At 71.4% G+C, this 82,934-nt stretch carries 83 protein-coding genes and 2 pseudogenes; 45 read left to right on the top strand and 40 right to left on the bottom strand.

Features of this window, described 5'->3' with window-relative positions; translation table 11 throughout:
* The first annotated feature begins 75 nt into the window (after nucleotides 1-75).
* The gene (locus tag ACFWPS_RS33820) at nucleotides 76-360 is read left to right on the top strand and encodes a DUF6332 family protein (protein WP_383712137.1); all 285 of its coding nucleotides are present in this window, start codon (nucleotides 76-78) and stop codon (nucleotides 358-360) included.
* Here the strand turns inward: ACFWPS_RS33820 and ACFWPS_RS33815 are convergent.
* The 3 genes from ACFWPS_RS33815 to ACFWPS_RS33805 form a co-directional block, all read right to left on the bottom strand.
* Nucleotides 321-986 (bottom strand): response regulator, encoded by a 666-nt coding sequence (locus ACFWPS_RS33815; protein ID WP_383712135.1) that lies wholly within the window; start codon nucleotides 984-986, stop codon nucleotides 321-323. The two genes, ACFWPS_RS33820 and ACFWPS_RS33815, sit on opposite strands and share 40 nt — an antisense overlap.
* Entirely contained in the window at nucleotides 983-2,287 is a 1,305-nt protein-coding gene (locus ACFWPS_RS33810) for a sensor histidine kinase (protein ID WP_383712132.1), read from the bottom strand. The genes ACFWPS_RS33815 and ACFWPS_RS33810 overlap by 4 nt, the downstream gene beginning before the upstream one ends.
* Before the next feature lie 91 nt (nucleotides 2,288-2,378).
* Nucleotides 2,379-3,041, bottom strand: a complete 663-nt coding sequence (locus ACFWPS_RS33805) for a TetR/AcrR family transcriptional regulator (RefSeq protein WP_383712129.1) — start codon at nucleotides 3,039-3,041, stop codon at nucleotides 2,379-2,381.
* A gap of 261 nt (nucleotides 3,042-3,302) precedes the next feature.
* Between ACFWPS_RS33805 and ACFWPS_RS33800 the strand changes: the two genes are divergently transcribed.
* Nucleotides 3,303-4,388: a medium chain dehydrogenase/reductase family protein gene (locus tag ACFWPS_RS33800; protein ID WP_383712126.1), complete on the top strand. Its 1,086-nt coding sequence runs from the start codon at nucleotides 3,303-3,305 to the stop codon at nucleotides 4,386-4,388.
* Between the two features lie 107 nt (nucleotides 4,389-4,495).
* On the opposite strand, the gene ACFWPS_RS33795 is transcribed toward ACFWPS_RS33800, so the two are convergent.
* Entirely contained in the window at nucleotides 4,496-5,692 is a 1,197-nt protein-coding gene (locus ACFWPS_RS33795; protein ID WP_383712123.1) for a GDSL-type esterase/lipase family protein, read from the bottom strand.
* 65 nt (nucleotides 5,693-5,757) lie between these two features.
* Entirely contained in the window at nucleotides 5,758-6,330 is a 573-nt protein-coding gene (locus tag ACFWPS_RS33790) for a TetR/AcrR family transcriptional regulator (RefSeq protein WP_383712120.1), read from the bottom strand.
* Nucleotides 6,331-6,409: 79 nt separating this feature from the next.
* Between ACFWPS_RS33790 and ACFWPS_RS33785 the strand changes: the two are divergent.
* Nucleotides 6,410-6,903 (top strand): annotated as a pseudogene (locus tag ACFWPS_RS33785) (FBP domain-containing protein).
* 43 nt (nucleotides 6,904-6,946) lie between these two features.
* On the opposite strand, the gene ACFWPS_RS33780 reads toward ACFWPS_RS33785, so the two are convergent.
* A complete protein-coding gene (locus ACFWPS_RS33780) occupies nucleotides 6,947-7,639 on the bottom strand; it encodes a TetR/AcrR family transcriptional regulator (protein ID WP_383712118.1) in 693 nt (230 codons plus the stop codon).
* Between the two features lie 206 nt (nucleotides 7,640-7,845).
* Here ACFWPS_RS33780 and ACFWPS_RS33775 point away from each other — a divergent pair, with 206 nt between their 5' ends.
* Entirely contained in the window at nucleotides 7,846-8,331 is a 486-nt protein-coding gene (locus ACFWPS_RS33775) for a nitroreductase/quinone reductase family protein (RefSeq protein ID WP_383712115.1), read from the top strand.
* Here ACFWPS_RS33775 and ACFWPS_RS33770 read toward each other — a convergent pair.
* Nucleotides 8,321-9,604 (bottom strand): geranylgeranyl reductase family protein, encoded by a 1,284-nt coding sequence (locus ACFWPS_RS33770; protein WP_383712113.1) that lies wholly within the window; start codon nucleotides 9,602-9,604, stop codon nucleotides 8,321-8,323. The genes ACFWPS_RS33775 and ACFWPS_RS33770 overlap by 11 nt on opposite strands.
* A gap of 209 nt (nucleotides 9,605-9,813) precedes the next feature.
* Between ACFWPS_RS33770 and ACFWPS_RS33765 the strand changes: the two genes are divergently transcribed.
* From ACFWPS_RS33765 to ACFWPS_RS33755, 3 genes are all read left to right on the top strand, one after another.
* Nucleotides 9,814-11,169, top strand: coding sequence for a dipeptidase (locus ACFWPS_RS33765; protein ID WP_383712110.1), 1,356 nt, complete (start codon nucleotides 9,814-9,816; stop codon nucleotides 11,167-11,169).
* A 97-nt stretch (nucleotides 11,170-11,266) separates the two neighbouring features.
* Nucleotides 11,267-11,989, top strand: coding sequence for an MBL fold metallo-hydrolase (locus ACFWPS_RS33760; protein ID WP_383712108.1), 723 nt, complete (start codon nucleotides 11,267-11,269; stop codon nucleotides 11,987-11,989).
* A gap of 10 nt (nucleotides 11,990-11,999) precedes the next feature.
* Complete coding sequence (locus ACFWPS_RS33755; RefSeq protein WP_383712106.1) at nucleotides 12,000-13,055, top strand: protein kinase family protein; 1,056 nt, start codon at nucleotides 12,000-12,002, stop codon at nucleotides 13,053-13,055.
* On the opposite strand, the gene ACFWPS_RS33750 is transcribed toward ACFWPS_RS33755, so the two are convergent.
* From ACFWPS_RS33750 to ACFWPS_RS33720, 7 genes are all read right to left on the bottom strand, one after another.
* Complete coding sequence (locus tag ACFWPS_RS33750; RefSeq protein WP_383712103.1) at nucleotides 13,028-14,080, bottom strand: ABC transporter ATP-binding protein; 1,053 nt, start codon at nucleotides 14,078-14,080, stop codon at nucleotides 13,028-13,030. The genes ACFWPS_RS33755 and ACFWPS_RS33750 overlap by 28 nt on opposite strands.
* On the bottom strand, nucleotides 14,077-15,195 hold the full coding sequence (locus ACFWPS_RS33745; protein ID WP_383712100.1) for an ABC transporter ATP-binding protein: 1,119 nt from the start codon (nucleotides 15,193-15,195) through the stop codon (nucleotides 14,077-14,079). The genes ACFWPS_RS33750 and ACFWPS_RS33745 overlap by 4 nt, the downstream gene beginning before the upstream one ends.
* Entirely contained in the window at nucleotides 15,192-16,112 is a 921-nt protein-coding gene (locus ACFWPS_RS33740) for an ABC transporter permease (RefSeq protein WP_383712098.1), read from the bottom strand. Before ACFWPS_RS33740 ends, ACFWPS_RS33745 begins: the two co-directional genes overlap by 4 nt.
* The gene (locus ACFWPS_RS33735; protein ID WP_383712095.1) at nucleotides 16,105-17,091 is read right to left on the bottom strand and encodes an ABC transporter permease; all 987 of its coding nucleotides are present in this window, start codon (nucleotides 17,089-17,091) and stop codon (nucleotides 16,105-16,107) included. Before ACFWPS_RS33735 ends, ACFWPS_RS33740 begins: the two co-directional genes overlap by 8 nt.
* Nucleotides 17,092-17,162: 71 nt before the next feature.
* Nucleotides 17,163-18,980 (bottom strand): ABC transporter family substrate-binding protein, encoded by a 1,818-nt coding sequence (locus ACFWPS_RS33730; protein ID WP_383712093.1) that lies wholly within the window; start codon nucleotides 18,978-18,980, stop codon nucleotides 17,163-17,165.
* A 257-nt stretch (nucleotides 18,981-19,237) separates the two neighbouring features.
* On the bottom strand, nucleotides 19,238-20,278 hold the full coding sequence (locus tag ACFWPS_RS33725; protein ID WP_383712091.1) for an NUDIX domain-containing protein: 1,041 nt from the start codon (nucleotides 20,276-20,278) through the stop codon (nucleotides 19,238-19,240).
* A gap of 144 nt (nucleotides 20,279-20,422) precedes the next feature.
* Nucleotides 20,423-20,614: a hypothetical protein gene (locus ACFWPS_RS33720; protein WP_383712088.1), complete on the bottom strand. Its 192-nt coding sequence runs from the start codon at nucleotides 20,612-20,614 to the stop codon at nucleotides 20,423-20,425.
* Between the two features lie 177 nt (nucleotides 20,615-20,791).
* Between ACFWPS_RS33720 and ACFWPS_RS33715 the strand changes: the two genes are divergently transcribed.
* Both ACFWPS_RS33715 and ACFWPS_RS33710 read left to right on the top strand, forming a co-directional pair.
* The gene (locus ACFWPS_RS33715) at nucleotides 20,792-21,166 is read left to right on the top strand and encodes a hypothetical protein (RefSeq protein ID WP_383712085.1); all 375 of its coding nucleotides are present in this window, start codon (nucleotides 20,792-20,794) and stop codon (nucleotides 21,164-21,166) included.
* A 162-nt stretch (nucleotides 21,167-21,328) separates the two neighbouring features.
* Nucleotides 21,329-23,344, top strand: a complete 2,016-nt coding sequence (locus ACFWPS_RS33710; protein WP_383712082.1) for an NPCBM/NEW2 domain-containing protein — start codon at nucleotides 21,329-21,331, stop codon at nucleotides 23,342-23,344.
* A gap of 90 nt (nucleotides 23,345-23,434) precedes the next feature.
* Here the strand turns inward: ACFWPS_RS33710 and ACFWPS_RS33705 are convergent, their stop codons facing one another.
* A complete protein-coding gene (locus ACFWPS_RS33705) occupies nucleotides 23,435-24,403 on the bottom strand; it encodes an ROK family protein (RefSeq protein WP_383712081.1) in 969 nt (322 codons plus the stop codon).
* Nucleotides 24,404-24,616: 213 nt separating this feature from the next.
* Here ACFWPS_RS33705 and ACFWPS_RS33700 point away from each other — a divergent pair, with 213 nt between their 5' ends.
* Together ACFWPS_RS33700 and ACFWPS_RS33695 are read left to right on the top strand one after the other, a co-directional pair.
* Nucleotides 24,617-25,702, top strand: a complete 1,086-nt coding sequence (locus ACFWPS_RS33700; protein ID WP_383712146.1) for a LacI family DNA-binding transcriptional regulator — start codon at nucleotides 24,617-24,619, stop codon at nucleotides 25,700-25,702.
* Nucleotides 25,703-25,996: 294 nt separating this feature from the next.
* A complete protein-coding gene (locus ACFWPS_RS33695; protein ID WP_383712078.1) occupies nucleotides 25,997-26,794 on the top strand; it encodes a hypothetical protein in 798 nt (265 codons plus the stop codon).
* Here the strand turns inward: ACFWPS_RS33695 and ACFWPS_RS33690 are convergent.
* Entirely contained in the window at nucleotides 26,740-28,644 is a 1,905-nt protein-coding gene (locus tag ACFWPS_RS33690) for a protein kinase (RefSeq protein ID WP_383712075.1), read from the bottom strand. The genes ACFWPS_RS33695 and ACFWPS_RS33690 overlap by 55 nt on opposite strands.
* A gap of 103 nt (nucleotides 28,645-28,747) precedes the next feature.
* Nucleotides 28,748-30,052 carry a DUF6986 family protein gene (locus ACFWPS_RS33685; RefSeq protein ID WP_383712073.1) on the bottom strand — a complete coding sequence of 435 codons (1,305 nt, stop codon included), beginning with the start codon at nucleotides 30,050-30,052 and terminating at the stop codon, nucleotides 28,748-28,750.
* A 195-nt stretch (nucleotides 30,053-30,247) separates the two neighbouring features.
* Between ACFWPS_RS33685 and ACFWPS_RS33680 the strand changes: the two genes are divergently transcribed.
* Nucleotides 30,248-31,189, top strand: coding sequence for an endonuclease/exonuclease/phosphatase family protein (locus tag ACFWPS_RS33680; RefSeq protein WP_383712071.1), 942 nt, complete (start codon nucleotides 30,248-30,250; stop codon nucleotides 31,187-31,189).
* A 78-nt stretch (nucleotides 31,190-31,267) separates the two neighbouring features.
* On the opposite strand, the gene ACFWPS_RS33675 is transcribed toward ACFWPS_RS33680, so the two are convergent.
* The 4 genes from ACFWPS_RS33675 to ACFWPS_RS33660 form a co-directional block, all read right to left on the bottom strand.
* Complete coding sequence (locus ACFWPS_RS33675) at nucleotides 31,268-32,230, bottom strand: electron transfer flavoprotein subunit alpha/FixB family protein (RefSeq protein ID WP_383712068.1); 963 nt, start codon at nucleotides 32,228-32,230, stop codon at nucleotides 31,268-31,270.
* Nucleotides 32,231-32,282: 52 nt separating this feature from the next.
* Nucleotides 32,283-33,071: an electron transfer flavoprotein subunit beta/FixA family protein gene (locus ACFWPS_RS33670; protein ID WP_383712065.1), complete on the bottom strand. Its 789-nt coding sequence runs from the start codon at nucleotides 33,069-33,071 to the stop codon at nucleotides 32,283-32,285.
* Between the two features lie 241 nt (nucleotides 33,072-33,312).
* Nucleotides 33,313-33,822, bottom strand: a complete 510-nt coding sequence (locus tag ACFWPS_RS33665) for a flavin reductase family protein (protein WP_383712062.1) — start codon at nucleotides 33,820-33,822, stop codon at nucleotides 33,313-33,315.
* Between the two features lie 208 nt (nucleotides 33,823-34,030).
* The gene (locus ACFWPS_RS33660) at nucleotides 34,031-34,444 is read right to left on the bottom strand and encodes a thioredoxin family protein (RefSeq protein ID WP_351501299.1); all 414 of its coding nucleotides are present in this window, start codon (nucleotides 34,442-34,444) and stop codon (nucleotides 34,031-34,033) included.
* 105 nt (nucleotides 34,445-34,549) lie between these two features.
* Between ACFWPS_RS33660 and ACFWPS_RS33655 the strand changes: the two genes are divergently transcribed.
* Complete coding sequence (locus tag ACFWPS_RS33655; protein WP_383712059.1) at nucleotides 34,550-34,966, top strand: DUF4395 domain-containing protein; 417 nt, start codon at nucleotides 34,550-34,552, stop codon at nucleotides 34,964-34,966.
* 188 nt (nucleotides 34,967-35,154) lie between these two features.
* Nucleotides 35,155-35,883 (top strand): lysophospholipid acyltransferase family protein, encoded by a 729-nt coding sequence (locus ACFWPS_RS33650; RefSeq protein ID WP_383712056.1) that lies wholly within the window; start codon nucleotides 35,155-35,157, stop codon nucleotides 35,881-35,883.
* A 3-nt stretch (nucleotides 35,884-35,886) separates the two neighbouring features.
* Here ACFWPS_RS33650 and ACFWPS_RS33645 read toward each other — a convergent pair whose 3' ends face one another.
* The 5 genes from ACFWPS_RS33645 to ACFWPS_RS33625 form a co-directional block, all read right to left on the bottom strand.
* Nucleotides 35,887-36,588, bottom strand: a complete 702-nt coding sequence (locus tag ACFWPS_RS33645) for a B3/4 domain-containing protein (RefSeq protein ID WP_383712054.1) — start codon at nucleotides 36,586-36,588, stop codon at nucleotides 35,887-35,889.
* A 10-nt stretch (nucleotides 36,589-36,598) separates the two neighbouring features.
* Nucleotides 36,599-37,192, bottom strand: a complete 594-nt coding sequence (locus tag ACFWPS_RS33640; RefSeq protein ID WP_383712051.1) for a transglutaminase domain-containing protein — start codon at nucleotides 37,190-37,192, stop codon at nucleotides 36,599-36,601.
* Nucleotides 37,193-37,367: 175 nt separating this feature from the next.
* Nucleotides 37,368-38,438 (bottom strand): threonine aldolase family protein, encoded by a 1,071-nt coding sequence (locus ACFWPS_RS33635; RefSeq protein WP_383712048.1) that lies wholly within the window; start codon nucleotides 38,436-38,438, stop codon nucleotides 37,368-37,370.
* Nucleotides 38,435-39,181 (bottom strand): SDR family NAD(P)-dependent oxidoreductase, encoded by a 747-nt coding sequence (locus ACFWPS_RS33630; RefSeq protein WP_383712143.1) that lies wholly within the window; start codon nucleotides 39,179-39,181, stop codon nucleotides 38,435-38,437. The genes ACFWPS_RS33635 and ACFWPS_RS33630 overlap by 4 nt, the downstream gene beginning before the upstream one ends.
* Nucleotides 39,182-39,222: 41 nt before the next feature.
* Nucleotides 39,223-40,620 carry a DUF6421 family protein gene (locus ACFWPS_RS33625; RefSeq protein WP_383712046.1) on the bottom strand — a complete coding sequence of 466 codons (1,398 nt, stop codon included), beginning with the start codon at nucleotides 40,618-40,620 and terminating at the stop codon, nucleotides 39,223-39,225.
* A 412-nt stretch (nucleotides 40,621-41,032) separates the two neighbouring features.
* On the opposite strand from ACFWPS_RS33625, the gene ACFWPS_RS33620 reads away from it, so the two are divergent.
* Nucleotides 41,033-41,716, top strand: coding sequence for a glycerophosphodiester phosphodiesterase (locus ACFWPS_RS33620; protein ID WP_383712043.1), 684 nt, complete (start codon nucleotides 41,033-41,035; stop codon nucleotides 41,714-41,716).
* Nucleotides 41,717-41,731: 15 nt separating this feature from the next.
* Here the strand turns inward: ACFWPS_RS33620 and ACFWPS_RS33615 are convergent, their stop codons facing one another.
* On the bottom strand, nucleotides 41,732-42,283 hold the full coding sequence (locus ACFWPS_RS33615) for a GNAT family N-acetyltransferase (RefSeq protein WP_383712041.1): 552 nt from the start codon (nucleotides 42,281-42,283) through the stop codon (nucleotides 41,732-41,734).
* A gap of 120 nt (nucleotides 42,284-42,403) precedes the next feature.
* Here ACFWPS_RS33615 and ACFWPS_RS33610 point away from each other — a divergent pair, with 120 nt between their 5' ends.
* Entirely contained in the window at nucleotides 42,404-42,802 is a 399-nt protein-coding gene (locus tag ACFWPS_RS33610) for a VOC family protein (protein ID WP_383712039.1), read from the top strand.
* A 176-nt stretch (nucleotides 42,803-42,978) separates the two neighbouring features.
* On the opposite strand, the gene ACFWPS_RS33605 is transcribed toward ACFWPS_RS33610, so the two are convergent.
* Together ACFWPS_RS33605 and ACFWPS_RS33600 are read right to left on the bottom strand one after the other, a co-directional pair.
* Nucleotides 42,979-43,557, bottom strand: a complete 579-nt coding sequence (locus tag ACFWPS_RS33605; RefSeq protein WP_383712036.1) for a MarR family winged helix-turn-helix transcriptional regulator — start codon at nucleotides 43,555-43,557, stop codon at nucleotides 42,979-42,981.
* Nucleotides 43,554-45,212, bottom strand: a complete 1,659-nt coding sequence (locus ACFWPS_RS33600) for an FUSC family protein (RefSeq protein WP_383712033.1) — start codon at nucleotides 45,210-45,212, stop codon at nucleotides 43,554-43,556. Before ACFWPS_RS33600 ends, ACFWPS_RS33605 begins: the two co-directional genes overlap by 4 nt.
* A 164-nt stretch (nucleotides 45,213-45,376) precedes the next feature.
* Between ACFWPS_RS33600 and ACFWPS_RS33595 the strand changes: the two genes are divergently transcribed.
* The 5 genes from ACFWPS_RS33595 to ACFWPS_RS33575 all read left to right on the top strand — a co-directional run bounded on the left by ACFWPS_RS33595 (nucleotide 45,377) and on the right by ACFWPS_RS33575 (nucleotide 49,256).
* On the top strand, nucleotides 45,377-45,919 hold the full coding sequence (locus ACFWPS_RS33595) for a DUF5134 domain-containing protein (protein ID WP_383712031.1): 543 nt from the start codon (nucleotides 45,377-45,379) through the stop codon (nucleotides 45,917-45,919).
* A 95-nt stretch (nucleotides 45,920-46,014) separates the two neighbouring features.
* Nucleotides 46,015-46,950, top strand: coding sequence for a M56 family metallopeptidase (locus tag ACFWPS_RS33590; protein WP_383712028.1), 936 nt, complete (start codon nucleotides 46,015-46,017; stop codon nucleotides 46,948-46,950).
* Nucleotides 46,951-47,006: 56 nt separating this feature from the next.
* The gene (locus ACFWPS_RS33585; protein WP_383712025.1) at nucleotides 47,007-47,678 is read left to right on the top strand and encodes a phosphatase PAP2 family protein; all 672 of its coding nucleotides are present in this window, start codon (nucleotides 47,007-47,009) and stop codon (nucleotides 47,676-47,678) included.
* 32 nt (nucleotides 47,679-47,710) lie between these two features.
* Nucleotides 47,711-48,433 (top strand): HAD family hydrolase, encoded by a 723-nt coding sequence (locus tag ACFWPS_RS33580; protein WP_383712023.1) that lies wholly within the window; start codon nucleotides 47,711-47,713, stop codon nucleotides 48,431-48,433.
* Nucleotides 48,434-48,569: 136 nt separating this feature from the next.
* Nucleotides 48,570-49,256, top strand: coding sequence for a TetR/AcrR family transcriptional regulator (locus tag ACFWPS_RS33575; protein WP_383712020.1), 687 nt, complete (start codon nucleotides 48,570-48,572; stop codon nucleotides 49,254-49,256).
* On the opposite strand, the gene ACFWPS_RS33570 is transcribed toward ACFWPS_RS33575, so the two are convergent.
* The gene (locus ACFWPS_RS33570) at nucleotides 49,257-49,742 is read right to left on the bottom strand and encodes a DUF6214 family protein (RefSeq protein ID WP_383712018.1); all 486 of its coding nucleotides are present in this window, start codon (nucleotides 49,740-49,742) and stop codon (nucleotides 49,257-49,259) included. It lies immediately after the preceding gene.
* Nucleotides 49,743-49,928: 186 nt separating this feature from the next.
* On the opposite strand from ACFWPS_RS33570, the gene ACFWPS_RS33565 reads away from it, so the two are divergent.
* Nucleotides 49,929-51,272, top strand: a complete 1,344-nt coding sequence (locus ACFWPS_RS33565) for an FAD-dependent oxidoreductase (RefSeq protein WP_383712016.1) — start codon at nucleotides 49,929-49,931, stop codon at nucleotides 51,270-51,272.
* Between the two features lie 120 nt (nucleotides 51,273-51,392).
* Nucleotides 51,393-52,745: a nucleobase:cation symporter-2 family protein gene (locus ACFWPS_RS33560; RefSeq protein WP_383712013.1), complete on the top strand. Its 1,353-nt coding sequence runs from the start codon at nucleotides 51,393-51,395 to the stop codon at nucleotides 52,743-52,745.
* A gap of 100 nt (nucleotides 52,746-52,845) precedes the next feature.
* On the opposite strand, the gene ACFWPS_RS33555 is transcribed toward ACFWPS_RS33560, so the two are convergent.
* Genes ACFWPS_RS33555 through speB form a run of 4 tightly spaced genes read right to left on the bottom strand, consistent with a single transcriptional unit; the run spans nucleotide 52,846 to nucleotide 56,430 of the window.
* Nucleotides 52,846-53,241 carry a nuclear transport factor 2 family protein gene (locus ACFWPS_RS33555; RefSeq protein ID WP_383712010.1) on the bottom strand — a complete coding sequence of 132 codons (396 nt, stop codon included), beginning with the start codon at nucleotides 53,239-53,241 and terminating at the stop codon, nucleotides 52,846-52,848.
* Entirely contained in the window at nucleotides 53,238-53,891 is a 654-nt protein-coding gene (locus ACFWPS_RS33550; protein ID WP_383712007.1) for a cyclase family protein, read from the bottom strand. The genes ACFWPS_RS33555 and ACFWPS_RS33550 overlap by 4 nt, the downstream gene beginning before the upstream one ends.
* A gap of 5 nt (nucleotides 53,892-53,896) precedes the next feature.
* Nucleotides 53,897-55,465, bottom strand: coding sequence for a purine-cytosine permease family protein (locus ACFWPS_RS33545; RefSeq protein ID WP_383712005.1), 1,569 nt, complete (start codon nucleotides 55,463-55,465; stop codon nucleotides 53,897-53,899).
* Nucleotides 55,462-56,430: an agmatinase gene (speB, locus tag ACFWPS_RS33540; protein ID WP_361281819.1), complete on the bottom strand. Its 969-nt coding sequence runs from the start codon at nucleotides 56,428-56,430 to the stop codon at nucleotides 55,462-55,464. The genes ACFWPS_RS33545 and speB overlap by 4 nt, the downstream gene beginning before the upstream one ends.
* A gap of 152 nt (nucleotides 56,431-56,582) precedes the next feature.
* On the opposite strand from speB, the gene ACFWPS_RS33535 reads away from it, so the two are divergent.
* Together ACFWPS_RS33535 and ACFWPS_RS33530 are read left to right on the top strand one after the other, a co-directional pair.
* On the top strand, nucleotides 56,583-58,070 hold the full coding sequence (locus tag ACFWPS_RS33535) for a PucR family transcriptional regulator (RefSeq protein WP_383712002.1): 1,488 nt from the start codon (nucleotides 56,583-56,585) through the stop codon (nucleotides 58,068-58,070).
* Between the two features lie 145 nt (nucleotides 58,071-58,215).
* The gene (locus tag ACFWPS_RS33530; protein WP_383711999.1) at nucleotides 58,216-58,707 is read left to right on the top strand and encodes a cupin domain-containing protein; all 492 of its coding nucleotides are present in this window, start codon (nucleotides 58,216-58,218) and stop codon (nucleotides 58,705-58,707) included.
* A gap of 51 nt (nucleotides 58,708-58,758) precedes the next feature.
* Here ACFWPS_RS33530 and ACFWPS_RS33525 read toward each other — a convergent pair whose 3' ends face one another.
* Both ACFWPS_RS33525 and ACFWPS_RS33520 read right to left on the bottom strand, forming a co-directional pair.
* On the bottom strand, nucleotides 58,759-60,081 hold the full coding sequence (locus ACFWPS_RS33525) for an SGNH/GDSL hydrolase family protein (protein WP_383711997.1): 1,323 nt from the start codon (nucleotides 60,079-60,081) through the stop codon (nucleotides 58,759-58,761).
* A gap of 39 nt (nucleotides 60,082-60,120) precedes the next feature.
* Nucleotides 60,121-60,336 (bottom strand): annotated as a pseudogene (locus ACFWPS_RS33520) (cellulose binding domain-containing protein); the annotation flags it as partial.
* Between the two features lie 378 nt (nucleotides 60,337-60,714).
* On the opposite strand from ACFWPS_RS33520, the gene ACFWPS_RS33515 reads away from it, so the two are divergent.
* Nucleotides 60,715-61,509: a pectate lyase gene (locus ACFWPS_RS33515; protein ID WP_383711994.1), complete on the top strand. Its 795-nt coding sequence runs from the start codon at nucleotides 60,715-60,717 to the stop codon at nucleotides 61,507-61,509.
* A gap of 155 nt (nucleotides 61,510-61,664) precedes the next feature.
* Nucleotides 61,665-62,126 carry a hypothetical protein gene (locus tag ACFWPS_RS33510; protein ID WP_383711992.1) on the top strand — a complete coding sequence of 154 codons (462 nt, stop codon included), beginning with the start codon at nucleotides 61,665-61,667 and terminating at the stop codon, nucleotides 62,124-62,126.
* Between the two features lie 4 nt (nucleotides 62,127-62,130).
* Here ACFWPS_RS33510 and ACFWPS_RS33505 read toward each other — a convergent pair whose 3' ends face one another.
* Entirely contained in the window at nucleotides 62,131-62,691 is a 561-nt protein-coding gene (locus ACFWPS_RS33505) for an SMI1/KNR4 family protein (protein ID WP_383711989.1), read from the bottom strand.
* A gap of 610 nt (nucleotides 62,692-63,301) precedes the next feature.
* On the opposite strand from ACFWPS_RS33505, the gene ACFWPS_RS33500 reads away from it, so the two are divergent.
* Nucleotides 63,302-63,649, top strand: a complete 348-nt coding sequence (locus tag ACFWPS_RS33500) for a hypothetical protein (protein WP_383711986.1) — start codon at nucleotides 63,302-63,304, stop codon at nucleotides 63,647-63,649.
* Between the two features lie 302 nt (nucleotides 63,650-63,951).
* Here the strand turns inward: ACFWPS_RS33500 and fxsT are convergent, their stop codons facing one another.
* From fxsT to ACFWPS_RS33485, 3 genes are all read right to left on the bottom strand, one after another.
* Complete coding sequence (fxsT, locus tag ACFWPS_RS33495) at nucleotides 63,952-66,396, bottom strand: FxSxx-COOH system tetratricopeptide repeat protein (RefSeq protein ID WP_383711985.1); 2,445 nt, start codon at nucleotides 66,394-66,396, stop codon at nucleotides 63,952-63,954.
* A gap of 295 nt (nucleotides 66,397-66,691) precedes the next feature.
* The gene (locus tag ACFWPS_RS33490; protein ID WP_383711982.1) at nucleotides 66,692-67,171 is read right to left on the bottom strand and encodes a hypothetical protein; all 480 of its coding nucleotides are present in this window, start codon (nucleotides 67,169-67,171) and stop codon (nucleotides 66,692-66,694) included.
* 183 nt (nucleotides 67,172-67,354) lie between these two features.
* Complete coding sequence (locus tag ACFWPS_RS33485) at nucleotides 67,355-67,732, bottom strand: DUF1877 family protein (RefSeq protein ID WP_383712140.1); 378 nt, start codon at nucleotides 67,730-67,732, stop codon at nucleotides 67,355-67,357.
* A 114-nt stretch (nucleotides 67,733-67,846) separates the two neighbouring features.
* Here ACFWPS_RS33485 and ACFWPS_RS33480 point away from each other — a divergent pair, with 114 nt between their 5' ends.
* From ACFWPS_RS33480 to ACFWPS_RS33400, 17 genes are all read left to right on the top strand, one after another.
* Nucleotides 67,847-68,374 carry a hypothetical protein gene (locus ACFWPS_RS33480; protein ID WP_383711980.1) on the top strand — a complete coding sequence of 176 codons (528 nt, stop codon included), beginning with the start codon at nucleotides 67,847-67,849 and terminating at the stop codon, nucleotides 68,372-68,374.
* A gap of 128 nt (nucleotides 68,375-68,502) precedes the next feature.
* Nucleotides 68,503-69,324 (top strand): hypothetical protein, encoded by an 822-nt coding sequence (locus ACFWPS_RS33475; RefSeq protein WP_383711977.1) that lies wholly within the window; start codon nucleotides 68,503-68,505, stop codon nucleotides 69,322-69,324.
* Between the two features lie 10 nt (nucleotides 69,325-69,334).
* On the top strand, nucleotides 69,335-69,544 hold the full coding sequence (locus tag ACFWPS_RS33470) for a hypothetical protein (RefSeq protein ID WP_383711975.1): 210 nt from the start codon (nucleotides 69,335-69,337) through the stop codon (nucleotides 69,542-69,544).
* 37 nt (nucleotides 69,545-69,581) lie between these two features.
* A complete protein-coding gene (locus ACFWPS_RS33465) occupies nucleotides 69,582-70,682 on the top strand; it encodes a hypothetical protein (protein ID WP_383711973.1) in 1,101 nt (366 codons plus the stop codon).
* Nucleotides 70,683-70,695: 13 nt separating this feature from the next.
* A complete protein-coding gene (locus tag ACFWPS_RS33460; protein ID WP_217560490.1) occupies nucleotides 70,696-71,088 on the top strand; it encodes a hypothetical protein in 393 nt (130 codons plus the stop codon).
* A gap of 3 nt (nucleotides 71,089-71,091) precedes the next feature.
* Entirely contained in the window at nucleotides 71,092-71,424 is a 333-nt protein-coding gene (locus tag ACFWPS_RS33455; RefSeq protein WP_383711970.1) for a hypothetical protein, read from the top strand.
* Between the two features lie 22 nt (nucleotides 71,425-71,446).
* Nucleotides 71,447-71,956 carry a hypothetical protein gene (locus tag ACFWPS_RS33450; RefSeq protein WP_383711969.1) on the top strand — a complete coding sequence of 170 codons (510 nt, stop codon included), beginning with the start codon at nucleotides 71,447-71,449 and terminating at the stop codon, nucleotides 71,954-71,956.
* Between the two features lie 39 nt (nucleotides 71,957-71,995).
* Nucleotides 71,996-72,364 (top strand): hypothetical protein, encoded by a 369-nt coding sequence (locus tag ACFWPS_RS33445; protein WP_383711966.1) that lies wholly within the window; start codon nucleotides 71,996-71,998, stop codon nucleotides 72,362-72,364.
* A 34-nt stretch (nucleotides 72,365-72,398) separates the two neighbouring features.
* A complete protein-coding gene (locus tag ACFWPS_RS33440) occupies nucleotides 72,399-74,045 on the top strand; it encodes a hypothetical protein (protein WP_383711964.1) in 1,647 nt (548 codons plus the stop codon).
* Nucleotides 74,045-74,359, top strand: a complete 315-nt coding sequence (locus ACFWPS_RS33435) for a hypothetical protein (protein ID WP_383711962.1) — start codon at nucleotides 74,045-74,047, stop codon at nucleotides 74,357-74,359. Before ACFWPS_RS33440 ends, ACFWPS_RS33435 begins: the two co-directional genes overlap by 1 nt.
* Complete coding sequence (locus tag ACFWPS_RS33430) at nucleotides 74,356-74,805, top strand: hypothetical protein (protein ID WP_383711959.1); 450 nt, start codon at nucleotides 74,356-74,358, stop codon at nucleotides 74,803-74,805. The genes ACFWPS_RS33435 and ACFWPS_RS33430 overlap by 4 nt, the downstream gene beginning before the upstream one ends.
* Before the next feature lie 5 nt (nucleotides 74,806-74,810).
* Entirely contained in the window at nucleotides 74,811-76,118 is a 1,308-nt protein-coding gene (locus tag ACFWPS_RS33425) for a baseplate J/gp47 family protein (RefSeq protein ID WP_383711956.1), read from the top strand.
* Nucleotides 76,115-79,399: a LamG-like jellyroll fold domain-containing protein gene (locus ACFWPS_RS33420; protein WP_383711954.1), complete on the top strand. Its 3,285-nt coding sequence runs from the start codon at nucleotides 76,115-76,117 to the stop codon at nucleotides 79,397-79,399. The genes ACFWPS_RS33425 and ACFWPS_RS33420 overlap by 4 nt, the downstream gene beginning before the upstream one ends.
* Nucleotides 79,392-80,000: a hypothetical protein gene (locus tag ACFWPS_RS33415; RefSeq protein WP_383711951.1), complete on the top strand. Its 609-nt coding sequence runs from the start codon at nucleotides 79,392-79,394 to the stop codon at nucleotides 79,998-80,000. Before ACFWPS_RS33420 ends, ACFWPS_RS33415 begins: the two co-directional genes overlap by 8 nt.
* Nucleotides 80,001-80,009: 9 nt before the next feature.
* Entirely contained in the window at nucleotides 80,010-80,651 is a 642-nt protein-coding gene (locus ACFWPS_RS33410) for a hypothetical protein (RefSeq protein ID WP_383711948.1), read from the top strand.
* A 16-nt stretch (nucleotides 80,652-80,667) separates the two neighbouring features.
* Complete coding sequence (locus ACFWPS_RS33405) at nucleotides 80,668-81,306, top strand: hypothetical protein (protein ID WP_383711945.1); 639 nt, start codon at nucleotides 80,668-80,670, stop codon at nucleotides 81,304-81,306.
* A 10-nt stretch (nucleotides 81,307-81,316) separates the two neighbouring features.
* Entirely contained in the window at nucleotides 81,317-82,825 is a 1,509-nt protein-coding gene (locus ACFWPS_RS33400; RefSeq protein ID WP_383711942.1) for a hypothetical protein, read from the top strand.
* Nucleotides 82,826-82,934: the final 109 nt, after the last annotated feature.

The raw sequence follows: 82,934 nt of genomic DNA, 5'->3' as shown, positions 1-82,934 counted from the left end.
TCGGGGGGTCCCCGGCGCGGGGGGGCCCGGGGGGGCGCGCGCCCCCCCCCCCCCCACGGCTGTGAGACTGCCGGTATGACGATGTACGGGGGACGGCGAAGTCAGGCCGAGCGGGACGCGATCACCGTCGAGATCGGATACTCGCTGTGCAGTGCGGTGTTCGCGGCCGTGGTCGTCTTCGGGGCGGTGGCCGGTCCGGTGCTGCTGTTCGAGCTGCCCGGCGGCCTGGAGCGCACCCTGCCCGTCGTGGGCGTGGTGCTCGCCGCCGTGGTGTTCCTCGCCCGGGTCGTCAGCGTGCTGCTCCGTTTCGGGCGCTCGGCTCAGCCCAGCCAGCCCGGTCGTACCAGCCCCGACTCATAGGCCAGGACGACCAGTTGGGCGCGGTCGCGGGCGCCCAGCTTGATCATGGTGCGGCTCACGTGGGTCTTGGCGGTGAGGGGGCTGACGACCAGACGGCGGGCGATCTCCTCGTTGGACAGGCCGATGCCGACCAGGGCCATCACCTCCCTTTCCCGCTCGGTGAGCCGGGCGAGGGCACCGGCGGCGGCCGGCTCCTTGGAACGGGCCGCGAACTCCCCGATCAGCCGTCGCGTCACCCCCGGCGACAGCAGCGCGTCCCCGGCCACCACCGCCCTGACCGCCCGCACCAGTTCGTCCGGCTCGGTGTCCTTGACCAGGAAGCCCGAGGCGCCGGAACGGATCGCCTCGAAGACGTACTCGTCGAGCTCGAACGTCGTCAGCATCACCACCCTGACGTCTTTCAGCTCCTCCTCTCCGGTGACCCGGCGGGTCGCGGCCAGGCCGTCCAGACGCGGCATGCGGATGTCCATCAGGACGACGTCGGGGCGCAGTTCACGCACCTTGCGCAGCGCCTCCTCACCGTCCGCCGCCTCACCGGTCACCTCGATGTCCGGCTGCGCGTCGAGCAGCGCCCGGAAACCGGCCCGCACCAGCGACTGGTCGTCGGCGAGCAGCACCCGGATCATCGGTCCTCCCTGTTGTCCCTGTCGTCCCTGTCGTCCCTGTCGTCCCTGTCGTCCAAGGGCAGTACGGCCAGCACCCGGAAGCCGCCGTCGGCGCGTGGTCCCGCCTCGATCGCGCCACCGAGGGCGGCCGCCCGCTCCCGCATCCCGGCCAGCCCGTTCCCGCTGCCGCCCGCGTCCGCCCCGGTAGCCGGACCGTCGTCGTCGATCCGCAACCGCAGCTCCCCTCCTCCGTGTTCGAGCCGCACGCGCGCGTGCCGCGAGCCCGAGTGCCGTACGACGTTGGTCAGGGCCTCCTGCACGATGCGGAAGGCGGCCAGGTCGGCGCCGGGCGGAAGGCCCGGCGGCTCCCCCGTCACGGCCACGGCGAGTCCGGCGCCCGCCGCCTGTTCCACCAGCTCCGGCAGCCGCCCGAGACCGGGCGCCGGCGCCCGCGGTGCGTCGCCCGGGGCGCGCAGGGTGTCGAGCACCTGGCGCACCTCGCCGAGCGCCTCCTTGCTGGCCGCCTTGATGGTGGTGAGAGCGGCCCTGGCCTGCTCCGGGTCCGAGTCGAGGAGAGCCAGACCCATGCCCGCCTGGACGTTGATGACCGAGATGCTGTGTGCCAGGACGTCGTGCAACTCCCGGGCGATCCGCAGCCGTTCCTCGTCCGCGCGCCGCCGGGCCGCCTGGGCCCGGTCGGCCCGCTCGCCCGCCCACTGCTCGCGCCGCAGCCGGACCAGCTCGGCCACCGCGACGATGATCAGCACCCAGGTGGCGATGATCACCTCCTGGCCGAGGTTCGCACCCGTGTCGCCCGGCGGCGGCAGCCGGCGGTACAGCCAGAGCGAGATCAGCAGATGCCCGGCCCACAGCATCCCGAGCGCCGCCCAGGCGGCCCGGCGGTGCCCGGCGACGACGGCACTGAAGCAGGCCACGGCGACGGCCGCGAAGACCGGTCCGTACGGGTAGCCGGCACCGAGGTAGACCAGAGCGAGCGCGGCCGTGCCGAACGCCACGACCACCGGGTGCCGGTGCCGCCACAGCAGCAGGGCGCAGGTGGCGAGAAGCAGCAGGCGGGCGTACGGGTCGAGGGGCTCGCGGTGGGGCTGCGCATGGGCGGCGAAGTTCGAGACCACCAGCACGAGGACGGTGAGCAGCACGGTGGAGCGCCATGGCAGGCGGAGGCGGCGGGTCCCGGCGTCAGCGCTGGTGCCGGCATCGGCATCGGCTCTGGTGCCGGTGGCGTCGGGGAGGTTCCACCACGGGGGTCCGTGGTGCCACCACTGCGCGGGACCGCGCTCCCGTACCCGCTGCTCGTCCATGACCGCCACGCTAGACGCCGCCGGAGCACGCGAGCGTCAGCCCGGCGAGGTGATCACGCCTACTCCCCGGGAAGTAGGCCGCCGGGCCTGGTCAGCGGCCGGGTGTCAGCTCCGCCACCTCGGCGTCGAACAGCCGGTCCGGGTCGAAGCCCATGCCCGTGAAGTGACCGGCGAGTTCCAGCGAGAGCACTCCGTGCATCCGGGTCCAGAACGCCAGCGCCCGCCGTAGCACTCCCGCCGGCGCGGGGTGGCCGCCGGCCCACTCGCGGTGCTGGGAGAGGTGCGCGGTGAAACCGGCGGAGGCCGGGGCGGGCGCCTCGGGCTCGGCCGCCGCGCAGACGTCGAGAAGGGCCGCCATGATCTCCTGGGCGATGCCGGTGATGTCGTCGGGTGCCTGGTAGCCGGGGACCGGCGTGCCGTAGACGAGGAAGTACCGCTGGGGGTCGTCGAGCGCCCAGCGGCGCAGGGCGTGGGCGAGGCCGCCGATACCGGCCCCGGAACCGGCGGCGGCACGGAAGGTGTCGGCCAGGCCGCGGTAGGCGTCCCGGATCAGCTCGGTGATCAGCTCGTCGCGGCTGCCGAAGTAGCGGTAGAGGGCCGGGCCGCTCATGCCCAGTTCCTTGGCGATCGCGTTCAGGGACAGACCCGACGCGCCCGCCTTGGCGATCTGCTCCCAGGCGCGCGCCTTGATGTCCGCCCGTACCTGGCTCCGGTACCGCTCTCGGGGGCTCACCGCGTCCGCGTCTGCGGCCATGGCCGTCACGCTCCTCTCTCACTTTCGCCGCCCGGGCGCCTCGGCACCTCGGGGCTCGATGACTTCAGGCTTCGGGCTCTCATCTTTGTTTCAAGTTATCACTTTCGGCAGTGGATCTAACAGGAGCAATGACCACATCCAACGCGAGGGCTTGACACTCCAGCGAGCACCAGTCATGTTTGTTATAGCTTCTAACGCAAGCGAGAGCATCTCCCGCTTGCAAGCACATCTACATACCGTCTGCACGCGGAGGTCTTCATCATGGGAACTGCAGGAACCGCCGGAAACACCCAGCTCATCGAGGTCGTCCTGCCGGGCGTCGTGGAGCCGGAGGGCCTCCGTATCGAGCGCCGGGAGATCCCGGCCCCGGCGGCCGGCCAGATCGTCGTCCGCATGGAGGCGACCGGTGTCTCCTTCGCGGAGCAGCAGATGCGCCGCGGCCGCTACTACGACCAGCCGCCCTTCCCCTTCGTCCCCGGCTACGACCTGGTCGGCACGGTGCTCACGGCCGGTGCGGGCGTCGAGCCCGGGCTCGTCGGCAAGCGGGTGGCGTCACTGGTGAAGGTCGGCGGCTGGGCCAGCCATGTCGTGCTCGACGCGGCCGATGCCGTACAGGTGCCCGCCGGTGTCGGTGCGGCGGAGGCGGAGACGCTGGTCGTCAACGGCATCACGGCCTGGCAGATGCTGCACCGCAAGGCCAGGGTGCGCAGCGGCGGCACGGTCCTGGTGCACGGCGCCAACGGCGGCGTCGGCACGGTCCTCGTCCAGCTGGCACGGGCGGCCGGCCTCCAGGTGATCGGCACGGCCTCCGCCCGTCACCACGACGCGCTGCGGGAGCTGGGCGTGACCCCGGTCGACTACCGCACCGAGGACGTCCCGGCCCGGGTCCGGGAACTGGCCCCCGGCGGTGTGGACGCCGTCTTCGACCACCTCGGCGGCCGCAGCGTCATCGACTCCTGGCGGCTCCTCGCCCCGGGCGGCACCCTCGTCGCCTACGGCAGCGCCACCACCCGGGACGACTCCGGCTCCAAGCAGCTCCCCGTGCTGAAGATCCTCGGCCGGGTGTGGCTGTGGAACGCGCTGCCCAACGGCCGGCACGCCTACTTCTTCAACGTCTGGGAGGGCCGCGCCCTCGGCAAGAACCGCTTCCGGGCCCGTCTCAGCGCCGACCTCACCCAGGTGTTCCAGGCGTTCCAGCGCGGCGAGGTCACCGCGCGCATCGCCGCCCGACTGTCTCTGACCCAGGCCGCCGAAGCACTGCGGCTCGCCGAGTCGGGGACGGTTGCGGGCAAGGTCGTACTGATCCCGGACAGCGGCGACGAGACGTCGTCCGACTCGGCGCGATGAGGACCGCCGGCCCGGCAGGCAGCGGCTCAGGCTCAGCAGACGCAGGCTCAGCGAGCCCAGGTCCAGCGAGCCCAGGTCCAGCAAGCTCGGGTCCAGCAAGCTCGGGCTCAGTGGCCGCCGCCGAACCCCGCGAGAGCGAACGCGCCGTCGTCCGCGAAGGCCAGCCCGGCGAAGCGTTCGCCGATCCGACGGTGGGTGGCCGCGTCCGGATGGAGTCCGTCGGGCAGCGGGAGCTCGGCGGAGTCGGCCTCGCCGTAGAGGGCGCGGCCGTCGAGGTAGTGGAGGTGCGGGTCCTCGGCCGCGCGCTGGGCGACGATCCGGGACAGCTCGTCCCGGATGACGTTCAGGGTGAGCTTGCCGCTCGCGCGCTCGGCCGGGTCGCCCGCGGCCGTGAAGGCGAGCCGGCCCGCGCCGAGGGCGCTCAGATCCATGGCGGTGGGGCCCGGCGTGTCCTCGTGCATGGGGCACAGGATCGGCGACACGACCAGCAGCGGGGTGGTGGGGTGCCCTTCGCGGACGGTGTCGAGGAAGCCGTGCACGGCGGGACCGAAGGCCCGCAGCCGCATCAGGTCGGTGTTGACGACGTTGATGCCGAGCTTGAGGCTGATCAGGTCGGCGGGGGTGTCCCGGACGGCGCGGGCGGTGAACGGGTCGAGCAGGGCACTGCCGCCCAGCCCCAGGTTGACCAGCTCCACGCCGGAGAGCGCGGCCGCGAGTGCCGGCCAGATGGCGGTGGGGCTCGCGGCGTCGGAGCCGTGGCTGATGGAACTGCCGTGGTGCAGCCAGACCTTGCGACCGTGGTCGGGTGCGGCGGCGAGCGGGGCGTCGGTGCGCAGCGCGACCAGTTCGGTGGTCTCGTTGTGCGGCAGCCAGATCTCGACGACCTTCTCGCGCTCGGGCAGGCCGGTGAAGCGGAGGGTGCCGACCGGTCCGGGGCGGAGCTCCATGGTCCCGGCACTCATGTCGACGACCTGCACCTGGCCGCCGGACACGCTGCCCTGACCGGCCAGGGCGCCGTCGACGAGCAGGTCGTAGACGCCGTCCGGGCGGGCCGGCGCGCCGACGTAGAGCCGCTTGGTGGGCAGGGTGTCCAGTTCCACGGCGGTGGCGCGGGTGCGGAACACCAGCCGTACGCCGGAGGGCTGGGACTCGACCATGGCGAGCTGCGGGTCGGCGCACTGGGCGCGGGCCCGGGCCGGGAGCCGGTGCGGCAGGATGCCGTGCTCCGTGTGCTCCAGGTCGAGGGCGCCGCGCAGCAGGTCGGCGGTGATCGGGGTGGTGATCCGGCGGGGGTGGGTGTTCATGGCCTCTGTGTTCCGTACGAAGAAATACGAAGCAATGCGAAGGAATGCGAAGAAAAAAAGGGGGGTCAGGACGGGGCGGGCCAGTTGCGCAGCAGTGCGTCGAGGGCGTCCAGGACGCGGGTCCAGGACTGCTGGCTGTCGGGGGCGCTGTGGCTGAAGCCGCCGCTCAGTTCCAGGTCGACATAGCCGTGGAAGACGCTGCCGAGCATCCGGACGGCATGGGTCTCGTCCGGTTCGGTCAGGTCGTAGCCGCGCAGGATCGCCCGGGTCATCTGAGCGTGCCGAACGCCGGCGCTGCCTGCCGCCGTCTCCGGGTCGAGACGCAGCCGGGCCGCCGCGTAGCGGCCGGGGTGGGCGCGGGCGTAGTCGCGGTAGACGTCGGCGAATGCAATGAGGGCATCCTTGCCGGCCCGTCCGGCCAGCGCGTCGGAGGCCCGGTCGGCGAGCTCCTCCAGCGCCAGCAGCGCGATCCTCGTCTTGAGGTCCTGGGAGCTCTTGACGTGCGAGTACAGGCTGGCGACCTTCACGTCGAACCGTCTGGCCAGCGCCGAGACGGTCACTTGATCGAAGCCGACCTCGTCGGCCAGTTCGGCTCCGGCCCGGACCAGTCGTTCCGTGCTCAGTCCCGCTCGCGCCACGCCCGCTCCTCACCTTCGCCTCTAGCCTGAACCGATTATGCGTTTGCCTAAAGCCTTTAGGCAAATTAGCGTGCGTTGCATGAGGCAGCTGACCGAGCAAGAGATCCGTGCCACGTTCGTGAACTGCACCAAGGGCGCGGCGAAACGCCTGAACATCCCCCACGACCTGGACGAACGACCGTGGGCCGACTGGACTACTTCGGCTGGCGCGATCCCCAGGCACCCGACCGCGCCTACCTGGTGGCCGAACCGGCCGACGGCCGCGCGCGGGCGGTGGCGCTGCGCTGCCCGAGCCCCTCCTCCTGGCAGACCCGGCGCAGCATGTGCTCGATCTGCCTGACCACGCACACCGGAGGCGTCTCGCTGATGGTCGCCGCCAAGGCGGGGAAGGCCGGGCAGCAGGGCAACTCCGTGGGCGCGTACCTCTGCAGCGACCTCGCCTGCTCGCTGTACGTGCGGGGCAAGCGGGACGCGGGCGTGGGCGGGCGCATGCCGGAGTCACTCACGTTGGAGGAGAAGATACGGCGGACCGTGACGAACCTCGCCGCGTTCCTGGACAAGGTCACGGCGTGAGCCGAGGCGACGGCGTCTCCGTCACCTCACCCGAAGGGCTCCGCTAGGGGAAGACCAGCCCCACCCCGTGGGCGAGCTGCGCGGCCGCGTGCCGGAAGAACCGATCCCGTTCCTCCACGACCCCCTTGAACTGGCCGAACAGTTCGAACCCCACCAGCCCGAACAGCTGGGCCCAGGCCGCGGCCATGGCCACCGCCACCTCCGGCGGGAGGCCGGGCATCAGCTCGTCGGCCATCCGGCGGGCCTCGGGGGCGAGTTCGACGGGTACCGGGGTACGGGCCAGACCATGCCGTTCGAACGCCTCGCGCAGGATCCCGATGAGAACGAGGGCGACCCGGGCCGCCGGCGGGATGGTCGTGTCCGGCGCCGAGTAGCCGGGCACCGGCGAACCGTAGATCAGCGCGTACTCGTGGGGGTGGGTCAGCGCCCAGGCGCGCACCGCCTCGCACACCGCGACCCAGCGCTGCGCCGGGGCCACGTCGCCGACAGCGGCGTGGGCGGTCTCCGCGGCCTCGCCGAGGGAGTCGTAGGCGTCGATGATCAGCGCGGTGAGCAGGTCGTCGCGGCTCGGGAAGTAGCGGTAGAGCGCCGAGGAGACCATGCCGAGTTCGCGCGCCACGGCCCGCAGCGACAGCTTGGCCGCACCCTCGGCCGCGAGCTGTCTGCGCGCCTCGTCCTTGATGGCCGTGGTGACTTCCATCCTGGCTCGCGCGCGGGCGCCCTGTGGGGTGGTCATGGGGAGCAGTTTGCCATGTTTGCAGAGCGGTGCACACGTTTCGGAGCAGTGCACTTGATTTGGACCAGCGATCACAAATGAGATCGGTGCACACACACAAGTGCACCGCTCAAAAAAGAGAGCACCGCTCTTGCAGTGGATCACCGATCTCCCCCACACTGTTCCTCAAGCGAGAGCACTGCTCTCCCAAGCAGGTGGGGGTCATCATGTCGTCGTCACAGTCGCAGCCGGAACCGCAGCCGTCGCCCGAGCCGTACTACGCCAAGGCCAACCCGATGGCCGTCCGGATGAACAGCCTCGTCGGCTGGCTCGCCCGGCGCGGGATCAGCCTCGCGGGCAGCGCGGAACTGTCCGTGCCCGGCCGCAGGAGCGGCAGGATGCAGCGCGTCCCGGTCAACCCGCACACGTACGACGGCACCCAGTACCTGGTCTCGGCGCGCGGCAACTCCCAGTGGGTGCGGAACATGCGCGTGGCCGGCGGCGGGGAGCTGCGGGTGGGGCGGAAGGTGCGGGAGTTCACCGTGGTGGAGCTTCCCGATGCCGAGAAGCTCCCGGTGCTGCGGACCTACCTGGAGAAGTGGGGCTGGGAGGTCAAGCAGTACTTCCCCGGGGTGACGGCCAGGTCCTCCGACGACGAACTCGTCGCGGCCGGCGCCGACCACCCCGTCTTCCGGGTCACCGTCACGAAGTGACGGCTTCCTCGTCGGCCGTGTCCTCCGTCGGCGTGCTCTCCTTGGCCGCCGGCTCCGGGCCGAAGGCGGTGAGGGCGCGCTGGGCGAGCGGGTGCGAGCGGATGAGTTCACCGAGGGAGGTCCGGCCCTGGGTGATCTCCTTGAACGCCCGCCAGGCGGGACGGAACCCGGTCAGGACCGCGTGGAACAGTCCGGGACGGCGTTCGAAAGCCGCGAGCATCCGCTTGCCGACACTCATCTCGACGCCGAGGCCCGCCTTGATGGCGAAGGCGTAGTTCAGCGCCTGGCGGCGGGTGTCGACGGCGTCGTGGGCCTCGGCGATCCGCACCGCCCACTCCCCCGCGAGGCGCCCCGAACGCAGTGCGAAGGAGATGCCCTCGCGGGTCCACGGCTCGAGCAGGCCCGCCGCGTCACCGCAGACCAGCACCCGGCCCCGGGACAGCGGTGAGTCGTCGGCGCGGCAGCGGGTCAAGTGGCCCGAGGAGATGCTCGGTTCGAAGCCGGCGAGGCCGAGCCGGGCGATGAAGTCCTCCAAGTACCGCTTGGTGGCGGCGCCTTCGCCGCGCGCCGAGATCACGCCTACGGTCAGCGTGTCGCCCTTGGGGAAGACCCAGCCGTAACTGCCCGGCATCGGGCCCCAGTCGATGAGGACCCGGCCCTTCCAGTCCTCGGCGACCGTCTCCGGCACCGGGATCTCCGCCTCCAGGCCGAGGTCCACCTGGTCGACCTTCACCCCGACATGGGCGCCTATGCGGCTGGCACTGCCGTCGGCGCCGACCACCGCGCGGGCCAGCAGGGTCTCGCCGCCCTGGAGCACGACGGCAACCGTCCGCCGGTCCGGGACCGCCGAGCCATGCTGCTCGACGCGCTGCACGGCGGCACCCGTGCGCAGCTCGGCGCCCGCCTTCTGGGCGTGCTCGACCAGCTGCTGGTCGAACTCGGGACGGTTGATCAGCCCGAACATCATCTGCTTGGAGCGACGGGTGCGGGTGAACCGTCCGTTGTTGGAGAAGGTGACCGCGTGCACCCGGTCCTTGAGGGGCAGCTCGAAGCCGGGCGGCAACGCGTCGCGGGAGGGGCCGATGATGCCGCCGCCGCAGGTCTTGTAGCGGGGCAGCTCGGCTTTCTCCAGCAACAGCACGCGCCGTCCCGCGACCGCTGCCGCATAGGCGGCCGAGGCCCCTGCGGGTCCCGCGCCCACCACGACGACGTCCCACACCCGCTGCGCGTCGTCCGCCTGCACGTCGTCCGCCGAAGAATTCTCGCCGCTCACGATGGTCCGCTGCTCCGATCAAGCCGTAGAAGCCGTATCAAGCCGTAGAAGCCTTATCAAGCCGTCAAGCCGTGGATCAGGCCCTGTCCGTCCGTAGGCCGACATCCGCCACCTGTCCCCCCGCATCCTACGGCGGAGATCGCCGCAGGCCACTGTGGGAGGATCGGTCCACTCACCAGTTCAACGTCGCACCCACGAGGAGCGTGCCCATGTCGTCCAATCCGGTCGCCGAGACCGTCGCCGCCCTGTTGCCCAGGGCCAAGGCGGAGCTCGCCGAGCTGGTGGCCTTCAAGTCGGTGGCGGACTTCGCCCAGTTCCCGAAGAGCGAGAGCGAGGGCGCCGCGAACTGGGTGGCCGACGCGCTGCGCGCCGAGGACTTCACGGACGTCGCCGTACTGGACACCCCGGACGGCACACAGTCGGTGTACGGCTACCTGCCGGGCCCGGCGGGTGCCAAAACGGTCCTGCTGTACGCGCACTACGATGTGCAGCCGCCGCTGGACGAGGCCGCCTGGACCACCCCGCCGTTCGAGCTGACCGAGCGGGACGGCCGCTGGTACGGGCGCGGTGCCGCCGACTGCAAGGGCGGCTTGATCATGCACCTGCTGGCGCTGCGTGCGCTGAAGGCGAACGGCGGCGTCCCGGTCAACGTCAAGGTGATCGCCGAGGGCTCGGAGGAGATGGGCACCGGCGGCCTGGAGCGGTACGCCGAGCAGCACCCCGAGCTGCTGACGGCGGACGCGATCGTCATCGGCGACACGGGCAACTTCCGGGTGGGGCTGCCGACGGTGACCACGACTCTGCGGGGCATGACCATGGTCCGCATCCAGATCGACACACTCCGGGGCAATCTGCACTCCGGGCAGTTCGGTGGCGCCGCCCCGGACGCCCTGGCCGCGCTGATCCGCGTCCTGGACTCGGTGCGCGCCGAGGACGGTTCCACGACGGTCGACGGGCTCGCGCCTCACACGCGCTGGGAGGGTCTGGAGTACGACGAGGAGCAGTTCCGCAGGGACGCCAAGGTGCTGGACGGCGTCGAGCTGATCGGTGACGGCTCGGTCGCGGACCGCATCTGGGCCCGTCCGGCGGTCACGGTGCTCGGCATCGACTGCCCGCCGGTGGTCGGCGCCACCCCGTCGGTGCAGGCGAGCGCCCGCGCCCTGGTCAGCCTCCGGGTCCCGCCGGGCGTGGACGCGGCCGAGGCGGGCAAGCTGCTCCAGGCCCACCTGGAGGCGCACACGCCGTGGGGTGCGCGGGTGCGGACCGAGACGGTCGGCCAGGGCCAGCCGTTCCGCGCGGACCCCACCAGCCCGGCGTACCGGGCGATGGCCGACGCGATGGCGGTCGCCTACCCGGACGAGACGATGCAGTACGCGGGTCAGGGCGGCTCCATCCCGCTGTGCAACACCCTCGCGAGCCTTTATCCGCAGGCCGAGATCCTGCTGATCGGTCTGAGCGAGCCGGAGGCGCAGATCCACGCCGTCAACGAGAGCGTCTCCCCGCAGGAGCTGGAGCGCCTGTCGGTGGCGGAGGCACTGTTCCTGCGGAACTACGCGGCTGGCTGACACACCCGGGTCGGCCGACGTACGCGGTCGGCTGAATCGCTCTGCCCACAGCGGAGGACCCTCGTCCACGGGCGGGGGTCCTTCCTACGGTCGGGACATGGTCGTCATCGAGTTGCTCCCCCGGCTGCACCTGCTGCGCTTCCCGGTGGGTCAGGCCTACCTCTGGCACGACCCCGACACCGGCGCCTCGACCCTGGTCGACGCCGGGCCGCCCGGCGCGGGCCGGTCGATCGCCGACGCGCTCACCGTGCTGGGGCGGTCCCCTTCGGCGGTGCGACGGATCGTGCTCACCCACTTCCACGAGGACCACGTCGGCGGGGCCGCCGAGTTCGCCGTGCTGAGCGGTGCCGAAGTGCTGGCCCACCGCCTGGACGCGCCGGTGATCAGGGGCGAACTCCCGGGTCCGCCGCCGGTGTTCGAGGACTGGGAGCTGCCGATCCATGCCGCGGCGGCCAAGCTGCTGCCGGCCGCCGAGCCGGTCCCCCCGCAGGAGGTCACGGAGCTGTCCGACGGGGACGTCCTGGACTTCGGCGGCGGTGCCCGGGTCGTCCATGTCCCCGGGCACACCCACGGGAGCATCGCCCTCCATCTGCCCGTGCACGGTGTGCTGTTCACCGGGGACGCGGTGGCGGCGGCGCCGGGCACCGGCCTGGTGATGCTCGGGGTGTTCAATCTCGACCGGGAGCCGGCCGTCGCGTCCTTCCGGCGGCTGGCCGCCCTGGAGACCGAGACGGCGTGCTTCGGCCACGGCGATCCGGTGACCGCCGGCGCGTCCCGGGCGCTGCGGGAATCCGCGGACACCTACGGACCGCCGCGGTGACCATGGGGGTATGACCGACACCGCGCTCCGCATCACCGCCCATACCGGCATCGCGAACTCCCTGAGCCTGCTGACCGACTTCGAGCTGGCCGAACTGGTCGCGGCCGGTGAGCCGCTCGGGGCCGGGATCGGCGGGAGAGCGGTGCGGCTCGCGGTGGACGACAGGCCGGTGTTCGTGAAGCGGATCCCGCTGACCGACCGGGAACAGGAGCCTCGGCACACCCGCTCCACCGAGAACCTCTTCGGCCTGCCGCCGTACTGCCACTACGGCATCGGCGCGGTCGGCAGCCCGGGGTTCGGCGGCTGGCGGGAGCTGGCCGCGCACCAGGTGACGACGGACTGGGTGCTGGCGGGCCGGTTCCCCGGTTTCCCGCTGCTGCACCACTGGCGGGTGCTGCCCGACACGCCCGCCCCGCTGCCCGTCGAACTCGCGGACGTCGACAAGGCGGTGGCCTACTGGGGCGGTTTCCCGGGCGTACGGGACCGCGTCGAGGCCCTGCGGGACGCCTCCGCGAGCCTCACCCTGTTCCTGGAGCACGTCCCGCACACCCTGCACGACTGGCTGGACGCCGAACTGCGCACCGAGCGGGCGGACTCGGCCTGTACCTTCACGGCCCAAGGGCTGGAGGGGCTCACCGCTTTCCTCTCGGGCAGCCATCTCCTGCACCTCGACGCCCACTTCGGCAACATCCTCACCGACGGCCGGCAGCTGTACCTCACCGACTTCGGGCTCTCCCTCAGCTCACGCTTCCGACTGGGCCCGGACGAACGGGACTTCTTCGACCGGCATCGGCACTACGACCGCGCGTACACCGTCTACTACCTCGTGATCTGGCTGGTCACCGCCCTGTTCGGGTACCGGGGCGAGGAGCGCGCGGAGTTCGTTCGGGCCTGTGCCCGCGGGACACGGCCCGAGGGTATCCCCCGGGCCGCCGCCGACCTGCTGATGCGGCACGCCCCGCTCGCCGTCGGCATGGAGGTCTTCTGCCGACGGGTGGAGCAGGAGAGCCGGCTGACGCCGTTTCCGTACCCGGACGGTCACAGCAACTGCACGTTCTCCGCGTAGTGGCAGGCGACCGGGTTGCCGCCGCCCCGGTCGACCAGGTCCGGCACCCGTTCGACGCAGGCCGTGCGTTCGCTGTCGGTGAGCTGGTTCGCGAACTTGGGGCAGCGGGTGCGGAAGCGGCAGCCGCTGGGCGGGCGGACCGGGCTCGGGACGTCACCCTGGACGGTGATCCGTTTCCGGGCGCGTTCCTTGCGCGGGTCGGGCAGCGGGATCGCGGAGACCAGGGCCTGGGTGTAGGGGTGGGCGGGGCGGGCGAAGAGCTGCCGGGCGGGGGCGATCTCCACCAGGCGGCCCAGGTACATCACCGCGACCCGGCCCGCGACATGGCGCATTACGGAGAGGTCGTGCGCCACGAACAGGAAGGACAGGCCCAGTTCGCTCTGGAGGTCCATCAGCAGGTTGAGGACGCCCGCCTGGATCGACACGTCCAGGGCGGAGACCGGCTCGTCCAGCACGATCACCTTGGGTCGCAGTGCCAACGCCCTTGCGATGCCGATGCGTTGGCGCTGTCCGCCGGAGAACTCGTGCGCGAAACGGTTGCCGTGTTCGGGGTTGAGGCCGACCAACCGCAGCAGTTCGCGTACCTCGTCGGCGGCGCCGGGGCCGTACCGGCCGTGGATGCGCAGGGGTTCGGCGACGATCTCGTGGACGGAGATCCGGGGGTCCAGGGAGGCGTACGGGTCCTGGAAGACGATCTGCAACTCACGGCGCAGTGGCCGCATCTGACGTCTGCTCAGGTCGGTCAGCAGCCGGCCCCGGTAATGGACGGAGCCCGAGGTGGCCGTCTCCAGGTTGAGCAGGGTCCGGGACACGGTCGTCTTGCCGGAGCCGGACTCGCCGACCAGGCCGAGCGTCTCGTTCTCGTACAGGTCGAAGGAGACCCCGCAGACGGCGTGCACGTCGCCGACCCGGCGGCGGACCACGCCCCTCGACATCACCGGGAAGTGTTTGACGAGGTCGCGGACCTGGAGGACGGGGTCGCCGGTGCCGCCGTGACCGGGCAGCGGGTGCAGCGGATCGGTCATCGGGCATCGTCCTCCAGGTCCGCGAACCGGGCCAGGGCCTCGGTGTCGGCGCCGACGGCGTCGAAGACCTCGCCGGCCGCCGTGTCCACGAGTTCGTCGGCGAAGTGGCAGGCGCTGCGGTGGGCGTCGGAGCCGACGGGGCGCAGGGCGGGTTCCGTGGTGTCGCAGGGCTCCCGGCGCATCGGGCAGCGCGGGGCGAACGGGCAGCCCGGGGGCAGGTTGAGCAGCGAGGGCGGGGAGCCGGTGATGGGGGTCAGGCGGTCCTCCTCGCGGTCGAGGCGGGGCAGGGAGCCGAGCAGGCCCAGGGTGTAGGGCATGCGCGGGGTGTAGAAGATGTCCTCGACCGAGCCGGTCTCGACGATTCGCCCCGCGTACATGACGGCGACCCGGTCGGTGTGGCCGGCGACCACGCCCAGATCGTGGGTGATCAGGACGAGCGCGGCGCCGGTCTCGGCGCGGGCGGCCTCCAGGGCCTCCAGGATCTGGGCCTGGACGGTGACGTCGAGGGCCGTGGTGGGCTCGTCGGCGATGATGACGTCCGGGTTGTTGGCGATGGCGATGGCGATGACGACCCGCTGGCGCATGCCGCCGGAGAGTTCGTGCGGATAGCTGTCGACGCGCCGTTCGGGGCTCGGGATGCCGACCGTGCCGAGGAGTTCCACGGCGCGCCCACGGGCCGGGCGCTTGCCGAGCCTCGGATTGTGCCGGAGCAGGGTCTCGGCGATCTGGTAGCCGACCGTGTAGACGGGGTTGAGGGAGGTCATCGGGTCCTGGAAGACCATGGCGATGCCGCTGCCCCGTACGTCCGAGAGGCGGGCGTCGGACATCCCGAGCAGTTCCGTGCCCTCGAACCGCACCGAGCCGCGCACCCGGGCCGAGCCGGGCAGCAGCCCCATCACGGCAAGGGCGGTGACCGACTTGCCCGACCCCGACTCGCCGACGATGCCCAGTGCCTCGCCCCGCTCCAGCCGGTAGCCGACGCCGCGCACCGCCCGTACGGTCCCGTCCTCGGTGGGGAACTCCACGCTCAGGTCCTCGACTTCGAGCACTGCGCCCGACTCCTCGCCCTTCGCCACGACCCTGTCGATGCCCTTGGCGTTGCCCGTGTCGGTCACTGTCGCACCCTTTGCTGCCGGGGGTCGAAGGCGTCACGCAGCCCGTCGCCGATGAAGTTGATGGTGAGGGCGATGGCGATGATGAAGGCGCCGGGGATGTAGAAGAGCCAGGGCCGGGTGTCGACCGCGGTCTGTGCCTGGGCGACCAGCAACCCGAGGGAGGTGTCGGGCGGTTGGACGCCGAACCCGAGGAAGGACAGGGCGGTCTCGGTGAGGATGCCGGTGGCGACCAGGATCGTGGCGTTCACGATGATCGGGCCGAGCGCGTTGGGCAGCAGGTGCCGGAAGATGATCCTGGTGTCGGAGGCGCCGAGCGCCCGGGCGGCCTCCACGAACTCCTTCTCGCGCAGGGAGAGTACGGACGAGCGCACCACGCGGGACACGTACGCCCAGGTGAGTCCGGCGATCACCGCGGCGATCCAGTACCAGGAGCCGCCGCTGCGCGAGGAGATGACGAGCGCGATCGCGAACAGCGGGAGGGTGAGCACGAGATCGGCGATGCGCATCATGAGCGCGTCGACGAAGCCCCGGTAGAAGCCGGCGACGGCCCCCCACACGGCTCCGACCAGGGTCGAGCCGAGCGCGATCAGGATGGCGATCTTCAGCGAGGTCTGGGTGCCGCGCATCACCTGTGCGTAGGCGTCGTAGCCCGAGGAGTCGGTGCCGAACGGGTGTTTCCAGGAGGGTGGCTGGGAGTTGTCCGGGGTGAACTTGGCGTACGAGTAGTGCCAGAAGTGCGGGCCGGCGAAGGCCCACAGCACGATCAGCACGAAGACGACCAGGCTGATCATCGCGGCCCGGTGGCGCAGGAAGCGGCGCAGGACGAGCCGGGTCTGGCTGCGCTGCACGACGGTGAACTCGTGGTCGTCGCTCGGTGTCTGCGTACCGGCCGGCCCGAGTGCCCCGATGTCAGTCATAGCGGATCCTCGGGTCGAGTACGGCGTAGAGGAGGTCGGCGAAGAGGTTGAAGACGATGACCACGACGGCGGACAGCAGCAGCCAGGCCATGGTCCGGTAGACGTCGAGGGTGGTGGCGGCCTGCACCAGCATCTCGCCCATGCCGTGCCACTGGAAGATCGTCTCCGTGATGACCGCGCCGCCGAGGATGATCGCGACGTCGAGGGCGGTGACGGTGGCGAGCGGGATCAGGGCGGTGCGCAGGGCGTGCCGGGTGAGCACCTTGCCGCGGCGCAGCCCCTTGGCGCGGGCGAGCCGGACGTAGTCGCTGTCCAGGACTTCGAGCATGGAGGCGCGGGTGTAGCGGGTCCAGGAGGCGAAGGAGACCAGGGCGAGGGTGATGGTGGGCAGGATGAGATGGCCGACGCGGTCGGTGAACTCGTTCCAGGTGGTGTCCACTTCGAGGTACGGCGACTTCTCGCCGATGGTGCCGAGGAACTGGCTGCCGGTCTCCTGGTTGAACCAGACCCCGGCCTGTTTGAGCAGTACGGCGAACCAGAACACGGGCATGGCGAGGAACAGGAAGCCGAGGAAGGTGATGGTGTAGTCGGCGGCGCTGTACTGGCGGATCGCGCTGAACACCCCGAAGACGACGGACATCACCAGGGCGAGCAGCATGGCGGCGGCGACCAGGGTGACGGTGACCCGGAAGCGGGTGAACAGGTCGTGGCCGATGTCCAGGTTGGTCTGGACGGACGGGCCCCACTCGCCGTGCAGGACACCGGTGATCCAGTTCCAGTAGCGTTCCACGGCGGGCTCGTCGGCGTGGATGTGCCGGGCGAAGGCGGTCACGGCGGCCTTGCTGGGCGGAGGTTGCCGGGAGGTGGCGAAGTTGGCCACCGGGTCACCGGAGTTGACGACGACCAGGAAGACGATGAACGTCGAGACGATCAGGACGGGTATGGAGACGAGGATGCGGCGCACGGTGTAGGCGAGCATGCGGTCTTCTCTCGCGGAGGCCCGGCCCCGGGGTCTCCGGGGCCGGGAATCGGTCCGGCTGGTCGCTGGGACTACTTCTTGAGGCCCCACTCGCCGACGTTGTACGGCGGTCCGACGTTGGTGGAGTTGTTGCGCATGTTGACGAACCGGGTCTGCACCGCGAGGAAGGTGGGCTTCTGGTAGAGCGGCAGCACGTAAGCGTCGTTCACCATCAGCTGGTCGGCCTGGTTGAGCAGGGAGGCGGCCTTGGTCTGGTCCGTCTCGCCGATGGCCGTGCTGATCAGGGAGTCGACCTGCTTGTTGCTGTAGCCGCCGTAGTTGCCGCCGCCTCCGGTGGTCCACAGCTGCTGGGCGCCGCTGATCGCGAACGGCGAGGCGACCCAGGCGAAGACGATGATGTCGTACTGGTGACCGGCCAGGACCGTGCCGAGGTCGGCGGCGCCGATGGGCTTGATCGTGACCTTGATCCCGAGGTTGGCGAGGTCGCTCTGCAGGATCTGGCACTCGCTCTGCCGGATCTGGTTGCCGGTGGTGTAACGGCAGTTGAAGGGCCCGACAGCCGTACCGTCCGGGGTCTTCAGGGCGGTGCCGACTCCGGTGAACTTGGCGTCGGTGAGGTACTTCTTCGCCTTGGCGAGGTCACCCGAGCCCTGGCCGCTGGCACTGACCACGTCCTGGTAACCGGCCGTCCCCGGGACGAAGTTGTGGTTGTAGAGCTGCTTCACGCCGGGGTCGAACTGGGCGACCGTCTTGGCCATGATGTCCTTGACGCTGATCGCCGTGAACATCGCCTGCCTCAGGGCCAGGTACTTGCCGATCACCGGGTTGTGCAGGTTGAGGTCGAAGTGCTCCCAGGTCAGGCCGCTGCCGATGGTGTAGGTGACGTTGGGGATGGCCTTCACCTGGTTGACGAGGTCCACCTCGGGCTGCGGGTAGATGCCCTGGACCTCGTTGTTGCGCAGCGCGATCGGCTCCTGGGTGGCGTCCGAGATCACCTTGAAGATCAGCCGCTGCAGGGTGGCCTTCTTCCCCGACCACTTGGGGTCGGGCTCGTAGGTGGCGTGGTCGTTGTCCACCCACTCGGTCATCTTGTACGGGCCCGCGGTCGCGTACTTGGTGGGCGGGTTCCTCTGGAAGTACTGCCAGCCCTGGGTCATCTGGGCGGCCGTCATGTGGGCCGCGTCGCCCGCCTTGGCACCGGAGACCTTCTCGGCGACGTGCGCCGGGTAGAACGGGTAGCCTGCGCCGAACAGGGACTTCCAGTCGGCGTAGGGCTTGGCCATCACCACGGTGACGGTCTTGCCGCCGTCGGAGCCGGTGACCGACTTGATGCGGTCGTAGCCGGCGGTGCTCTCCGGCAGACAGCCCTTGGTCTGGGTGGAGTCGCTGGCGGGCGGCGGCGGGCAGTCCTTGCCGTCGTTGGTACGCCAGTAGTAGATGAAGTCGTCGGCGGTGATGGCTGTCCCGTCGTTCCAGGACGCCTTCGGGTTGATCTTGTAGACGATGGTCTGCGGGCTCGCGCTGGTCTGGGTCGCCGAGGTCACCAGGTCGGTGTTGAGCTTGACGCTGAAGTCCGGCTGCGGGACGTAGACCTGGGGTAGCACCGGGCTCAGCGCCTCGGCGTTCTCGAAGGTGTTCCCGTTGGTGTCCTGCACGTTCCACTGCTGGATGTTCTTCTCGATGACGTAGGCGAACGTGCCGCCGGCCTTGGTGGTGCCGGAGTTGCAGGTGTCCGCCTTGCCCTGGGTGGAGCAGGACGTGAGACCGGCCGAGGTGCCCTTGCCGCCGCTGCCCCCGCCGCCTCCCCCGCTGCTGCAGGCGGCGAGCGCCAGAACGAGCCCGGCGGTCAGTGCGAGGCCCCTCGTGAGGGCCGAAGAGTGCGCGCGCATGTCCCTCCTTCAGCCGGTGGTTGTCCGGCCTGTGCATGGCGGCCAGTGGCCGCGAGGAAGTTGAGCTGCGCACCGACGGTAGAACGTCCGTGTACCTCCTTCACGTTCTTGTTCATACCGGGACGGCGACAATTCACCCTCGTTTTCCCCCAGGAACCTTCCACCCCGCGCAAAGTCCCCTACACACGCCCCGGAAATGCCAAAGTCCCCGCCAACAACCAGCGCATGACGGGAACTTGACGATCCATCAAGGAATGTCAACCGACCGGGACACCGGCCTCCAGATAGAGCGCGGCACCGCGCTCGCGGGCGCGCAGGGCCCAGCGCAGCCGTTCGTAGCGCACCGGCGGAAGCAGTTCGGCGGCCTCCTGCTCGGTGACGAAGCGCCAGTCACGCAGCTCCGGTCCCGGCAGCACCAGCCGCCCGGCCTCGGCGGAGTCCAGCCGGCCGCCGTCGAAGAGCAGCCGCAGACCGCCGTAGCGGGGCAGGGCGGGCTGCTCCCAGTCGACGACGAGCAGTCCCGGCAGCTCCTCCAGCCGTATCCCGGTCTCCTCCTCGACCTCGCGCACTCCCGCCCGGGCGGGGGCCTCACCGGGCTCGACGACACCGCCCGGGAACTCCCAGCCGGCCTTGTAGGTGGGGTCCACGAGGAGGACGCGGTTCTGTTCGTCGAAGAGGAGGACGCCTGCGGCGACGGTTTCGGCGGTGGGTTCAGGGGTTTGCACTATGTCACATACCGCGGCTTCGCCACTCCCGACCGCCCCCGCGATCCGCACCGCCGTCTCATAAGGACTGAGCGCACTGCTGTCGACGAGATGGGCGTCGGCGCTGATCCAGGAGGCGAGGGCGGCACGGTAGGGATCGATGCGGTCGTACGACCACTGCCGGATCCGTATCTCGCCGTCGGGCAGGTCGGGTGGGATCTCCCGGTCGGCTATTCGCTCGCGCAGGATCGTTTCGGCCGGGGTGAGGCACAGGTGCCGGACGGCGATCCGGCGGGCCGCGAGGCCGCCGAAGATCTCGTCCCGGTACTCCTGGCGCAGTAGCGTCATCGGAACCACCAGGGTCCCGCCCAGCTCGGCGAGCATCGCGGCCGCCGTGTCGATCACCAGTCGTCGCCAGATCGGCAGATCCTGGAAGTCGCCGACGTCTGCGAGGTGCTTGGCCGGCAGCAGGTGTGTCAGCGCCCCGCCGATGACCTCGGGGTCGAAGAGCGTGCTGTTCGGGATCAGTTCGATGAGTTCACGTGCGGTGGTGGTCTTACCCGCACCGAACGCCCCGTTGACCCAGACGATCACGGACTCCCCCTCTTCTGTTGGCCCCCTGTGGCTTGCCCGCTCCACACTGCCACGGAAACCAGCTCCCGTTGAGGGCGCGCAAACCGAGTGCCGGTGTCCCCTGCCTGGAACACCGGCACCGTTGCCCGCTCCCGCCCCGCCGGGCTACTCCTGGCCCAGGAGGTTCTGATCGGCCTGGAAGCTGTCCTGGCCGACGAAGTGGTCGACGTGCTCCAGGGTGTCCGAGACGTTCAGGTCGCCGAGCGGGCCTTCGTCGGCCGCGTGGGACGGGGTGATGGCGGCCACGACGAATCCGGTGGCCAGGCTGGCGATGGCGAGCATGCTGCGCTTCTTCATGCCCGTTCCAACTACGCGGACGGCCGGGGGTCACGGGCGTACCCGCGAGGAGAGCAACGGGACACGTCGGAGCGGAAACCGGTTGGCCGGATGATCACGACGCCGATACCGTCGGGCACCCCGGCCGTGCCCACACGACCCACACGCGCATCACGCTCACCCAGGAAGCCGTACGCCATGACGACCTCACGCCCGACCACGACCCTCTGGCGGCCCACCGGCCCCGTGGAGCTCGGGCTGGTCCGGGAGCTGGAGTGGCGCACCTGGCCGCCCCGGCTGCCCGAGCAGCCGATCTTCTACCCGGTGCTCGACGAGGACTACGCGATCAGGATCGCCCGGGACTGGAACGTCAAGCACGACGGCGCGGGCTTCGTGACCCGATTCGGGGTCGACGCGGAGTTCCTCCGCCGCTATCCGGTCCGGCAGGCCGGCGGCAGCACGATCCTGGAGCTGTGGGTGCCGGCCGAGGAGCTGGACGAGTTCAACGCGCACATCGTCGGCACGATCGAGGTGGTCCACGAGTTCGGCCCGACGGACCGGAACATCGGATGACCCGATTCGTTCCGGTCTGGACCAGGCAGATCCCGAACGAAGCACGGAACCATCATCACCGCTCTCTATTCAACACACTCCGACGGGTTCTAACGTAATCGCACAGAGCGATGACGCGTACATGCCGTCATCGCACCTTTCGCGAGTCGGAGGAACGTAACGATGCGTCACCCTCACACCCGCACGACCCGCCGAAGAGTGGTCGGAGCACTGGCCGCGGCCCTGTTGTGTACGGCGGGCCTCGCCGCGCCCGCCGTCGCCGACACGAAGACCGCCTCCCCCGCCCCGGCCGACGGTCTCGCGCAGACCCCGCCGATGGGCTTCAACAACTGGAACTCCACGCACTGCGGCGCGGACTTCAACGAGGCGATGGTCAAGGGCATCGCCGACCTCTTCGTGGCGAAGGGCCTCAAGGACGCCGGCTACCGGTACGTCAATCTCGACGACTGCTGGGCCCTGCCCGAACGGGACGCGGACGGCAAGCTGGTCCCGGACCCGGCCCGGTTCCCGGGCGGGATCAAGGCCGTCGCCGACTACGTGCACGCCAAGGGCCTGAGGCTCGGCATCTACACCAGCGCCGGCACCAAGACCTGCAACGACGCGGGCTTCCCGGGCGCCCTCGGCCACGAGTACAGCGACGCCCGGCAGTTCGCCGACTGGGGCGTCGACTACCTCAAGTACGACAACTGCAACAACCAGGGCGTGGACGCCAAGCAGCGGTACACCATCATGCGCGACGCGCTCAGGGCGACCGGCCGGCCCATCGTCCTCAGCATCTGCGAATGGGGCGAGAACAAGCCCTGGGAGTGGGCCGCCGACGTCGGCCAACTGTGGCGCACCACCGGGGACATCAGCGACAGCTGGGGCTCGATGGTGTCGATCCTGAAGCAGAACCTGCCGCTCGCGCCGTACGCGGGCCCCGGGCACTGGAACGACCCGGACATGCTGGAGGTCGGCAACGGCGGCATGACCGACACCGAGTACCGCTCGCACTTCTCGATGTGGTCGGTCATGGCCGCCCCGCTGCTCATCGGCACCGACCTGCGCAAGGCCTCCCGGGCGACCTTCGACATCCTGGACAACAAGGAGGTCATCGCCGTCGACCAGGACCCGCTGGGCAAGCAGGGCACGGTGGTCTCCTCGGAGGACGGGCGCTGGGTCGTCGCCAAGGAGATGACGGACGGCAGCCGCGCGGTCGCCCTGTTCAACGAGTCCGACTCGCCGCAGCGCATCGCGACTTCGGCGACGGCCGTCGGCCTCCCGAAGGCCCCCGCCTACACCCTGCGCGACCTGTGGCAGCACCGGAGCTACAACACCGCCGGCACCGTCTCCGCGATCGTCCCGGCACACGGCACCGTCCTGGTGCGGGTCTCCGCCGACCGGCGCTGGGCGGCCCACCCGCCGGCCGTCGAACTCGGCCTGGACGGCAGCCGGTTCAGCGAGCCCGGCACGTCGTCCGCGCTCACCACCTCGGTCACCGACCTCGGCCGCACCACGGCCAGGAAGGTCTCCGTGTCACTCACCGGCCCGGAGGGCTGGACCGTCAGGGCGGCCTCGCCGACGAAGGCCCCCGCCCTGTCGACCGGCCGTGCACTGCACACCAGTTGGCAGGTGACCGCTCCCGCAGGGACGCCGAAGGGGTCGTACGACCTGGAACTCAGGGCCAGTTACCGGTCGCCCACCGGAGTGCGCGCCGAAAGCGCGACGACGGTCACGATGACCGTCGCGGACCCGCCGCCCGCCGGCAACTCCTATCTCAGTGACCTGCCCTGGCTGTCGACAAGCAACGGCTGGGGACCGGTGGAGCGCGACACCAGCAACGGGGAGACCGCCGCGGGCGACGGACATCCGATCACCATCGGCGGGGTGGTCTATGCCAAGGGGCTCGGCACCCACGCCCAGAGCGAGATCGACTACTACGCCGGGAAGACGTGCGAGAAGGTCACCGCGGACGTCGGGGTGGACGACGAGGAGGCCGCCAACGGCACCGTCTCGTTCGAGGTCTGGGCGGACGGTACGAAGGTCGCCTCGACCGGCGTGCTGACCACCGACATGCCCGCCCAGCCGCTCACCGCCGACGTGACCGGCGCCGAGGTGGTCAGGCTCGTCGTCACCGACGGCGGTGACGGCATCACCTCCGACCACGGGGACTGGGCGGACGCGCGGATCACCTGCTGAGGTCCCACGCGTTCGTCCCCGGCCCGGTCGGACGGTCCTGAACACCGACCGACCGGGCCTGAACGTTCCTGCGCAGCCTTGCGACCGCCGTCAGGCCCCCGAGACCCCCGCCGCCTCCGCGTCCGCGTCCGGGCTGGCGGCCAGCGCGGCCGCCGCGGCGCCCACCAGGCCCGCGTCCGTGCCCATCTGGGCCGGTACGACCGTCAGACGCTGGACGAAGGAGAGGGTGGCGTAGTCGGTGAGGGCCTTGCGCAGGGGCGTGAAGAGGATGTCCCCCGCCTTGCCGACACCCCCGCCGATCACCGCGATGTCGATCTCGACCAGGGTCGCGGTGGCCGCGATCCCGGCCGCGAGGGCCTGCGCGGCCCGCTCGAAGGAGGCCACCGCGACCGGATCGCCGGCCCGGGCCGCGGCCGCCACCGCCGCCGCCGAGGTGTCACCGTCGGGACCCGGCTGCCAGCCGCCCTCCAGTGCACGCCGGGCGATGTTCGGACCGCTCGCGATGCGTTCGACACAGCCGCGCGACCCGCAGGGGCAGGGGTCCCCGTCGAGGTCGACGCTGATGTGGCCGATGTGGCCCGCGTTGCCCGTCGGACCGGGGTGCAGCCGGCCGCCGAGCACCAGGCCGCCGCCGACGCCCGTCGACACCACCATGCACAGCGCGTTGTCGTGCCCGCGGGCCGCGCCCTGCCAGTGTTCGGCGGCCGTGATGGCGACGCCGTCGCCGATCAGCTCGACCGGCAGCCCGCCGGCGGCCGCCCGCACCCGCTCGACGAGCGGATAGTCCCGCCAGCCCGGCACGTTGACCGGGCTCACGGTGCCGGCGGAGGCGTCCACCGGGCCCGCGCTGCCGATCCCGAGCGAGCGGGCACGCCCCCACAGGGGTGAACCGGCGAGTTCGCCGACCACCTCCTCGACGGCCCCCATGACCGTCTCGCCGTCCTGCTGGGCGGGTGTCGCGCGCTGGGCGCGCGCCTGGATCCGTCCGTGACCGTCCACCAGCGCGCCGGCGATCTTGGTGCCGCCGATGTCGAGGGCCGCCACGAGGTCGGTGTGCATCAGAGTCAGTTCTCCCCGTCAACCATGAGTAGCCGAGTGACACTACAGGCCGGTCAAGCGGTGGGGGCGCAGGCCGGAGATTGCGGTGGACAGTCTCCCTTGCATCTGACAACGTTGTCCAGGCTCTATGCTCGACGCCACATCCTCATACAAACCCACAAGCCTGTGTATCCCTGATACAAACCCATGAGCCCAGACACAACCCGTGAGCCCATGCACCCCGTGGACGACAGGACAGGACGCCGCATCGTGCCCGACACCTCCCGCCGCGCAGACCGTCTCCCCGGCTCCCGTTACGGGACCCGGCCGACGATGAAGGACGTGGCGGCGCGGGCCGGTGTGGGCCTCAAGACGGTGTCCCGGGTGGTAAACGGCGAGCCCGGGGTGACCCCGGACACCGAACGCCGGGTCCAGGAGGCGATCGACGCGCTGGGCTTCCGCCGCAACGACAGCGCGCGGGTGCTGCGCAAGGGCCGTACCGCGAGCATCGGCCTGGTCCTGGAGGACCTCGCCGACCCGTTCTACGGCCCGCTGAGCCGCGCGGTGGAGGAAGTGGCCCGGGCGCACGGGGCGTTGCTCATCAACGGCTCCAGCGCCGAGGACCCGGACCGGGAGCAGGAGCTGGCGCTGGCACTGTGCGCGCGGCGGGTGGACGGCCTGTTGGTGATCCCGGCCGGGGACGACCACCGCTATCTGGAGCCGGAGATCAGGGCGGGTGTGGCGACGGTGTTCGTGGACCGCCCGGCCGGGAAGATCGACGCCGACGTCGTGCTGTCCGACAGCTACGGCGGCGCCCGGGACGGGGTCACCCACCTGATCGCGCACGGCCACCGCCGGATCGGTTTCATCGGCGACATGCCCCGGATCCACACGGCGGCCGAGCGGTTGCGTGGCTACCGGGCCGCGATGGAGGACGCCGGGATAACCGTCGAGGGGGCGTGGACCTCCCTCGGCGTGACGGACCCGGAGCGGGTGCGCCGGGCCGCCGAGGAGATGCTGTCCGGCCCTGACCCGGTCACCGCGATCTTCGCGGGCAACAACCGTGTCACCGTCACCGTGATCCGCGTCCTTTCCGAACAGGCCCGCCCGGTCGCGCTCGTCGGCTTCGACGACATCGAACTCGCCGATCTGCTGCACCCCGGGCTCACGGTCGTCGCCCAGGACTCGGCCCTGCTCGGCCGCACGGCCGCCGAACGGCTCTTCCGCCAGCTGGACGGCACCCTCCTGGCGCCGGAGCGGATCGAGCTGCCGACCCGGCTGATCACCCGCGGCTCGGGCGAACTGCCCCCGGCGGACTGAGCCGCGCATGACGGACCGGACGCGCGAGGAACCGTGCCGCCGGACGGACAGCGGTGGGCGCGCGATGCCGAGCCGCCCGGCACCCTGGTGTTCCCCTGCGCAACCGAGACGGTCGATGCCTGCGCGGTCGCGCCCGGAACCGCCCCGCGCAACGACCGGCCGAACGCACGCGGGACCAGGCCGCCCGGCGCCCGGCCGGCCCCTTGCGGAACCGGACCGGTCGATGCCCGGAGGGACAGACCCGCAACCCGCTCGCACGACGGCCGTCCGACCCCTCGCCGAACCTCGCCGCGCATGACCGGCCGTACGCTCGCCGAGCTGGGTCTCGACGAGGCGCCGCGTGACCGGCCGCTGGCCTACCCCGGTGCCTGGCCTGCCGACTCCGGGCTCCTCGACGGTGACCGGCTGCTGCCGCTCGGCCGTCTGGTGCACGACGGCGACCGGGTGCCGGTGCTCGCCGTCGGCTCCAACGCCTCCCCCGCCCAACTCCGGCACAAGATGGCCGAGTTCGGTGTCACCGGGCCGATCCCCATGGTGCGCGCCCGGGTGACCGGCCTCGACGTGGGCGTCTCCGCGCACGTCAGCCGCCTCGGCTATGTGTCGGCGTCACCGGTCGCATCCCCGTCGGCGGTACGGGAGTTGTTCGTCCTCTGGCTGGACGGGCCGCAGCTGGAGGTGATCGACGCGAGCGAGGGCGTACCGCTGCCGCACGGCAACTTCGACCGGGCCTGGCTGCCCGCCCCGGCCGTACGCGCCACTCTCGCGGACGGCACGACGCTCCCCGGCGTCCACGCCTACGTCAACCGGCACGGCGTGCTGCACGACGGCACCGGCACGCCTCGCCGCCACCCAGGCGAGCACGCCCTTCTCACCGAACTGCTCACGGAGTCGGCCGAGTTGAGAGATCTGTTCGGTGTCACGCCGGAGCAGTTCTGTGCGCGGGCGCGGGCCGACTCCGCGTTGTGCGGGCGGGGCACCCGGCTGTTCGCGGAGCGGAGGTGGGCGGTCGCATCCGGCCTGGAGCGGTACGTCGGTGGTCAGCAGACGGGAAGTCCCGGGACCGGCTCGTCGTTGCTGCCGCCCTTGATGTAGACGTCGCTGATGTACACGCCGGTGTTGCCCTTGTCGTCGTCGGTCTCGGCCCACCAGACGTTGGTCCGCCGGCCGTGGGTCTCCCGGCGGCCCAGGTCGACCTGGCAGTAGAAGGAGTGGACGCCCTGGCGGACCTTGCCGACCTTGACTCCGTCGGCGGTGTAGGACTTGGCGCCGCCATTGCGGACCAGGCAGGTGTACGTGCCGTCGCCTGCGGACTGGCAGACCGGGGCGGGGGTGGAGGCCGTGGCGGTCGCGGGGGCGGTGGCACCCACGGTGCCGGAACCGCCGGAGGGGCTGGGGCCGGCGGTCTGTGCCGAGGACGGTGTGGCGGAGGCCCGTTCCGCCGGCTCGCCCCCGGCGGCGCGCGTGGCGCCGGTGGCCGGTACGGCGCCCGTCTCCTCGCCCTGCCCCACGGGATCCGCGCCGGCCGTGTGCCTGGCCCCGGTGCCGCGGACGCTCTCCGTGGCGCCGGCCCCGGTCGGGGCGGGCGGCCCCGCGTCCGTCTTCGCCGTCCGCCCGCTGTCGTTGTGCAAGGCGATGGTCAGGCCGGTAGCCGTGAGGACGACGGCGACGGCCGCCACGACGAGCATCCGGACCCGGCGGCGGGTGCGGATGGGCCCGGTGGGGCTCATCGGGCCGTCCGGTTCACCCGGTCGGGGCGCGGGCTCTAATCTTCGGGCGGCCGAGAGAACCGGCCCCGGGGTTCCGGCCCGCTTGGCGAGTCCGGCGGCCGGCACCGGGGCGAGCTGCCCGGCGGACTCCGGGGCAGTCCCCTCGGGGGACCCTTCGACGGGCCCCGCCACGTCTCCTTCGGCGAGCCCGCTCGCACGTCCGGCCACAGCCCCTTCGGCGGGCCCCTCGCCTGGCCCCTGGACGAGCTCCTCATCCGCGCCCTCGGCAGCTCCGCGTCCCGGAGACACCACCGGCACGCCGGTTCCGGACTCCGGCCGCGCGGGCTCCCGCAGGGCCGTCGTCGGAGTGTCCGCGACCGCTTCCCGCGCCACGGTCCGCAGCAGCCCGCAGGCCTCCTCGGCGTCCGGGCGGGCGTCGGGCCGCTTGTCCATCAGGCGCTGGAGGACGGGGGCGAGCGGGCCGGCCCGGTGGGGCTCCGGGAGGGGCTCGTCGATGATCGCGGTGAGCGTCGAGAAGGTGGACGTACGGCGGAAGGGCGAGTCGCCCTCCACGGCCGCGTACAGGGCGGCGCCGAGTGCCCAGATGTCGGAGGCCGGCCCGGGGGCGGCGCCCTTGGCCCGCTCGGGCGCCAGGTAGTCGAGGGAACCGACGAGTTCGCCGCTGCCGGTCAGGTGGGTGTCGGAGCCGTCGCCGGGATCGGCCATGGTGGCGATGCCGAAGTCGGTGAGGACGACCCGCCCCGAGCGGTCGAGGAGGATGTTGCCGGGCTTGACGTCGCGGTGCAGCACGCCGACCCGGTGGGCCGCGGCCAGGGCGTCCATGACCTCGGCACCGACGCGGGCGGCCTCCTGCGCCCCGAGGGTGCCGCGCTCGCGCAGCAGGTCGTCCAGGGAGGGGCCGTCGACCAGTTCCATGACGATCAGCGGGCGGCCGTCGACCTCGGCGATGTCGTGCACGACGACCACCCCGCGATGGCGCACCCGGGCGGCGGCCCGCGCCTCGCGCTGCATGCGCAGCCGCAGGTCGGCCAGTTCGGGTCCGGCGCTGTCGGTGTAGGCACGCAGCTCCTTGACGGCGACCTCGCGGCCGAGGACCTCGTCGACGGCGCGCCACACCACACCCATACCACCGCGCCCGAGCCGGTCCACCACCCGGTACCGCCCTGCCAGCAGGCGACCGGTCCCGTCAGCCTGTCCGTACGAACCCGACACCACAGCCCCGCTCTTCAGACACGTCCGTGAATGGCGCACCAGAGTACGGGGAGATGACAGGGTCGGTTCAAGTCGGCTGGAAAAGCTGTGACTTGACCGGTACGCGCTACTTCCCGGAGGCCGTCAGGCCGCCGCGCCGGGGCGTCGCGAAGCCCTCCAGACCGGCCCGGGCCAGACCGGTCAGCCGGGCCACCTCGGCGTCGTCGAGGGCGCCGCAGTCCAGGCCGCGCAGCAGGTAGCCGCTGAGGGCCTTGGCGGTGGCGGGCTCGTCCATGACGTCGCCGCCGGCGCGGTTGGCGTACCGGGCGAGCCGGGCGGCCGCCTGTTCCAGGCCCTCGCGGTAGAAGGCGAACACGGCCGCGTACCGGGTCGGGAGGTGGCCGGGGTGCATGTCCCAGCCCTGGTAGTAGGCGCGGGCCAGGGCGCGCCGGGTGAGGCCGTAGTGCAGCCGCCAGGCGTCGTGCACCTGGGCCGTCGGGCCGACCGGCAGGACGTTGGTGGAGCCGTCCGACACGCGTACGCCCGTGCCGGCGGCGGCGACCTGCATGACCGCCTTGGCGTGGTCTGCGGCCGGGTGGTCGCTGGCCTGGTAGGCGGCGGAGACCCCGAGGCAGGCGCTGTAGTCGAAGGTGCCGTAGTGCAGTCCGGTGGCGCGGCCCTCGGCGGCCTGGATCATGCGGGCGACGGTGGCGGTGCCGTCGGTGGCGAGGATGGACTGGCTGGTCTCGATCTGGATCTCGAACCCGATCCGGCCGGGCTCCAGTCCGTGCGTCTTCTCGAAGGCCTCCAGGAGCCGGACCATCGCGGTGACCTGCTCAGGGTAGGTGACCTTGGGCAGGGTCAGCACAAGGCCGTCGGGCAGGCCACCCGCCTGTGTCAGCCCGGTGAGGAAGATGTCGAGGGTGCGGATGCCCCGGTCACGCACCGCGGCCTCCATGCACTTCATCCGGATGCCCATGTACGGCGCCGCCGTGCCCTCGGCGTACGCCTCGACGATCAGCCGGGCGGCGCGGGCGGCCGCCTCGTCCTCCTCGGCGTCGGGGCGGGGGCCGTAGCCGTCCTCGAAGTCGACGCGCAGGTCCTCGATCGGTTCCTGCTCCAGCTTGGCGCGGACCCGGGAGTGGACGGGCTCGGCGAGGTCGTCCGGCAGACCGAGGACGGCGGCGAAGGCGGCGGCGTCGGGGGCGTGTTCGTCGAGGGCGGCGATGGCCTGGTCGCCCCAGGAGCGGACGGTGCCGGCCGTGAAGGCGTCGCCGGGGACGTACACGGTGTGGACGGGCTGACGGGTCCCCGGATCACCCGGATAGCGGCGCTCCAGTTCGGCGTCGACGGGCGCGAGGGAGGCACTGATCTCCTCGCTGACGGCGCCCGCGAGGCTCGTGGCCACCTTCTCCTGCCGACTCTGGCCCATCCCACACCCTCCTGTTTTCCACTGTACGGAATCAACAATCCGTTGAATGAAGGTATCCGGGCGCCTTCCGGGTGGTCAACACCCTGTCCACGGGGCGACACGCCCCCATCTGGGCATGTTCACGCTCATCACACACCTGGGTATCACACTGCTCAACGCCCGCCCGTCCGGCTTGTGCCCCCATAAGGAGCCGTCGTGCCGATCCAGCGCCGAGTCACCCGCCGGCTGGGACTGCAGGCCTTGTTGGCCGCAGCGGTCACCGTGCCCCTCTCCAGTGCCGCGATCACCACCTCCGCCGCCTCCTCCGGCTCGCGGGTCCGCAGGGTCAGCGCCCTGGCGGCACCGTCCCGGCCGGCGCCCCGCCTCGACGTCATGACCTTCAACCTGCGGTACGCCAGTACCGCCGAACCCAACAGCTGGGCCGACCGCCGGCCGGTGATGGCCGAACTGCTGCGCCGGGCACAGCCCCAGGTCATGGGCACCCAGGAGGGTCTCTACCAGCAGTTGCGCGACATCGACAGCGATCTCGGACCGCACTACGACTGGGTCGGCACCGGCCGCGAGGGCGGCAGCCGGGACGAGTCCACCGCCATCTACTACGACATCCGTCGCCTGGAGCCGCTGGAGCACTACACCTTCTGGCTCTCCGACACCCCGGAGGTGATCCGCTCCAACACCTGGGCCGCCGCCTTCCCCCGTATCGTCACCTGGGTCCGCTTCCGCGATCTCGCCGACGACGGACGGGAGTTCTACGTCGCCAACACCCACTTCGACCAGAAGAGCCAGTACGCCCGCGAGCGCAGCGCCACCCTCCTGGTGAAGCGGATCGCGGAGTTCGACCGGAGGCTGCCCGTCGTGGTGACCGGCGACTTCAACGCCTACGCCCACAAGAACCGGGCCTACGACACCCTGGTGGACTCGGGGCTCGTCGACACCTGGGACGCGGCGGAGCACCGTGGCCCGCAGTACGCGACCTTCCACGGCTACCACCGCCTCAAGCCGGACGGCGACCGTATCGACTGGATCCTGACCTCGCCCGGCGTGACCACACACCGGGCGACGATGGACACCTTCTCGTGGCACGGCCAGTTCCCGAGCGACCACCTGCCCGTGCAGGTCTCGCTGAGCCTGCGCTGAACCGAGCCTGCGCCGGCACGACGAGGCCCCCGTGACCGGTTCCGGTCACGGGGGCCTCGGACAGCCCTGCGGCGGCGGTCAGCCCTTGCGGGCCTTGACCTCCTCGGTCAGCTGCGGGACGACGTCGAAGAGGTCACCGACCACGCCGAAGTCGACCAGCTCGAAGATCGGGGCCTCGGCGTCCTTGTTGACGGCCACGATGGTCTTCGAGGTCTGCATGCCCGCGCGGTGCTGGATCGCGCCGGAGATGCCGTTGGCGATGTACAGCTGCGGCGACACGGACTTGCCGGTCTGGCCGACCTGGTTGGTGTGCGGGTACCAGCCGGCGTCGACGGCGGCGCGCGAGGCACCGACAGCGGCACCGAGGGAGTCGGCGAGGGCCTCGATGATCGCGAAGTTCTCGGCGCCGTTGACGCCACGGCCGCCGGAGACCACGATCGCGGCCTCGGTCAGCTCCGGGCGCCCGGTCGACTCACGCGCGGTACGGCCGGTCACCTTGGTGCCGGTCGCCGCAGCCGAGAAGGTCACCGCAAGGGCCTCGACCGCACCGGCGGCCGGGGCGGCCTCGACGGCCGCACTGTTGGGCTTGACCGTGATGACCGGAGTGCCCTTGGCGACACGGGACTTGGTGGTGAAGGACGCGGCGAACACCGACTGGGTGGCCACCGGACCCTCGTCACCGGCCTCCAGGTCGACGGCGTCGGTGATGATGCCCGAGCCGATGCGCAGCGCCAGGCGGGCGGCGATCTCCTTGCCCTCCGCGGAGGAGGGGACGAGGACGGCGACCGGGGAGACGGCCTCGACGGCGGCCTGCAGGGCGTCGACCTTCGGGACGACCAGGTAGTCGGCGTACTCGGACGCGTCGTGGGTGAGGACCTTCACCGCACCGTGCTCGGCCAGCGCGGCGGCGGTGTCGGCGGCGCCGCCTCCCAGCGCGACGGCGACGGGCTCGCCGATGCGGCGGGCCAGGGTCAGCAGCTCCAGGGTGGGCTTGCGGACGGCACCGTCCACGTGGTCGACGTAGACGAGGACTTCAGCCATGGGAATGCTCTCCTGCTTGGATGAGTTGAGGGGCGGTCAGCGAGTGCGGGGCTCAGATGAACTTCTGGCCCGCGAGGAACTCGGCGAGCTGCTTGCCGCCCTCGCCCTCGTCCTTGACGATCGTGCCCGCCGTGCGGGCCGGACGCGCGGTGGCGTTCTCGACCGCGGTCCAGGCACCCTCCAGGCCGACCTCCTCCGCCTCGATGTCGAGGTCGGACAGGTCCCAGGACTGAACCGGCTTCTTCTTGGCGGCCATGATGCCCTTGAAGGACGGGTAGCGCGCCTCACCCGACTGGTCGGTCACCGAGACCACGGCCGGCAGGGATGCCTCCAGCTGCTCGCTGGCGGCGTCGCCGTCGCGACGGCCCTTGACCGCGCCGTCCTCGACCGACACCTCGGAGAGCAGGGTGACCTGCGGGACGCCCAGCCGCTCGGCCAGCAGCGCGGGCACGATGCCGGCGGTGCCGTCGGTGGAGGCCATGCCGGAGACCACCAGGTCGAAGCCGGCCTTCTCGATCGCCTTCGCCAGCACCAGGGAGGTGCCGATGGCGTCGGTGCCGTGCAGGTCGTCGTCCTCGACGTGGATCGCCTTGTCCGCGCCCATCGACAGCGCCTTGCGCAGCGCGTCCTTGGCGTCTTCCGGACCCACCGTCAGAACGGTGACCTCGACGTCGTCGTCCGAGTTCTCCGAGATCTGCAGCGCCTGTTCGACCGCGTACTCGTCAAGCTCGGAGAGGAGACCGTCCACGTCGTCACGGTCGACGGTCAGGTCATCGGCGAAGTGCCGGTCGCCAGTGGCGTCGGGCACGTACTTCACAGTGACAACGATCCTCAGGCTCACGCCGGCTCTCCTACTGCATCGTCTCTTCTGGGCTGCCTCTTGCAGGCAGCATAGGCGCCTCAAGCGGCTCATCCCGGTCGGGGCGGCCGCGCGCTCCGAACGAAATATTACTCACCAGTACAGCCAGTTCATGCCCGCTAAGCAAGCGCTTTGAACTGTGACCTTCGCAACGCAGCGTAACCGGAACTCGACGCGTTCGCAGAACGAGGGGCGTGTGATCCGTGGAACCAGGGGCGTGTGATCAGTCCCGCAGACCGTTGAAGCCGCCCTGGTGGTACAGGAGCGGCCGGCCGGCGCGGGACGGATCGCCGACGAGCACCTCGGCCAGCACGATGCGGTGGTCACCGGCCGGCACGCGCGCGACGACCCGGCACACCAGCCACACCAGTACGTCGTCGAGGACCGGGACACCCGCGTGGCCGTCGCGCCAGTCGGTGGGCGCCCCGAACCGGTCGGCGCCGCTGCGCGCGAAGGTGGCCGCGAGCTCCGCCTGGTGCTCGCCGAGGATGTGGACGCCTATGTGCTCGGCGGTGGATATCGCGGGCCAGCTGGAGGCGCCCGTGCCGACGCCGAAGGAGAGCATCGGGGGCTCGGCGGAGACGGAGGTGAGGGAGGTGGCGGTGAAGCCGACCGGGCCGTCGGCGCCGCGCGCGGTGATCACCGCCACACCGGCCGCGTGCCGCCGGAAGGCGGAGCGGAGCAGGTCGGGCGAGGCGAGCTGAGGGGTGCCGAGGTCGGGCGTGGCCGTCATGGAAATGTCCTTCTGCGAGGGGCGGCGTTCGGGTCCGTGGCTGCTCAACAGCCCGGACAGCGCGCGCTCGCGGTGCGGGCCAGGTCCACGTGGACCCGCGCGTAGAGAAGGAGTTCCTGAGGCATACGGTCAGGCTGACGATAGGTGGTGCGCCCAGTCAAGTACGTTCCGGTATATGGGAGGTGCTTCACCGTCACCGGCATGTCCGTCAGACCGCCTCTCCCAGCGCCGCGATGACGTCCGCCTTGCGGGGCTGTCCGGTGGCGCGGCGCACCACCCGGCCGTCCGCGTCCAGCACCAGCACGGTGGGGGTCTTGAGGATCCCCAGCTCGCGTACGAGATCCAGGCGGGCCTCCGCGTCGATCTCCACGTGGGTGACGCCGGGGACCATCCCGGCGACCTCGCCCAGCACCCGCCGGGTGGCCCGGCAGGGGGCGCAGAAGGCGCTGGAGAACTGCACCAGCGTGGCCCGTTCGCCCAGTTCGCCGCCGAGTTCGGCCGCCCCGAGCCGCTTGCCGTCGTCCCGCCCGCGCACCCGTACCCTCCCGCTCCGCCGCCTGTGCAGCACTCCGTAGACGCTCGCCGCCGCGAGCACCGCCACGCACACCACCAGTCCGGTCATCACCGGACAAGGATCCACGAGACCGCCCATCAGCCGGAAAAGCGTTCACGAGACTGCAAAGATTCCCGGCTCCCGTACCGGCCCGCGGGGCGGAATCCTTGGTTCATGGACATCGACGCACGTGGGCCGCGGTTCGGCGCGGCCGTGACGACGGTCGTGCTGGCCGCCGCGCTCATCACCCGGAGCCCCTGGATCCTCGCCTGGCAGACGCTGGCGTTCGCGCTCGGCGCGGCCGGGGGCGTGACCCGGTCGCCGTACGGCTGGGCGTTCCGCACCGTCGTACGACCGCGCCTCGCTCCCCCGACGGAGTTCGAGGCGCCGGAGCCCCCGCGGTTCGCACAGGCGGTGGGACTGGTCTTCGCGGGGCTCGGTCTGGTCGGATTCACGCTGGGCCCCGACTGGTTGGGCCTCACGGCGACCGGGGCCGCGCTCGCCGCGGCCTTCCTCAATGCGGCATTCGGGTACTGCCTGGGCTGCGAGATGTTCCTGCTCATGCGGCGGTTGGCGGCACGCCCGGAGTAAAGGCGGGTTAAAAGCGCGAGGTGGATCAAGGGACCAACGTGACGAGAATCTCGCCACGCGCGGGCACCAGGGCTGGCTCCCCGTCCGTTCTTCGGGCACGATCTGCGAGACGCCGTAAACCTACGGCTGCGTAACTTTCCCGCCGGGAGCCCCTTTCCCAGGCAGAGCAGAAAGGGTCCACCCCGCCCATGGCAGAGTTGGTCTACCGTCCCGTCGTCGGTCTCGCCAAGACACTGTTCAAGGCCTGGGACCTCAAGATCGACTGCCAGGGTTCGGAGAACATCCCGCGCTCGGGCGGCGCCGTGCTGGTGAGCAATCACATCAGCTACCTGGACTTCGTCTTCGACGGCCTGGCGGCCCTGCCGCAGAAGCGCCTGGTGCGGTTCATGGCGAAGGAGTCGGTGTTCCGGCACCGGATCTCCGGCCCGCTGATGCGCGGGATGAAGCACATCCCGGTGGACCGCAAGCAGGGCGAGGCCGCCTACCAGCACGCGCTGGACTCGCTGAAGTCCGGTGAGATCGTGGGCGTCTTCCCGGAGGCCACGATCTCCCAGTCCTTCACGCTGAAGAGCTTCAAGTCGGGCGCCGCGCGCCTGGCCCAGGAGGCCGGCGTCCCGCTCGTCCCGATGGCCCTGTGGGGCACCCAGCGCATCTGGACCAAGGGTCAGCCGCGCAACTTCAAGCGGAACCACCTGCCCATCACCATCCGGGTCGGCGAGCCGGTCGAGGCGCCCCGGGACCAGTACGCGGGCGCCATCACCCGCCGGCTGCGCGAGCGCGTCCAGGAGCTCCTCGACGCCGCCCAGCGCGCCTACCCGGCCCGGCCCAAGGACGCGACCGACACCTGGTGGCTCCCGGCCCACCTGGGCGGCACGGCCCCCACGCTGGACCAGCTGAAGGCCGCCGAGGCGATCTGAGCCTCAGCCCGCCGACTCCGGCGCACGCACCTCGATGCGGGCGCCCGGGCTGAACTTCTCCAGCAGTTCGGCGAGTTCGGCGCCCGCCGACGCCACCTCAGGCACCGGCATCGGGGCGAGGCTCTCCAGCAGGAAGACGGCCGAGGCCGTGCGTTCGGTGAGACGGGTGCGAGGGCCCTGGCGCCAGTTCCAGCGGCGGCAGGTGACTCCGGTGTCGTCGCACCACACCACCTCGCCCGCGTCGGGGTGCTCGACGGTCTCCTCGCCCCCGGCCACGGTCACGAAGTCCTCCTCCCCCGTGGCACGCACGAGGCGCATCCCGCCCTGGACGAGGTCGAGATCCTCACCTCCGACCGGGATCAGGTGGGCCACACTGATCGCGTTGTAGAGGTCCACGAGCAGGTTGATGCGGGGCAGGCCGCCGTCCGCGAGGGCCCGTCTGGCCAGCGCCTCGGCCGAGTTGCGGGTGCGGGACGGTTTGGCGCCGAAGGCCGTGTAGACCGACCGCCAGGCGGCCATGTGCGGGTCCTCGTGCGGGGCACGCCCGTCGAGGCGTACGGCCAGCCGGCGGGCCGCGTCGTCGAGGAGTGCGGAACTCTCCTCGGTGCTGGGCCCGTTGACCAGGCCGTGGGCCTCGATCGCGAGGTGCGTGAAGCCGGGCGCGAGGGCGCGTACCTCGTCGGACACGGTGAGTGTGAGAGTCATCTGCCTGGCCTCAGAGTGCGGTGGGGAGCGTCTTCCAGAGGTACGGGCGGTCAGGTGCCGCTTTGAGCACGCCGAGCACGACCGGGTGAGGTTCAGCGTACAGGACCGGATAGTCCATCTCATTGGACCGAGGGTCGGGGACCCAGGCCAGCCGCTCGCCGTCGAGGGAGAACTGCGCGTCCACGCCCGGCTTGTTGCCGCGCGGGTCCTGCCGGTGCCACGCGCCGTGGAAGCGGACGGCGATCAGGCCGTGCACGACATGGCCGCGGCCTTCGTCGTCCGCCAGTCGCTGGTAGCACAGGGCCGCGGGGATGTCCTCGGCTCGCAGCAGGGCGGCCAGGGCATGGGCCTTGGCGTAGCAGATGCCGGTGCGCTGCTCCAGCACGTCCGAGGCGCGCCAGGTCACGCGCAGGTCGCCGGAGTCCTCGGAGTGCGGGATGCCGTCCCGCACGAATTCATAGGCGGCCCGCGCATAGGCATACGAGTCCTCGACCCCCGCCGCCAGTCGGGCAGCGGTCTCCCGGACCACGGGATGATGATGGTCGATGACCTCGTCAGCGGCCAAGTAGGCGGACAGGTCGGCGGTGTTCTGGATCAGCTCCATGCCCGCAGAGCATAGGAATGCGATCACCCGAGCGTCAATGACTTTTCAGGTGACCGCATATCTATGCAACAAGCGGCGCTGCAGCGCCCCGTAAGAGGCGCGGGGAACTGCGCGACCAGCCACGACGGCGCCGCAGTCGACAGACAAACCTGTCGCGGCACCTCCGGCGGAGCCCTCAGCGCGCCATCTCCTCCTTGAGCGCCGCCACGAACGCGTCCACGTCCTCCTCGGTCGTGTCGAAGGCGCACATCCAGCGCACGTCCCCGGCCGCCTCGTCCCAGAAGTAGAACCGGAAGCGCTTCTGCAGGCGCACGCTCACCTCGTGCGGGAGCCTGGCGAAGACGCCGTTGGCCTGCACCGGGTGGAGGATCTGCACGCCGTGCACGGCCCGGACGCCCTCGGCGAGCCGCTGGGCCATCTCGTTGGCGTGCCGGGCGTTGCGCAGCCACAGGTCCTTGGCGAGCAGGGCCTCCAGCTGCACCGACACGAAGCGCATCTTGGAGGCGAGCTGCATGGACAGCTTGCGCAGGTGCTTCATGTGGCTGACGGCGTCCTGGTTGATCACCACGACCGCCTCGCCGAACACGGCGCCGTTCTTGGTGCCGCCCAGGGAGAGGATGTCGACGCCGACGGCGTTGGTGAACGTGCGCATCGGGACGTTCAGGGAGGCCGCCGCGTTGGCTATCCGGGAGCCGTCCAGGTGCACCTTCATGCCGTGCGCGTGAGCGTGCTCGCAGATCGCGCGGATCTCGTCGGGCGTGTAGAGGGTGCCCAGCTCGGTGCTCTGGGTGATGGACACCACCTGCGGCATCGCGCGGTGCTCGTCCTCCCAGCCGTACGCCTGCCGGTCGATCAGCTCGGGGGTGAGCTTGCCGTCGGGCGTGGGCACGGTGAGCAGCTTGAGGCCGCCCATGCGCTCGGGGGCGCCGCCCTCGTCGACGTTGATGTGGGCGCTCTCGGCGCAGATCACCGCGCCCCAGCGGTCGGTGACCGCCTGGAGTGCGACGACGTTCGCGCCGGTGCCGTTGAAGACCGGGAAGGCCTCCGCGGTGGCCCCGAAGTGGCCCCGGACGATCCGCTGGAGGTTCTCGGTGTACTCGTCCTCGCCGTACGCCACCTGGTGGCCGCCGTTGGCGAGGGCCAGCGCGGCCAGCACCTCGGGGTGGGCTCCGGCGTAGTTGTCACTGGCGAAACCGCGGACCTCGGGGTCATGGTGGCGACGCGCGTCGGTCCTGGGAGGGTTCACGGCTTCTCGGTCAGCCACAGACGGTTTCCGTTCACTTCGGCGGCGGACTTGCTCCAGACGCCCTCGATGGCCTCGGCCAGGTCCTTGACGTCCGTGAAGCCCGCGAACTTCGCGTTGGGCCGCTCGGCTCGCATCGCGTCGTGCACCAACGCCTTCACCACCAGGATGGCAGCGGCGGAGGTCGGGCCCTCGGGCCCCCCGGCCTTGCGGAAGTAGTCGGCCAGCGCGAGCGTCCACGCCTCGGCGGCGGCCTTGCCCGCGGCGTACGCGGCGTTGCCCGCGGTGGGCTTGCTCGCGGCGGCGGCGCTGATCAGGACGTACCGGCCGCGCTCGCTGCGCTGCAGCGCCTCATGGAAGGCGAGGGAGGTGTGCTGCACGGTCTTGACGAGGAGCAGCTCCAGGAAGTCCCAGTCGTCCAGGCTGGTCTTGGTGAAGGTCTCGCTGCCGCGCCAGCCGCCCACCAGGTGCACGAGACCGTCGACGCGCCCGAAGTCCTTCTCGATGTGGGTGGCCCAGTCCCGGGTGGACTGGAGGTCGAGCAGATCCACCGTGTCACCCGTGACGGTCGCGCCGCCGGAGGCATAGCGGGCCGCGTCCACCGCCTCCGACAGACGCTGCGGGTCGTTGTCCGCCCCGACGACGGTCGCGCCGGCCTCGGCCAGCCGCATCAGCGTCGCACGCCCTGCGGGTCCGCCCGCGCCGGCCACCGCGATCACTGCACCTCTGAGAGCCCCGTTGCCCACCATGTCGTTCCCCTCTTGAGCCGTGTTCCGCAGCCCGTCGCTCACGCGGCGACCGGCTCGGCGCTGTCCGCCGTGATGCCCCTGGTCTCGGCGATCACATTCTTCAGTTTCTTGGACAGGGCCTCGTAGAACATGCTCAGCGGAAACTCGTCCGGAAGCACGTCGTCCACGAGCTTGCGCGGCGGCAGGGTCAGGTCCAGGGCGTCGGGACCCTTGGCCCACTTGGAGCCGGGGTGCGGGGCCAGGTAGGTGGCGACCAGCTCGTACCCGGCGAACCAGTGGACGAGTTTCGGGCGGTCGATGCCGTCCTTGTACAGCTTCTCGATCTCGGCGCACAGCTGGTTGGTGACCTGCGGGGCGCGCTCCCAGTCGATGGCGAGCTTGTTGTCGGTCCAGCGGACCACGTCGTGCTTGTGCAGGTAGGCGAAGAGCAGCTGACCGCCGAGCCCGTCGTAGTTGCGGACGCGGTCGCCGGTGACCGGGAAGCGGAACATGCGGTCGAAGAGCACCGCGTACTGCACGTCACGGGCCTGCGGGACGCCGTCGGCCGCCAGCTTCACGGCCTCCTTGAAGGCGGTGAGGTCGCAGCGCAGCTCCTCCAGGCCGTACATCCAGAACGGCTGGCGCTGCTTGATCATGAACGGGTCGAAGGGCAGGTCACCGTGGCTGTGGGTGCGGTCGTGGACCATGTCCCACAGCACGAAGGCCTCCTCGCAGCGCTTCTGGTCGTGGACCATGGCGGCGATGTCCTCGGGCAGGTTCAGGCCCAGGATGCCGACGGCCGCGTCGGTGACCCGGCGGAAGCGGGCGGCCTCGCGGTCGCAGAAGATACCGCCCCAGGAGAATCGTTCCGGCGCCTCGCGTACGGCGATGGTCTCGGGGAAGAGGACGGCGGAGTTGGTGTCGTAGCCGGCCGTGAAGTCCTCGAACTTGATGCCGCAGAACAGCGGGTTGTCGTACCGGGTGCGCTCCAGCTCGGCCAGCCAGTCCGGCCAGACCATGCGCAGCACGACCGCCTCCAGGTTGCGGTCCGGGTTGCCGTTCTGGGTGTACATCGGGAAGACGACCAGGTGCTGGAGGCCGTCCGCGCGGCCCGCGGCGGGCTGGAAGGCCAGCAGCGAGTCGAGGAAGTCGGGCACCTGGAAGCCGCCCACGGCCCACCGCCGCAGGTCCGTCACCAGCGCGCGGTGGTAGTCGGCATCGTGCGGGAGCAGCGGGGACAGCTCTTCCACGGCCTCGACGACACGCCGTACGGCCGCCTCGGCGTCGGCCCGCGCGGGCGCGCCCTCGGCCTCGAAGTCGATCGCCCCGTCCTTCGACTGCCATGGCCGGATCCGCTCCACGGAGTCCTTGAGCACGGGCCACGCCGGGTGCTCGACCACCCTGGTCACGGGAGGAGCCTGCTCCTCCGAACCCACCTGCACAAGAATTTCCGTCATGACCCATCCTCCACGGGAGAAGCTTCCGTAAGGACACCGTATGCATACGAGGTTTCTCCCAGCAAGGGGGCCCTCAGGAAATTATCCTGCAGCATCCCTTCTTCACCGCGCTTTTTCCTGTGTGAAACCGTGAGGCGCTCACATTCACTACGGCCGGTGACGAGGTGTCAGCTCCCGGAGGACCGCATGGATCCGGCCGGTCAATGCGCGGCGGGACGCGCCCACCACCGGGTGACCGCCGACCGGGGCACGGGCCAGGTGTCGCGCACCCCGCGCGCCAATCCCCCCGTGTACGTACGGGTTCATCGCGACGGGCGGCCATTAGGCTGCGCCCAGCCGCGTGGACAGCGACGTCCGTCGTACGGTTCGCGCGCCTGCCCCACCGCCGCCGTCGACGGAAGCGAGTTGAATCTTGAACTTCCTTACCATCGGTCACCGCGGAGTCATGGGCGTCGAGCCCGAGAACACCCTCCGTTCCTTCGTCGCCGCCCAGCAGGCCGGCCTCGACCTGATCGAACTCGATCTCCACCTCAGCAAGGACGGCGCCCTGGTCGTCATGCACGACGCGGAGGTGGACCGCACGACCGACGGCACCGGCGCGATCGCCGACAAGACCCTGGAGGAACTGCGCGCGCTGGATGCCGGCCGGGGCGAGCGGGTGCCGGTGTTCGAGGAGGTCCTGGACGCGGTGCGGTCCCCGCTGCAGGCCGAGATCAAGGACGTGGCAGCGGCCCGGGCACTGGCCGAGGTCATGCAGCGGCGGGACCTGGTCTCCCGGGTGGAGGTCTCCTCGTTCCACGACGAGGCGGTCGCCGAGATCGCCCGGCTGGTGCCGGGGGTGCGCACCGCGCTGATCGCCAGCCGCTTCGGCACCGACGTGGTGGAGCGGGCCCAGGAGGCGGGGGCGGCGACCCTCTGCCTGAACATCCGGCGGCTGACCCTGGAGGTCGTCGAGCAGGCCCGCAAGGCGGACCTGCGGGTGATCGGCTGGGTGGTGAACACCCAGGACGACCTGCGGCTGGTGCGCGCCCTGCAGCTGGACGGCGCGACGACCGACTACCCGGAGATCAAGCGCACCGCCCGCTTCACCGCGTGACCGCCGGCCCGCACCTCACACCAGCGGCTTGACCAGCGGCTTGACCAGCAGCTCGAACTGCAGGTCGGCGCGTTGCGGAATGCCGAAGCGCTCCTCGCCGTACGGGAACGGCGTCATCCTTCCCGTACGGCGGTAGCCGCGCCGCTCGTACCAGGCGATCAGGTCGTCGCGCACCGAGATCACCGTCATGCGCATCTCCGTGACGCCCCAGTCCGCGCGCGCCTGACGCTCGGCCTCGGCGATGACGACCTTGCCGAGGCCGCCGCCCTGGAGGACGGGGCTCACCGCGAACATGCCGAAGTAGGCGTGGTCACCACGGTGTTCGAGCTGGCAGCAGGCGACGACCGCGCCGTCCCGCTCGACGACGAGCAGCTTGCGGTCCGCCCCCTTGATCACCTCGAGGACGCCCTCCGGGTCGGTCCGCCGCCCCTCCAGGATGTCCGCCTCGGTGGTCCAGCCGACCCGGCTGTCGTCGCCCCGGTAGGCCGACTCGATCAACGCGACCAGGACGTCCACGTCGGCGCCGGTGGCGTCGCGGAAGGTCGGTCCGGCGGCGGCGTTCTCCATGGGCGGGTTCTCCGATCTCGGGCACGGCTGAGCCGGACCCGAGCCTATCCCCGCGGCACGGCTCCGGATTCCCAGGTCACGCCACCCTCCGGGGGCGGCCTGCCACTACGCTCCGGTCGCATGGTGCATGTACTGAGCGGCCGTACGCTGATCCACCCCACCGCCCCCGAGCGGTCCCGCGCGTTCTACGGCGAGCAGCTCGGCCTCGCCGTCTACCGCGAGTTCGGTGAGGGTCCGGAGCGCGGCACGGTCTACTTCCTCGGCGGCGGGTTCCTGGAGGTCTCCGGGCGGTCGGACACCCCGCCTTCACCGGCCGTACAGCTGTGGTTGCAGGTCGCGGACGTCGCGGCGGCGCACGACGAGCTGGTGGCGCACGGCGTCGAGATCGTACGCCCGCCCGTGAAGGAGCCATGGGGCCTGCTCGAGATGTGGATCACCGATCCGGACGGGATCAGGATCGTGCTGGTGGAGGTGCCGGCCCACCACCCGTTGCGTTACCGGCCGACGGTAGCGCCCTGAAGGGGCGCGGGGCTGTATCCGATATGCGGCTACCGCCGCGTGGGCGCGACCAGCCACGACGGCGCCGCAGTCGACTGACGGCATGTCGCGGCTCTTCCAGCGGAGCGCTTGGCGGGGCGAGCACCCGACCGGTGGTGCCGACAGCGGGGGACGGACGGCGAGGACCGAACCGGCGGTCAGGCCCGCAGTGCGCCCATCCTGCCCTCCAGGCGGCCCAGCAACTCCGCGAGGAGTCCCGCCAGTTCGCCCTGGCCCTCGGGGGCGAGGACGGACAGCACGGCGGTCTCGTAGGCGAGTTGCTCGGGCAGGAGGCCGTCGACGAGGTCGCGGCCCGCGTCGGTGAGGCGGAGGTGGGCGACCCTGCGGTCACGGGCGTCGCCGCGCCGCTCGACCAGGCCTCGTTCGGTGAGCTGCTTGAGGCGTTTGGTGACGGCGGCGCCGGAGGAGAAGGTCTCCTTGGCCAGCTCGCTCGGGGTCAGCTCGTGGCCGGTGCGGCGGAGCGCGCCGAGCAGATCGAATTCGGGGCGGCTGAGGCCGGCCCGGCGCAGCGGGGCGTCCTCGGCCTGCTGGAGCAGGGCGGCGCAGCGGTTGATCCGGCCGATGACCTCCATGGGCCCGGTGTCCAGCCCCGGATGGACGCTCCGCCACTGCCGGACGACGGCCGCGACCGTGTCGACCCTGCCCGCACCTCGGTCCGCGTCCTCGCCCCCGCCCACGTCGTTCCCGGCCGCCGGTCGTCCGTTGGTCGCCGTCATGGCCGTACGTCCTCCGTTGTCCTCGCGCCGTCCCAGGAGTGCACTCCCTGGCGTCGTACCGTCGCGGCGAGCGTACGGTGTCCGGACTGCTCGGCTTGCACGACCCGCTCCTGGGGCAGTGCGCGTTGCCACCACTCGCCGGACGCGGCGTCGGCCGTGGCGCGCAGGTCGGCCAGGGCGGCGGACAGGGTGCGCCGGGCGGCCTCCAGGGCACGCGGGGCCGGCTGCTCCCCGGCGAGCAGGCGGGCGGAGTGTTCGCGGGCCCGCTCGACGGCGCCGAGTGCGTGTTCGATGCGGTCGCCGGCGCGACGGTTGGTCACGACCACGGCGGTGCCGAAGCCGACGACCGCGCCGACCAGGGTGTCCACGACCCGCTCGGTGATCAGCTGCCCGGCGTCCTGGGTGCGGGCGAACTCGGTGACGAGCAGGGCCATCGGGGTGACGCAGACGCTGCCGAGCCAGTAGTTGCGGCCGATCAGCGCCTCGGCGCCGAAGTTGAAGGCGAGGCAGCACAGCACCAGGGCGGCCGGGTGGAGATGGGCGAGCGGTACGACGGCGGCGAAGACGAGGACGCCGAGGAGGTTGCCGACGACGCGCTGGACGCCCCGGCTCCAGGTGAGGGTGACGTTGGCCTGGTAGAGGGAGGCGGCGGTGACCAGCGCCCAGTAGGGGCGGCCGACGCCGAGAGCGAGGGAGACGTAGCCGGCGAGGGCGCAGCCGAGCGCGGTGCGGGCGGCGAGCGGGGCGAGCGGGCCGAGTCGGCGCCACAAGGGGCGCTGTGGTACGGCGCGTTCGGCGTCGACGCCGAGGAGGTCGTCGTCGGCTCCGGCCACCCGCGGGACGCGTCCGGTGCCGCGCAGGTCCCGGGCCCAGCCGCGGAGCAGCCGCGGGTCGGTGTCGGCGGGGGCGGCGAGGGCGACCTCGGCGCGGACGACGAGGTGTTCGAGGGCGCGCCGGGTGCGGTCGGTGCGGGTGCCGGTGGCGAGCAGGGACTGCCAGGCGGCCTGTACGGCGGCGGCCGCGGCCGCGCGGGTCCGGTCGTGGCCGGCCGCGGTGGTGCGGGTGTCGGCGTGGGCGGCGGTGGCGTTCAGGGCGTGGGCGGTGGCCCGGCGTTCGGGGCCGTGCGGGCGCAGCAGTCCGGGGGCCATGCCGACCAGCCAGGCCCAGGCGCCCGCCGCCAGGGCGAGGCCGACGTGACCGGGGACCTGGCCGAGGGTCTGCGGGGCGAACAGGGAGGCGGAGCTGATGAAGGTGAGGACCACGTTCCCGGGCGGGCCGACGCGGGTGGCGTCGCAGAGGACCTTCTGCACGGCCGCCATCAGCGCGCCGACGGTGACCAGGACGGCCGCGTTCCTGGTGAGCGAGGCGGCGACCAGGGCGAGGGCGAGGCCGCCGACCATGCCGAGGATCACCCGGGCCAGGGTGCGGGCGCGGGCGGGGTAGGGGCGGTTGTGGCCGTAGAGGGCGCACAGCGATCCGGCCATCGTGTACATCGCCAGGTCGAGGCGGCCGAGGGCCAGCAGGGTCAGGTTGGGCGGGGCGACCGCGGCGACCACGCTGCAGGCGGGCTTGAACCAGATCTCGGAGGGCCGGCCGAGGCGCAGCGCACCGGCGAGGGGCAGACGTCGGGTGGTCGTGGGGGTCGCGGTGCTCATACCCATTAATTTAGCATGTGTTTTACTCATAAAACATCTCGAACGGCCCTGATCACAGGCTGTGCTCCGGCGAATGCTCCCCGTCTACATCCTTGCGCTCGCGTGCGCGCCGTGCGGCCCGGGCATCGCATCCATCGACGCGACGTCGAGCGGGGAGGTGCGCAGTGCACGGACCGGCTTCGCCCGGCTGGCTGCTGGTCGCGCTGTGCGCGGCGACCGGTGCCTACTGTCTGCTGCGGATGCGCAGCAGTGTCGAGGAGCAGCGGCGCGCCGCGGGCGGTGAGGCGCTGATGGGATTCGGCATGGCCGTCATGGCCGTGCCGGCGACGGTGTTCACCCCGCCGGGGTGGGCGTGGCCGCTGTACGCGGTGGTGTTCGGCGCCGCCGCGCTGCGCACCCTGTGGAGCGGCCGAAGCAGCCCGCACCACCTGCACCATCTGGTGGGGACGGCAGCGATGGTCTACATGGCGGTGGCGATGGCGGCCGCCCCCGGCGCCCACCATCACGGCGGCGCCGGAGTCCCGCTGGTGACCGGGCCGTTGCTGCTCTACTTCACCGGCTACGTGCTGGTGTCCGGGGCCCGGCTCGTCCCGGTCGCGGTGGCCGCCGGGGCAGGCGCGGCCGGATGGGGCGACCGGCCCGAACTGGCGCGGGCGTGCCGGCTGTCGATGGGGATCGGTATGGTGGCGATGCTGCTGGCACTGTGAGGAAGTGACGGCACGCGCGGCGCAAACGTTGCCTGCGTCACTTTGGCGTAATGGCCTGTACCCGTGAACGGCCCCCCGCTCATAGGGTGCTGGCCATGATGGTCCCCGTGGCACTGTTGCTGCTAGGCGCCCTGACCGCCGTGGTCGGCCCCAGGCTGCTCGCCCGGGCCGACTGGACGGACCAGGAGCCGGTGGTCGCGCTGTGGGTGTGGCAGTGCGTGGTGGCGGCCGTCCTGCTGTGCTGCGCGCTGTCGATGACGCTGAGCGCGGCGGCGGCCTGGCAGGCGGTGCGCGGGCAGGTGTTCGCGACCGCCCCGAGCGGGGTGGTGGACGCCTACGCGCTCGGTACGAGCGGCCCGTGGGCGGCCGCGACCGCGGTGGCCCTCGCCTGCGCAGGGCTGTGGAGCGGGGCGATGCTGGTGCGGGAGATCGCGCGGGCCAGGGCCGGGCGCAGCCGACGACGGGCCGAACTCCTGGCCCGGGCACCCCTGTTGCCCGGCGAGGAACCGACCGACGGCCGACTCGTCGTGCTTGAGGGCGACCGCCCGGACGCCTGGTGGCTGCCGGGTGCGGCGCCCCAACTCGTCGTCACCACGGCCGCGTTGCGTCGGCTCAAGGGGCGTCGGCTGGACGCGGTCCTCGCCCATGAGCAGGGCCACGCGCAGGCCCGGCACGACTGGCTGCTGCACTGCTCGGCCGCGCTGGCGGGCGGGTTCCCGCAGATCCCGGTGTTCGCCGCGTTCCGCGCCGAGATGCACCGGCTGGTCGAACTGGCCGCCGACGACATGGCCTCCCGGCGCCACGGCCGCCTCACCACGGCGCTCGCCCTGGTCGAACTCAACGAGGACCGGGGCGTGTTCGGCCCAGGACCGGCCCCGAACGCCCATGTCCCGCAGCGGGTGAACCGGTTGCTCACCGCACCGGACCGCCTCCCCGCCCGGCACCGGCTGCGGCTGACCGCGACGGCCGCCCTGGTCCCGGTGATACCGGTACTGGTGGCGCTCGTACCGAGCCTGCGCGCCCTCGGGTAAAGCCGTACCCGCCGGGGGAATTGCCCTGCGGGCAATGATTCGGCAAAGATCACGTCATGCACCCCCCACCCAGCGACCGCCCCGCCCCCCTTCTCACGACCGCCGTTCTCGCCCTCGCGTCGGCGCTGCTGCTCGCCCTCGTCGCCGGCGAGTGGCCTCCCCTGGTCGCGGTGGACGAGGACATCGCCGGCGCCACCCACCGCTGGGCCGTGGCGGACCAAGGCACCACGCAGGTGCTGCGCGTTCTGACGGACTGGGTCTGGGACCCGCTGACCATGCGCCTGCTGTGCGCGGCGGTCGCGGTGTGGCTGGTGTGGCGGCACTCGGCGTGGCGGACCGCCCTGTGGCTGACCCTGACCTGCGCACTCGGGACGGTCGCCCAGCAGTCCCTCAAGGCCGCCGTCGGCCGCCCCCGCCCGGTGTGGCCCGACCCGGTCGACTCCGCCCACTACGCCGCGTTCCCCTCCGGGCACACCATGACTGCCACGGTGGTCTGCGGCCTGCTGCTGTGGCTCCTGCACCGCTGCGGCACCAATCGCGCGATATGGCGTACCGCCCTGGTCGCGGCCGGACTCTCGGTCGTGGGCGTGGGCCTGACCCGGGTGTGGCTCGGCGTCCACTGGCCCTCGGACGTGCTCGGCGGCTGGCTGCTCGGGGCCCTGGTGGTGGCGCTGGCGGTGCTGGCGTACGAGGGGGAGCGCGGCACCCGGGGACGCCTTCGCCCTTAGGAGCGCGCCCGGCCATGGGTAGAGTCCGGCACATGACTGCCGTGCTCTTCGACTTCTCCGGGACCCTCTTCCGTATCGAGTCCACCGAATCCTGGCTGCGGGCGGTGCTCGCCGAGGCCGAAGTACCGCTTGGCGAGGCCGAGTTGTCGGCAGCGGCGCGAGCGCTGGAGGCGGCCGGGGCGCAGCCCGGCGGGGCCTTCCCGGACGCGCTGCCCGAGGAGTTGTCCGGGGTGTGGGCGGTGCGGGACGAGAGCGCGGAGCTGCACCGGGCCGCGTACACCGCTGTGTCCCGGCGGGTTTCGCTGCCGGACCCGGCCCTGCACGACGCGCTGTACGAGCGGCACATGACCCCGCGGGCCTGGACGCCTTACCCGGACGCCGCCCCGGTGCTGCGCACGCTTCGCGAGCACGGGATCGGAGTCGGTGTGGTCAGCAACATCGGCTGGGACCTGCGCCCGGTCTTCCGCGAGCACGGGCTGGACGCCTACGTGGACGCCTACGTCCTGTCGTACGAACACGGTGTCCAGAAGCCGGATCCGCGGCTCTTCACGGTGGCGCTCGAGGCTCTCGGGGCCGAGCCGGGCGAGACGGTGATGGTCGGGGACAGCAGGCCCGCCGACGGCGGGGCGGCGGCGCTCGGCTGCCGCGTGCACTTCGTGGACCATCTGCCGGTGGCCGAACGGCCGGACGCACTGCTGCCGGTCCTGGACCTGGTGGGCGCGGCCCGCCGACCGGCCACGCCCACCCAGGCCTGACCTCTCGCGCCGTCCGCCCGAGACGCTCCCCCGTGTCGCCCCGGACGGACGGCAACCCTGAACAGGCCCCGCGCAGGGCGGTGCCCACTGCGTCGATTATAGTTGGCTGGCAGCCAGTCAACGCAGGAGTTCCAGCATGTCCCCGCGCAGCGCCTCGGTCAATGAAGAATTGCGCAGACGTTCCCGTGAGCGGCTGTTGCAGGCCGCGGTGGAGCTGGTCGACGAGCACGGCTTCGAGGCGACCACGCTGGGCGCCATCGCGGACCGGGCGGGGTCGGCGCGCGGCCTGGTGTCGTACTACTTCCCCGGCAAGCGCCAGCTGGTGCAGTCCGCCGTGCACCGGCTGATGCACCGCACGCTGGAGGAGGCGCTGGAGCACGAGCCGCGCACCGAGGACGGGCGGGAGCGCCTGGCCCGGGCCATCGACGCCATCCTGGGTCTCGCGCACGACCGGCCGGTGCTGATGCGCCAGCACATGGCGGGCCTGCTCCAGGGCGAGGGCTTCGTGCAGTGCCCCGAGCAGCGCCGGCTGTCGGAACTGCTGGGCGACACCGTCGCCCGGTACGGCTCGGAGCACGTCGAGGTCGACTACCCCATGCTGCGGGCGGTGCTGATGGGGGCGGTGTACGCGGCGCTGGTGCCCGGCGTGCCGATGCCGATCCCGGCGCTGCGGGCGGAGCTGTTCGAGCGCTACGGGCTCGACCGGGAGCTGGGCCTGCCACCGGAGTCCACGCCGTCGGCCGAGCGGCGGGACCTGTCCCGGTTCTTCGCGACCGAGGACCGGACCGGGACCGAGCCGGAAGCCGGGTCCCGAGCCGAATAGTCAGCGGCGGGCGTGACGCGGCGTCAGGAAGCCCGCGTCGCGCGCCTGGGCGATGAGCCGGAGCGACCGCCGGCGGCTGTGCCCGGTCGCGCACATCACCGCGAGGACCGGGTCGAGGCCCTCCTCCTGCGCGGCCCGGTACTCCTGGGCGACCAGCCACCTTCCCTCGATGCCCCGCGGCCAGGCGGGCCGGGCGCGCCGCGAGCCGCCGGGGTCATCGCCCTCGTCCGCCGCCTCGGGTTCCTCGTCCGCGTACGACTCCATCCCGCACGCCCGGCACAGCGGCTCCTCGATCCAGTCGGCGAGCACCGTCAGATCGGCCAGGGAGAGCGCGGGCCACGCCTTGACGTCCTCGATGGAGACCCGCCCCTCGGCCACCACGGCGAGCGCGTCGACCCGCGCGCCGTCCTCGAAGGCCAGCCGGACCTGGAACCACGAGGTGGCTCCCGCGTGCTCCTGCACCTCCCAGGCGGGCGACACGGACACCGTGCCGTCCTCCGCGCGCCGATCGGAAAGATTAAGAAACGATGCTTCTAGCACATACGCAACGTAACCTCATGATCACACTCCGGACCCCCGGACACGCGTCCGCGTCACCCCAGCGGCCCCTGTCGAGGCGGCCGGGCCGGTGGGATGCTGGAGCCACCAGCCCCTCGGGCAAGGAGTCCCCCTGTGTTGCGTGTCGCCGTCGTCGGCTCCGGGCCGAGCGGGTGCTACACCGCCCAGAACCTCGTCCAGCTCGATCCCACCGTGCTCGTGGACGTACTGGACCGGTTGCCGTGCCCGTACGGACTGGTGCGCTACGGCGTCGCCCCCGACCACGAGAAGATCAAGTCGCTGCAGGGGAACCTGCGCACCGTCCTGGAGCACGAGCGGGTGCGGTTCCTCGGCGGGGTCCGGGTCGGGGGCGCGGGCGGGCTGCCGGTGGAGCGGCTGCAGGAGATGTACCACGCGGTGGTGTACTGCGTGGGCGCCGCGACCGACCGACGGCTCGGGATTCCCGGCGAGGAGCTGCCGGGCAGCTGGTCGGCGACCGAGTTCGTGTCCTGGTACAGCGCGCATCCGGACGCGATCGACGCCGGGTTCGTGCGCGACGCCCGGTCGGCGGTGGTCATCGGGGTCGGCAACGTCGCCGTGGACGTGGCGCGGATGCTGGCCCGGGGCCTGGCGGAGCTCAGCCCCACCGACATGCCCCAGGCGGCCCTGGCCGAGCTCGCGGCGAGCCGGATAAGAGACGTCCACGTGGTGGGCCGGCGCGGCCCGTCCCAGGCCCGCTTCACCACCAAGGAGCTGCGCGAGCTGGGCGGTCTGCCGGGCACCGAAGTCCTCCTGGATCCGGATGAGTTGGCGCTCGACCCGGCCTACACCGATCCCTCCGCGCTGGCCGCCGCCCAGCGCCGCAACGTGGAGGTGCTGCGCGGCTGGGGCGGTGCCGGCGGCCGGGGTGCGGAGCGCAGCATCTGGCTGCGTTTCTTCCTGCGCCCGGTCGAACTCCTCGCCGACGGCGGGCGGGTGGGCGCGGTGCTCTTCGAGCGCACGGAGATCGACGCACGCGGCAGGGTGCGGGGCACCGGACAGTACGAGACCGTCGAGGCGCAGTTGGTGCTGCGGTCGGTCGGCTATCGCGGAGTACCGCTGGACGGGCTCCCGTTCGACGAGGAGAGCGGCACCGTGCCGCACGAGGCGGGCCGGGTCCTGCACAGCTGCTTCGGCCCGCCCGGCGACTACGTGGCCGGCTGGATCAAGCGCGGCCCGACCGGCGTCATCGGCACCAACCGGCCCGACGCCAAGGAGACGGTGACCTCCCTCCTGGAGGACGCGCCCGCGCTGCTGCGCAAGGAGGTGCCGGAGGACCCGGTGGCCGCGCTGCGCTCGGCAGGCATCGAGCCGGTCCCGTGGACGGGATGGCAGGCGATCGAGCGGGCCGAGGCGGCGCTCGGCGCCCGGCTCGGCCGCAGCGTGGTCAAGCTGGCCGACTGGAACTCCCTGCTGGCGGCGGCGCGATCGGGGTCGTAGCGGAGTCACGCGCGATCAGGTGGGCATGACACGTATCGGCAACGAGTCGGAAATCAACAAACTGTTCAAGCCGCTTACCGTCTCGTGCTGCCCGGATGTCGTCCCCGCTCTGGAGTCCCCATGGCCACCACCAGCGCCTCCGTCCATCCCGTCGACGAGGTCCCACCCGTACGGCAGTTGGCCGCGTTCGGCCTCCAGCACGTGCTCGCGATGTACGCGGGCGCGGTCGCCGTTCCGCTGATCGTGGGCGGTGCGATGAAGCTGTCGCCCGCCGACCTGGCGTATCTGATCACCGCCGACCTGCTGGTGTGCGGCATCGCGACGCTCATCCAGTGCGTGGGCTTCTGGCGCTTCGGCGTCCGGCTGCCGATCATGCAGGGCTGCACCTTCGCGGCGGTCTCGCCGATGGTCCTCATCGGTACGACGGGCGGCGGGCTCCCCGCCATCTACGGCTCGGTGATCGTGGCGGGCCTGGCGATCATGCTGCTCGCGCCCGTCTTCGGCCGGCTGCTGCGCTTCTTCCCGCCGCTGGTCACCGGCACGGTGATCCTGATCATCGGGGTCTCGCTGCTGCCCGTCGCGGGCAACTGGGCGGCGGGCGGCGTCGGTGCGAAGGACTTCGGGGAGCCGAAGAACCTGGCGCTGGCGGCCTTCGTGCTCGCGGTGGTGCTGGGCGTGCAGCGGTTCGCGCCCGCCTACCTCGCCCGGATCGCCGTCCTCGTCGGCATCGCGGTGGGCCTGGCGGCGGCGGTGCCCTTCGGGTTCACGGACTTCAGCGGGGTCGGGGACGCGGACTGGCTCGGCATCAGCACGCCGTTCCACTTCGGAACGCCGACGTTCAAGGCCTCGGCGATCGTCTCCATGCTGGTGGTGGCCCTGGTCACGATGACCGAGACGACGGGTGACCTGATCGCGGTCGGCGAGCTGACCGGCCGCAAGGTCGAGCCGCGCTCCCTCGCCGACGGTCTGCGCGCCGACGGCCTCTCGACCGTACTCGGCGGTGTCTTCAACACCTTCCCGTACACGGCGTTCGCGCAGAACGTGGGCCTGGTCGGGATGACCCGGGTGCGCAGCCGCTGGGTGGTCGCGGCGGCCGGCGGCATCCTGGTGCTGCTCGGCCTGCTGCCCAAGCTGGGCGCCGTGGTCGCGGCGATTCCGGCCCCGGTGCTGGGCGGCGCGGGCCTGGTGATGTTCGGCACGGTCGCGGCGAGCGGCCTGCGGACCCTGGCGTCCGTCGACTTCCACGGCAACAACAACCTGACGGTGGTGGCCGTCTCGGTGGCGGTCGGCATGCTGCCGGTGGGCGTACCGACGGTCTACGAGAAGTTCCCCGACTGGTTCCAGACGGTGATGAACAGCGGCATCAGCGCGGGGTGCCTGACGGCGATCGTGCTGAACCTGCTCTTCAATCATCTGCCGGCGAGGGCGGATTCGGCGCCGGGGGCGGTTCCCAGCGGAGCCGAGTCCGCCTAGGCGCTCCGCTGGGGGGTGCCGTGATATGCCGTCTGCGGCGCCATCGTGGCTGGTCGCGCAGTTCCCCGCGCCCCTTCGGGGCGCTTCCGAACCGGCGCTGTCAGACGGTGGCTGCGGACAGGTGCTCGTGGACTGCCTGCCAGTCCCCGTCGCCGGCACGGTGGAAGACGATGGTCTCCCGCTCGCGGAGAGCCTCCTCGCCGGCCGTGGTGGAGATGCGGGTGGTCACCGAGTGGGTGAACACGGCTGTGTCGCCGAGGAGTTGGAGGCGGCGGTCGGTCGAGTCGCAGGACAGGACGCGGAAGGCGTCCTCCTCGCTCCACTTCTGCCACAGGGCGCGGTACTCCTGGGTGGAGTCCAGGCGCCGGTCGGAGGTGTGGAAGACGAACGTGGCGTCGGGCGCGAAGGCGTCGAAGTAGTCGTCGGTGCGGCCCTCGGCGAAGGCGGCGACCAGTGCGTCGGCGGCAGCGAGGGCGGTGTCGTGGTCGTTGCTCAAGGCTTCGGCTCCGAGATCCGGGCCACGGCGCGGACGGGTGCGCCGTCCGCGCCGGGCAGGTGCAGGGGGAAGAGGCTGACGTGGACGTCCTGGCCGGTGTGCTGGGCGTCCAGGACCTCGGCCAGGTTGGCGAGGTTCTCGGCGATGACGGCGTCGGCGCCGCACAGGATGCGGTGGGCGGGCAGGGTCTCGCCTGGGGTGGGGTCGACGCTGAGGGCGTCGATGCCGACGGTGTACACGCCGCGGGCGACGAGGAGGGCGGCCGCCTCCTCCGTCAGGTAGGGGTGCGCGTGGTAGGCGTCGGTGCCCCAGTGCGCGGACCAGCCGGTGGCGATGAGCACGATCCGGCCGGCCGGGACACCGGCGAGCAGGTCCGGCCCGATGGCCGCCCGGGGCGCGAGGCCCCGGGCGTCGACCACGTGGGCGGGGCCGTCGAAACGGTCCAGCGGCAGCTGGTCAAGCGCGGGCAGGCCGTCCTCGATGTGGGACGGGGCGTCCACGTGCGTACCGGACTGCGAACCCATGTGCACCTGAAGGACGTTGACACCGTCCCGGGCCGCGGTGAGCGCGGGCCGGATGTCCACCTCCGGGTCGCCGGGGTAGACCGGCATGCCGGTGCGCAGCGGCACGGACAGGTCGATCAGGCGCATCCCGCTCACACCTCCGCAGGCTCGGGGGCCGCGACGGGAACGCCGTCGGCCGCGGTGATCGGCGGCACCGGGGTGTCGACGGCACGCACCAGCCGCGGGCCCTCGCGGCCGAAGACGGCGCGGGGCTCGGGGAAGAGCCACAGCAGCGCGAGGTAGCTGACCGCGGCCAGGCCCAGTCCGACGGGCAGCGAGATGTCCACGCCGCCCGCGAGGTCGCCCAGGGCGCCGACGAACTGGCCCGGGAGGTTGACGAACTGGACCGCGAGCAGGGCGGAGGCCAGCCAGGCAGCCATGCCGCGCCAGTTCCAGCCGTGCGTGAACCAGTAACGCCCGCCCCGCTGACGGCGGTTGAAGACCTGGAGCGAGTCGGGGTCGTACCAGCCGCGGCGGGTGAGGAAGCCCAGGGTCATGATGACCATCCAGGGCGCGGTGCAGACGATGATCAGCGTCGCGAAGGTGGAGATCGACTGGGTCAGGTTGGCGGCGAACCGGCCGACGAAGATGAAGCCGATCGACAGGACGCCGATGAACACGGTGGCCTGCACCCGGCTGAACCTGGGGAAGACGCTGGCGAAGTCGAGACCGGTGCCGTAGAGCGAGGTGGTGCCGGTGGACATGCCGCCGATCAGCGCGAGCAGGCAGACCGGCAGGAAGTACCAGGAGGGCGAGATCGCCAGCAGCCCGCCGACGTAGTCCGGGGCGTTCGGGTCGAGGAAGTTCCCCGCCTTCGCGGCGATGATCGAGGCGGTCGCCAGGCCGAAGAAGAACGGCAGGATCGTCGCGATCTGGGAGAGGAAGGCCGCGCCCATGACCCGGCGGCGCGGGGTGTCTGCGGGGATGTAGCGGGCCCAGTCGCCGAGGAAGGCCCCGAACGAGACGGGGTTGGAGAGCACGATCAGCGCGGAGCCGATGAACGCCGGCCAGAAGCCGGGGGTGCTCAGCGAGTGGAAGCTGCCCTGGTAGCCGGCGTCGAAGTCGCCGCCGAACGCGAAGAGACCGAGGACGAAGAGCAGGGAGGCGGCGGCCACCGCGATCTTGTTCACGAAGAGCATGAAGCGGAAGCCGTAGATGCACACCGTCAGCACCAGCGCGGCGAACAGCCCGTACGCGAGCGCGTACACGCCGTCGTTGGTCGGCAGGTGGAACATCCGGTGCGCGCCGCCGACCAGGGCGTCGCCGGAGGACCACACGGAGATGGAGAAGAAAGCGACCGCGGTCAGCAGGGAGAGGAAGGAGCCGACGACCCGGCCGTGCACGCCCAGGTGGGCGGAGGAGGACACCGAGTTGTTGGTGCCGTTCAGCGGCCCGAACACGGCCAGCGGCGCGAGGATCAGCGCGCCGACGGCGAGCCCGAGGCCGGTGGCCGCCAGGCCCTGCCAGAAGGAGAGCCCGAACAGGATCGGGAATGCGCCGAGGACACAGGTGGCGAAGGTGTTCGCGCCGCCGAAGGCGACCCGGAACAGGTCGAGCGGCCGGGCGGTGCGGTCGGCGTCCGGGATGCGCTCGACGCCGTAGGTCTCGATCTCGGTCAGCGACGGGGCGTCGTGCTGCTCCGCTTGGGGGCTGGTGGTCATGTCTGCTCCTCGCGAGGGCCGGCGGAGTCCAGGGTGAACAGGCTGATCAGGTCGTACGCGACGTGGGACGCGGCGACGGAGGTGATGTCGGCGTGGTCGTAGGCGGGGGCGACCTCGACGACGTCGCCGCCGACGAGGTTGAGCCCGGCGAGGCCGCGCAGGATCTCCAACAGCTCGCGTGAGGTCATCCCGCCGGCTTCCGGGGTACCGGTGCCGGGGGCGTGTGCGGGGTCGAGGACGTCGATGTCGACGGACACGTACAGCGGCCGGTCGCCGATGCGCTGCCGCAGCGCGTCCACGGTCTCGTCGACGCCGCGGCGCAGCACGTCGGAGGAGGTGACGATGCCGAAGCCGAGCCGGCGGTCCTCCTCCAGGTCCCGCTTGCCGTACAGGGGGCCGCGGGTGCCGACGTGGCTGAGCGCCTCGGTGTCGACGATGCCCTCCTCGACGGCGCGGCGGAACGGGGTGCCGTGGGTGTACTCGGCGCCGAAGTAGGTGTCCCAGGTGTCGAGATGGGCGTCGAAGTGGAGGACGGCGACCGGTCCGTGCCGCTTGGCGACCGCGCGCAGCAGCGGCAGCGCGATGGTGTGGTCGCCGCCGATGGTGACGAGCTTCGTGCCGTCGGCCTGGAGGCGGGAGGCCTCGTGCTCGACGGTCTCGATCGCCTCGTTGATGTCGAAGGGGTTCACCGGGATGTCCCCGGCGTCGGCGACCTGCACCGCCGCGAACGGCGACACGTCGAGCGCCGGGTGGTACGGGCGCAGCAGCCGGGACGCCTCGCGCACCGCGGCCGGTGCGAAACGGGCGCCGGGGCGGTAGGAGACGCCGGTGTCGAAGGGCACGCCGACGACGGCGATGTCCGCGCGGGGCACCTCGTCAAGACGCGGCAGCCGGGCGAAGGTCGCGGGTCCCGCGTAGCGGGGGATCCGGGAGGAGTCCACGGGTCCACGGGGCTCGGTCGTCATGGGGCACCTTCCTGTCGAGCCTGGGCGTACACCGCCGGGTGGGCGGACCCTGGACCGGAGCTGATGGTTCCGGTAGCGGGGGGATGCCTCAGTGTGCGGACGGCCGACCGGCAGGGTCAATTGTTGACAGCACGAAGAACTACAGTGGTCTTGTGTCTGACCACAAAGCAACGCCGCGTTCCGTCCTCACCGTCGGTGACCTCCTGTCCTTCCCGGCGCTGCAGATGCGCCTGCTCGCGGGCGGCGGCGGCCTGGGCCGTACGGTCTCCTGGGCGCATGTCAGCGAACTGGAGGACCCCACCCCGTGGCTGCAGGGCTCGGAGGTCCTCATGACCGTGGGCCTCGCCGTGCCCCGCGGCGGCGAGGCGCAGCGGCGCTATCTGGAGCGGCTCGACGACGCGGGCGTCGCGGCGCTGGTGCTCAGTACCCAGCTGCGGACCCCGCCGCTGCGGCAGGCGTTCCTCGCCGCGGCCGAGGAGCGCGGTTTCCCGGTCCTCGAGGTGCCGCTCACGGTTCCCTTCGTCACCATCGCTCAGGAGGTCGCCGCCGCGGTCAGCGAGAAGTCCGCCGAACGGCTCGGCGCCCAGCTCCAGGTCTTCGGCGCGCTGCGGTGGATGGCCGAGGAGAACCTGGACATCCCCGCGCTCTTCGACCGCCTGGAGCAGCTCAGCGGGTACCGCATCTTCCTGTGCACCCCCCAGGGACGCCCGCTGCTGCCCGGCGTCGCGGCACCCGAGGACCTCTCGGTGCTCCCGGCGGACCCGGACGCCCCGCCGACCGTGCCCGGCGGCTTCGTGCTTCCCGTCCTCGGCCCCGGCGGCGCGGCCGGCTACCTGGTCGCGCTGGAACAGGCCGGCGCCCGTCCGGCCGGGCTGGCCGTCGTCCAGCACCTGGCCACCGTCGCCGCCCTGCGGCTCGCGATGGTGCGCCAGGAACGCGAGGTGCTGCGGCGCGAGGGCGCGGAGACCCTGGCCGAGATGCTCCAGGACACCCTCGACCCGGCCGGCGCCCAGCGCCGGCTCGCCCACCACGGCCTGGACACACAGCGGCCGGTCGTCCTCGCGGTGCTCCGGCGCGCCCAGGACGAGCAGCTGGACGGCGCGCTGTCCGGCCACCCGCACCTGACCCTGCGCCGCGGCGAGGACCGGCTGGTACTGGCCGAACCCGGCTTCACCGAGGCCCTGGCCGACCTGCCGGGCGCGGTGTGCGGGGTGAGCCGGCCCTTCGCCGTCGGCGAGCCCCTGCGGGTCGCCCGGCAGGAGGCGGAATGGGCGGCCGGACGCGCGGAGGAGGCGGGCAAGCCGCTCCTCCACTACGGCGAGGACGCCACCGGGCGCTGGCTGCCCGAGGACCGCCGGCTGCTGTCGGCGCTGGTCGAGCAGGTCCTCGGCGAGGCCCTGCGCTACGACGAGGCGCACGGGTCTCAGCTGCTGGTCTCCGTCCGCACCTGGATGGAACGCGACCGCCGCACCGAGGACGCCGCCGCGGCCCTCCACATCCACCCCAACACCCTCGCCTACCGGCTGCGCCGTTTCGGCGAGGTGACCGGCCGGGACCTGTCGACGACCGCCGCCTTCACCGAGGTCTGGTTCGCCGTGCGCGCGGCCACCGAACTCGGCGTGGCGGTCGCGGGGCCGTAGCCGAGGAGCTCCCGGCCGCTGGCGGCCCGCGTCACTGAGGTCCGCCGCGACACGTCACCGCTCACCGACCGCGAACGCAACGGTCGCGGGACTGCCCGGCATACAGTCGATCACGCTCGGCACCGGACGCGGAAGGGACGACGCAGTGTCGGAGAAACCACAGCACGCTCATCCCCGGCACGACGTGAACGGGTCCGGGACCAGCGACGCGGACGGGTCCGGGACCGGCGACGCGGACGGCCCGAGCTGGACCCGGGCGGTGAAGGTGCTCCAGGACGCCGCTCCGATCACCGTCCCCGAGGGCGCCTCGGCGATGACCATCCACGTCGGTTGGGAGCCCGGCGACCCCGGAACCCCACCGCACCGCCACTCCGGCCCGGCGTTCGGCTATGTCCTCAAGGGCGCGGTCCGCTTCGAACTCGAGGGCGAGCCCGAGCGCGTCGTGGAGGCCGGCGGCACGTTCTGGGAGCCGGGCGGTGACGTCATCCACTACCAGGACGGCAACGCCCTCACCGACGCCAGGACCGAGTTCGTGGTCACCATGATGTGCGCGCCGGGCAAGCCCATGCTCGAACTGGTCGAGGAGGACGAGCTCAGGTCCCGCGCCCACCTGCGCGCCCCGCGGCCTGCCGGCTGACCCGTCTCGGGGTCTGGGACCGTCCGTAGTTCTTCAGCCGGCTCGGTCCCGCTACGAGGTGCGGAACAGCCCCGCCGGCACCGCCGCCGCCAGCGCCCCGTACCCGGTCGGGTTGAGGTGCAGCCAGTCCCCCACCTGGAGGTCGGCCCGCAGACGGCTCGGATCGGCCGGGTCCCGTACCGCCCGGTCGAAGTCGATCACCGCGTCGAAGTGCCCCTGCCCCCGGATCCAGGTGTTGACGCGCTGCCGGGCCGCCTCCCGCACCCCGGCCCCGTCGTCGTAGGCGTTGCCGCCGAAGGGCAGCAGGGTGGCGCCGTAGACCCGGATGCCCTGGGCGTGGGCGCGGACGACGATCTGCCGGTAGGCGGCGATCAGGTCGTCGGCGACGGTCTGCTGGGCCTGCGGGGTGGCAGCGGCGGTGCCGATGTCGTTGACGCCCTCGAAGAGGATCAGCCAGGAGACCCCGCTGCGGGAGAGGACGTCGCGGTCGAGCCGGGCCAGGACATTGGGGCCGAGGCCGTCGTTGAGGACACGGTTGCCGCCGGCCGCCTGGTTGAGCACGGCGATGTCGGAGGTACCCGCCCGGGACTGGAGACGGTCGAAGAACTGGTCGGGCCAGCGGTCGTTGCCGTTGGTCGTGGACCCCCGGCCGTCGGTGAGGGAGTCACCGAGGACGGCCACGGCCCGGGTCGCGGCGGGCACCAGGACCTCGACGTCGCTCAGCAGGTACCAGTGGTCGACCGTGGTCGCGCCCGGCAGATCCGGGTCCTGCGTGTGGTCTCCACCGACGAGGTACGACGTGGTGCGCGACCCCGGGTGCGAGGTGAGCGCCAGATCGGGCTGGCCCTGCGCGGTGTACGCCGTGACCGTGAGATTGGCCCCCGCGGTCAGCTCGAAGTCCACGGGATCGGAGACGACCTGGGCCCCGACGGGTACGACGGTCGCGGCGCGCCCGGAGAACGTCACCCGGTGCAGGCTGCCGGAAGCGATCCCGCCGACCCCCGCCGCTCCGCCCGCCGGAAGCGCCACGGTCACCGAGGTGAGCGGGAGCGCGGTGTCGCCGTAGGCGTTGGAGAAGCGCAGCCGGAGCCGGTGGGCGCCGACGGTCACGCGGACGGTCTGGCGCAGGGTGGTGTCGGCCAGGACCGACTTCTCCCCCGTGAAGGGCGCGGGCGGCAGGTTGCCGGGCTCGGTGAGCTGGGGCATCCCGGTCCAGGTGTTCACCCAGTGGCTGCCCTGGCGATCGGCCGAGGCGACCTGGCCGGTACCGCGGACCAGCGCGGTGACGGCCGTGGCGGTCACCACCAGGGCCAGGGCGAGAACACAGGTGCTGAGGAGCGTGGCGAACGGCGTTCTGCTGGGCTGCGGCTTCACGGGGACCTTCCTGGCGAGGGGACGGCGGCCGAGCCGTCGTCAACTGACCGTGCAGGGAGTGCCGTTGAGCGTGTACGCGGTGGGGGCCGCGATGTTGCCGGTGTGGGTGGCCTGGTGGCCGATGCTGACGCTCGCGTTCGGCGCGACCGTGGCGTTGTACGACACGTCGGCCGCCGTCACCGCACCGGACGCGGGGCTGTACGTGGCGTTGCAGCCGTTGGCGATGGTCTGCCCGCCGGGAAGGGTGAAGTGGAGCCGGGGCGCGGGCCCGGATGTGGAGCCGGATGTGGAGCCGGGTGTGGGGGCACGGCGTTGTCCCTTTCTGATCGCGGCTCGATGCGGCGTCGTGCGGGGAACTCCCGGCATGGTGGCATGCACACGGCCATCCATGGAAGCGCTCCCACACCACTTTGCGGGACGGTGGCGCGGCCGGAACGGGTGCTGCGCGAAGCGTTGACTAGAAAGCGCTTTCATCCTACGTTCCGTTCAGCACCCTGACCGACAGCCCTCGATGGCCCCATGTTCGTCCAGGTGTCCACGCACCGCGTTCCTCATGATGGACACCTTTCATTCACTTGGATGGCCGATGGAGCGCTGCCGCAGGCCCCCCACTCGAAAGAAGGCATACGGGACATGACTTCACGAGCACGGAGCAGTGCGCGCGCACTGCTGGGCGGGATGGCCGCCCTGGGATTCTCGTTTGGCATGCTCATGACGGCAGGAATCCCGGCGAACGCCGCTACCTGGCCGACCGCGAGCGGCAGCCAGGCCGTCACCGCGACGATCAAGCTGTCGGGCACCAAGGACTACGGGATGCTGCGCCTGTACGGCAGCGGCGACCTGGGCACCGGCGGACAGAGCGAGGACCAGGACCCGATCCTCGATCTGGCGGCCGGCACCGTCCTGAAGAACGTCATCATCGGCGCGCCCGCCGCGGACGGCATCCACTGCGAGGGCAGTTGCACGCTGCAGAACGTGTGGTGGGAGGACGTCGGCGAGGACGCGGCCACCTTCCGGGGCTCCTCGTCGTCCAACGTGTACACCGTCTCCGGCGGCGGTGCGAAGGAAGCCAGCGACAAGGTGTTCCAGTTCAACGGCGCCGGGACGCTGAACGTGTCCAACTTCGCGGTGCAGAACTTCGGCAAGCTGGTCCGCTCGTGCGGCAACTGCTCCACGCAGTACAAGCGCACCATCAACCTGAACACCATCGAGGCGACGTACAAGGGCAGCGCGCTGGTCGGAATCAACACCAACTACGGCGACAGCGCGACGCTGAAGAACATCACGATCGTCGGGGACAGCAGCAAGAAGATCGTGCCGTGCCAGAAGTACATCGGCAACAACACGGGCGCGGAACCACCGACGAACGGGAGCGGGCCGGACGGGACGTACTGCAAGTACGCGAGCTCGGACATCACCTACAAGTGAGCCGGGCCGGTGGGACCGCCGCCTCCCGCCGGGCGCCGGCGGCCCCACCGGCGCCCTCGGGCGCGCACAACTCCCGGGCGGTGCCGTCACGATGGGGGCGGATACGGGCTCCGGAGCCGTGCGGGCCGGTTCGAACTCTGCTGGGGGCACCTTGGATGAGGTGCCTCTGGGCCTGGGACGAGCAGACCTGGACGGTGTTCGTCGCTTCCGTCACGGGCGAGATCCGTCACCGGCACCGGGCTCACCTGGTGGCTTGGGGCTACCTCTTCGGCGGACACCGACGACTGCACCAGCGGGCCGGGGTGCCCAAGCTGCGGCCGCTGGCCGACTTCGCACTCGGACACGGAGCCGTCGACCCCGCTCTGGAACAGGTCTGCACACTGCTGGAACACTGGGAGACGTCACCCAAATCACAGCCGGAACTGGTCCGTTCCTCGGTGCTCGATGCCCTGCTCGGCGTCGGCAGCCCGCACCTGAAGGACGCGACCCCGGAACTACCGCAGAACCTGGACGCCGACCATCCCAGGCAACTGGGGACTGCCGACGGCTTCATCCCCGACACTCAGCTCATGAGATCGATCGGAACCGGAGAGGACGGCCACAGGCCGAACTCCTGAGGAGTCACGCAGCGTCGTACCAGGGCTTGTTCTCTGCCCAGTGTCGTACCCAGCCCGCAAACCCAGGCTCAGCCGTGGTGAACCCGAACTCCGCGCCGAAAGGGACGGCACCGACGTCACTGATCATCCAGACATGCCCTCGGTGGGGCCCGGTGACGATGAGGTGCCAGTTCATCGCGCACCCGTCGGTCCCGAGCACGAGTGAGCCGTGGTTGTAGACCTGCTCAAGGATGGTGTCAGTGTCCTCGGCCGGGTCGGAATCGTCCTCCCACATCCACGTCTCAGCCAGTGGGAACGGCCTGCTCAGGTCGCGTTCCTGCGCTTCGCCGCCCCAGTCGTCCGGCAGTTCTGCCACTGGCAACAGTCCGTACTCGGGCGGACCGGAGTACGAACCGTCCGTTATCTCAGCGACGAAGGTCCGATACGGCTCGGGCAGCACGATCCCGTGCTCTGCCTCGAAGGCATGCACTGCCTCCCATCCGAGAGCCGAATCCCCTCCGTCATCGACATCGAACGCCGCGCGGAGCGCCGACAACTCAGCAGGGTCAGCCTGATCAATGTTCATGCGTCATAGATACCGCCCCGCTCGGACAACGCCTCACGCGATGCCTCCACCCCGCCCAGAAAGGTCACACCCCTGTCTCAGTTCTCAATGATTTGCCACTTGATGCCGTTGTCGACCAGGTAGCGGATCGCTTCGGGTATCGCCCGGTGGCAGTACGTCTCTTGCCGGCCCCGGGCCCGGTCCGCGTCCGTCACGTCCGACGGATACCGCCGAACACGTTCCGGGTGATCGGCCGCATTCCCGAACCGGTGAGCGACACAATCACGCGTCGGCTCAGCCGAGTTGAACTCGAGATTCCCATTCGACGCGCGCACCTCAAGATCGGCACGACATCAGCTCCGTACACCCGGACGCTGCCTTCAGCAACACACCAGCAACTCAACACCACAGACAACGCCAGCACACGCCCCCCAGAACCACCCGCCAGCCTTCTCAACCAACCGACAACACCGCAGGTCAGACACGACCCCCCACGCCAAATGACACCCCCCTGGTCGACACCTCGACATCACCCGAATGGGTGTATCCGAATGGCGGTACCACGCCGGGCGATTCTACGGTCGGTTCAGATCTCGGTTCCGAGACAGGTGGCTAGCCAGGGAGGTCAACCATGAACCGACTTCGCGCCCTCGCCATCACGGCCGCGCCCGCGGCATTGCTGATCGGGCTGGCGATTCCGGTTCCCGCCGCACCCGCGCCGAAGGCGCCGACAACGCCGAACGCCGGCTGCTACATGCCGCGGGCCGACCAAGTCCTCACTGCCCAGGAAGGCATCAAACTCGCCAGTGCCTGCAAGGCTCAGAAGTCGGATGACCCCTCGTGGCACTGGATGGGCAACTACGGCTCGGTCTACGACGTGGTCAACGTCGCGAACAGCAGGGGCGTCGGCACCGGCGGGCTGGTAACGATACCGAATGCCAGCGGCGGCGGCCTGATCCCGACGTTCATGTACTACTGAACAGACGGTCAGGAGCGCTCATCGGCATGTCATCAACGCGTCGGAGTGGCGGCATGGCGGGCAGTCTTCTGCTGATCACGGAGTTGCTGACGTTCTGTGATCCTGGGAGCAGACTCGTGCCCGTCGTGCCTGCGTCCATCATCGACCCGATCCGCGCCGAGCTCCTGGCCCTGCTGCCGGATCGTGAGACCGATCACCGGCTTGGGTGCCACAACCCGCCGATCCCGGACGCGATCGTCTTCGACAAGCCCGTCACCGCACCGGGGTTGAGGAAGGGGACAGCTCGGGGATTCCCAGCAGCGTTACCGCGTCCGCTGGTGCCGGGGTTTATCTGCTCGCCCTTCCGACTGCTCCAGGAACCTCACGCTGGCCAGGGTGTCAGGGTGGTCCTCACCCAGCACCCGCCGCCGACGAGCCAGGGCGTCCTCAGCCAGGGCACGGGCTTCCTCCCTCTGCCCCAACTCCGCCAGCCAGTTGGCCAGGTTGCAGGAGCTGGTCAGGGTGGCGGGGTGGTCCTCGCCCAACACCCGCCGCCGACGAGCCAAGGTGTCCTCAGCCAGGGCACGGGCCTCCTCCCTCTGCCCCAACTCCGCCAGCCGGTTGGCAAGGCTCGATGCGGTGCGCAGGGTGGCCGGGTGGTCCTCGCCCAACACCCGCCGCCGACGAGCCAAGGTGTCCTCGGTCAGAGCACGGGCTTCCTCCCTCTGCCCCAACTCCGCCAGTCGGATGGCAAGGTTCGCAGCCGTGCGCAAGGTTTCAGGGTGGTCCTCGCCCAGCACCCGCCGCCGGCGAACCAGGGTGTCCTCAGCCAGGGCACGGGCCTCCTCCCTCTGCCCCAACTCCGCCAGCCAGTTCGCCAGATTCGAGGCTGTGGCCAGAGTTTCGCGATGGTCTTCGCCCAGGAGACGGCGTCGTCGCCGGAGAGTGTCCTCGTCCAGGGCGCGCGCCCGTTCGTAGTCCTGGGTTTCGCCGTAGGCGCGCGCGAGGCAGTAGACGGTCCAGAGGGTGCCTTCATGGTCCGGGCCCAGCTGCCGGATCCAGGTGCGATGTAGTTGCTGGAGGCGGTCACGGGCGGTGCGGGCCTGCCCGCGGTCCAGCATGTACCAGCAGGCATTGCGAACTGCATCCCGCCCCGCCTTGGTGGTGATCAGGGCGGGGTCCACCGCTAGGAGGTGGGGCAGCAGCACGCGCCAGGCAGGCCAAGCCAAAGGCTCGCTGACATCTCCGGGACTGGCCGCTGTCAGCAGGGCTTCGGCGTGGACGCCTGCCTGTCGGCGTTGGTCGTGGGTGAGCTGGTCGCGCAGCACAGTCTGGGTGAGGCGGTGTAGCTGGATGGTGCCGTCCTGCGCCCGGGCCAGATTGTGCCGAGTGATCGCATGCAGTGTGGCGCTGCTGGCCAGACGGGTGGCCAGGGCATCCCTCAAAGGTGCGGAGCCGCCTTCGGGGACGTGGCCGGCGCAGGCGGTGACCGGGAAGGGTTCGGGAGCCAGCAAGGCCAGGCCGACCAGCAGGGCGGCCGCGCCGGGATGGTCGTCTTCCAGGCGGGTAGTGGTGAGGCGGACCTGCGCGGCCAGGGGGACGGGGTAGCGGGCCGGGTGCCCCTCAGACAGAACCGTGGCCGTGCTACGGGCCAGTTCGGCCGACAGGTCGGCGCTGGACAGGCCGTTGGCGAGCAGGGCGGCGGCCTGGGCAAGGGCAAGTGGAAGGTCGTCCAGGACGCGCGCGAGATGGTCGGCGTCACGCTCGTCCAGGACCGCGCCGTGGGCGTGTAACAGGGCGACGGACTCGGCCCGGGTGAACACGTCGACGTTCAGCGCTTTGGCGTGGGTGTACCAGTGCGGGTTGCGGGAGGTCAGCAGCACATGCCCGCCACCACCCGGCAGGAAAGGGCCCAGGGCTGCGGGGTCTTCGATGTTGTCGAACACCAGCAGCCAGCGCGAGCGGGTACGCAACTCACCCAACAGCTCCTGAACCGCCTTGGCCGAAGGCGCTTCGACTGGTGCAGCACCGATGCGGGTGGCGAGCTGGGCGAGCTGGTCGGGGATCAGGGCCGGGTCCTCGGACGCGACCCACCAGGCGAGTTCGTACTCGCCGGCGAACCGGTGGGCGTACTCGATGGCGAGCTGGGTCTTGCCCACCCCGCCGCGCCCGTGCAGCGCCTGCACCGCCACACGGCTGCTGGCTGCGAGGGTCTGGCGTAGCCAGACCAGCAGGGTGTCGCGGCCGGTGAAGGCGGCATTGCGGGCGGGCAGGTTCCACACCCTGGGCAGTGATCCGGGCAGGCGCGGCCCTCTGCCGCCCAACTGCCGCAAGGATCCGGGGAAGGCCGGGGCGACGGCCGGTCGGCTGCTGCCGTTGACCGCCTCCAGCAGCGCGTGGCGGGCAGCCTCCTCGTCCAGCTCGAACAGGTCACGGATGATGAGGGGGCGCAAGATCGGCGGCGGCACGACTCCGGCGACCCGAACCGGGGTGATCTTCTCCTGCATCGCCACCATCGCGGTCCACTCCGGCGTGGTGAACCGCTCCGGCTCGAAGTAGGCCGGGGAGAACAACGCCACAAACCGGCCCCGCTCCAACGCCGCGTTCATCCTCAGGACGAAGTTGTCACCCGTTCCCCAGTCCCAGTAGTCCAACTCCACCTGGAAACCCGCGTCGACCAGCTGCCAAGCCACCCATTCCGCCCAAGCCCGGTCCACCCCCGCGTGACTGACGAACCACGCCCCGCCAGGCATCTCGACGCCGCCCATCCTCACCCCCGAGTCCCACCGCGCCAGTCCATCGAGCCTAGAACCCCCATATCCCGCCTGCAGGCGGTTCACCCACGCCTACTCCCATAAGCCGCCAACCGGCAGGATCCAGGGCAGGGCAGTATCGACCACAGGTGAAACCCGGGCCCGGCTCACTCTCGATCTCCATCTCATTCAGCATCGTTCACGGCCGTTCACGGCCGCCGACGCGAGCCCCGGTGCCGTCGCCGAGCCAGCGTCCAATCACCTTCCGACGGAGCTGCCTTGGCAGTGCCGTTCACCGGGATGACGACGATCACTCGATCCCGAGGGGTCCGATGCCCAGATCCTCGCGCATGAGGCGACGCATCTGTGCCATGGCCGAGCGCCGCACTCGTATGAGGCGTGCTTCCTCGGCGGAGCCCACGGCCACGCCCCGAGCGTAGGCGTCGCGTATCGCGCGCAGGCCGTGGAACGCCTCGTTCCCCGCCGCCACGACCTGTGGCAGGCCGACGAGCCAGAGGCGTTCACTCGCTGTATAGAGGCCGGAGCCACGGACGGCCTCCCTCACCGCCGCGTCACGCACCGAATCGGACATGTGATCACCCAGGGCGACGGCACGCATCTCTTCGCCTGCCGCTTTCAGGGCGGACGCGAACTCCATGTACGCCTCACGCCGTACTTCCAACGCATGCCTGAGCTCCTCACGCCGCCACCGGTTGCGATCGGCAATAAGAGTGGCCGCGATGCCGATCACGGCACCGGTCAGTGTGGAGAGAAGCGACATCCAGTCCATGTGCGGCAGCTTGTCCCAACCAGTGCACCGGCACCAGTGGCTCTCGCAGCAGAGGCAGACATCGGAGCCGCCGACGAGACCGTCTCGCGATTGCGAGGTAGTCCCCTGGTCAGCCCCCCCTTGTCCAGCCAGGTTCAGCTGGGGCTTGACGGACGTGTGTCGGTTGGTGCTTTCCTTGCCCGGTCAGTCCAGCCAGACGAGCATCACGTCGTTCGCGCCGGCAGCCGCGTCGAAGAACCAGCCGAGGGGGTACACCTCGGCACGGGTCAGTTCGGCGGGGTCCACCCCGTTGATGAGCTGGGTACAGGTCGTGGCCCGCAGAGCTTCCGCCGCGAGCCGGACGCGCTCAGGCCGTAGGTACCTCGGAGGCTCGTACCCCCAGTCTCTATCCTCGGCAAACGGATCCTCACCGTGGATCACGTTCACCGGGAACTCGGCGCGCGCCAGCAGGAAGCGGAGCATGTCCCAGGTCTTGTACGTACCGAAGTGACGCGCCTCGGCCGGCGCAGGCTCAGACTCCTCCTCGGCGTCCTGGACCTCTTCTCGAGGTCCAAGGCAGATGAGGTTGTTCGCGTTCGAGTCGGAGGCCAGGGTTCTCCGGGGCCAGAGCGACGAGAAGATCAACCTCAGCGACCAGCAGCGGGTCTCCCTCTGCTGACGGGGAGGTGCCAGCAGGTGACGGAACAGGCGTCAGAGGATGCCTTCCAGCTGAAGTGGGAACTGAGGGACCGTGGTTGGGCACGTTGCCACCTGACCGAGGGTTCCCGGAAGGTGTCACTGACCGTCAGCTACTGCACTGACGCGCCGGCGGACCTCGTGGCCGTCGCGGGCAGTCTGTACGGGCAGTGGCACACGACCCGGTTCTTCTTCGACGCCGAGCCGCAGGAACTTCGCTGGGCTCTCCGCGCCACGGGCGAATCGGTCGAGTTGACCATCTACAGGTTCAGTGACGTTGCGGTCAGTCCTGGCCTGCCGGATTCCGACGGCACGGTGATGTGGCGATCGGTGTATCCGCGTACGGTGTTCGCCCACGCTGTTCTCGATGCCGCCCGGCAAGTGCTCGCGGAGCACGGCGAGACCGGCTATCGCTCCAAGTGGGTGCTGCATCCCTTCCCTGTCGGCCCGGTCCAGGATCTCCGCAGGCTGCATCTGCACGACGACGCCTGCGAGTTGCCCCACGACCTGCCCGACCTCAGCACCTGACGGTCCCGCTGACACAGAGGTGACGCCCCCGTAACGGCACTCCTGCGAACGTAGCCGTCGCCGGCCGGGCGCGGGTATCTCGCCGGGCTCGGGCGACAGCGGTCACCGAAGGTCTGGGGGGAAGCATGATGGCATTCAGGGACAGGGCGTTGCTCGCGTTGAGCGATCCCGCCGCTCTGGGTGCGTTGTTGTCGCCCGCCGATGCCTCGGGCGACCAACGGGTCCGCACCATGCTGGCCGCGACCTACGACCTGTCGGCCGCCCGGGTCGACACGGTCAGCTCCGCGCGGGTGCGCGAGGTCGCCCTGCAACGGCCGCTGTTCCTCACCGGGCGGCAGGACGGCGCGTGGTCGCAGCTCGTGCCCTCCTACACCCGCACCGAGGTGAGCCTGACCGTGCCCGCCCCGGCCGAGCCGGTCTGGACCGACCTGCTCGCCGGGATCGACGTCACCGTGGTCACGGAGGTGGACCCGGCCGGCGCGGAGGCGGTGCTGTCCCGGGGTTTCGACGACTTCGCGTCGTTCGACGAGTTCAGGGCCCGGTTCGCCTTCTTCGATCTCGACGCGTTTCTCGCCGAGCACGACATCAGCACGGTGGAGGAACTGCGGGACGCGTTCGACTACGTGGTGACCGAGGTACGCCTGCGTACGCCCGCCCCCTTCGACCCCGACGACCCGGCCAACACCCACCTGCTGCCGGTCACGCTCGCCGCCGTGATCGTCGATCCCTTCGACCTGACGGCGGGGCTGCGCGCCACCCGGCTGGTGCGGGAGGCCGCTCGGCGGCTGGCCGGACCATCCCCCGCCGGCATCCCGACCGAGGTCACCGAGGCGTACGCGACGGCCGTCGTCGTCCCGGCGGACGGCCTGCCCGACGGGCTGGCCGCCGCCGACGTCGAGCGGCTCTACGCCGCCGAGGGTGTCATCTGCCTTTTCGTACCCGTGACATGAGGAGCGCGCGATGACAGCACGCAAGCCCGCCCGGTCAGGTCCGGCCAAACCCGACCCGGCGCGGAAGGCACAGGAGGCACAGGAGGCCACGGCCGGGATCCCGAACACGCCCGAGGCCCCGGCCGGGGACCAGCCGGTCCCCGTGCAGCTCTCGCCCGAACCCCTCTCGCCCGAGGCCTGGCAGCGCCTGTGTGACCGGCTCGTTCGCAAGTACCACTGATCCGGCTCGACCGAGCCCGACATGGAGGAGGACCCTGATGGCCGTTCGGTATGTCCGGGTTAAGCCGCTCGTCAATCTCTTCGCACCGGCCGTGCGCGCGTTCGGCAACATCGCTGTCATCGGCCGGGTGACCACCGCGGTCACCAAGCCGCCCGTGCCCGTGCTGTTCACCGGCCCGGACGACGCGCACAAGAGCTTCCCCGGCGAACTGGCCGACTCGATCGACCTCGCGTTCCGTCAGACGCCCGGCCCGACGCTCGTCTACGGCGTCCCCGTCGCCGCGGACGCACCCGACTGGGCGGGCGCGCTGGAGGTCGTCGCGGGCCTGAACGTGCAACTCGTCATGCTGGCGAAAACCCCGCTCAACAAGGACACGAAGGCCGCGGGCGGCCCGATCGACCTGCTGTCCGCCCATGTCACGGCCGTGTCCAACACGGGGGCCGACGGCCTGGAGCGGATGGGCGTCGCGATGCTGGAAAGCGGCGTCGCCAAGGCGGACGACATCCTGACCAACGAGCGCATGGTCTACATCGCGCACAACAGCACACAGGATGCGGCGGCCGCCGTCGCCGGCACCATCGCCGGATACGAACCGTCCGTGTCGCTGCTGCTCAAGCCGGTGAACATCGTCAGCCCGCCGTTCACGCCGGCCGAGATCGAGACGTTGAACGGCACCGAGACGGACGACTCGGGACCGGCGGGAAAGGGCGTCAACTGGCTGACCAGCCCGGCGCTCATCCCCGGCAACGGCGTCTACATGGGCGAGGGCTATACCGGCGATCCCGGTGGCGGCAAGCGGTACATGGACGTCGTGCGGATGGTGGACGACCTCTCGTTCAGGCTCAAGGCCCAGCTCATCCACTCGATCGGGAACGTGCGGATCAGCAGGTCGGGGCTGCGCGCGCTGGTCGCCCAGATGGAGGCGATCCTCACACCGCTGCTCGACGCGGACGTGCTCAACAGCTTCGAGGTGGTCGTCCCGGTCCTCACGCTCCTGGACAAGGACCCCGCCACGCTCAGCGCCGCCGAGGCAGCCGCGATCCATGCCGCCGAGGTCCAGCGGCTCGTCCAGGTGCTGGCCGCGGTCGAGTACGCCGGCGCCGTTCACCGGATCTCGATCACCTTGAAGTTCGACTAGGAAGGGGTACCTGATGGCCGACTGGAACACGCGGCTCGAGGTGAAGCTCGGGGACGCCACGATCACACCGATCACCACCTTCACGCCCACCTTCAACGTGCCGCACACGGTGCTGCACAGCATCGAGGCCGACAACGTCGGATTCGTCCGCCAGCCGGCCACGTTCACGTTCACGATGGGCGTGCCCGCGGTCGCGACAGCCGTCGCCGAGCTGACCCAACTGGCCACGACCGGGGCCGAGTTCCAGGTGATCGTGGCCGAGAAGAAGGGCACGGACTGGGCCTTCGGTTCGCTCAAGTTCGCCCGCTGCATCGTCACGTCGGCGAGCCCCAGCAACGTCGTGGTCGACGGCGTCCCGCAGGCGAGCTTCACCTGCCTCGCGCTGTCCGTCGGCGTGGAGGCGTGAGCCGTGGACGGCGACATCGACATCGATACCGACACCGAGACCGACGAGGCGGGCGGTGACAGCGCGGGCGGCGCCGGGGGCACCTTCGCCGTGCCGGGGTTCGCGACCGGCGGCCGGGTGGAGCGGACCGGGATCGCGCTGGTCCACGAGGGCGAGTACATCGTCCCGCAGGCGGGCAGCGAGGCCGTCGTCTCGCCGACGAGCGAGGACGCGGTGATCAACTACCACTTCCCCGTCCAGGTGGAGGTGGTCGGGACGCTGCCGGACGCCGAGGTCCAGCGGGTGGCCGGTTACGTCTTCGACCAGCTCGACCGCGAACTCGCGGCCCGGACCTGACGCGCTCGGAAGGGGGATTGCGATGGCCGGCGCGGTGAACCTGCCTGTGCTCGTGGGCCCGGTGCAGTTGCTGTACGTGCAGAGCATGACCGTGAACGAGGGGTACCGAATCGAGCGCATCATGGGCAGCCGGTTCTCCCAGGCCACCCAGCCCACCAACAAGACGATCGCGATCGAGGCCGTACTGCTCGGTCCGCAACGCCTTGAGCAGAAGAAGGCCCTGGAGACGCTGGCGCTCACGGCGCGGCTGCTCGTCGCCGCCGCGCCGGAGGGCGGGTCCGCCATCGGCATCCCGGTCGTGTCCGGACTGACCATCAGCCTGGACATGCAGGTCACCGACCTGCGCTTCACACAGGGAGTGACCAAGCGGGACGCCCTGGACGTGTCGATCACGCTCCAGCAGGTTCCGCGGCCCAGCCTGGCCGCGGTGCTGGGCGAGGTCGCCGACCTGAGCCTCGCCGTCGGCAGTGCGCTCGTGCGGTCCGGTCCGGCTGTCAACCCCATCGCCCGCGTCCCGGGCGCCGCGCTGTGAGCGTTGCCGCGCACGTCGCCACGAACAAGGAGGCAGGACATGGCGGCCCCGAATTTCCTCGCGCTGCCGATCGACCCCGCCGCGGGGTTTCCGCAGGCGTTCCGGCTGTCCCTGGCCGGTCGCTCGTATCAGTTCCGCCTGTACGCCAACGTGCGGGAGGAACTCCTCGACAGTGTGACGGGCGACCTGCTCGACCTGCCGGCCGACGGGGCGTTCCTGGTGTTGTCGGTGGACCGCGAGGAGCCGTCCGGCCTGGTCGCGCTCCTGCGGCGCAAGCTGGTCCCCGGCGTGGAGTACCACGCGGCCGAGCTGGCGTTGACGTTCCCCGCCATGCGGCTGGACCCGCGCAACCTCAACGGTTCCGGCTCGTTCGGCTCCCGGGTCACGGGCGGGGTGGCCCTGCGATGAGCGCACGGACGAGCGCCCGGCGGGGGCGTGCGGCATGAGCTTCTCCATCTGGTACAAGGTCGAGATCTCGGCCGCCGGGGCGCCGCCCGGACTCGGGCTGCCGGTGACCGTGTCCAACGACGTGCTGGCCGGCGCGTTCGTCGTCGACGCCGAGATCACCGTCACGATGACCGAGGGCGCCGCCACCGACACGTTCGAGGTCACCCTGATCAACCTGCCGCTCGACCTCACCGAACTCATTCGCGCGGTCCGGGCCACGACGCCGGTGGACGTCACGATCCATCTCGGGTACTTCGAGGAGCCGACGACCAGGACGGGCGACGGCGGTCTCCTCCTGACCGGGCGGCTGACCAGGGTCTCCGGCTGCGTCGGGGCCGACGGGTACGCCCGTACCGTGCTGTACGGCCAGGAGACGGCCGGCTATCTGCTGCGCAGCACGCCCGCTGCGGCCGCCCGGGCCGGCGTGACGAGCGCGGCGGTGTTCGCGGGCGAGCTGGCCAAGAAGGCGAACGTGCCGGTGGCTCCGGGCTCGACGCTGCCGGGGGATCTGGCCGGCTTCACCGTACGCAGCGGCTCCACGCTGGATGCCCTGCGCGCGCTGGCCGACCGGGGCGACGCGCCGCTGGTCGTCCGCGACGGCACGGTCTATCTCGGCGCGGCCGTCGGCGCGGCGAGCGACGCGGCACCGGTGGCCTTCGCCCCCGACACCAACATCGTGTCGCTCGACACCGTCAACGGCGAGGACACCGCGGGCAGCCCGGCACCGCCGGTGCGCGCCGCGCTCGACCTCACCGTTCTCGGTCACCCGCGCCTGCGGGTCGGGCAGGTCGGGAGGATCACCGGGCTGGCGCGGGTGCCCGCCGGACCGCTGCGGCTGTCCCGAGTGGTGCACAGCTTCACGACAAGCGGCGGGTACACCGCGGAAGTCGGCCTGATCGCGGCGGGAGCGGGCGAGCGTGCCCAGGTCGCCGGGGGCGTGCAGGTGGTGGTGGACCGCTGGCGGGACATGACGCACCGGGCCCTCGACGACCACCCGGCCATCGACGTGGGCGAGGTCACCGGGTACGCCGACGGTGCCGGCGGCAAGCACCTGGCCTCGCTGCACTACGCCCAGGCACCGGACCCGGAAGTGCTCGCGCCCAGCGTCGCCAGCCCCGTCGATCCGACGGTCGACCTGCACGAGAAACCGATCGCATCGGTGTTCGCGTTCGACAGGACCGGCCTGGTCGTGCCCGTGTATCCGGGGATGCGCGCGCTGCTCGCCCACAACCGGGGCGCGGTCAACGACGCCGTGCTCGCCGGGTTCCTCTGGCCGGACAACCCGGTGCTGCGCCGCCCAGCCAACGAGCCGGGTGACTACTGGCTGGCACTGCCCACGGCGCTCGGCGACGACGGCCTGCCCACGGGCCCGGGCGCCAACGACCTCACCGACGCGGGCGGCCGCCGGGTGATCCAGGCGGCCGGTCTGCACCTCCTGGTCGGCGCGGGTGCGCTGCCCGAGGTGGGTACGCGGCCTGTCCCGCCCGACGACGACACGATCACCATCGAGCATCACAGCGGCACGACGATCACCGTGGACGCCGGCGGCGCCGTCACCATCAGCACGGGCGACAAGCCGATCACGCTGACCAACGGCGGGGTCAGCCTGAAGCTCGACGGCTCGAAAGTGGCGGTGTCGTGATGCCCGCCGTCCTCACGGCCGCGTCGAGCCTGGTGTGTCCGCACGGCGCGCCCCTGGTGATCACGCCGAGCCAGCAGTTGCTCGCCGTGGACGGCCAACCCGTGCTCGTCCAGGCCGACCTGCTCACGGCGACCATGCCGGCCTGTCAGAACAAGCCGCCGTGCGGCGCGGTCGCCTCCGTCGACACCGGCCTGTCCACGACGCTCTGGGTCGACGGCCAGCAGGTGGTGCTGGAGACCGCGCAGGGTCCGACGCTGACGGCCTCCCCGTGGCGGGTCGTGTCGGCAGGCCAGACGAAACTGGAGGCAGAGTGACAAAGCCGACACCCACGGACCTGTTCGGGAGCGGCCTGCTCGTGGCCGACGGTGACCTGGTGTTCGACGGCAAGGACCTGGTCGCGGTGGCGGGGATCGCCAACCTCACCCAGGCGCTGACCCTGCGGGTCCTGACGCCGTCGGGCTCCGACCGGTTCAACACCGGCTACGGGCTGGACGTCACGCAGGCGTTCACCCTGCCGAACGGTGCCCGCATGGTCAAGGAAGTACTGAAGCTGAACCTGGTCGGCACGCTGGGCACGGACCCGCGGGTCAGCGAGGTCAGGCAGGTGACCTTCGACGACGACCCCGACCGGCTCGCCGCCGGTCCTGACGCGGTGGCGCGGGCGCGGCTTGCCCGGGCGCGCCGGGTGTGGGCCGTCGAGGCCGACCTGGAGACGGTGGCCGACGTCCCTGTGACGCTGCGCGTGAACGTGGAGGTGTGACGATCGTGACCGATTTCGGGGTGACTCCCGGCGGGTTCGTGCTCAAGCCCGTCGATGCGATTCTCGCCGAGTCCTTCGACCGGGCCAGGCAGGTCTTTCCCGGCGCGGACCTGACCAGTACCAGCGCGCTGCGCAAGATCCTGGAGACGGCCGCCGCCGAGGACGGCGAGGTGTGGAAGCGCCTGGAGGACCTGTACTACCAGAACTTCGTCTCCACTGCCGTCGGGGACGCCCTCGACCTGCTCGGCGAGGACATCGGCCTGGCACGCGCACGGCTCTTCAGCAGCGGCACGGTCAGCGTCACCGTGGTGAATCCGGCGGAGGGGCGGCCGTATGTGCTGCCCGAGGGCGCCATCCTGGTGACCGCGGACCGGCCCGCCAGGGCGTTCGGCACGGTGGCGCCCGTCACGCTCGACAACCAGGTGCCGACCGCCGACGTCGGCGTGGTGGCGTTCGAGCCGGGACCCGCCGGCGACGTCGACACCGGCGCCGTCGCCGGCATCGACCCGACGTACGCCTCGGTCTACCTGGCCGACCTGGGAGCCGCGCGCTTCGAGGTGAAGAACGACGCGCCGCTGTCCGGCGGCACCGGCATGGAGGCGGACGAGTCCTACCGCGGCCGCCTGCTCGGCTTCGCCCGCAACCTCTGGACGGTCGAATCGGTCGCCCAGGCGGCCCTCGGGGTCAGCGGTGTCATCGACGTGGTGCTGTCCGACCCGCTCGGCGGCGTGGACGTGTCGCAGAGCTACTTCGACCTGTTCAACTTCGACCAACGGGCGTTCAGCAGCGAGCGCCGCGCCGGCGAGCCGTACTTCTTCAGCGTCGTGGTGGCACACGACTTCCGCTGGCCGTGGCAGACGACGGGCCCGGTGCCGGGCATCTTCGAACGGGTCGGCGTGGCCGTCGACGCGGTACGGCCGATCGGCATCCACGCGAACATCGTCGAGGCCGACCACATCGAGGTCGGCGTGCGGGCCACGCTCGTGGTCGCGCCCGGCTCGGACGGCGTGGCGCTGCTCTCCTCGGTACGCCAACGGCTCGCCGCCGACATCGCCGGTCTTCGTCTGGGCGGCGACGTCCTGTACTCGCAGGTGGTCCGCGCGTTCGTGGAGCAGCCGGGCGTGCTGGACGTGCAGGGACTGCACCTGCGCCGCTCCCCCGCGGCGTTCGGCCGGATCACCTTCGGCGACGTGCCGTTCCAGGAGGTGCTCGCGGAGGCCGCGGTGGGCGAGAACCTGGCCATGGGCCCGACGGAACTGGCCAGGTTCGCGGCGGGCGGCGACGCCTTCGACGTGACGGTGGTGACCGGATGACCGCCGAGGTGACCGCGCCCGCGAGCGCCGCGACCCGGATGGGCCGCAGGCTGACCGTCCCGTTCGAGCGCGGCGCCGGGACCATGGAGCTGCCCCTCGCCCTGTACGGCAGCAGTCAAGTGACGGTCGTCGCCTACGACTTCGCCGACCAGGTCGCCCGCTTCGGCGCGCCGCCCGAGCCGCGGTACGTGCTCACCGCCGCCCAGGACATCCCCGTGGACACGACGGTGACGGTGAGTTTCGAGGAGCCGGAGACGGGCGGGGAGGAGCAGTTGCTGCGCGTCGGCGTACCGGCGGGCACGGTGGCCGGCACGTCGTTCCTGCTCGAAAAGCCGGTCACGGCGACCGCCCGGGTCTTCATGCTCACGATGGCGCCCACGCCGCCGGGCAACGACCCGCAGAACTGGTGGACGCTCACGGTGCTGCTCGGCAACCTGGCCAAGCTGCTGTGGGTCACCGGCGCCGAGCGCGAACAGCTGCGCAGACACGCCGGGTTCACCCTCGCCCAGCGGCACCTGCCGTCCGCCGTCGGGCTCAGCCTCGACCTCATCGGCGCCGATCTGGGCGTGCCGCGCTTCCCGCCGCTGCCGCACGGGTTCGACGCCCGCACCGTGGCCTTGTACCACCTTGACGACGCGGCGGAGGCCGTATCGGCGGCGGAGGTGACCGCCGCCTACCCGGGCCGGACCGGGCACCCGGGCACACTCGAAGGACCGGTGCAGCTCGGCGTCACAGGCCGGTACGGCCGGGCGATGGGCTTCCGGGCCCCCGAGGCCTTCGTCGACGTCACGACCAGCACCGCGTTCGACATCGGCGAGCACGACGGTGCCACGATCGAGTGTTTCGTCCGCCCCGACCAGGTGCCGCCGCGCACCCCGGACGGGCCGGTGCTGAGCAGGCACCCCGACCCCGAAGGCGGTGAAGGACCCGGCTGGGTGCTCTCGGTCGGCACGTTCGGGCGGGGAGTCGCGGGCAGCCTGTCGTTCACGATCAGCGACGGCGACACCACGGTGCGCCTGTTCGCGGACACCACACTGCCGACCGACGCGTTCACCCATGTCGCCGCGGTGGTCGACAGGATCACCGGCCGGGTCGGGCTCTATCTCGACGGGCAGCTGCGCGACTGGCGGTTCCTCTACCCGCTCGGCGCGGTGGCCAACACGGCCCCGCTGCGCATCGGCGCGGCCGGCGGCTCCTTCCGCGGGGTCGTCGACGAGGTGCGGATCAGCTCCGTGGCCAGGGCCTCCTTCGCGCCGGCCCTCGGCGAGGACGACGACCACTACCGCAAGCGGCTCGAACTGTTCCGCCGCTGGACGCTGCCGACCCCGGCCAACCTCACCACGCTCCTCAACCGGCTGGCAGGACCGATCGGCGGCGACGAGGCCTCCGACGCACTGGTGGTCGACGACAGGAACGCCCCGCTGGTCCGCGGCACCCGTCTCGTGCACGTCCGGCCGCGGGCCCTGCTCCCCGGGGAGAGCATCGACGCGGCGGGACGGCGGCGTTCGCCCGAGGCGAGCGTGGTCGGCACCGCGGGCCAAGAAAGCGCGTTCGACCCGGCCTATCTGCTGCGCTACGACCGCGCCGACGTGGACTTCACCCCGGCACCGGCCGGGAGCGGGCCGGCCGACCCGCACCTGGTGCAGGTCGGGGTGGCCGAGCGGCTCGACGCGCTGGTCACGCTGGCCGGCGCCGAGACCGTGCCGCCGGGCAGACTGCTGGTCGACGCCGGCTACGACCCCGGGGCGGACGACCTGCGGGCGACCGGCCGGGCGGTCCTGCTCGGGCACAGCTCGGTGGCGCCGGGCCGCCTCGCGGCGCTCGCCCACCGGGCGGGTTTCGACTACGTCGGCTACCGCACGGCGGACGGCGCGGGGAAGGTCTACGCGGCCGCGGCACTGGAGGACTACTTCAGGATCGACCTGACCCCGGCCGACCCCGACCCGACCGTCACCGCCCAGGCCGACCCCGACCCGACCGTCACCGCCCAGGCCGACGTCGGCCCGAACGTCACCGCGCGGACCGTCACCGCCCCGGCCGATCTGACCCCGGCCGCCCCCGACCCCGCCGACCTGATCCCGGGCATCCCCGTGACGCTGTCGCTGCGGCCCGCGCCCCCGGCGGACGCCTTCCTGCGCTGGCTCGTCGTGCCCGGTGGTGCCGGACGCGGCACGCTGACGCCCGAGAGCGGCCCCGGATCACGGCACCGGACTGCCTCGCTGCTGCCCACCGCGCCCGGACAGCTGATCGTCAAGGCCGACGTGACCCGGGGCAGGCACGCCGTCCCGGTGTCGGCGACCCACGCGCTGCGGGTGGGCCTGCCCGGCCTCGACGACGGCGCCACGGTCACCGCCGACGGCACGCCCGGCCTGCCCGCGTCCGGCGTCGACCGCCCGGGGACCTACTTCGACGCGGCGTTCCTGGTGTTCCACGACGACCCCCGGGTCGACTACGGCGGCCACGACGCCCACCTCATGCAGCCGGCCGTCGCCGAACTGCTCGACGCCCTGCTCGCCGAGCTGGCCCGCCGGTCCGTCACCGGACGCCTCGCCGTACCCGCCGGGTACGCCGCCACCAGCGACCCTCCCGACCTGGCCGTCAAGGAGGGACGCAGGCTCGTCCTGCGGCACGGTTCCCTGGACGCCGGGGCACTGGCCAAGGTGGCGTTCGCGGTCGGCTTCGCCCATCTCACGCGGCACGGCGACGACTTGGAGGTGCGCCAGACGCCCGGGCAGCTCGTCGAGGTCCGCGGGCCCGCCGGCGTGGACGGGGGCGCGGTCATCGAGCTGGACGAGGGCACCACCATGGACCTCACCGCGACCCCGACCGCCGAAACCCTCGCCGCCGCCGGGCTCACCGGCCAAGTACCCGACGAGGGGCCGCGGTTGAGCTGGGCCTCGGGGACGTACGACACCGCAGCGATCACCGTCGGGTCCAGCACCCGGCAGACCGTCACGCTGCGGGCCGACGCCGCCGGCATGGCCTGGGTGCAGGCGAGCTACCTGATCGGCGCCGAGCCCGTCCCGTACACGTTCCAGGTGCGCCTGCGGCCCGAGCTCGACACCCCGGCGACGGTCATCACCAAGGACCAGCACGACCTGATCATGAACGTCCTCAACGTGCTTCACCCGGTCGGCGTCGAGGTCAACACGGCGGCGGTCCGCGCGCACGTGATCGAGGTCCAGGGCGACCTGGCCCAGGCCAACCCCGACTACACGTACCCGAAGTTCCGCGTACGCAGCACCCTGCCGCGCCAAGTCAGGAGGCCCGCCGATGGCTGACATCAGCTTCGAACCCACCTTCCAGCACAGGGAGTTCGTGGACGGTCCCGACGGTGACCGGGTCAGGGCGGCCGAACCGAACGGCTTCAACGCCCGGTTCGGCGCCATCGAGGGCGACCTGCGCCAGATGTCCGCCGTCGTCGACCAGGTCAAGGCGGCCATCGCCGCACGCGGCACGGGGCCGGTCGAGCGCGTGCTCATCCTGCCGCCGAGGCTGCTGGAGTTCCCGGCGCGCTCCAACTGGACCACCACCGCCAGCGGTGCGGCCCAGGCCAACGACCATGGCGTCGACGGAATGATGGAGGTGGCGCTCCCCGACAACGTCCGGCTGGTGTCGTTCCGCGCCATGGGCCAGAACCCCAGCGGGGCGGCGGCGCCGCCGGTCATCTCCCTGTCCCGTCTCGCCATCCCCGGCGGCACCCCGGAGACGGTGGCCGAGATCTCCGGTGACACGAACCCGTACGACAAGACCACGCTGATCGACGCATCCGTGGCCACCACCGCGACCGCGACGTACCGGTACCTCATCCGGGCCACCGTCACGTTCGCGCCCCAACCGGTGACGATCGCCGGTTTCCAGATCGTCTACACCAGCAGCTGAGGAGTCATCGTGGCCGACATCAGCTACACCCCCACGTTCCGCGACGTCCCCTGGACGGACCGCAGGGACCGGGCGACGGCGAGCGGGCCGATCGGGTTCAACAGCAAGTTCAACGCGATCGCGAGCGACCTGCACCAGTTGTCCACCGTGGTGACCCGTATCGGCACGGCGATCGACGCGTCGAACGCCCCTCCGCCGCCGCAGCAGCAGCGGCTCAGCTTCACGCCGGTCCTGCACACCACCTCGTCCTCGACCGGCGAGTGGACCTACGACGCGAACGGCGTCGTCAGCACCTCCAGCGGTGAGGCGCTCGGGGTGGCCAACCTGACCCTGCCCGACGGGCTCCGGCTGACATCGGTGCGGGTGGTGGGCACCGTCGGGAGGAACTCCTTCGGGGCCGGTGGCGGCGGTGTCTCGTTGCTGCGCACGCCACTTCGGCTGGTCGTGCCGCCACCGGCGCCCGAGACGCTGACCGGCGACGGCGGCATCCCGGGCAAGGGGGCTTTCGACCTGCAGATACCGGTCACCGCGTCGCGCGCCCTGATCGACACCAGCGTCTTCCGCTACGTCTTCACCGCGAACTTCACCACCATCACCTTCGGCGGGCTGTCGATCGAGGCCGTCCATCTCACCTTCGTACCGCCGTCCTGAGCGGGAAGGGACACCCATGAGCGACATCGGCTACACCCCCACGTTCGCGCCCACCGACTGGATCGACAACTTCCACCGCATCCAGGCCGACGGCACGAACGGCTTCAACGTGCGGTTCGACGCCATCCAGGCCGACCTGCAGCAGGCAGCCACCGTGGTCTCCGAGATCAACACCGCGATCGGCAGGCCGGTCGGCGTCCCGACCGGCCAGCAGCTGCTCACGCCCGGCCTCGACCTCGTCTCCACGCCGAACTCCGTCATCGGCGGCTGGACCTTCGACGAGACCGGGGCGGCCCACCCCGACGCCGGCACCGCCGGCGGCAGTGCGGTGATGGGCCTCAGCCTGCCGGCGGACATCCGGCTGGTCTCGTTCCGGGCCATCGGCCTGTTCGCCGGCGGCCCGCTCAGCCTCAACATCCTCCTGCTCAGGATTCCCGTGTCCGACGCGAACGCGGTCCCCGACCGGCTGGCCCAGATCAGGACCGACACGTCCGTCTTCACCAATCCGTACGACATCACGGTGCCCGTCGACACCGCGTTCGCGGCCGTCGACCCCGACGCGTACCGCTACTACATCTCGCTGTCGACGGGCTTCGTCCTGGACTCCAGCGCCACCAGCCTGGCGACCGTCCAACTCGCCTACACCGCGGGCTGAGCCCGACGCCATGCGGATCGACTGTCACGTCCCGATCACCCTGCGGATCGTCGGGGTACCGAGCGACGACCAACTGGAGGCGGCCGGCCGCGCGTTGACCCGCGCGGTCGCGGCACGCCTCGCCGAGGCCGAGCGCATGCTGGCGGACCGCCACCCGGAACGGGCCACCGGCGGCCCGACGGCGCCGGCGGTCGCGCATGTCGACGCTGCCGCGCTGGCACACGAGGAGCAGCGCTCGGCGGCACGAGCGCACGGCGTGCCGGTGGGCGGGAGCGAGAAGCCACCGGACGACCCGTTCGCCGGGGCGCTGCGCGAGGCGGAGCGGGAGAACGCGCTCGCGCACCCGCCGACCCCATCGGGGCCGGAGCCGGTCGTGCCGGACTCCCCCTCACAACAGGAGGAGGTATTCGCGCCCGTCGACCCGGCGACCGACCTGTGGCCGCTGCCCGGTGTCGAGGACCGGATCGTCGCGCTCGCCGAGGAGACCGAGGAACGCGAGCGGGCCTCGGGCCGGAGTGTCACCCACACCAGGGACAACATGATCGAGTACTGGAAGGAGCGCTTCGTCGCGTCGGTGGACTACATCCTCCACCGCCGAGGCGGCGGGCACCGGAAAAGGCTCGCCACGGGACTCGCGGCCGCGGAGAAGAAACTGGCGGGCGAGTACCGCCGGCTGCGGGCGCAGGCCTTCGCGGCGGCCGACAAGAGGGACGCCGAGACGCGGCGGCTCCGTTCCGAGCCGGACCCGGACGTGGTCGACGAGATCCTCGCACTGCACCGCGCCGAGGAGGAGAGCTACGCGGTCAGGCTGGCGAACGTGATCGCCCGGGTGGACGCCCTGCGCCGCGACTACGCGAACAGGTGGCGGCAGGTGGCCGAGCGGGCGGCGCGGGAGTACGTGGTGATCGCCGCCAACCAGGCGGAGTTCCTCCTGCAGAAACCGCAGCCCCAGGTCCGGGTCTACGGCCTGCCCGAATACCTCGAAGGCACGGTCCCGGCGGCCGACCGGCCCGATGTCCTTGCGCAGGGCCAGGACGTGCCCGGCTCGTCCCCGACCGTCGTGAGGTTCATCGAGGCCGTCCAGAAGGAAACCGGCTGGCATGTGAAGGCGGACAACTATCCGAATCATGCGAACAGCAACCCGTTGCTCGGGGACAAGGAGAGCGTCGGCGAGTACTCCTTCGACATGGACCTCAGCGGTTTCCTGAAGATCACGGAGGACGGGTTCTACGAGCGTGACAAGCTCGTCGGCTTTCTGGTCGCGGTCGACCGCGCCGCGCGCCACGAGCGGATCGCGTGGAACGCGTACTACAACGACGCGGTCGTCGCCGGCCGGGTCAACGCCGCGGTCGGCCGCAGCCGGATCACCTTCTCCGGTGGTGGCGGCCCCAAGAACAACCCGGGCAGCTACCACCACGGTCCCGGCCTCTACGTGCTGCACATGCACTTCAACGTCATGCCGGTCGACATCGCCGCGCAGTACCTCGTGGGCAACCCGACCGAGGTCGAGATCGACTAGGGCCCGTCACTCCCCGGAGGTTCACGGTCATGCGACGCCTTTATCACCTGCCCGCCGACGTCGGGGTGCCGGACGGCGTACCGGCGCAGGACAGGCAACGCCTGGTCGC

The organism is Streptomyces sp. NPDC058457 (assembly GCF_042720695.1).
In the GTDB taxonomy this organism is placed as follows: Bacteria; Actinomycetota; Actinomycetes; order Streptomycetales; family Streptomycetaceae; genus Streptomyces.
The sequence above is the reverse complement of the archived record's forward strand: the minus strand, read 5'-3'. Positions and strand labels throughout refer to the sequence as shown.

Coding starts and splice junctions, on each gene's coding strand:
- ACFWPS_RS33765 (WP_383712110.1), top strand. CDS start 9,814: ATGTCGTCCAATCCGGTCGCCGAGACCGTCGCCGCCCTGTTGCCCAGG.
- ACFWPS_RS33780 (WP_383712118.1), bottom strand. CDS start 7,639: ATGACCACCCCACAGGGCGCCCGCGCGCGAGCCAGGATGGAAGTCACC.
- ACFWPS_RS33660 (WP_351501299.1), bottom strand. CDS start 34,444: ATGACCGGACTGGTGGTGTGCGTGGCGGTGCTCGCGGCGGCGAGCGTC.
- ACFWPS_RS33580 (WP_383712023.1), top strand. CDS start 47,711: ATGACTGCCGTGCTCTTCGACTTCTCCGGGACCCTCTTCCGTATCGAG.
- ACFWPS_RS33655 (WP_383712059.1), top strand. CDS start 34,550: ATGGACATCGACGCACGTGGGCCGCGGTTCGGCGCGGCCGTGACGACG.
- ACFWPS_RS33610 (WP_383712039.1), top strand. CDS start 42,404: ATGGTGCATGTACTGAGCGGCCGTACGCTGATCCACCCCACCGCCCCC.
- ACFWPS_RS33800 (WP_383712126.1), top strand. CDS start 3,303: ATGGGAACTGCAGGAACCGCCGGAAACACCCAGCTCATCGAGGTCGTC.
- ACFWPS_RS33460 (WP_217560490.1), top strand. CDS start 70,696: ATGGCCGACTGGAACACGCGGCTCGAGGTGAAGCTCGGGGACGCCACG.
- fxsT (WP_383711985.1), bottom strand. CDS start 66,396: ATGGGCGGCGTCGAGATGCCTGGCGGGGCGTGGTTCGTCAGTCACGCG.
- ACFWPS_RS33810 (WP_383712132.1), bottom strand. CDS start 2,287: ATGGACGAGCAGCGGGTACGGGAGCGCGGTCCCGCGCAGTGGTGGCAC.
- ACFWPS_RS33750 (WP_383712103.1), bottom strand. CDS start 14,080: ATGACCGATCCGCTGCACCCGCTGCCCGGTCACGGCGGCACCGGCGAC.
- ACFWPS_RS33440 (WP_383711964.1), top strand. CDS start 72,399: ATGAGCTTCTCCATCTGGTACAAGGTCGAGATCTCGGCCGCCGGGGCG.
- ACFWPS_RS33755 (WP_383712106.1), top strand. CDS start 12,000: ATGACCGACACCGCGCTCCGCATCACCGCCCATACCGGCATCGCGAAC.
- ACFWPS_RS33645 (WP_383712054.1), bottom strand. CDS start 36,588: ATGACTCTCACACTCACCGTGTCCGACGAGGTACGCGCCCTCGCGCCC.
- ACFWPS_RS33475 (WP_383711977.1), top strand. CDS start 68,503: ATGGCATTCAGGGACAGGGCGTTGCTCGCGTTGAGCGATCCCGCCGCT.
- ACFWPS_RS33730 (WP_383712093.1), bottom strand. CDS start 18,980: ATGCGCGCGCACTCTTCGGCCCTCACGAGGGGCCTCGCACTGACCGCC.
- ACFWPS_RS33625 (WP_383712046.1), bottom strand. CDS start 40,620: ATGACGGAAATTCTTGTGCAGGTGGGTTCGGAGGAGCAGGCTCCTCCC.
- ACFWPS_RS33450 (WP_383711969.1), top strand. CDS start 71,447: ATGGCCGGCGCGGTGAACCTGCCTGTGCTCGTGGGCCCGGTGCAGTTG.
- ACFWPS_RS33685 (WP_383712073.1), bottom strand. CDS start 30,052: ATGGGCCAGAGTCGGCAGGAGAAGGTGGCCACGAGCCTCGCGGGCGCC.
- ACFWPS_RS33560 (WP_383712013.1), top strand. CDS start 51,393: ATGGCCACCACCAGCGCCTCCGTCCATCCCGTCGACGAGGTCCCACCC.
- ACFWPS_RS33705 (WP_383712081.1), bottom strand. CDS start 24,403: ATGCACACCGACCTCGTGGCGGCCCTCGACATCGGCGGCACCAAGATC.
- ACFWPS_RS33615 (WP_383712041.1), bottom strand. CDS start 42,283: ATGGAGAACGCCGCCGCCGGACCGACCTTCCGCGACGCCACCGGCGCC.
- ACFWPS_RS33640 (WP_383712051.1), bottom strand. CDS start 37,192: ATGGAGCTGATCCAGAACACCGCCGACCTGTCCGCCTACTTGGCCGCT.
- ACFWPS_RS33700 (WP_383712146.1), top strand. CDS start 24,617: ATGCACCCCGTGGACGACAGGACAGGACGCCGCATCGTGCCCGACACC.
- ACFWPS_RS33490 (WP_383711982.1), bottom strand. CDS start 67,171: ATGGACTGGATGTCGCTTCTCTCCACACTGACCGGTGCCGTGATCGGC.
- ACFWPS_RS33675 (WP_383712068.1), bottom strand. CDS start 32,230: ATGGCTGAAGTCCTCGTCTACGTCGACCACGTGGACGGTGCCGTCCGC.
- ACFWPS_RS33795 (WP_383712123.1), bottom strand. CDS start 5,692: ATGAACACCCACCCCCGCCGGATCACCACCCCGATCACCGCCGACCTG.
- ACFWPS_RS33775 (WP_383712115.1), top strand. CDS start 7,846: ATGTCGTCGTCACAGTCGCAGCCGGAACCGCAGCCGTCGCCCGAGCCG.
- ACFWPS_RS33665 (WP_383712062.1), bottom strand. CDS start 33,822: ATGACGGCCACGCCCGACCTCGGCACCCCTCAGCTCGCCTCGCCCGAC.
- ACFWPS_RS33585 (WP_383712025.1), top strand. CDS start 47,007: ATGCACCCCCCACCCAGCGACCGCCCCGCCCCCCTTCTCACGACCGCC.
- ACFWPS_RS33605 (WP_383712036.1), bottom strand. CDS start 43,557: ATGACGGCGACCAACGGACGACCGGCGGCCGGGAACGACGTGGGCGGG.
- ACFWPS_RS33470 (WP_383711975.1), top strand. CDS start 69,335: ATGACAGCACGCAAGCCCGCCCGGTCAGGTCCGGCCAAACCCGACCCG.
- ACFWPS_RS33650 (WP_383712056.1), top strand. CDS start 35,155: ATGGCAGAGTTGGTCTACCGTCCCGTCGTCGGTCTCGCCAAGACACTG.
- ACFWPS_RS33715 (WP_383712085.1), top strand. CDS start 20,792: ATGACGACCTCACGCCCGACCACGACCCTCTGGCGGCCCACCGGCCCC.
- ACFWPS_RS33735 (WP_383712095.1), bottom strand. CDS start 17,091: ATGCTCGCCTACACCGTGCGCCGCATCCTCGTCTCCATACCCGTCCTG.
- ACFWPS_RS33740 (WP_383712098.1), bottom strand. CDS start 16,112: ATGACTGACATCGGGGCACTCGGGCCGGCCGGTACGCAGACACCGAGC.
- ACFWPS_RS33805 (WP_383712129.1), bottom strand. CDS start 3,041: ATGGCCGCAGACGCGGACGCGGTGAGCCCCCGAGAGCGGTACCGGAGC.
- ACFWPS_RS33445 (WP_383711966.1), top strand. CDS start 71,996: ATGGCGGCCCCGAATTTCCTCGCGCTGCCGATCGACCCCGCCGCGGGG.
- ACFWPS_RS33550 (WP_383712007.1), bottom strand. CDS start 53,891: ATGCGCCTGATCGACCTGTCCGTGCCGCTGCGCACCGGCATGCCGGTC.
- ACFWPS_RS33420 (WP_383711954.1), top strand. CDS start 76,115: ATGACCGCCGAGGTGACCGCGCCCGCGAGCGCCGCGACCCGGATGGGC.
- ACFWPS_RS33500 (WP_383711986.1), top strand. CDS start 63,302: ATGAACCGACTTCGCGCCCTCGCCATCACGGCCGCGCCCGCGGCATTG.
- ACFWPS_RS33575 (WP_383712020.1), top strand. CDS start 48,570: ATGTCCCCGCGCAGCGCCTCGGTCAATGAAGAATTGCGCAGACGTTCC.
- ACFWPS_RS33710 (WP_383712082.1), top strand. CDS start 21,329: ATGCGTCACCCTCACACCCGCACGACCCGCCGAAGAGTGGTCGGAGCA.
- ACFWPS_RS33505 (WP_383711989.1), bottom strand. CDS start 62,691: ATGAACATTGATCAGGCTGACCCTGCTGAGTTGTCGGCGCTCCGCGCG.
- ACFWPS_RS33720 (WP_383712088.1), bottom strand. CDS start 20,614: ATGAAGAAGCGCAGCATGCTCGCCATCGCCAGCCTGGCCACCGGATTC.
- ACFWPS_RS33590 (WP_383712028.1), top strand. CDS start 46,015: ATGATGGTCCCCGTGGCACTGTTGCTGCTAGGCGCCCTGACCGCCGTG.
- speB (WP_361281819.1), bottom strand. CDS start 56,430: ATGACGACCGAGCCCCGTGGACCCGTGGACTCCTCCCGGATCCCCCGC.
- ACFWPS_RS33760 (WP_383712108.1), top strand. CDS start 11,267: ATGGTCGTCATCGAGTTGCTCCCCCGGCTGCACCTGCTGCGCTTCCCG.
- ACFWPS_RS33815 (WP_383712135.1), bottom strand. CDS start 986: ATGATCCGGGTGCTGCTCGCCGACGACCAGTCGCTGGTGCGGGCCGGT.
- ACFWPS_RS33415 (WP_383711951.1), top strand. CDS start 79,392: ATGGCTGACATCAGCTTCGAACCCACCTTCCAGCACAGGGAGTTCGTG.
- ACFWPS_RS33465 (WP_383711973.1), top strand. CDS start 69,582: ATGGCCGTTCGGTATGTCCGGGTTAAGCCGCTCGTCAATCTCTTCGCA.
- ACFWPS_RS33545 (WP_383712005.1), bottom strand. CDS start 55,465: ATGACCACCAGCCCCCAAGCGGAGCAGCACGACGCCCCGTCGCTGACC.
- ACFWPS_RS33405 (WP_383711945.1), top strand. CDS start 80,668: ATGAGCGACATCGGCTACACCCCCACGTTCGCGCCCACCGACTGGATC.
- ACFWPS_RS33600 (WP_383712033.1), bottom strand. CDS start 45,212: ATGAGCACCGCGACCCCCACGACCACCCGACGTCTGCCCCTCGCCGGT.
- ACFWPS_RS33400 (WP_383711942.1), top strand. CDS start 81,317: ATGCGGATCGACTGTCACGTCCCGATCACCCTGCGGATCGTCGGGGTA.
- ACFWPS_RS33820 (WP_383712137.1), top strand. CDS start 76: ATGACGATGTACGGGGGACGGCGAAGTCAGGCCGAGCGGGACGCGATC.
- ACFWPS_RS33510 (WP_383711992.1), top strand. CDS start 61,665: ATGAGGTGCCTCTGGGCCTGGGACGAGCAGACCTGGACGGTGTTCGTC.
- ACFWPS_RS33435 (WP_383711962.1), top strand. CDS start 74,045: ATGCCCGCCGTCCTCACGGCCGCGTCGAGCCTGGTGTGTCCGCACGGC.
- ACFWPS_RS33695 (WP_383712078.1), top strand. CDS start 25,997: ATGACCGGCCGTACGCTCGCCGAGCTGGGTCTCGACGAGGCGCCGCGT.
- ACFWPS_RS33515 (WP_383711994.1), top strand. CDS start 60,715: ATGACTTCACGAGCACGGAGCAGTGCGCGCGCACTGCTGGGCGGGATG.